This is a genomic window from Streptomyces sp. NPDC047981, assembly GCF_040653315.1.
GTDB lineage: Bacteria > Actinomycetota > Actinomycetes > Streptomycetales > Streptomycetaceae > Streptomyces.
This window is the reverse complement of record NZ_JBEZNQ010000008.1, coordinates 1-115,343: the sequence shown is the minus strand read 5'-3', so window position 1 is coordinate 115,343 and position 115,343 is coordinate 1. Positions and strand designations below refer to the sequence as shown.

The window sequence follows — 115,343 nt, the reverse complement described above, 5'->3', positions numbered from 1 at the left end:
GGAGTTCGGCACCCCGGCCGAGCTCGCCCCCGCCTGCCAGCGGGAACTGACGATCGCCCAGGCCCGTCACACCGCCCGCTCCGTCGTCCTCGCCGCCCCACTGCTGCTCGCCTGCTGGTACGCGCTCCTCGCGACGGGGACCGGCCAGGACGGGCTGCTCGCCGGAACGGCCCGGTCGCTGGCCGCCGTCGCGGGCGTCGCAGCCCTGCTCGCCGCGACCGCCCTGGCCGCCACCGGCCCCCTCGCCCGCCATGTGCCCGTACCGCACCGACTGCCGCTCCTGATCGCCTGGACGGGCACGACCGCCAGCGTGTCGATGGCCGTGGCGGCCCTCTCGCTGGCTGTCGCCGCCTTCACGACCGCCGCCTGGCCCCTGATCGCGACGGCCTGCACCCTCGCGGCCGCCTCGCACGCGCTCACAGCCCCGTCCGCCCGCGCCTGCCGCCGCTGCGCCCGCCTGCCCGCCTGAACGGGACAGATCGGGACCACTCGCGACCGCATCCGGGCAGTCGCGCGCCCTACGGGGTGACGCTCACCCGCACTTCGAGGGGGGCCCGGAACGAGAGCAGGTCCAGGACCGGCGGGAGCGGCGCGCCCGGGGTCAGGTGGAGACCGGGGAGTCGGCGCGCCGCCGCGCGCAGCGCGACGGCGGCCTCCGTACGCGCCAGGGACGCGCCCGGGCAGCGGTGGCGGCCGACCCCGAAGGACAGATGGTGGCGGATGTTCTCGCGGGAGGGGCGCATCCGTTCCGGATCGTCGAAGACCTCCCGGTCGGAACCGCTGCCCATCAGCATGAGCAGCAGTTCGGCCCCCGCGGGCAGCCGGACGCCGCCCAGCTCCACCGGCGCCGCCGTCACCCGGCGCCACGTCGTCACCGGCGGTTCACGGCGCAGCACCTCCTCGACCCATGCCTCGGCCAGGCCGTCCTCGTGCGCCACCCGCTGCCACAGGCCGGGTTCGGCCAGCGCGCCCCGCAGGACGGTGGCGATGAGCTGGCCGGTGGTGGACTGACCGGCGATGAAGACGAAGAAGCACGCCCCGACCGCCGTCGCCACGTCCAACGGCTCGCCGCCCGGCAGCCGGTGGCGCGCCAGCGCCCCGACGAAGCTGTCCGGCGCGGCGGTCCTGTCGGTGACGACCGACGTCAGCCACTGGTGGAACTCGCCCACCAGCGCGGCCAGTTCGACCTGCCGCTCGGGCGTCGGCCGACCGTAGAACAGCTCCAGGGACGCGTCGCTCCACCGCACCAGGGTCGCGGGGGCGAGACCGTCGATCCCCAGCAGCTCCATCATGACCCGGCAGGGCAGCGTGTGCGCGAAGGTGCCGAAGAGGTCGCTGCCGCCCCGCTCGTCGAGCTCCGCCCGTACGGCGTCGAGGAGTTCGTCCGCGACCCGCTCGACGACGGGCACCGCCGCCGCGACCCGCTGCGCGTTGAAGAACCGTGTGACGACGCGGCGCAGCCCCGCGTGGCTCTCGGTCGCGTTGTTGGCCAGGGCGGGCCGCAGCCGGAAGCCCGCGCGGGCGAGCAGCCGGAGCGCGGGAACGCCCAGCGGGGTGATCGCGTGCTGGGCGTTGTCCGGCCGGAACACCTCGGGGTCGAGCAACACCCGGCGGACGTCCTCGTACCGGCTGACCAGCCACAGCCCGGTGGCGGCGTCACGATGGACGGGGGCCCGGTCCCGCAGGACGTCGAGCCACGGGTACGGGTCGCGGACGAAGTCCTCCCCGAACACGTCGAGCCGGTCCAGGAGCGGGAGGGGCGAGCCCTCGGCGCCGGTCGTCCCACCGTACGGACAGGAGCCGGCGGGAGCCGTCGCGGAAGCGGGCCCCGGCCCGCCGGGGGCGGATGTCACGCTCGCGGACGCTAGCACGCGCCCCCGCGCCTACCGGACGGTCTGTGCGCCGGATCACGCCTGGTCGGGCGCGTCGCGAAATCCTGTGGAGGCGCCCCGGGCGGCCGGACAGGATGACGCCATGACCCTTCCCGCTCTCCCCGCAGAAGCCCTGCTGGTCGTGGACGTCCAGACGGCCTTCGTCACCGGCCCCGGCGCCGTCCCGGACGCCCGCCGCCTCCTGGACCGTACGGCCGCCCTGATCGCCCGGGCGCGCGAGAGCGGCGCGCTCGTCGTCCACGTACAGAACGACGGCCCGCCCGATTCGGACTGCGCGCCCCACACCCCCGGCTGGCAGCTCCACCACCCCGTCGAACCCGGCCCCACCGAAGCGGTCGTCCGCAAGGTCCGCGACGACGGCTTCGCCGGCACTTCGCTGAGCGGCCTGCTGACCGGCGCGGGCGTCCGCGCGCTCGCCGTCTGCGGAATGATGTCCGAGATGTGCGTCCAGGCCACCGCGCGCACGGCCCTGGAACTCGGCTACCGCGTCGTCCTCCCGTACGACGCCCACGCCACCCACGACATCCCGGCCGCCCCCGGGATCGCCGACGCGGTCCCCGCCGCCACGGTCTCCCGCGTCGCCGCCTGGGCCCTCAGCCGCGAGGCCGACACCACCACCCCCGCCTCCGCCGTCACCTTCACCGCACCAGGCCGTGGGACGGGTGCCCTACGATGAGCCCGGGAGGTCGACACAGCCGATGGTGACACCACGACGCAGCGGACAGGAGCGGATCCCGCCCCACCCGGACCTCCGCACGATCGGCCTCCAGCAGGTCCTCGAAGCGCTCGTCGACCCGGTGCGCCGACAGATCGTCAGCGTCCTGCACGCAGCCGAGCAGGACCTCAACTGCGGTGCCATCGAGCTGCCCGTCAGCAAGTCCACCGCCACCCACCACTTCCACGTGCTCCGCGAGGCCGGGCTCATCCGGCAGCACTACGTGGGCACCTCCCGGATGAACGGGCTGCGCCGTGAGGAGTTCGACGAGGCCTTCCCCGGCCTCCTCCAGGCCGTGGTGGGCAGGCAGTGAGCACGTCGGCGACCCCGCTCGCCCTGCGCATCGTCGGCACCGAGCTGCCCGGACGCTCCTGCGGCACCTTCACGGACGTCCATGTCGCCGTGCAGCGCGGACGCGAACCCGACGGCGCGGTGCCGGGCGACGCGGCCGAGGCGGTGTGGGAGTTCACCGTCGACACCGTGCTCGCACCGGACGGCACCCGGGACTTCCGCGGACCGTACGTCCACGGCAGGCGCGGCGCGCGGTTCCTCTACCTCACCTGGGGCGAGTGGCCGCCGGGCGGCGCGTTCACCATGTTCCGCCGGGCCAAGCTCTTCCTCGACGACCTTCCCGCGCCCGCCCTCGACCGGGGCGCCGCCGAAGGCCGGCTCGGCCTGACCGACCTCCACGGCCTGCCGCTCTGCGCCGCCGTGCGTCCACCCCGCATCCGGTGGACGGCCGGCTGAGCAGGCTTCCGTCGCGTCGGTGAGCCACCGTCACCCGAGCGGCGCCGCCGGGGACGCGGCGTGGGACGTGCCTGCGTACGATCGCCGTCACGGCAGCGCAGACCTCAGGGAGTGGGTTCATGTCCGGACAGTTCGAGGCGACGACGGACGTCGACCGCCCCATCGACGAGGTCTTCGCGTTCCTCGCCGACGGTCGCAACGACCCGAAGTTCAGCCCGCGCGTGCAGAGGATCGAACGCGTCCCGGACACCCCGACGGCCGTCGGCACCGTCTTCCGCAGCACGGTGAAGGACGCCGGGATGACGACCTCCCGCGAGTTCCGCATCACCGAGTTCGACGCGCCGCACCGGATCCGCTGGGCCGAGATCTCGAAGAACATCGTCACGGCGAGCGAGGGCGGTTACGACCTCGAACCCCTGCCGAGCGGCGGCACGAGGGTCAGGATCCACAACGTCCTGGAGGGCCACGGCATCGGCAAGCTCCTCATCGGCCTCGCCCTCTCCGGCGCCCGCAAGGACGCCGACGCGTTCGGCCGCCGCATCAAGGCGGCGGCCGAAGCGTCGTGACTCCCGCGGCGGGGTCAGGGCGTGACGGGGACGTTCGTCAGGCCGCTGCCCGCGTTCGTGACCGTGTTGGACGCGTACACGACGTTCGGGTTCGCGCCGCACTTCGACGTGGACGTGATCTTGATGGCGTACGCGCCGACCCCGCCCAGATCGGACCTGTTGCCGCGCCACACATTGCCGCAGCCGTTGAGGAACGACGGTGACGTCGACGGGTTGTGGGTCTCGTAGCCGTTCGCGAACGTGCCGGGCGAGGAGAACGTCCCGGTGTTGTTCTCGATGAGATAACCGATGCCCTTGGCGTCGGTCCACGAGTCGGCCGAGTTCTGGCCGCTGATCCCGGTCCCGTCGAAGGTGTTCCCGCGGATCACACCGTTCGAGGTGCCCTCCTTGATGTCGATGTGCTCGGCGGCGACCTTCGGGCCGAAGGTGTTGTCGAGGACCTGGACCCGGTCGGAGCGGTCCACACCGCCCTGGTTGCCGTGACAGGCCCAGTTGGAGCCGGCCGAGCCCAGGTAGACGCCCTCGCCATAGCCGGCCTGGACGAGACCGGTGTGGCTGATCTTCGAGTTCCGGATCACGCCGTCGGCCGAGGAGCGCCGGAAGTGCACCGCCTCCTCGTCCACGTGGTGCACGGACAGGCCGTCGATCGTCACGTGGTGGGAGTCGTCCAGGACGACGCCCTTCTTCGACTCCTTCACCGTGAAGCCGGTGAGCTTCCAGTACGGCGCGCCGTACAGCCACAGGCCGTAGCCGGTGTCGACCCCGGCGGTCGGCACGGGACACGACGGGCCGGTGCCCGAGGGGCCGTCGTTGACGAGCACCGCGTCGGCCGGCCCCGTCAGTGTGATCGGCGCGGACGCCGTCCCGGCCTTCTGGGTCTGGAACGCACCGCGGTACTCACCCGCAGCCAGCCGGATCGTCTGCCCCGGCTGGGCGTTCGCCAGCGCGCTCCGCAGCTGCGCGGCCGTCGACACGTCGACGACCGGACCGCCGCCGCCGGCGGTGGTGGCCGTCGACCGAAGGTTCCTTCCCGCGGTGTCCACGGAGGCGATCTGGAAGATCTGCTGCCGCATGTGCAGGTTCACGTACTTGGACGCGTCGGTGACCGTCTGCTGCTGGTAGAACCTCGCCGTGTTCGCCGCGCCGACCCAGAGATGGGCGCCGACCTTGAAGCGCAACATGTCCGCGTTGGTGGCCAGCTTGATCTGGGTCGCGCCGACCGCCGGGCCCTCGCGCAGGGGGACGCCGCTCGCCCAGTGCTGGTTGACGCTGCCCTCGAAGATGTCCTTCCGGTTCGCGGGAGCCGAGGCGAAGTCCCTCGCGTACCTGGGGGAGACCTCGCGGGTCTGCACCCGCAGCAGGCCGCGTCCGGGCCAGGTCCAGCCGCCCTTCCCGGCGCCGTGGGTCATCCCGTCCTCGTCCCAGTCACTGCCGTCGGCGGTGAGGGTGTCGTAACGGGTGTCGGCGTCCGGGCGGAAGGCGAGCGTGGTCTGCCCCATGCCGGCGCCGCGAAGCACCATGTAGTCGGCGTCCAGGGCGAGTTGACGGGTCACCACGATCCGCCCCGCGGGCAGGGTGATCGAGGACAGCTTGGTGTAGCCGGCCGACGGTGTGCAGTTCGTGCGGATCGCGTCGACGGCCCGCTGGAGACCGGTCGTCGCGTCGCTGCCGTCGGCCCGCACGCCGTACTGCGAGGCGAGTTCGGCCGCCGTGATGTGGCAGGCCGCGTCCGGGTTGGCCTCGGCCGCGCCGGGCAGGGCTGCTCCGCCCCGGTAGCCGGCCTTGCTCCAGTCGGGCAGGCCGGCGATGGGGGCACGACGGTTCGCGCTGGTCAGGTCGGGTATCGCGGCAGCGGCAGGCGGGGCGGACCGGTCGGTGGCCGCGGTCGGGGAGGCGGCGCCGGCCAGGCCGGTGACACCGGTCAGCGCGGTGGCGACGGCGGCGGCGACCGCCAGGGGGCGGCGCCACCGGTGGGGGCGGTCACTGTGTGCGGGGCGTGACTGATGTGCGTATGACATCCGACGTCCTCGGGGTGAGTGCTGCTCGATGGTTAGGAAATGTTCCTAACCATTGCGCGGGAGAGTAGAGAGGGTCGGTGGAGGTGCGCAAGACTCTGAACGTGATCCGTGAATATGACCTTTGTTCAGATACATGTCCGCCGCGGTGATGTGACACGTGATCAGACGCGGACGTGTGCGGCCGGCGTGTCGATGAGGGCCACGGCCGGCGAAGTGCGCCGACCGGACCCGCCCGTTGACACACGGACGGGCCGTGCCCGAAGGCCGTGGAGGGGGCCGTACGGTAGGTCCGCACGCACAGCCCGCGCCCTCCGCCGAGCCGAAAGGCCGTAGCGGACCGGCGCTCGACGACCTGGAGCCCCGTACCGTGGCAGCCCGCCTCCCTCGCCCTCTCCGCGTCGCGCTCCCGACCCTGGCACTGGCCGGTGTCCTCGCCACCGCGGCGGTCGGCTGCGCGTCGCCCGGCGACGGAGGGGACGGCGGCGACTCGGCCCCTTCGTCCCCGCCGCCCTCCTCCGCCCGCACCGTCGCCCCGCCCGAGCCCCACGTCGGCTTCGACTACCAGATCGGCGGTCCCTACCCGCCGCCCCCCGGAGTCGGCGCGGTCTCCCGTGACCGGACGGCCGAGCCGGCCGACGGGCTGTACAACATCTGCTACGTCAACGCCTTCCAGGCCCAGCCCGACGCGACCGACTGGTGGCAGGAGAACCATCCCGACCTGCTCCTGAAGGACGCGGCCGGAGCGCCGGTCATGGACCAGGACTGGGACGAGGCCCTCTTCGACATCTCCACTCCGGACAAGCGCGAGCGACTCGCCGCTGTCGTCGGCGAGTGGATCGAGGGCTGCGCGACCGCCGGATTCCAGGCCGTGGAGGCCGACAACCTCGATTCCCACGAACGCTCCGGAGGCCGTCTCACCGCCGAGCACGACCTGGCCTTCGCCCGCCTGCTCGTCGCCCGGGCGCACGCGGCCGGACTCGCGATCGGGCAGAAGAACGCCGCCGAACTCGCCCAGCGAGGCCGCGCCCTCGGCTTCGACTTCGCGGTCGCCGAGGAGTGCGGCCAGTACGACGAATGCGAGCCGTACGCGACGGCCTTCGACAACCGCGTCCTCGTCATCGAGTACGAACCCGCGGGCCTCCGGCGCGCCTGCGCGCGCTGGGGTGCCACTCTCTCCATCGTCCTGCGCGACACCGATGTGCGCCCGGCCGGAGAGACCGGCTACGTCCGCGCGACCTGCTGACCGCCACCCGGCTGGTCCTGCTCGTCCCGCTCGTCCCGCTCGTACGGGAAGCGTGCCAACGGGGCCTCCCGGGCGAAGAACGTCTTCGCGCGAGTCAGCGCCGAGGCGTCCTCGCGCACCTGCCCCGGCCGCGAAGCGCTCCCGCACAGCAGGCCGCCGAACCGCATCCCCAGGTACGCGGCCGAGTGGTGGAGCGCCGTCTCGAGCCCGCCCGCGACGACGGTGTCGTGATTCGCCATCACGGACACGCCCCACAGCGTCCGGCCCGCCATCCGCTCCTTGAAATCGGAGCCGGGCGCGTTCAGCCAGCCCGACCAGTAGTCGAGGTACCGCTTGGTCTGGGCGGAGAGGGTGTACCAGTACAGCGGCGACGCGAGGACGATGTCCGTCGCCGCGACCGTGGCCCGCCGCAGCACCTCCTCGTTCTCGCCGACCGGCCAGCCCTCGGTCTCGTGCCGGCCGTCCTGGAAGTCGGGCAGCGGCAGTCGGGACAGGTCCACCCAGCGCCGCGCGACACCCTCCGGCAGCTGCTCGGCCGCGGCGCGCGCGAGTATCTCCGTGTTGCCCTCGGCACGGGAACTCCCGAGGACGAAGAGGAACGAGCGCTCGCGGTCCTGATCGACCAGGGGCAGAGAGGTCATGGCGGTCTCCTGTGGTGCGGTGCGGAATGTCCTTCCGGGAAGGGACGTTAAGCCTTCACACCGATGCGAAGGTCAAGCACGACATTGAACGGGCAGGTCACATGCTGATCGGAGAACTGTCGAGGCACACGGGCGTCAGCACACGACTGCTGCGCTACTACGAGGAGCAAGGCCTGCTCGAAGCCGCCCGTGGCCCGAACGGCTACCGCACCTACTCCGACGACGCCGTGACCACCGTCCGGCAGGTCCGCGCCCTGCTGCTCGCGGGCCTGTCGACGGATGTGATCAGGGAGATCCTGCCCTGCGCCCGGGGCGAACTGCCCGAGTTCGACTGGTGCGTCGACGTCCGCGCGATCCTGGACCGCGAACTGGCCGCGGCCGACGTCCGCATCGAGGACCTCCGTCGAGGCCGCGAGGCCCTCGCGGGCTATCTGCCGAGCCCCTGATCCGCCCCACCGGCCGCTTCCCGCTGCCTCCGCCCGTCCCGGTACCGCCCCGGTGTCGTACCGAACTCGCGGCTGAAGGCGTGCGACAGGGCGTACGGCGTCCCGTAGCCGACGCGTCGGGCGATCGTGGCCAGGGAGTCGTCGGTGTCGCGCAGCCGCGCGGCGGCCAGGGTCAGCCGCCACCAGGTGAGGTACGCCATCGGCGGCCGCCCGACCAGGGACGTGAACCGGCGCGCGAGCGTCGGCCGCGAGACGCCGGCCCGTTCCGCCAGCCGGTCGTTGGTCCACGCGGCGGCCGGGTCGGCGTGCAGTGCCCCCAGGGCCGCGGCCGTCACGGGGTCGCCGAGGACGGCCGGCCACGCTCCGCCGCCGTCCTGGGCCACCCAGGCCCTGATCATGTAGACCAGCAGCAGGTCGACGAGGCCGGGGACGGCGATCCCCGCCCCGGGCCGCTGCGCGCTCAGCTCGCCCCCCAACAGGTCGATGGCGGACCGCAGTTCGGCCTGGCCGCCCACCCGGTTCGGCAGATGGACGATGGTCGGCAGCTCGGCGAGCAGCGGGTGGACGCGGCTGTGATCGAGACGGTACTTGCCGCACAACAGCTCCGTGGTGGGCGCCGGCGAACCCGGCGGGCCGCCGGTCCAGGCGTCGAACGGCACCGCCCGCGCGACGGTCTCCGCGTCGGCGGGCGAGTCCGCGATCACATGCCCGGTCCCGTGCGGCAGGAGGACCGCGTCACCGGCTCCCAACGACACGGCCGAGCCGCCGTCCGGCAGCAGCCAGCAACCGCCCTCGAGCACCACGTGAAACCCCGCGCCGTCGTACGGCGCCAGGCGCGCACACCAACGCCCGCCCACCCGCACGCGGTTGGACGAAGCCCGCCCCGTGCGCACGGTCGCGATCGCGTCGCTCACCACATCCATGCCCACAGCGTATCCAGCACCTCGCCGGTGAGACGATCACGTATCCGGTGGAGCAGAGCGGGCATTGAGCAGCTCAACCGCCTCTTCCTAGGCTCTGCGTCATGGACACCGCACAGAACACGCAGCGCATGACGCTGGGAGACGTCGAGGTCATCCGGGTCGTCGAGTGGCAGGGTGGCTTCGCTCCCGCCCGGGGGCTGGTCCCGGACGTCGAGCCCGACCTGTGGCGCGCCCACACGGAACAACTCGCGCCCGACCACTGGGATCCGCACACGGACCACGCCGTGATGGCGCTCCAGACCTGGGTTCTCCGCAGCGCCGGACGGACCGTCCTCGTCGACACCGGCGTGGGAGACGGCCGTGAACGGCCCGGCACACCGTTCCACCACTGGCGCGGAGACTTCCTCGGCGCACTCGCGCGGGCCGGGATCCGCCCCGAGGACGTCGACGTCGTCGTCAACACGCACATCCACGCCGACCACGTCGGCTGGAACACGACCCGGACCGACGGCGAGTGGGTCCCGACCTTCCCGCGCGCCCAGTACCTCGTCCCCGCGGCCGACGACGCCTTCTTCGGCCCCGGAAACACCGAGGGGCGCGGCCGGCAGGCGCACGACCGGCTCGTGTACGAGGACAGCGTCGCGCCCGTCCACCGAGCCGGCCGGTCGCTGCTCTGGGACGGCGCGTACCGCATCGACGAGCACCTCACCCTGGAGTCCGCACCCGGCCACACCCCCGGCTCCGCCGTCCTGCGGCTTGCCTCGGGGGGCGAGCGCGCGGTCTTCGTCGGCGACCTCCTGCACAGCCCGGTGCAGCTTCTGAGGACCTCCTGCAACAGCTGCTTCTGCCTGGACGCGGCGGCGGCCGTCACCAGCCGCCGCCGCGTCCTCGAACGAGCGGCCGACGAACGGGAACTGGTCGTCCCCGCCCACTTCGGCGGCACCGGCATCGCGGAGGTACGCCGCGAGGCCGGCACCCTCACCGTCGGCCGATGGCCCTAGAGGCCCTGGCGGGCCTGACCCGCGCTGTCGGCCGCCGCGTAAGCGGTCCGCAGTTTCGCCACCGCGCCCGTCAGGTCCCCGGTGAGCAGCAGGTGGTCCGCCTCGGCGAACGGCTTCGCCGTCGCCTCCGTGACGTTCCCGCCGATCCTCTGCTGGACGATCACACGGGCCCGCGCCACCAGCTCGCGGCCCTCCGCCGACGTACCGCGCCCGAGCGCCTGCAGGACCTTCGCCGCGACGCCGATGGCCCGCAGCGCGGGGTCCCCGCCGGCCGGGGCCGGGGAGAGCGTGGTCAGCCCCCAGCCGTACGGGAACTGCGGATCGTAGGCGGCGTCCCCGACGTTCACCGGCAACTGCTCCGCCGACTTCGGCCAGGTCACCGGCAGCTGCCCGGTGAACGGACGGGCCCCGTACAGCACGTCGGCGACCCCGTCGCCCTCCGTGCCCGGCAGCCATGACGCGACGAGCGCGTCGATCGCGCCCAGCCGGTCGCCGATGAGCTGCGGGCGCCCGGACACCACCAGGACGGCGCACTTCATCGCGGCGCAGACCTTGTCGACAGCGGCCTTGTCGGCGGCGGCGAGCTCCAGGTCGTGTCCGTTGCCCACGTCGCCGATGCCCTCCGCGTACGGCGTCTCGCCGACGACGACCACACCGACGTCGTACCCGTCCAGGGCGGCCGAGGCATCCTTGGAGTACGTGATGTCCGCGTCCGGCGCCGCCTTCCGCATGCCCTCCAGGATCGTCGTCCCCGTGGTCGTCCGGCCCGACGCGCCCTGCCAGCTGATGGTCCAGCCGCCCGCCTGGTTGCCGAGGTCGTCGGCGTTGGACCCGGCGACGTACACCTTCCGGTCCTTCTTCAGCGGCAGGAGGCCGCCCTCGTTCTTCAGCAGTACCTGCGACTTCGCGACCGCCTCGCGCGCCACCGCGCGGTGCGCGGGCGAGCCGACCTCGGCCAGGTGGGAGGTGTCCGCGTAGGGCCGCTCGAACAGGCCGAGCCGGAACTTCTGCGTCAGGATCCGCGCGACCGCGTCGTCGATCCGCGCCCGGCCGATCCGGCCGGCCGCCACCTCGTCCTGCAAGGTCCGCGTGAAGCCCTGGTAGTTCGTCGGCACCATGATCATGTCCAGCCCGGCGTTGACGGAGGTCCGCACATCGCTCGGGTAGTCGCCGGGGATCTGGTCGATCGCCTGCCAGTCGCTGATCACGAAGCCCTGGAAGCCCATGCGCTCCTTCAGGACACCGTTGATCATCTCCGCGTTGGCGTGCATCTTCACCGGCCCCTGGTCGTCGCCGATGACGTCCAGGGAGGAGTACGACGGCATGACCGTGCCCGCCCCGCGCTTCACCGCCTCGGCGAACGGCGCGAGATGCACCGCCTCCAGCTCCTCCCGGGTGACCTTCGTGACGCCCTGATCGATGGTGTACGAGCCGGTGGTCGACGAGCCGAACTCCGTCCCGCCGTCGCCCACGAAGTGCTTGGCGCTGGTCAGCACCTTGTCGGCCCGGTCCAGGTCACGGCCGTCCGCCGCGCCCTGCATCCCGTTGATCACGGTCTCCATCGCGGTCACCAGGGCCGGGTCCTCGCCGAACGCCTCGTAGGAGCGCCCCCAGCGCTCGTCGCGCGTGACGCAGACGCACGGCGCGAAGTCCCACGGGATGCCCGTCGCCCGCACCTCCTTGGCGGTCACGGCGCCGGTCCGCTCGGCGAGCTTCGGCTCACGCGTCGCGCCGATGCCGATGTTGTGCGGCATGATCGTCGAGCCGACGACGTTGTTGTGGCCGTGCACCGCGTCCACGCCGTAGATCAGCGGGATCTGGAAGCGTGTGGCCTGCGCGCGCAGCTGGTAGCCGTCGATCATCTTCGCCCACGCGGCCGGCGTGTTGGGGGAGGGCACCGACCCGCCGCCGGAGAGCAGCGAACCGAGGTCGTAGCCGGCGATGTCGCCCGGCGACCGCAGCGCGTTGCGCTCGGCCTGCGTCATCTGGCCGGCCTTCTCGGCGAGCGACATCCGCCCGAGCAGGTCCGCCACGCGCTTCTTCACCGGGAGCTTCGCGTTCAGATACGGCAGCCCGTGCGCGTTCACGACGACCACCGGATGCTCCGCCGGGGCCTTGGCGCCCGTGACGCCCAGGGTGAGCGGGATCGTCTCGGCCGATTCGGCGGAGCGGTCCTTCTTCGTCGCCACGGCGATCGACCGGCTCGTGCCCGAGGCCGTGCCGGCCGGGAAGGTCACGGAGCCGCTGACCGGCGCGTAGTCCGTCCCGGACTCGGCGGTGCCGCCCGTGCCGTCGGTCGTGTACGTGACGGTGACGGGCTCGGCGAGCGGGGTCGACCCCGTCGTGGCTACCGACACCTTCACCTCGGCGGTGCCTCCCTCGTCGACCGGGTGCACGGCGGCGTCGGTGACGACCTTGGTGTTCAGGGCCGGCTCGGCCGTCCCGTACAGCTCGACCCCGTCCATGGCGAAGGCGCCCGGTGAGCCGGGCGGCAGCGTGAGCGCGTACCCCCACATCTCGTTCAGGCCGAGCACCTGGTCGATGCCGCCGACCGGCTGGTAGTCGGCGCGGTACTGGAACTCGGAGAACGGGATCTCGACGAGGTGCCAGCCCTCCCAGTCGTCCGTGAACGACGTGGTCCACAGCTCGGACGCCTCGCCGTTCGCCCCGCCGTCCTTGATCTCGAAGTTGACCCGCTTGCCGGAACCGGGCGGCAGGGGAGCGGTGTTCTGCCCGTACCACCAGAAGCGGATGCCCCTGTACGCGGTCCAGTCGTGGGCGGGCCTGTCGAACGCGAAGTCGTGGCTGAACCCGCCCCAGCCGCTGATGTCGTAGTCGCCTTCGAGGACCTTGCCGCCCTCGGGCGCGTCACCCCGCTCGGCGATCCGCAGCTTCGGCGGGTCGTCCGCGTCGCTGCCCCAGGTGAAGATGCCCTCCGCGGGCGGTCCGGCGAAGGGGATCTCCCCTTCGAACCGGTCGACGGCCACCGGAGCGGGCGCGGCCGCGGGCTCGTCGGCTGCGGCGCTCGGCAGGGTCGCTCCGGAGAGAAGGGTGCCGAGCAGAGCGGTGACGGCGATCACCGCCGTTGTTCGTGGCATTGCGGCTCCTTGTACGGGACAGAGGGACGTACGGGTACCGGGTAGGCATCGCGGCAAGGCGGGGCCGGGAGCGGCGGGCTACGGAGTGACGGGGCGTCCGGAGGAGGAGCCCGGTGCGGCGACGGAGCGGTCGGGCCGCGTCATCCGCCTCCGGGCGCGGAGCGCCGCACGACGAGTTCGGTGGGCAGGACCACCGGTTCACGGGGGATCGGCTCGCCGGCGAGCCCGGCCAGGAGCATCCGCGCGGCGGTCTCGCCCATGTGGCGCATGGGCTGGCGGATGGTGGTCAGCGGCGGTTCGGTGTGCCGGGCCATGGGAATGTCGTCGAAGCCGACGACGGCGACGTCGTCGGGGACGCTCCGCCCGGCCTCGCGCAGTGCGCGCAGCACACCCGCCGCGATCAGGTCGTTGTGCGCGAAGACGGCGTCGAAGTCGCGGCCTTCGGCGAGCGCCCGCCGCACGGCCGAGCGACCGGTGTCCTCCGTGAACTCGCCCTCCACGACGAGTTCGGTCGCCAGGACGTCGCGGAAACCGTCGAGCCGTTCCCGTACGCAGCCGAAGTCGCGGCGCCCGGTGACGACCAGCGGCCGGGTACGGCCCGAGGCGAGCAGATGGCGGGCGGCTGCCTCACCACCGGCGCGATTGGTCGTGGCGACCGACGGGAACGCCGGATGCCGGCCGCGGTCGTCGATGAGCACGACGGGCAGGCCGCGCCGGTGCATCGCCGCGATCGTGTCGAGCGTGTTCTCCGGTTCCACGACGAGGAGCCCGTCGAAGGCCCGGGCGGAGACCTGACCGGCGAAGTGCCGGACGGAGTCGGCTCCCCGGTTGCACGTGAAGAGCAGCAGCCCGTAACCGGCCGCCTCGACGGTGTCGACGACACCCTGGAGCACCTCGCCCATCCACGGCCAGGTGAGCGACGGCGTCAGCATGCCGATCGTCCGGCTGGAGCCGCGCGCCAGACCGACAGCCCCCGAGCTGGGGACATAGCCCAGGACGTCGATCACTTCACGAACACGGGCGGCGGTCGCCGAGTCCACCTCCGCCCCCGTGTTCAGGACCCGGGACACCGTCGTCTTGCTGACACCCGCCTGACGTGCGACGTCGGCGATCGTGACACGCATCGGGGCCTCCGCGGCGAAGGGACTGACATCGGTGTCGGTACCGCTTCCGGAACCGGTTCCGACGCGGTGCGGCGAGTCAACCGTCACCCCGCCCCGCCGTCAAGACTTCACGCCGTGAACGCCTCGATCTGCCCACTGACGCTCCCAACTCGGCTCGTGCGTTCAGGACATGAATGCGCGACACCTTGACGACGGACCCGAAGCCCAGTTCACTCTCGACGCGAACCGGCCCACCCGTTCTCGTCCCGTACGGCCTCGTCCCCTACGGCCTCGCCCGTCCCCGCCGCGCCGGACCTGACGCCCGGGCTTCCCCCACACGCCGCCGAGAAGGGCACCCACATGCTCCGTTCGACGCACCGCCGCACCCCGCGAAGGCACCACGACCGTCTGCTGAGAACCCTCCTCGCCGGCGCGCTCGCCGCTTCGGGCCTCACGGGCCTGGCCGGCCTCACCGGTCTCTCCGCCGGCACCGCGCACGCCGCGGGGGAGCAGGTGAACGTCTGGCTGACCACCACCGACGACGCGGGCGGCCGCCACGTCACGCGCGGCCTCCAACAGCAGACCCCGATCGCCTTCCAGAGCGGCAACGGAGGCGCGGGCACCACGCTCACCGTCGACGAGAACACCCGCTACCAGACCTTCACCGGCGGTGGCGCCTCGTTCACCGACACCGCCGCCTGGCTGATGAAGGGCTCCGGTGCCCTGTCCCAGGAGACCCGGGACGCGACGATGCGCAAGCTGTTCTCACCGACCGAGGGCATCGGTCTCTCCTTCGTCCGCAACCCCATGGGCGGCTCGGACCTGGCCCGCTTCGGTTACACCTACAACGACCTGCCGGCCGGTCAGACCGACCCCACCCTCGCGCGCTTCTCCCTCGCCCACGACCTGCAGGACGTCCTGCCGCTCACCAAGCAGGCCAAGCAGCTGAACCCGGCGCTCACCCTCGTCGCCTCGCCCTGGACCGCCCCCGCCTGGATGAAGGACAGCGGGCAGCTGAACGGCGGCTGGCTGAAGGCCGAGAACTACGGCACGTACGCCGACTACTTCGTCAAGTACCTCCAGGGCTGGCGCGACCAGGGGGTCCCGGTCGACTACGTCACCGCCCAGAACGAGCCGACCTGCTGTTCCGGATACCCGTCGATGAGCTGGAACGCCTCCGGGCTCGCCTACTTCACCAAGAGCGAGCTGCTGCCGGGGCTCCAGTCCGCCGGCCTGTCCACCAAGGTCCTCGCCCACGACTGGAACTGGGACACGTACGACGCGTACGGCGCCCAGACGGTGGACGACGCGGCTGTCCGCAGCCACCCGAACTTCGGTGGCGTCGCCTGGCACGGCTACGGCGGCGACATCGCCAAGCAGACCCAGATCCACGACCGCTACCCGCAGCTGGACGCCTTCCAGACCGAGCACTCCGGCGGCACCTGGATCGCCAACCAGCAGCGCGAAGACATGATGAACATCATCGACTACACGAGGAACTGGGCGAAGTCCGTCACCAAATGGTCCCTCGCGGTCGACCAGAACCGGGGCCCGCACAACGGCGGCTGCGGTGTCTGCGACGGCCTGATCACCGTCCACAACGGCGACTCCCGGCACGGCCAGGTCGACTACACGATCGAGTACTACACGATGGGCCACCTCACGAAGTTCGTCCGGCCCGGCGCCCACCGCATCGCCTCGACCGCCGCCTCCGACGTGCCCAACGTCGCCTGGCGCAACCCCGACGGCTCGAAGGCCCTCATCGCCTACAACGACGCGACGAGCGCGCGCCAGCTGACCGTGAACTGGGGCGCGAGCCACTACACGTACACGCTCCCCGGCAAGACCTCCGCCACCTTCACCTGGGCGGGCCCCCAGTCCGCCGGCCAGACCCTCGTCGGCCTCAACGGCGCCTGCCTCGACGTCGCCGGCGGCTCCTCCGCCGACGGCACGCCCGTCCAGCTCCACCAGTGCAACGGCTCGGCCGCCCAGAACTGGACCCTCCACCCCGACGGCACGGTCCGCGCCCTCGGCAAGTGCCTGGACGTGACCGGGGGCTCGACGGCGGACGGGGCCAAGGTCCAGCTCTACACCTGCAACGGCACGGGCGCCCAGCGCTGGCGCCACGAACCGGCAGCCGCCGACCTCGTGAACGTCGCCGCCGACAAGTGCCTGGACGCCACGGACCACTCCTCGGCGAACGGCACCCGCGCCCAGATCTGGTCCTGCACGGGAGCGGCGAACCAGAAGTGGCGCCTGACCGTCCAGTAGGACCCGGGTTCTCACGGGACGGTCCTCCCGGGCCGTCCCGTCGAACGCTTCTCCGGACCTGTCCGCACAGCCCGCCAACCGCCCCCGGGCCCCCGTCACCAGCCCTGCACCTGCGGGACCTAGGGTTCCCACCCATGACCGACCGCGTACTGGAGCTTCTCCGCAGCCGTCCCGAACTCGCCGCGCTGGCCGAGTTCCCCTTCAACTTCGACATCGGGCGGGCCTACCACGTGGAGGAGGTTCACCTGGCGTCCGGCGCATCCTTGGAGGCGATCGCCGGCGACGACACCGGCGGGACGTACTTTCTCTGCGGCGGAACGGCCGTGCTCCACGCCTCCTCCGACGGCTACGCCTCGCTGCTCGCCGACTCCGTGGGCGAAGCGCTCGAGATGCTCGTCCGATTGCCCGCGTGGTGCGAGGACATCACGTACGGCATGGACGAGCAGGCCCTGCTCGCCGCCGTCCGAGAAGGGGACGACGAGGCCCGTGAGCAGTTCGCCCCCGACCTGGACGCCCAGCGGGCGGCCCTGATCCACGGTCTCGGCCTGCCGGACCGGCCGTTGGCCGACCTTCTCGCCCGCTCCGAGTCGGCCACCAGGCGGACCGATCCGAACTACGTCCTGCTCAACTCCGCCGAACTACGCGCGTACCAGCTGGAGGAGAGCTACCGGCCCGACCTGCGCGCCCTCGTCGGCGAACCCGGCCAGGGGGGTGAGGACCCACCGGCCGAGGCCCTCGGCGGGCTGCCGCCGGAGAGCCCGTTCACGTGGATCGAACGCGCCCGCCGACAGGGTCATGTCGAGCACGCCCGGATCGCCCTCATCCGCATGCTCGACGAAGCCGGACCTGCCCGGGAGCCCCTGCGGCGCATCGCAGAGGCACTGGAAGGCGTGGGCGACCACGCCCAGGCCGCGCGGGCCCGGTCCTACCTCGGCTCACCGGGCGGGGCCCGGCCCGCGGAACCGTCCGGGAGCGCCTGACGGGCGCTTCCGGACGGACCTGATCCGCTACGACCCGCGCGCGGACGCCGGTCAGTTGACGAAGACCGGGGCGCCGCCCTGGGTCGAGTCCGACACCGGGGCGTACTTGGCCGTGAAGAAGCCGTTGGCGGGGCAGGTGGCGGGCCCACTGGCCTTCGTGAACTGCTGGTTGGCGAAGGCGAGCGAGTTGTCCGTGTTGGACGGGGTCGCCGTGAGACCGCCTGCCCGGTAGACGCAGGTCGTCAGCCCCAGGATCGTGTTGATCTTCAGGGTGGTCTGGATCGGTCCCGCGCTCCCGGCGGTCACGGTCAGCGAGCCGCCCGAGGTGACGGCCGTCGTGTACGGGAGGTTGTTGACCGTGATGCTCTGCACGCCGGTCGCGCCCGGGATGTTGGTCGTACAGCTGCTCAGGGTGTGCGCGTTGAGCGTCTCGGTCGCGGTGCCCGGCGCCGCCGGGTTGCCGGTGACCGTCGCGTTGAACGCCGAGGAGTTGCAGGTGATGCCGCTGCTGCCACCGGACGTGGTGGCGATCTTCGCCGTACTGCCCGAGGCGAGGGAGGCGACGAGGACGTCGCCGACCGCGACGGCCGGGCCGCTCGGACTGCCGGTCGTCAGGACCTCGCCGACGGCCCCCGTGGCGGTGGCCGGGTGGGTGACCGCCAGGACGGCGGCGACGGCGGCTCCGAAGGAGGCCAAGAAGGCACGCTTGTTCATGGTGGGGGTTCCTTTCGTCCCAGGGTGAGGGTGCTCGAAGCGAGCAGGACGGAGCGAAGGGGGGATCCTGGGTCGGGCCGATCCGGCGCCACGGATCGGCCCAGCGGTGTCGCGGGAGGCGACGAGAGCGTGATACACGATGTGCGGTGCGGTGGTGCCGCGTGTGTGCGGTGCGCGGTGCACGGTGCGCGGGTGCGGAATCCGGGCCCGTCGCCGGCCGCACACACGAGAGGAAAACCCATCAGGGTTGTAAACCTGTCGAGTATGTGACGTCAACAGCCCCGAGGGGATGTGGCCGGTGATGGGCGCTCGTCCGACCGAGGAGTGGCAGGCGCTGCCCGGCGCCCGCACGGGCCGTGACCCGGAGCGTTCCCTGCGCCCGGGCCCCCGTCGGCTGACCCCTGAGCAGGTGGCCTCGCGGCAGCGCGAGCGGCTGCTGGACGGCGTGGCCCGGATGGTCGCGGCACACGGCTACGGCGGTGCCCGGATCAGCGACATCTGCCGGGCCGCCGGAGTGACCCGCCCGGTGTTCTACGCCCTGTTCACCGGCAAGGAGGACGCGGTCCTCGCCGCGTACCGGAGCGGTACGCAGCTGGTCGTACGGGCCATGGAACGTGCCTACGCGGAGGCGGGCGGAGCGGAGTCGTGGTCGGCGGCCGTGCGGGCCGGGCTGCGGACGATGCTGGCCCTGCTCGCGCAGACTCCCGCGTTCGCGCGGATGGTGGTGGAGATCGAGTCGGCGGGCCCTGCGGGTCGCCGCGCCCGCGCCGAACTTCTGGCCAGTTTCCGCCGGTTCTTCGTGCAGGCCCCTCCCGCGCCGCCGGGAGTGGCGCGCGAGGAGCTCGTGGACACCGTCGTCGGCGCCGTCCACGCGGCGGTCCACCGGGCGGTGGACGAGGACCGGACGGACCGCCTCCCTCTCCTGCTCGACACGCTCGTCCATGTCGTGGTGTCCCCGTTCAGGGCGCTGTGAGCAGCCCCTGAACGGGCCGTGAGCATGCCCTGAGCAGTCCCCGACCAGTACCGGAGCAGTACCCGAGCAGTCCCTGGGAAGTCCGTCTGCGGCCACGATCCGATCGATCAACGCCCTTGTTTCGCACGCTAGTTGACTGGGCGGTAACGACGGGTCTACGGTCCAGGCGGTTCCCTGCCACGCGGCCGCCTCCGCACGAGTACGCGAGGAAGACCCGGGCGGGCAGGGGAGACCGGCACACCACCGTCCGCGCCAGGACACCGCCGCCACAGGTCTGTTTCCTCACGACTGTCAGGAGCACCTCATGGCACCGTCCGAAGAGCCCACCCCCACCGCCCCGTTATCCGAGGCGGCCTCACCCGCGACCGAGCAGCCCGGCCGCAGAGGCCGCGTCCGCTTCCGCCGCGCGGGTCTGATGGCCCTCCCCACCTGCGCGATCGCCGGCACCCTCGTCGTGCTGACCGCCCAGGGCGCGCTCGCCGCCCAGTTCGCCATCTCCGGCATGCCGTTCACCGTCAAGGCCGACACCCTCAAGGGCACCGGCTTCGGCCAGTTCGGCGGCATGGACACCATGCCCGAAGGCAGCCCCAACGCCGGGGACACCGGCGGTCAGGTCCTGGTCATCGTCACCGCGATCCGCCAGGCCGAACTCACCAACCTCTGCCAGAGCGTGGAACTCGGCGGCACCCACCTGCGCATCACGGCCGGCAACCGGGGCACCCCGGTCAAGGCCTCCGGCCTGACCACGGACTCCACGGAGATCTCCGGCAAGGTCGCCGCGTTCGACAACATCGAGATCGGCGGCGACGCCAGTACCTTCGACAAGCCCCCGATCAAGGGCCCCCTCGGCTCCTTCGGTCAGCAGGCCGACACGGTCACGATCACCGACGTGTACCAGAAGAACTACGCCACCACGGCGACCCGTTTCACCCTGCCCGACCTGCATATGAGCTTCGCGTCGGAGGGCTGCTGACCATGACACCGCCGGCCACCGGCGGCGGCCGTCGTCCCTGGCGGGCCTTCGCCCGATGGCGTCACCGCCGTCCGTTCGCCCCGGGCCTGCTGCTCCTGCTCGGCGGCGTCGAGATCCTCCTCACCCAACGGGCGAGCGTCACCGTGATCCTCACGGCGGGGGCGGACAGCCTGGCCGGCTATGTGCTCCCGGTCATCATGATCGTCTGCGGAGCGCTGATCGTCCTCAACCCGCGCCAGCGCCTCTTCTACGCGATCGTCGGCGTCCTGGCCTCGCTCGCCACCTGGGTCACCTCGAACCTCGGCGGCTTCTTCATCGGCATGCTCCTCGGCCTCGTCGGCAGCTCGCTCGCCTTCGGCTGGCTGCCGGACCAGCCGCCGCGCCGCAGGCTGCGCGCGCTCCGCCGAGAACGGGCCTGACGCGCCGAGGGCGCTGTCGCCGACACCGATCGGTGCCGGCGACAGCGCCCCGCGACGCTGCCTCGGACGCGCGTCCGCTCAGTCGGTGCCGGACTCCATCGCGGCGCGGTCGAGCAGCTCGTCCTCGGCCGAGACCTCGCCGCGCGAGGCGATCGCCTCGGCGCCGCCGTGCGGCATCGTGCCGATCAGCCCGGTCGCGGCGGCCTGGGCCGCGCCGATCGCCGGGTTGGCGGTGCCGATGAGGCCGAGGTCCGCGTACTGCTCCAGCTTGGCCCGCGAGTCGGCGATGTCGAGGTTGCGCATCGTCAGCTGACCGATCCGGTCGACCGGGCCGAATGCGGAGTCCTCGGTGCGCTCCATCGACAGCTTGTCCGGGTGGTAGCTGAACGCCGGGCCCGTGGTGTCGAGGATCGAGTAGTCCTCGCCGCGCCGCAGCCGCAGGGTCACCTCACCCGTGACGGCCGCGCCGACCCAGCGCTGCAGCGACTCACGGATCATCAGCGCCTGGGGGTCGAGCCAGCGGCCCTCGTACATCAGCCGGCCCAGCCTGCGGCCCTCGCTGTGGTACTGGGCGAGCGTGTCCTCGTTGTGGATGGCGTTGACCAGGCGCTCGTACGCCGCGTGCAGCAGCGCCATGCCCGGGGCCTCGTAGATCCCGCGGCTCTTCGCCTCGATGATCCGGTTCTCGATCTGGTCGGACATGCCCATGCCGTGGCGCCCGCCGATGGCGTTCGCCTCCATCACGAGGGCGACGGGGGAGGGGAACTCCTTGCCGTTGATGGTCACCGGCCGGCCCTGGTCGAACCCGATCGTCACGTCCTCCGTGGCGATCTCGACCGACGGGTCCCAGAACCGCACGCCCATGATCGGCTGCACGGTCTCCACGCCGGTGTCGAGGTGCTCCAGGATCTTCGCCTCGTGGGTGGCGCCCCAGATGTTGGCGTCGGTGGAGTACGCCTTCTCGGTGCTGTCCCGGTAGGGCAGGCCGTGGGCGAGCAGCCACTCGGACATCTCGGTACGGCCGCCGAGCTCGGTCACGAAGTCCGCGTCGAGCCAGGGCTTGTAGATCCGCAGGTGCGGGTTGGCGAGCAGCCCGTAGCGGTAGAACCGCTCGATGTCGTTGCCCTTGAACGTCGATCCGTCGCCCCAGATCTGGACGTCGTCCTCCAGCATCGCCCGCACCAGGAGCGTTCCCGTCACGGCGCGGCCGAGCGGCGTGGTGTTGAAGTACGCGCGACCGCCCGAGCGGATGTGGAACGCCCCGCAGGTGAGCGCGGCCAGGCCCTCCTCGACCAGCGCGGCGCGGCAGTCGACCAGTCGCGCGATCTCGGCGCCGTAGGTCTTGGCGCGACCGGGCACGGAGGCGATGTCGGGCTCGTCGTACTGGCCGATGTCGGCGGTGTAGGTGCACGGGACGGCGCCCTTGTCGCGCATCCACGCGACCGCGACCGAGGTGTCGAGTCCGCCGGAGAAGGCGATTCCGACCCGCTCGCCGGAAGGAAGGGAGGTGAGGACCTTAGACATAGAAAGAGTATGCATCAGAACGCATGACCATGCAAAGCGCTTCCGTCTCGGTCATGAGATCGGCCAGGTGGCCCGCACCCCGGCCAGGGCGAGGACGGCGGTGGCGGAGGTGGCCCCCAGCAGGGCCCCGGCCAGGACGTCGCCCGGATAGTGCACGCCGGTGTGAATACGGGAGTACCCGACGGCGCAGGCCAGCGCGGAGAGCGGCAGGGCGGCCGGGGGAAGGACGGCACCGACGGCCGTGGCGAAGGCGACGGCCGAGGCCGTGTGGCCGGAGGGGAAGGAGGCCGAGGTGGGCATGGGGACGTGGCGGTCCACGATCACCCGCGCCGCCTCCCGGTCCGGCCGGGACCGGCGTACGAGACGCTTGCCGAGGAGGTTCGCGCCGGCCGAGGCCATGGTGATCGCGCCGGCCCCCAGAATGGCGGCCCGTCGGGGCCGGCCGGGGAAGAGGGCCAGCGCGGCGGCGACGCCGAAGGAGATCTTGGAGCGGTCGGCGGCATTGGACAGCCTCCGCAGACCCCGGTCGAGGGTGGGTGTGGGCGTCGCGGCGACGGCGGCGTAGAGGGCGCCGTCGACCGCCCGGAGGTCGCTGAGGACGGCGGCGATCCCGACGGGCCGTTCCTCGTACGTGCTGTTCGTCATCGCCCGCCCCTTTCCCCGAAGGCCAGTGTGAAGATGCGCCGCCAGTCGACGGCGGGTGCGGCGGGCGGCGCTCCGGGCCTGTCGCGCGGTACCCGCACGCGCAGCGCGTGCGGGCGGATGGTGCAGGTCACGGGCGTCGGCAGGGTCAGCGCCTCGCCGTCGACGGCGACCGGCACGGTGTCGCCGCCGCCCCCGGTCACGTCGACCCGGTGCGCGGTCATGACGTGCAGACTGTCCGACCCCGACCCGCGCAGGGCGAGGTCGGCGGCACCGGCCGCACCCTCGACACGGACGCCGATGACACCGAGTTCGCCCCGGTCGAGCCGGAGGCGGCGGCCGGTGAACGGGTCGGGCCGTGTGTAGGGGTTGTTGCTGACGAGCAGCGCCTGCTGGGACGGCAGGAAGGTGCCGTCGACGGTGGCGTCGAGACGCGGCCCGCTCTCGTGGAGGAGGTCGGGCATGGCGTCGAGCGCCGTCTCCGCCTTCGCGTCGCGGTACTCGGGTCTCTGCACCACCTGCGCGTACACCCCGAACGACACGGTGTTGACGAACGCCCGCCCATTGACGTCCCCGAGGTCGACCCGCAGTTCCTCGCCGTCGGTGAGGGCGCTCAGGCTGAGCGAGGGGTCCTCGCGATCGAGTCCCAGGTCCATGGCGAAATGGTTCCGGGTGCCCGCGGGGACGACGAGGAACGGCAGATCGTGCTGGACGGCGACCGCGGCGACCTCCGCCTGCGTACCGTCGCCACCGGCGACACCCAGCAGGTCGGCCCCCTCGGAGACGGCCCGACGGGCCAGTTCGAGGACCTGGTCGCCGCCGGAGGGGTCGAGGACGATCACGCGCGCCCCGAGTTGCTCGGCCCGCTCGACGAGCGCGAACCGGCCGACCTTGCCGCCGCCGGAGTTGGGGTTCATCAGGATCACGGGACGGCGGGGAGCCGGCCGGGACTCGGCCCGCACGACCTGCCCCGCCTGGTGTGAGGGCCGCAGCGCCAGCCGCCCGCAGCCAAGGGCCACCCCCCAGAGCGCGAGGACGACGAGAGCGATCACCCAGAGCCCGCTGTGCACGAAGAACAGGAGCAGGCCGACGGGCGCGCCGACCATGAGGATCGCCCCGAGCCACCGCAGCGGCCCGCGCCGTGCCACCAGCCACCAGACGCCGACGGCGGAGACGACGAGCCCCGCGAACCCGCTGACCAGAACCGCCGCCCCGCCCTCGCCGAACGCCACCAGCACCACGGCGACGGCCGCCAGGACCGCAAGCACGGCCCCCCGCGCCCACAGCCGGGACCCTCTGCCGCTATGCGTACGCCCACCAGTCACGTTGTCCGTCGTCATGCTCCACGTCTAACCGGCCACCGAGGCCTTTATGCGCAGGGTCGTCCCGCCCACCTTTCCCGCAGACGTGCCGCGGCGGCGCCCGGAGGGGCCCGTCCGGGTGAGCGGGACGGCCGCCCGAAAACAGTAGCCATGGCGATAGTAGCCATGTACTGTATTTGTCATGAGCAAGGCTTCACCGGGTCCCACGCCCGGCTTCCTGGTATGGCGGCTCGCCAACAAGTGGCGCGTCGCGGTCGACCGCGCACTGGCTCCGCTGGGCCTCACCCACGCGCAGTACGTGCTCGTCGCCTCGCTGTACGGCATGCAGCGCACCGGCGAACGGCCCAGCCAGCGCCGACTCGCCGACCACACCGGTCTGGAGGCGCTGTACGTGTCGAAGCTGGCGCGCGCCCTGGAGTCGGCCCAGCTGATCGAGCGCGCCCGCGATCCCCGCGACCCGCGCGCCGTCCAGCTCGCCCTCACCGAGGACGGCCGGGCCGTCGCACGGAAGGCCATCGTCCTGGTCCAGGACCTGCTGCAGGACCTCCTCGAACCGCTCGGCGGCCTCGACGCCCAAAGGACCCGGACGTTCACCGCCGAACTCACGGCCCTGCTCGACGCTCCGCTCGCACCACCCGTTCCGAAGGCCCCACTGAACGACGAGAACGACGAGAACACGGAGAGGCACACACCATGACCACCACGGCATCCACCGCCACCACCCCCGCCGCGGGCACCGCCGCCGACTCCCGCGCCCTCGGCCTGGCCCACTACGCCGCTCGCGGCGTCCTGGAGCACGTCCTGGCCCGGCACGGCGTCACGTTCCCGCAGCAGATCGCCCTGCGCGCCGCCGTCACCGCCGACGCGCCGCAGACCTCCGAAGAGCTGGTCGCCCAGGTCGTCGCCTCGGTCAAGTCCACCCCGGACGACACCCGCGCCACCCTCGACGAACTGCTCACCCGAGGCCTGCTCGTCGCCGAGGGTCCGCACCTGCGCCCCACGGACGCAGGCCGCGAACTGCTCGCCACCGTGGGTGCGCAGATCGCCCCGATCTCCGCCCGCGTCTGGGCCGACATCCCCACCGAGGACCTGCTCGCCGCCGGCCGCGTCCTCAGCCAGGTGACCGCGCGGGCGAACGCGGAACTGGCGGCGCTGACGTCGGCGTCGGCGCCTACAGGCCCGAGCCCCGCCCACTGAGCCACCCGGAGAGCTCCCCGGCCCGGTTGGTGATGACCCCGTCCACGCCGTAGCCGTCGTACCGGTCCCACCGCTCGGCCGTGTCCACCGTCCACACCCACACGCCGAGACCGGCGGCGTGCAGTTCGTCCACGACGCCGGGCCGGGCCTCGAGGGCCACGCCACTGGGGTTGTACAGCGACAGTCCCAACTCCCGGCTCACGGCCACCGGGTCGGCGTCCAGCTTGTCGCGCAGCAGACCGAGCGGGACCTCGGGGGCCAGCGCGCGCACCCAGCGCAGGTGCCGTGGGTCGAAGCTCTGGACCATGACCCGACCGGTCATCTGCTCCGCCTTCACGACGTCGATCACCGCGGCGACGTCCTCGAGGCTGTCGGCCTGCTTGATCTCCAGGAGCAGGCTGCCACCGCGGGTCCGCAGATCGGCCAACTGCTCGGCGAGCGTGGGAACGCGTGCTCCGGCGTAGACCGGCGCGCGCCAGGACCCCGCGTCCAGCCCACGAAGCTGCGCGGCGGTCAGCTCCGAGACCCTGCCCACGCCGTCGGTGGTGCGGTCCACCGTCGGGTCGTGCATCAGAAAGGGCACGCGGTCACGACTCAGCCGAACGTCGTTCTCGATGAACACCGCGCCGGAACGCCGCCCCACCTCCTGGGCGACCAGCGTGTTCTCCGGGGCGACCGCGGACGCCCCCCGGTGCGCCACGACCGTCATCGGGGCCGCGGCCGCACGCTGGAACGCGGACGCGCTCACCCGCGTGACCCGCACGTCGTCGAACGACACGGTGCCGCCACCCACCGCCAGTGCCACCCCGGCGCCCGCCTGGGAACGGCCGGTCACCAGGACCTGTCGATCGTCGAGGAACCACACCGCCCGCTGCCCCCGAGCCTCGACCCGTACGTGAACCTCTCCGTCCGCGGCCCGTACGAAGGGAACGGGCGCCGCCGCCCCGCCCTCCTCCCCGAACGAGACACCGTCGGCGCCGGCCCGCACGACCCCGACGGCCCCCCGCTCGCCCCCGGACGCGGGCACGTCGACGCCCAACCCGAACCAGCCCTTCGCGCCGTCCCTCCGCTCGAAACGAGCCCGGGCCTCGAACCGGAAGTCGGCCGAGCCCGCCCCGAAGGTCACCAGCCCCTTCCCCGGCCCGGCATCGCCGACCAGCCGCCCGTCGGCGACCCGCCACTCGCCGCCGACCACCCGCCACGGCCCGGGCACTCCACCGGAGGAGAAGTCCTCCCGCACGACGTCCCCGGTGCTGTTCGACCGAGCGCCGCCGACATGGGCACCGCTCAGACAACTCAGGGCGACACACGAGCCCAGGACAACCACGGAACGAAAGAGGTCACGACGCATGCAGGGAGGTTATCCGGCCCCCACGGGACCACCTTCGTCACCACGCTCGCCCCGGGTCGGCCGGACGGGCGGCCTCCGGGTCCGGCCGCGTCAGGGCAGGGCGAGGACGCAGAACTCGTGACCCTCCGGGTCGGTCAGACACGTCCACGGGACGTCGCCCTGGCCGATGTCGAGATCGGTGGCGCCGAGCGCCCGCAGCCGGTCCACCTCCGCCGCCTCGTCGTCGCCGGGGTACGGCAGCAGGTCGAGGTGGACCCGGTCCGGCACGCGCTTCCCGCCGGGCGTGCGGAGAAACTCGAGGAACGGGCGGCCGGCTCCCTGGGCGGACCGCAGCGTGGCGCCCTCGTCCGTGACCTCACGCACCTCCCAGTCGACCGCCTCACCCCAGAACCGGGCCATGGCCCGCGGATCCGCGCAGTCGACCACCACGGCCGCGATCGGCCCGGTGTCCTCGTAGACCTCCCGAGGCTCCAGCACACAGAACTCGTTGCCCTCGGGGTCGGCGAGCACGGTCCACGGCACCGCTCCCTGGCCGATGTCGACGGGCGTCGCGCCGAGTCCCATGAGCCGCGCGACCAGTTCGGTCCGATGGGCCACGGAGGTGGTGGCGAGATCGAGGTGGACCCGATTCTTCACCGCGGCCTTGGGCTCGGGCACGGGAACGACATCGACACCGACGACGACCGGATCGGGCCAGACGAGACCCCCGGCCGGCCCGACGTACGTGGTCACCCCGGGGCTGTACGCGGCCCACCCCAGCGCCTCCGCCCAGAACCGCCCGACCACCAAGGGGTCACGAGCCTTGATGTTCACCTGCACAGGTCGCAGCGCCATGCCGGCGATCCTATGCGCGCACGAAGGCGACCTCCGCGACCGGACCGGCGCACCGGGGCCGCCGGCCGCGCAATGATGCGGCCATGGAATCCTTCCTCGCCCGGCTGCCGACCGCCTTCTGGACCGTCCCGCACGTCGGTGCGCGCTTCCCCGGATCCGCGGCCGTGACCGACCGGCCCGGCCTCGCGGCAGGCGCCAACTGTCAACTGTTCGCCTACGAGGTCCTGGGCCATTTCGGCCTGTCCGTACCGCCCCTGCGCTCCAGCGACCTGTGGCACGACACCACGGCCACGGTCCATGTCCCGACCCCGCAGCCGCTCGACCTGCTCCTCTTCAACGCGACGGAGGACCCGTACGGCGCCCACGTCGGCATCGCGGCCGGCCCGGACGAGGTCCTCCATCTCAGCGCGGAGGTGGGGCACCCGGTGGTCTGGAACCTGGCCGAATTCGCGACACGGCAGCGCTACCGCGTCCTGATCGGCGCGAAGAGGGTCATCGCTCCGGCCGCGTCCGCGCCGTCTGAGAAAAACCCGAAAAAGGTCGGACGGTGATGTCGAGAACCCGAGTCCCGCTCCGTCCCCGGTGTGAACGCGACCACAATGGGCCGCACGCACACCAAGGAGAACCACCATGGCGAAGTACCTGCTGCTGAAGCACTACCGCGGCGCCCCGGCGGCGGTCAACGACGTGCCGATGGACCAGTGGAGCCCGGCGGAGATCACGGCACACGTGCAGTACATGAACGACTTCGCCGCCCGCCTGGAGAAGACCGGCGAGTACGTCGACGGCCAGGCGCTCGCGCCGGACGGAGCGTGGGTCCGCTACGACGGCGAGGGGCGCCCGCCGGTCACCGACGGACCGTTCGCGGAGACCAAGGACCTCATCGCCGGCTGGATGATCATTGACGTCGACAGCTACGAGCGCGCCGTCGAGCTGGCCGGCGAACTGTCGGCCGCCCCCGGCGCGGGCGGCAAGCCGATCCACGAGTGGCTGGAGGTACGTCCGTTCCTTGCCGCGCCGCCCACCATCACGGAGTGACGTCACCGATGGACGAGCTCCTGCTCAGGAGCCTCACACCGGGCGTGCTCACCGTCCTCGTCCGCCGCGGAGCAGATTTCGCGGCGGCCGAGGACGCTGTTCAGGACGCCCTGGTGGAGGCGCTCCGCGCCTGGCCGGCGGAGCCTCCGCGCGATCCGAAGGGCTGGCTGGTCACCGTGGCCTGGCGCAAGTTCCTCGACGCGACCCGCGCCGACACGGCCCGCCGAAGGCGCGAGGACCGCGTCGAGGAGGAGCCCCGGCCCGGGCCGACGCCCGCGGTGGACGACACCCTCCAGCTCTACTTCCTCTGCGCGCACCCCTCGCTGACCCCGGCCTCGGCGGTCGCCCTCACCCTGCGCGCCGTCGGCGGGCTGACCACCCGCCAGATCGCCGAGGCCTACCTCGTGCCCGAAGCGACCATGGCGCAGCGCATCAGCAGGGCCAAGCGCACCGTCTCCGGTGTGCGCCTCGACCGGCCCGGCGACGTCGCCACGGTGCTGCGCGTCCTCTACCTCGTCTTCAACGAGGGTTACTCCGGGGACGTCGACCTCGCCGCCGAGGCCATCCGTCTCACCCGGCAGCTCGCGGCCCGCATCGACCACCCCGAGGTGGCCGGCCTGCTCGCCCTCATGCTGCTCCACCACGCCCGGCGCAGCGCCAGGACCGCACCCGACGGCAGCCTCGTGCCGCTCGCCGAACAGGACCGCGCCCGGTGGGACACGGCGCTGATCGCCGAGGGCGTCGTGATCCTCCAGGCGGCCCTGGCCCGCGACCGCCTGGGCGAGTTCCAGGCCCAGGCCGCCATCGCGGCCCTGCACGCCGACGCGCCCGCCGCCGAGGAGACCGACTGGGTGCAGATCGTCGAGTGGTACGACGAACTCGCGCTGCTGACCGACAACCCGGTGGTACGGCTCAACCGCGCCGTCGCCGTCGGCGAAGCCGACGGACCGCGTGCCGGGCTGGCGGCGCTCGCCGCACTGGACGACCCCTCACTGCCCCGCCACGCCGCGGTGGCGGCCCACCTCCACGAGTGCGCGGGCGACCTGGAGAGGGCGGCGCACCTCTACGCCGAGGCGGCCCACAAGGCCTTCAACCTCGCCGAGCGCGACCACCTCACACGGCAGGCGGCCAGGCTCAACGCCCGCCGGGACGGACGACGGGAACGCCACTGACCGGAAGAAGCCTCAGGCCACGACGTAGGGGGCCCCGACGATCCAGCCGCCGCGCACCGGCTCCGGCCACTCCTCGTCGGTCAGACGGACCTCGTCGCCCTGGCCGACAGTGCCGGGGGACGCCACCCAGCAGTCCAGCGCGAAGGTGCCGTCGTACAACCGATGGATGTCGCGCAGGACGTCGTGGTCACGTTCGCCCGTGTCGGGGTCGACCGTCGTCATGACGCAGCGGGAGCGCAGCTTCAGCACACCGATGACGGCGTCGCCGACGCGCAGCGTACGGCCGGGCCAGTCGCGTTCGGCGAGGCCGGGTACGCCGCCGATGACCAGGTTGGACCGCAGTCGGCGCGGGTCGTGGCCGAGGGCGTCGGCTGCCCCATCGGTGATGACCGTTAGATTGAGGACGTCGAACCGCTCCCTGCCGGTGTAGTACACCGCCTCCGCGTCGGGGCCGGCCGCGCCGCGGACCAGCGCGCCCGCCTCGGGGCTGTCCCACGGGTGCCCGTCGACGAGCACACCGCCGTCCGCCGCCGTGGTCGCCGACAGGCCGAGCAGCCGGGAGCGCACCCGTGCGGTCAGCAGACCGCGGGAGTCCCGGACATGGATGTGGCGATCGCCTGTCAGACCGTTGTCCGTCAGCTCGACGCTCTTGAGCTGCTCCCCGCGCATGGACTTGACGGGGAACCGCCAGATTTCTCGAAGGTACACGTGAGTCTCTCTCAGGCTCCGGACCGGAGCCGTCAGCCGGAGCGGGGGAGTCTGTGGGGTGTGTGGTGCGATACGCGGTCATTGTCGTCGTGGCCGGGGTGAGGACCCAGTACGTCCCAGGTCATCGATGGACAACTTCTCGCCAAGCCCGGGTGAGGCGGGAGGCGACATCGGCACCCCGATCTCGGGGCGGGACCGGAGGCAAGACATCCCGTACGACGGTATGACAGGCTGACGGTCATGATTGTGAGGGTGAGTGAGGCGCGTGTGCGTCCCGAGCGGTTCGACGCGTTCCGGGACATGATCGTTTCGGCGGTGCGGGAGTTCCCCGACCAGAACCCGGGTCTGGTGGACCATGAGGTGCTGCTCGCACCACCCCACTCGCTTCTGTACGTGAGCCGTTGGCGCGGCGAGGAGGACTTGGTCCGCTACGCCGGCGAGAACTGGCGTGAGCAGCCGGTGGTCCTTCCGGGGGAGGACGAGTACCTGCTCGAACCCCTTCGCGTACGGCACTTCGAGCAGGACTCACTGTCCTGACCCGCCCATCCGCCCGTCCGGCTCGGTCTCTGCATGGACGGGCGGACGGGCGGACCGTGCGCTGCTGTCAGATCATCAGCAGGAGGCGCGTCCGGGCCACGAGCTTCCGGTTGACGCTGGTGCTCTGCACGAAGATGGTGAAGTCGTCGTTGTGGTCCGGCTTGACGCGCACCTCGGTGTCCGGCAGTCCGAGCAGCGCCCGCGCCTGCGGCCCCGTGTAGACCCGGTCCGTCTTCTTCTCCAGCACGGCTATCTGCTTCCCCGCCTGGACCTTCTCCGGCTTGCTCAATTGATAGAACGCACCGCCCGTGCGATAGGTGTGCCCGCATTCGACGACCCACTCACGGATACCCGCGTCCCGTGCCACCGGGATCAGCTGGTACGCCGAAGGCTTCACCGGCGTCAGGCCGGCCGCCTTGATGGTCTCCTTGTTGACGGCGTCCGCGCCCGTGGAGAACACCGCCCGCGAACCCCGGATGCCCTTGGCCCGCCCCACCATGAACTTCTCGGTGGCCTCCCGGATGACCTGCCCGGCCTCCTCGAGACCCTGAGTGCTCGTGGCGTCCCAGATCGCGATGTTCTCCTTGGGGAACCCGCACTGCATGGCCTCGCGCTTGCCCATCTGGTCGGGCACGAGGACGGCCAGCGTCCAGTTGTCCTCCTGCGTCCCGATCATCTCGGACACGGCCCTGACCAGCTCGCGCGGATCCTTGGAGGGAGCGCCCGGGCTGCGGTGGCTCGCGTTCTCCTGGCCGTCGGTCAGGACGAAGGTGAGGAAGCTGTGGTCGCCGTACAGCTGGGCGGTCTGTGCCAGCTCCCGCTGCGACTTCAGAGCCGCCGCCAGCAGAGCTGTCATCCCACCGGCCCGGTACAGCTGCTTCAGGGACGGCATCCGCAGCACGTCCTTGTCGTAGATGACACAGTCGACCGTGTCCGCGAAGACGTAGACCGTGACGCGGGTCTCCTGCTCCAGCTCCCTGGACCGCCGTGCGAGGTAGGCGATCTGCTGGTCGGCGACCTCGACGACCTTACGGCTCAGGTGCGACATGGATGAACTGGCATCCAGCACCAGAGCGACGTGATTGATGTAGTTCTGACTTCCCGACATGGCAGCTCCCCGTGCAGCGGCTTGATGTCCTCACGGTCTCACCCACCACTGACAATCGATCTCGGCTCCGGCACCCGAGCCCCGCCCCTGCGGGCCCACCGAAGCCGCCGCGGCGGGTCGGGAGGCGTCGGGAGGCTGCGCCGTATGGACCATCGGGCGGGCACGTCGCGACGGTCCGTCCGATGCTGGGTCGGACCCCCCGACCGGGTGCATGGCCACCCGGCATCGCCGTGAAGGAGCCCCCGTGCCGGCACACCCTGGAGACCGATCACGCTCGCACGTACGACTGCGCCTGTCGGCGGCGGCCCTCGCCGCGTCCGCGGTCGCCGCCCTGGTCCAGCCCGCACAGGCGCAGGCGACGGGCACGCCGCCGCCCCACCCGGACAGCGCCCTGCAGAAGCAGCTGAACGACCTGGTCCGTACGGCCGGAGGCCCGCCCGGAGTGATCGCCGTGCTGCGCCGGGACGACCGGACGGCGGTCTACCGCGCGGGTGTCGGCGACACCGAGACCGGCCGACCGCCCCGTGCCACCGACCACATGCGGATCGCGAGCGTCGCCAAGGCCTTCAGCGGAGCGGTCGCCCTGCGCCTGGTGGACCGCGGCAAGCTGCGCCTCGACGACACGATCGGCGAACTCCTGCCCTCGCAGCCCACGGCCTGGCACCAGGTGACGCTGCGCCAGCTGCTCAACCACACCAGCGGGCTGCCCGACTTCTCGACGGCCCCTGCGTTCGTCGAGATCTTGCAGGAGGACCCCCGGCACCACTTCGACTCCCGCCGGCTGCTCGACTTCGTCGCGGACCAGGACCTCCACTTCCCGCCGGGATCGCGGTACGAGTACTCGAACTCCGACAACATCGCCGTCGCTCTGATGGCGGAGGCGGTCACGGGCGAGCGCTACGAGCGGCTGCTCGACAAGCTCGTGTACCGGCCCCTCGACCTGCGGCGCACCAGCCTGCCCCAGGGCTTCCGCATGCCCAGGCCGTACCTGCACGGCTACGACGTGACGCCGCCCGACCCGCCGGAGGACATCAGCGAGGTCCTCAGCGCGTCGGGCGTCTGGGCCTCCGGCGGCATCGTCTCGACACCGAGCGACCTCAACACCTTCATCGGCGCCTGGTCCGGCGGACCGGGCTTCCTGTCCAAGAAGACCCGCGGCGAGCAGCGGACCTTCATCACCGGCGCGGCCTCGGAGCCGGCCGGGCCGGGCGTCAACGCGGGCGGACTGGCCATCTTCCGGTACGCGACACGATGCGGCACGGTCTACGGCCACACCGGAAACTTCCCCGGCTACACCCAGTTCGCGGCCGGCACGGCGGACGGCAAGCGGGCTCTCACCTTCTCGATCAACACCCAGACCAGCAAGACCATCAAGCCGGAACTCCTGGCCAAGGTCCGCGCGATCCAGGAGGATTTCGTCTGCGCCCTGCTCCGACGCCGCTGATCGCACGGCTCGCCTTCCCCCTCGTCCTGGCGGGCGAGGGGGAAGACGGCGCTCAGGGGTTCTTCGGAACGTCCTTCACCGAGGTCGGGCCGAGCTGCGTGGCGCCGACGTACTCCGGCATCGTCATCGGCTGGTCGAAGAGGAAGAACGACTGGTTCGTACCGACCGTGAACTCCATGTACACGCCGGTGGTGGCATCGAACCCGTAGTAGGCGTTGCAGGTGGAACCCGTCGAGTACGTACCGTCCATCCCGGGCTGCGGCAGCACCGCCTTGCCCTCGTTGGTGTCCTCGAGCCGCTCGGTCGGCGTGAGCATCTTGCAGCGCGGAACGGGCAGGCCCTTCATGACGAAGTACCCGTACTCGCCCTTGGCGTTCTGGATGTAGACGTACGACAGCTTGCCCCGCTTGCCCCAGGTCTTGACCCACTGGTTGATCGCCTCACGGGTCGGCGAGTACTCCATGTGGCCCGCAGGCTGCTGCGCCACGAGGTGGTTGTAGCCGTCCTGCTTGGCCTTGGTCTCACGGTCCTGACTGGAGTCGGAGCAGGCGGCGAGGCCGAGCCCGAGGGCGAGCGCCGAGAACGCGGCCGCGGCGGCGCGCGCGATCCTGTGCATCGTGGTGGTCTCCTTCCCGTTGCCGGTTTCCCGACGTCAGTGGGTGGCCGTGCAGGTCGTCCGCTCGGCCCCGGCGTCGAGCCGAGGGGGCAGGTTCTTGTCGAGGAACGGCGCGCGATGCTCCTGGGCGGCCTTGGAGTTGTACTCGTTGACCGACTCCAGGCGGGACGCCCGCAGGGCGGTGACCGACTGGTCGATCTGGCTCCTGCGCACGGTCGACGCCGTGCCCCGCTCCTGCTGGAGCACCTGGATCGTTCCCTCGGCGTTCTGCACGGCCTCGCACAGCCCGAAGAACTCCTCGTAGGTGGTCAGACGGAACGCCCCGGACCCGACCGTGTCCTCCCGCTCCTCGAGCTCGCCACGGAACGGCGCGGTGATCCACCCGGCGCCCCCGAACACGAACACACCGACCACATAGACGACCGCCAGCCCGAGGACCCCGCCGACGGCCCACACGCCGAATCGGGCGCCCTCTCGCGCATCTCCCATGACCTTGCCCCTTTTCTCCGGTGACCGCCGGGAACATGGAACTGTCGCTCGGTAACTCGCGTGCTGTAGAGGATTGTTGAACGATCCCCCGAAGTGCGCAACCCTTCGCGCAGGCCCGGATCCGAGCGGACGGCCCGGCGGGGGCCGTTGGGGCAGCGAGACGCCCCGGACGAACAGAAGATGTCCGTCCGGGGCGCCGGGGTGTCAGCTCACTTCGTGGGGCAGGGCTTCCACGCGAGGTGGTAGACGGTGCTGATGTCGCCGTCGGTGGAGTCCATGGTCATGTAGCTGGTGGTGGCCGGGTTCGAGGTGCCGGCGTTCACCCGGATCTCGGTGTTGATGTTGAAGTTCCGCTGGACGCCGCAGGGGGCCCAGACGAGCTGCGCCCAGTCGGTGGTGTCGGTGGCCTGCCAGTTGTCCTCGTAGGGTCCTCGGAAGGTGTGGGTCCGGGAGGCGGTGTTCGGTGATCCCTGGAAGTAGTACGAGGCCTTCTCGGTGCCGCTCGCGCCGGGCCGCAGGGAGGCGTAGCCGCGGTAGTCGGCGCTGGCGATGGCGTAGGTGAAGCCCTGCGGCACGTGGACCAGCAGGTTGAGCTGACAGTTCTGGCGGGCCGCGGTGGGCGAGGAGTTGCCGCCCGCCTGCGCGACGTACTGGCTGTAGGTGACGGTGAAGGCGGTGTTGTCCTCGGAGACGGCGATGGCGGCGGTGCCGAGGGGGCAGCCGGAGCCGTTGACCGTGGCGATGTCGATGACGATCTTGTCAGGGGGCGGGTCGGTGATCGACGCAGGACCTGCCTGCGCGGGCAGGGCCGAGGCGAACAGAGCGGCGACCGCTCCGCTCACGAGCAGGGGGACTCGCATGCTTTCTCCCATCCGGTGCTTCGGGTGCCGGGCGCGGACGGACGCACGGACACGTCCCGCTCGCCCGGTCGGGGGGTGCGGCGCGCCACGGAGTCGGGCGGCCGTCACGGACCTGCTGCGGTGGATCGAGGAGCTGGTGCCGGGAGGCGAGCCGCGCGGCCTCCCGGGGCGCCCCACCGGTGTGGGCGGGGTGGTCGAATGCTAGAAGCCCCGCCACGCGAGGGCAGGACAGCCTCCGGCCAACAACCACCCCTCGAATGCCCCCGTCTTTGGCGCGGAACGGCGGGTGCCGCCTCCTGTATCCCGCACACCACATTGGCCCCACCCGTCGCCGGGTGGCGGAGTGCGCGCGGGCCGACCCGGTGCGGCCCGGTGATCGGCCGTCGAGGCTTCGGGTCCGGCCCGGTGGGCGCGCGGGGTGCTGTTCACCAGAGCGCTCCGTCCCCTTTGTGTGGATATTCTGACTGTTGTGATCGAGTCTGGGCGGGTGCGGCTCCGCCGGCGCTTGGGCCGGGGGTGGTTCGTGCGGCTGTCGCCGGTCTTCCTGACCGTCGTGATCGCCAGCCTCGCGTACGCCACCCCGCCGGAGATGGCCTTCAGCCGCCTCCTGCCGGCGGCACCGGCCCTGGCCGCCTCCATGTGGCCGGTCCTGCCGACCGTCCTGCTCGGCACCGTCTGCCTGCTGCTGATGATCGGTCTCAGCCTCGTCTTCCCCGACCTGGGGACGTGGTGGACCGCGGCGGGGATCATCGCGGTCACGGTCGCCGCCGCGTACGGGAGCCACGTACGGCTCCAGCGCGAGCGGACGCTCTTCCAGGTACGGCTCGTCGCCGACGCGGCGCAGCAGGTGGTGCTGAGCCCCATGCCGCGTCGCTTCGGGAGGGTCGAGATCGAGTCGCTGTACCTCGCCGCGGCCGCGGAGGCCCGCATCGGCGGTGACTTCTACGAGGTGGCCGAGACGCCGTACGGGGTCAGGCTGCTCATCGGTGACGTGCGGGGCAAGGGCCTGCCCGCCGTGGGGGCGGCCGCGGCGATCGTCAACGCCTTCAGGGAGGCGGCCTACGGCGAGGCCGACATGGTCGACGTGGCGCGCAGGATGGACGCCAGCAGCACCCGCTACAACGCCTCCTTCCCCCCTGAGGGACCGATGGAGCGCTTCGCCACCGCCCTCCTGGTCGAGATCCCCCCGGAAGGCGGACGGATCAGCATCCTCAACTGCGGACATCCTCCGCCGCTCCTCCTCAACCGGGGCGGGCTCCGTGCCCTCGAGTCCACCGACCCCTCACCCCTCCTCAGCCTCGCGGGGCTGATCGGCGACCACTACAATGTCGACACCTTCGACGTCGCCCCCGACGACCTGCTGCTCCTCTACACCGACGGGATCGTCGAGACACGGGCCCGCGACGGTGAGTTCTTCCCCCTGACGGCCTGGATGCGTCGTCAGCCCCCGACACCGCCCCGCGCCCTGCTCAGGGCCCTCCACCGCGACCTCCTGCGCCACAGCAAGGGACGCCTCGACGACGACATCGCCGCCCTCGCCGTACGGCTGGGCGGGTCCGGGGACGCGGCGCCCCGCTGAGCGCGTGTCAGCCGGCGTCGGTCGGCGGCAGCTCCTGCTCGGTCCAGATCGTCTTGCCGTGATGGTCGTAGCGACTGCCCCAGCGGGTGGTGAGCTGGGCGACGAGGTAGAGGCCGCGCCCTCCTTCGTCCGTGAGGTGTGCTCGGCGCATCCGTGGGTGAGTGGCGCTGGGGTCGGACACTTCGCAGATCAGCCGGTCGGTGTGGATGAGTCGGATGTGGACGGGTCCGGTGGTGTAGCGGATGGCGTTGGTGACGAGTTCGCTGAGGATGAGTTCGGTGGTGAAGGTGAGTTCTTGGAGTCCCCAGGTGTGGAGGTGTGTCGTCGCGGCCTGTCGGACGGTGGCCACGGCAGCGGGGTCGGCGTCGATGGTGAGGTCGGCCGTGTTGTGGGTCGGTATGGCCCGGGTACGGGCGAGGAGGAGGGTGAGGTCGTCCCCGAGCCCGGGGGCGGGGTGGTCGGTGACGATGTCCCGGCCGATGTCGCGCAGGGGTCGTGTCAGGGTGCCGGGTCGGCGCAGGTGGTCGGCGAGTTCGGCCATGCCGGTGTCGAGGTTGCCGTGGTCGAGTTCGATGAGTCCGTCGGTGTAGAGGGCGATGACGCTGCCAGGGGCCAGTTCGACCTCGGTCGCCTCGAAGGGCAGGCCTCCGATGCCCAGCGGTGGTCCGGGGTCGATCGGCAGGTAGGACACGTTGCCCTCCGGATCAGTCACCGCGGGTGGGGGGTGACCGGCGGACGCCACGACGCAGCGGCGGGTGACGGGGTCGTAGACGGCGTAGGCGCAGGTCGCGCCGGTGGCGGAGGAGATGGGGTGGTCGTGCCACGCCCCGTCGGGGTCGTCGTCGGATGACTGGTCGGCGGCCTGGTCGGTCGTCTGCTCGGGTTCGGCGGAGAGTTGGGCGACGAGGTCGTCCAGGTGGGTGAGGAGTTCGTCGGGTTCGAGGTCGAGGTCGGCGAGGGTGCGCACGGCGGTGCGGAGCCTGCCCATGGTGGCGGCTGCCGCCAGGCCGTGGCCGACGACGTCCCCGACGACGAGCGCGATACGCGCGGAGGAGAGGGGGATGACGTCGAACCAGTCGCCGCCGACGCCGGTGGCGGTGTCGGCGGGGAGGTAGACGCCGGCGGTGGTGGCTGCCGGAGTGTCGGTCTGGGCGGGGGGCAGCATGCTGCGCTGGAGTCCGACGGCGGCCCGGTGTTCGCGGGTGAAGCGGCGGGCGTTGTCCAGGGCGAGAGCGGCGCGGTCGGTGATCTCGCGCAGGAGGTCCTGTTCGGCGGGTTGATAGGGGCCGCGCTCGGCTCGGCGGCCGACGGAGACCCGGCCGAGGATCGTGCCGCGGGCGCGGAGCGGTGCGGTCACGGTGAACGGGTGTCCCCCGGCCTGGGCGTCGGCGCCGCCGCTGTGATCGCCTTCGGTGCCGGTGCCGGTGCCGGTGCCGGTGCTCGTGCCGGTGCCGTCTGCGGCGGGGTCGGTCGTGGGCACGGCGGTGAGGACGGGCGCAGGTGCGGGGAGGGTGTTGCCGGTGGCGGGGTGTCCGGCGACGGCGGTGCGGCGCAGGAGGAGCCGGCCGTCGCGGTCGGGCAGGGGCTCTTCGCCCAGTGATACGGCGTCGGCGATGTCGACGACGGCGATGTCGCCGAGGCCGGGCACGAGCGCGGCGGCGAGTTCTCTGCCGGTGTCGGCGACGGAGAGTGAGCGGCCGACGGAGGCCGTGGCGTGGTGGAGCAGCGCGAGACGTTCGCTGGACCGGCGGAGCTCGGTGACGTCGGTGAACAGCGCGGTGACCCCGAGGACCTGCCCGTCGGGGCTCTGCAGCCGGAAGGCGGAGATGGTGATGATCACTCCCGCCGAGGGGTCCTCGACGGTACGCAGGATCTGTTCCGTGCCGATGAGTGGCCGGCCGGTCCGAAGGACCTGTCGCAGGTTTTCTTCGACGGCTGCCGCGTCCTGAGGCCACAGGAAGTCGGCGAGGCGTCGGCCCCGCAGGTCGGAGGGGACTCCGGTGTACGGCAGGAGGTGGGTGTTGGTGCGCATGAGGCGGAGCTCGGGGTCGAGGACGGCGAAGCCGACCCGGTCCTGGAGGAAGAGCTCCGCGACGAATGCCTGGTCCTGGTGCCAGCGGGTCGCCAGTGAGGCCGGGGCGGCCAGGAGGAGGCACTCGGGTGGGGTGCCGGCCTCGTCGGGGACCTGAGGGGCCTCGGCGCCCTGGTGGCCCTGGGGGCCGTTGTGGAGGCGGAATGCCTGGAGGATGACGGGCAGGTCCTCGCCGCGGCCCGTGCGCAGTACCGCTGCGCCTCGCCGTCGCCCCCGGGCGTAGGCCTGGGCCAGTGCGGTCCAGGACGCCGGGTCGGCCAGCAGGGTGCGTGCCGGGCGGCCGATGACGTCCTGGGCGGACCGGCCGAGCAGCGCGTGGGCTTCGTGGGTCCAGCCGCTGATTCTGCCGTGGGTGTCGAGTACGGCGCCGGCGGTGTCGTGGGTGAAGGGCGGGAGGCTGTCGCCGGCCGGGCGGGTGTCGTTCATGGAGCCGCCTCCGTCCCGCTGTCCCGGGTCGCCGGGTTCGCCGTGTGCGCTGGGGCTGTGCCCGCCGGTCTGTCGCTCCGGGCGCGGGCGATCAAGAGGGCGACGTCGTCGTGGTCGCCGGGGTGCCTCAGCGAGCCGAGAAGCAGGTCGCAGGTCTCCTCCAGCGGGAGGCGGCCGGAAGCGGTGAGGAGGTCGGTCAGGGCGGTCAGGCGGACGTCGATGTCCTGGTCACGGGTCTCGACCAGCCCGTCGGTGTAGAGCAGGAGTTCGTCGCCCGAAGTGAAGGGGATCTCCTGGGTCTCGAAGGGGACACCGCCGACGCCGAGGGGTGCGCCGGTGGGCAGGGCGAGGAGGCGGGGCGGCTGGTCCACGGGTATGTGGACGGGCGGAGGGTGGCCGGCGGCGGCGAGGCGGCAGTGGTGGCGGTGTGGGTCGTACACGGCGTACACACAGGTGGCCATGGCGTCGTCGAGGTCGGTGGCGGTGCGGTCCAGGTGGTGCAGGACGGTGGCGGGCGGGAGCCCGAGGCGGGCGAGCGTGCGGGCAGCGGTGCGCAGTTGCCCCATGGTGGCGGCGGCGTTGATGCCGCTGCCCATGACGTCGCCGACGACGAGAGCGGTGGTGCGGTCGGGCAGGGGGATGGCGTCGAACCAGTCGCCGCCGACTTCGATGGCCGCGGAGGCCGGCTGGTAGCGGTAGGCCACGTCGAGACGGTGGAGGTGAGGCGGGTTGTGGGGGAGCAGGTGGCGCTGGAGGGCGAGGGCGGCCTGGCTCTGGTGGCGGTACCAGCGGGCGTTGTCGATGGCGACGGCCGCACGCGCCGCGAGTTCGCTGGCGAGTTGGACGTCCTCGTCGTCGAAGGGGGCGGGGTTGCGGGCGCGCTTGAGGTCGAGGACGCCGAGGACGGCGCCGCGGGCGCGCAGGGGGACGGCCAGGTAGGAGTGGATGCCGGCGTGGCGCAGGAGGGCTGCGGAGGGGGCGTCGCGGGCGATACGGGGCAGGTCACTGTCGGTGACGTGGGCGACGAGGACCGGGCGGCCCGTCCGTGCGCAGTGGGTGACGAGTCGTTCCGTCTCGTAGCGGGCGGGGGTGCCGACGGGGTCGGCGGCCTCCTGGGCGGGGGTGGCGTAGGCGGCCTTGACGGCGAGGGCGCGGAAGACCGCGGGTCCGGGGGCGGTGGCCCTCGCCCGGGGGCGTGGGCCCGTCAGGATGTCCTCGAGGACGTCGACGGCGGCGATGTCGGCGAGGCCGGGGACGACCAGGTCGGCGAGTTCGCGGGCGGTGACGTCGAGGTCGAGGGTGGTGCCGACCCGTTCGGAGGCGTCGGCGATGACGGTGAGGCGGCCCTTGGCGCGGGCAGCGGCCTGAGCGGCGTGGTGCTGGTCGGTGATGTCGACGATCGAGGCGGCGACACCGATGACGAGCTGGCCGGGGGTCTGCAACCGGTAGAGGGACACCGACCACACCGGTGCTCGCCCGTCGGCACGGGCGGGGCCGCGCAGGGTGTGGGACAGGACGGACCGTCCGGTCGCCAGGACGTCGCGGAGGGCCCGTTCGAGCGTGTCGATGTCGGGTGAGGCCAGGGTCTGGCGCGGGGTGCGGCCCAGGTGGGCGGTGGCTGGCCGGCCGTCGATGTGCTCGAGGGCGGGGTTGACGAGGACGAAGCGGAGGTGGGGGTCGAGGACGGCGAGCCCGATGGGGGAGTGGGTGACCAGGTGTGCGGAGAGGGACAGGTCGCGTTCGACACGCCGGACGGTCTCGCGGTCGGAGGCGAGCATCAGGGCGTAGAGCCGGTTCTGGTCGTCCTGGAGGCGGGTGTTGCGGAACTCGACCAGAAGCGTGTGCCCGTCTCTGTGGCGTACGGGGAAGACCCCTGCCCAGGGTCCGCCGCCGGCCATGACATGTTCGAAGAGGGACTGCACGTGCTGCCGGTGGCGGTCGGCGACCAGGAGGTGGGCGGCCGGGCGGCCCAGCGCGTCGGCGGCGCCGTATCCGAAGACGGTTTCGGCGTGAGGGCTCCACAGGACGATGCGGCCTGTCGCGTCGAGTACGACGGCCGCTACGCCCAGTGTGTCGAGGAGGCCGCCGGCGTCCAGGGCGGTGCCGGGCCCTCGGCCCGTGGGGCCCGGGCCCGTGGGGGCCGGGCCCGAGGAAAACGCCGACGCGCTCATCCGGACCGTGTCCCTCCTCCGCCCCGCGGCCGCCGCCCCGCTCCTCCATCATCCCGCCGTGGCAGCGGCCCGCCAGTCGTCGGCCGACGGGTCCACGTCCTGGGGGTCAGTCGACGGGCCAGGTGTGTGCGGGCGCGTTGAGGTGCATGTAGTCGATGTACTGCCGGGTCATCCGCCGGAGTGCCTCGTGCCGGCCGGCATGGTCGATGTCGTGCAGGTGGTGGAACATCTCGGCCTGCCACACCGCCCCGTTGCGGCCGCTGACACAGCGTTGTTCGATGATTCCGAGGAGTGGCTCGCGCCAGTCCGCGTCGAGACCGAGCCGTTCCAGTCCTCGGTCGGCCAGCGGGAGCAGCCGGCGCAGCACCAGCTCGGTGGCGGGGACTTCGCCCATGCCGGGCCAGTACAGGGGGGCGTCGATGCCGTGCCGCGCCGCGGAGTGGAGGTTGTCCTCGGCGGCGGCGAACGACATGCGGGTCCACACGGGCCGGTCCTCTTCGACGAGGGCGCGGACGAGTCCGTAGTAGAAGGCGCCGTTGGACAGGACGTCGGTGACGGTGGGCCCCGCGGGCAGGACGCGGTTCTCGACGCGCAGGTGGGGGACGCCGTCGACGACGGCGTAGACGGGCCGGTTCCAGCGGTAGACCGTCCCGTTGTGGAGGGTGAGCTCGGCCAGGGTGGGGATGTCGCCGCGGTCGAGGGTGTCCTCGGGGTCTTCGTCGTCGCAGAGCGGGAGCAGGGCGGGGAAGTAGCGGGTGTTCTCTTCGAAGAGGTCGAAGACGGAGGTGATCCACCGTTCGCCGAACCACACCCGGGGCCGTACGCCCTGCACCTTGATCTCGTCCGGGCGGGTGTCGGTGGCCTGTTCGAACAGGGGGATACGGGTCTCGCGCCACAGTTCCTTGGAGAACAGGAAGGGCGAGTTCGCGGCGAGGGCGACCTGTACGCCCGCGATGGCCTGCGCGGCGTTCCAGTGGTCGGCGAACTCGTCGGGGGAGACCTGCAGGTGGAACTGGGTGCTGGTGCAGGCGGCCTCGGGTGCGATGGTGTCGGCGTGGGTGCGCAGATGTTCCACGCCGTCGACGGAGATCAGCAGGTCCTCGCCGCGTGCGGAGAAGATCTGCTCGTTGAGCAGGCGGTAGCGGGGGTCCTCCGACAGAGCGGCGAGCCCGGTGTCCTTGAGTTCCAGGGTCGGCAGGATCCCGATCATGACCAGGTGCGCACCGATCGCCGCCGCTCGGTCCTCGGCGTGGTTGAGGGCGTCGCGGATCTCCTGCTCCCAGGAGTCGGGGCCGCCTTCGGTCAACCGCCTGGGGTCGATGTTGATCTCCAGGTTGAACTGTCCGAGCTCCGTCGACCAGGAGGGATCGGCGATCGCGTCCAGGACGTCGGTGCTGCGCATGGCGGGTTCGGCGGAGTCGTCGACGAGGTTCAGTTCGATCTCTATGCCGACCTGTGGCCGCTCGAAGTCGAACCGCGACTCGCGCAGCATCCGTGCGAACACGTCGAGGCAGGTGTGCATCTTGTTGCGGAACTGACGGCGGTCGTCACGGGTGAACGTCAGCTCCGGGACGTCACGTCCCATAAGGCCCTCCCGAACTCCTCGGTACGACCCCTCACCCCTTCAGCCTCCCACTTCCCCCACGCCCCAACCAGTCGCGGACCGGTGCGCGACTCCGGCGCGTGGCAGGCAGCGGGGTGCTGGGGTGCCGGGGAATCGGCAGTGTTCCGGAACGGTCCTCACGAACCGCGTTCCTTCCTCATTCTTTCCTCACAAGTGGAACGGGCGTGGTGGCGTCCGCATCCTCCAGGTCGCCGGTCCGGCCCGGAGGCGCACGCCCCGGGTCGGGCCGCTGAGTCTGATGTCGATCATTGGCGCGAGATGGGGGAGACCTCGTGGAATTTCGGCTGCTCGGTGGGGTCGGAGTGGCGACCCGCATGGGGGAGATGGCGCTCGGACCCGCCAAGAGGCGCAGTGTGCTGGCCACGCTCCTGCTGCGGTCCAACACGGCTGTGCCCATGGCGCAGTTGATCGACGCGGTCTGGGAGGAGGCGCCCCCGGCCCACGCCCGCACCGTCGTCCAGGGACACGTCTCGCGGCTGCGCGTGCTGTTCGCCGAGGCCTGTGCGGAGGAGTACGACGTACGGCTGGCCACCCGCGGTTCGGCCTACGTGATGGAGATACCGGACGGCCTCCTCGACGTGCACCGCTTCGAGGAGCTGGTCCGGCGCGGACAGCAGGGGGAGCGGCCCGAGGAGACGGCGGCCCTCTTGAGGGACGCCCTCGGTCTGTGGCGCGGGCCCGCCCTGACCGGGACCGTCCCGAGCACGTCGCTGGCCGCCGCCGCCCAGGCCCTCGAGGAGACCCGGCTGTCCACCGTGGAGCAGCTCGCGGAGCTTCACGGCCTGCTCGGCGACCTTCCGCAGGCCGTCGCGCTGCTGAAGGCGGAGGTGGGGGCCTATCCGCTGCGCGAGTCCCTGACGACCGCGTTGATGGTCATGCTGTACCGAGCGGGTCGTCAGTCCGACGCCCTCGACCGGTACCACCGCACCCGGGGGCTGCTCGCCGAGGAACTCGGCGTCAGCCCCGGTCCCGCCATGCGCGCGGCATACGAGGGGATACTCCGGGGGGATCTGCTCGGCGACCGGCCGTCGGCCGCGATGCCACGGGGCCTCGTCGTCGAGTCCTCGCGGGGGGAGACGAGCCGCAGCGGGCCGACGCGCGTGCGGACGAGCGGTCACGACCTCCGGAGCACGGGCGGCAGCGGGGCCGAGCCCCGGGTCCTGCAGGCCGTGCGGACCGCGCAGGCGGTCCCGCCGCAGGGAGCACCCGCCCGCCCGGACGGTCCCGGTCGCCCCCGCGCGGCCGCGCCGCACGACCCGCCGCCCCGGCCGGCGGACGTGCCGACAGGCCTGCCGACCGGAAGGGCGGCCGTGCCGCACGGTGAACGCGCCCCGCGGCCCGAGGCGCCGACGGACGGGCCTACCGGGCGGGCCGCGCCGCCCCGCCCCGCGTACGCGGCCGACCCCGGCGACCGCCCGGTGCCGCGCCTGCTGACCCGTGGCGCGCGGGGCTTCCACGGCCGGGCCGAGGAACTGGCCGGAATCGACGCGGCCACGGGCGAGGGCACCATCGCGCTGGTCACCGGCGCAGCCGGCGTCGGCAAGACCGCACTGGCGCTGCACTGGGCCCATCGGCACCAGCACCGTTTCCCGGGCGGAACGCTCTTCGCCGACCTGCGCGGTTTCGGCGACGATCCCGTCCAACCGGACGAGGTGATACGGGAGTTCCTGATGGCCCTCGGCGTCAAGCCCCGCGCCCTGCCCGAGTCCGCCCCCGGCGCGGCCGCGCTGTACCGGGAACTGACGGCGGAACGGGAGCTGCTGGTCGTCCTCGACAACGTCCGCACCGCCGATCAGGTCCGCCGGCTGCTGCCCTCGGGGCCCCGGTCGGTCGTCCTGGTGACCTCGCGGCTGAGGCTGAGCGGGCTGATCGCCGAGGGCCTCGCCCGACCCGTACCGGTCGACCTCCTCGACCTGGACGACGCCGTCGAACTGCTGGCCTCGGCGGTCGGCAGGGCGCGGGTCGCGGCGGAGCCCGAGGCGGCCGTCAGCCTGGGGAAGCTCTGCGACGGGTTGCCGCTCGCGCTGCGCATCACCGCCGCTCAGCTCGTCACCCGGCCGAACTGGAGGCTCGCCGACCTGGCCGCCGAACTCGCCGACGAGCAGCGAAGGCTGTCGCTGCTCTCCCTCGACGACAGCGGCGACGCGGGCGTGGCGGCGGCACTGGGGCTCACCGTGCAGGGCCTGCCGCCCGAGACGGCACGGCTCTTCGCCCTCCTCGGCAGGCTGCCGGGCACCGACCTGGACCGGTACACGGCGGCCGCGCTGTCCGACTGCGACCCGGTCGCAGCGGGCGAGGCACTCGACCGGCTGGCCGGCGCGCACCTGGTCACCGAGTACGTTCCGGGCCGGTACTCGCTGCACGAGCTGGTCCGCCTCTACGCACGCGGACTGTCCCGCGACCGCCACGCCCTGCTGCGGGTGCTCGACCACCAGATCGCGACGGCGCTCAGGGCCACGGCCGCTTCGGTGCCGGAGGACCAGCCGTGCTGCACGCTGCCCGACGGGGCGTACGTACCGCACTCCGGACGCGAGTTCGCGGACCGCCAGGATTCCCTGCGGTGGTACGCGGCAGAACGGGAGAACCTCGCCGCAGCCGTCACCGCGGCCCGTGCCGCCGGTCACGACGACCGGGCATGGCGCCTGGTCGTTCTGCAGTGGCCCCACATCACCTGGAACGTACGCGACGGCTGGGTGCCCCTGCTCGAACAAGCCCTTGAGTCGGCCGTGTTCCTGGACGACCCGGACGCCGAGACGCGCGTACGGGCCCTCCTCGGCTGGGTTCTTCTGGAGGAGGGACATCTGCCGGAGGCACTCCGCCGGCTGGAGCCGGCTCCCGCACTGGCGGCACGGACCGGAGACCCGTCGAGCGAGGCCACGGCCCTCGTCAACCTGGGCCTCGCGCTGGAACGCGGCGGCGACGTGCGTACGGCACTCGCGCATGCCACGCGCGCCGTCGAACTGACGCGCAAGGCGGACGACCCCCTGACGGAACTGCTCGCACTCGAACTCAAGGCCCGCCTGTACCTGACCAACGGCGACCTGGAGGACGTGCTGGAGTGCACGGCGCGGGCGCTCACGGTGTTGGCCGACCGCCCGGGTCTGCCCGCGATGCGCCACGTGATGATCCGCCTGACCCGAGGCGAGGCGCTGCACGTCCAGGGGGACCGGGACGAGGCCGCGGTCTGCGTCCGGGTGGCCCTGGCGGACGCGGAACGCCTCGGCTACAAGGAGGGCGTCAGGCGCGGGAAGGAGCAACGGGCCCGGTGGGCGGGGCGCGCCGGGGTGTGACCGTCGCCCGGCAACACCCTGACGGGCAGGGCCTTCCCTGCCTGTCGGGGGAGCGCGTCCCGGACCCTACGCGGAACAGCTGATCCTGACCGGGGCCGCCGCGGCGTGCCGGTTGCCGGAGGTCGTGCCCCGGTTGTCGAGGATGACGGACAGACGGCCCTGGTCCACGCGGTAGCTGCCGGCAGCCACCCACTGCCCGAGTCGCGCCGCCTGGTTGATCTCGAAGGTGCCGACCTTCGTGCTCGACTGCGGCTGGAACGAGCGGTACACGGTGTAGTGGGCGGGGCTGCCGCCGACGTAGGCGAGGTCCTTGACATTCGGGATGTAGACCTCGACCGCGCAACTCCCCTTCGTGACCTTGCCGGTGGGGAAGCGCCAATGGGCGTAGGCGCCGGTCGACCTGGACGTGCTGTTGGACAGGGGGATGCTGTAGAAGAGGCCGCTGCAGCCGTAGCCCTTCTGACTGCCCCAACTCCCGAGCCAGCCCTTCGTGCCGTCGGTGTACCGGTCCGAAGTGGCGAAGCCGGGGGTGTCGCAGCCGGGGCCTATGAAGTGCGTGTACGTGACGGGAGCGGGCTGCTGGACCGTGTCCTTCCCCTGCGGTACGGCGCCCCCCGATGTCCCGCCGCCGTCGGTCGGGTTCTGCGTGGGGGCGGTCCCGCCGCCCGTGGGCCGGCCGCCCTTGCCCTGGGCTCCTGTTTCGCCCGGCAGGGGCCGGGTGTTGCCGGAGCCGTCGTGCGGGGCCGTGCCGCCTTCGTGCGACCCGTCGGCCGGACCGCCCTTCGGAGCAGCGCTGCCCCCTGCGGCGCCCTCGTTCGGTGTGCCGGGAGCGGAGCTGCCGACCCGACCGCTGTCGGGTGCGTTCTGCTGCCCGGGCACCACGCCCGGCCCTGAACCGTCCGGCCCGATGAGGCTCCCCGAGGGCCCCTGGCCGGAGGCGGAGGGCGGCGTGCCGTCCGGTCCGGACGGGCCGGAGACCAGGAAGGGGATGCCGACGAGGAGGAGTCCACCGACGACGGCAGCGGCCATCATGGGCTTGGTGGGGCGGCCGAGGGGCCGCGGAGCGGTGTGCCCGGCGCGCTCGGCCGTGCCCGTCGAGGGCTTGCCCGCGGCCTCCGCCTTCGCCCCCGCCTTCGCCTCGGACTCGGACTCGGCCTCGGCCTCGGCCTCCGCTTTCGCCCCCGCCTCGGACTCGGCTTCCGCCTCGGACTCGGTCTCCGTCTCCGCCTGCGCCTTGGACTCCACCTCCGCTTCCGCCTTGGACGCGGCCTCCGCCTCCACCTCCACCTGTGCCTCCGTGCCGAAGGTGACTCCGGCGGCCCCCGGCGCGAAAGCCTCGCCGGTGCTCGTGGCCGGGGACCCGGTGGGCAGGGCCGCACGCCTCGTTCGCGTTCCTTCGGCCTCCTCCGACGCGCCCCGCCGCCCTGTCGCCCGGGCCTCCCCCTCAGCCTGCGGGAGCAGCTCGGACGTGGCTTCCTCGGCGAGGGTCGCGACCGCGACCGTATGCGCGCCCGCGGCCTCCGATGCCGGGCCCGAGGGGGTGCCGGATGCGGTGCCGTTCGCCTTGTTGGTTGCCATGGGTGACCTTCCGGGGGTGATGAGACAGAGGGGGGGTGGAGGAGGGCGCGGGTCTACGCGCCCAGGTCCTTCTTCCAGTTGCTGATGGTCTTGGCGGGCACGTTCAGCCATTCGGCGAGATCCTTGAGCGGCCAGCCCTGAGCGATGGCGAGAAGGAAGACAGCCTTGATGTCCGGGGTCCAGAACCTGTCGCCGGCACTCGCCTTCGGCCCGGGAAGCCGGGCCGTCTGCTCGCCCTCCGTGGCGGGCGCGCCCGTCCTGCGCTTCTTCGGCGCGGGGTGTTCTTCGAGGCTGCGCAGGAACGCGGCTCTCGCTTCGACGAGTACGGTCTTGACATCGCGTTCATCGGTGGCAGGGACCGGGGCAGCGGGCTCCTCGTCGTCGTTGCCGCGCTTCCTGTACTTCCCGACGGCGACCTCGCTGATCACCAGGAAGCGGGCGACCGCTGCTTGGCTGGCTTCGCCGGAGTTGATGAGCCGCAAGGCGTGGTTCACGACGAACTGGCTGTAACCGGCGTTCCCCTCCCTTCTCTCGGCGCGGTCCGCCCTGATTCCCCTGTCCCTCTCGGACATCGCCTCGAGGAAGGCGTGTTGCTGGGCGGCGGTGAGCTCCCGGGGCAGGGCCTCCCTGCCACCACCCCCGGTCTCGTCGGACAGCCCGCCCGCAGGGTCCGCTTCCGGCCGCCTCGGCTCCCTCAGCGTGATCTTCGCCATGGGCGAGGTGAGTTCGTCACCGCTGCCGGCGTCGCTGTCCGACCCGGTCTCCCAGCCGGACATGGTCATCGGGCGTCGGCTCGTGTCGTTCGACGTTTCGCCGGGCGGCAGCGCCGTGAAGGGCGCGGTCGCGTACATCTTGTCCGCGAGTTTGTCCGTGATGCTGTCAAGGAGCACAGGAGTACCTGAGTTGACGGGGTAGATGTCGTGGAAGAGGTGGGGCAGATGCCTGGCGATGGTTTCGGTCGGTTCCTTCCAGAACCGTCCGGGGTGGTCGTTGTACGACAGCGGGACGGCGCGGAAGGTGTGGAGAGCCGTCCAGCAGGAGAAGCAGGGGCGCTTCTTCCCGCGAATGACGACAGGCCCGTCGACGAGGTCGGAGGGACGCAGGTCCGCCCTGTGGAGCAGCTGGAGAATCTTCTGCTCGGCATGGATGGGCCGGTCCAGCGAAGGGTTGTCGCCCTCCGTGTTCTGCAGCAGGATCACCGACCCCCGCCTGTCAGGTGAAGCGAGCAGGGTCTTGAGGTCGTCGGACGACGTGGTTCTCAGATCCACCTTGATGACGGGCGTGTTCCGGCCGAGGTGGTCGGCCAGCGCAAGGAGCGTACGGTTGTCCGGATCCTGTTCGGCAAGCCTGTTCTTCGTCTTGATGCGGGCGTTCTCGTTTCGGTACAGACGTTCCTTGTCGGAACCGAGGCCGTCGGCGAGGTTCTCGTAAGGGATCTTGTCGATCGTCCGCAGGTTCAGTATGTCGTCGAGATTGCGCGACTTTCCTTGTTCGTCGACGCCGTCGATGAACTGCATGAGCAGTTCGACGGACCGGTTGTGGTTCGTGGCGAGGACCAGCCGGTTGTTCAACACGGCCGCCTGCACCTCTTGCTCACGCTTCTGCGACTTCCGCTGCGATGACGAGCCGGCTGCTTCGTCGTCCGCCTCGTTCCCCCTGTCGCTCTCTTCCACCGGGTCGGCCGGGAGCATGGGCGTCTGCTCACTCTGCTCGGCGAGTTGCCCTTGCAGATGCTCGATGCAGTTCATGACGCGGATGGAGAGATGCCGGAGCGACTGCTGCGTACGCTCGTCGGCGTGCGACCGGCTGAAGCTGACGTTCACCTCCTCGGTCACGCGCCCGGACTGTCGCACCTGGGTCGGGACGGTCCTCGCCTCGACGGTCCTCGTGAGGTCGTCCGCCAGCACACCGGCGTCGGAGCCGCCGAGGAGCTGGCGCACGACGTCGTCGGCGACGGAGGACGTGGGCGACGCGCTGCTCGGCCCCGCGAAGGAGCTGCTGCTGGAGAGGTGGCCCTCCTGCGCCCCTCCGGCGACATCGTCCGGTGGGGTCAGGAAATGCGCGACGGGCTGCGCGTACAGATTTCGGGCCCGCATGATCTGTTCGTGCGTGTATCCCTCGGTGGAGTTGAACAGCCTTCGGAATTCGGCTCGTGCTTCGGTGAGGGCCCTGGCGGGTGTCTTGGTGTCCCCCAGGGTGTGCAGGTGCGGAAACGTCTTCGCGTCGAGGCCGGTCATCTTCGCCACCAGCTCCGGGGGAAGAGAGGCCCCCGGGTCGCCGGTGTTCAGGAAATCCGTGATCGAGGCGAGATCCTCCGGCCCGAACCCCTTGTCGCGCGGCGGGCTGTTCTTGACGTCCTTGGCGTCCCTGTGCCAGGCAGCGTGCTTCTGCTCGCCCCTCCTTTCGCCGGCCGGGAGGGACTTCTGATGCTGACCCGACCGGGTGGGCGGGCGACTGGAGATGATCCGTTCGTATCCGGGAGTGAGCCAGCTCTTCGGCCGTGAATCCCGTGTGTACGCGGTGTCGTGCCAGGTCGCCATCCGGTCGGCGGCTCCGCTGTCGGGCTCCTCGAGGTATCTGACGTCGAACCCCATCAGGGCCATCGCTTCCAGATTGCCGCTGCGAAATCCGATGTGGCGGGCGGTGGAAGAGCGGTGCAGGTACTCGAAGAGACGGAACTGCGCGAGGCGCCCGTCGCCCCCGAGCTGTACCACCGTTTCGTCCCGCCAGAACTCGGTGAGATTCAGGACCCGCGCGGAGAATCCATCGGGCCTCCGTTCCATGCCGTAGCGCGAAAGGTCCCCCTCTCCCTTGTCGAAGAACGCGGCGATCGTCTCGAATTTCTCGTTCGGGAGATCCTGCCCCGCTCTGCGGTACCCGGAGTCGCCGACGATCACCACGGCCTTGAAGTCCCCGAGTCTTTCGATGATCTGGGATATGCCGAAGTAGCTGGTGTCGTGTTCGATGTGGACCTCGCCGTTCTTGCCGCTGAAACGCGTCCAGAGAACCGCGACTTTGTCGTCCTCGCGCAGAGTCAGGTCCCGGGAGGCAAGCCAATCCTCGATCTGGCGGAGCCCCCAGCTCGCGGTCTTCGAACGTCCGTCGCTCGCTGACGTCTCCCCGGGTGAAGGGTCTTCGTTCACCCCCCAGTTGTCGCGGATGCTCTCGCGAAGCTTCGGGGAGAAACTCCGGGCCACGAAGAAGGTCGCGTCGTTCAGGCCCAGGAGATGCCTCTTGCCCACCCCCTTCTCCACGCAGAACGCCTCGTGCCGATCCTTGAACTCGGCCGAGGGGACGACCGGCACGCGGTCCTCCGCGATTCCCGCGTCCCTGTAGAACCGCTGGATGTTCCTCGCGTGCGACAAGGTCCTGCCCTCGTCGTCGTGGGTGATGAAGACGGTCAGGTCCGGATCGCCGATCAGGAACGCGGCGACCGAGAACATGTCACCGGAAGCGTGGCTCGGGTGTTTGAGCAGCTTCGGTCCGTCCGGCGGGGGCTTCGCCCACTTGGGCTTGGTCTCACCGGCGGCGCTGGTCCGGACCTGACGCTCCTCACCGTCGCTCGACGGAAGCCCGCCATCCCTGGAAGGAGTCGAAGGAGTCGAAGGAGTGGAGGGAGTCGAAGGAGCGGAAGGACCGCGCGAGCCCGCGTCCGACGCCGCGGGGGACTCCGGAGCCCTGTGCAGGGGAACGACCGCGTTCTCACTCACCCTCTCGATGAGGGACAGGTGGTCCTTCGGCAGGTGTGCCAGGTCGTTCAGCCGCGCGTCCACCATCAGGCCGTCGGTGCGGACCCCGCTCGCGGTGTCGTGGCGGCGGAACAGATGCCGGTCGTCCTCGTTCCTCCTCGCGTCGGAGTACTCGTCCGGAAGCCCCAGATAGTGCAGGACCTCGTGGACCAGAACGCCGTCGTCGTCCTCGGCGCCCCAGTGGTCCTGGTCCGTGCCGTCCGTCGGCGCCGCACGCGTGAGCGTGACCTTCTCGCCGTGGTCGGGGCGCTCCAGGAACTCGACCGTGACGTGCAACTGGTCACCGGAGTCGGGAAGTCGGTAGCCGACGTTGACATGGCTGTCCAGGGCCTTCTGGACCCGCTCCTGGAGCCGGGCGAGGTCGGCTGCCGACAGACCGTCCATCAGCTTGAACGGCAGCGTGACGAAGAACTGGCGCACCGTGCGCCCATCGGCCAGGCGACCTCGGCGCACATGGTGGCGGATCTGCGTCCACGAACCGTTCAGCTTCCCCCCGGTACCCGCAGGCCGCCCACCGCGCCACTCCTGACCCATCTTCGGATCGAAGCGTTCGGTGTTCACCTCGGCCGTGCGCGTGCCGCGGAACGCGCGCAGCTCGTCGGGGCGCACGGGCTTCTGCACCCGCTCGCCCGGGGTACGCGTCGGGGCCACGGCGCTGCCCGGGTTCGGGCCGCCGGGAGCACGGGATCCGGGCCGGGGCGATGCCAGGGACGCGAGGGACTGGGTGACGGGAGCCGTCGCCCCGACGGCCACGCGGCGGGACTGCTCCTCGGCGTCGCGGAGCCGGTCCTGCGCACTCACGTACTCGAAGAGCAACTGGGCGCCGTCGCGTCGCCTTTCGGCCACGGCCAGCTCCAGGGCACGCTCGTCGCGGGCCTCCCGCAGAGTCGTGCGCGTCTCTTCCTCCTTGCCCAACACCTCCTGTTTTTCGGCCAGGAGCCCCTGAGCAGTGGCCAACGTCTTCTCTACCTTGCCCACGTCACGCAGACGGCCTTCATGGTTCCGGGACCTCACCTCGTGCGCGCGGGAAAGCTTGGCCTGATCGTCGAAGAGCGACAGCTCCTCGTTGTACCTCGCGATGTCCCGGGCCGCGCGGGTGCGCTCCTCCTCGGTCTTCGCGTTCGCGTGCCGGACCTCCTCCGCCTCCTTCTCCTGGGTGATCTGCTCGCTCGTCCGCCCCAGCTCCGCCACACGGTCGTTCTGCAGGGCAAGGGCCTCCGCGGCTTCGCGGAGCAGGTTTTCGGACTCGGTTGCGCGTTCCCGCGCCTTCGTCAGGTCACGCTCGGTATCGGCCTTGTACTGGTCGGCTTCCTCGACCCCTCGCTCGGCGGTTTCGACACGGATCCGGGCCGCCTCGACGCCCTCGTCCGCCTCGGCAAGACGCCGCTGCGCCTCGTCGCGGTCGTTCCGCGCCGCGTCGGCCCTGGCCGACGCCTCGGCGACGCCGAGGTCCGGTCCCGTGCCGGCTCTGACGTCCAGGTCGGGGTTGGCCGCCTCGAACGTCGCCAGCTCGTCCGCTGCGCGAGCAGCCCGCGTGCCGGCCTCGTCGCGTGCCGGTCCACGCAGGGAAGGCGGCGTCTCGCCCGGGCCCAGGACGATCAGGCGCACGCCGCGGCCGTCGCTCAGCGCGAGTTCGACCGGGACACCGAGACGGTCGGCCACCTCGGCGACCTTGTCCATCACGTCCTGGTCGGTGACGACCGCGTCGGCGCCGGCCACCCGGGCGTTCACGGTGTCCAGGTCCACCCAGAGCCTCGGTACGACCGTCGCGGGAGTCGTACGGATCGTGTCGGCGACGACCTGGCTGTCGCGCTCGTACAAGCCCCCCGCCGAGAGATCCCACACCCCGCCGCCCCGATCGGGCTCGGTGAACACACCCAGCCCGAGCAGGTCACGTTCCGGCACCCGCATCAGCGCGGTGCCGCCCCGCACGGACACCGGTGCGGAGCCCTCGCGGCTCACCGTGACGACGGTGTCGACCTCGACCTCGTACGTCCGCAGCCCCTCCGGGGCCGTCGGCACGCCGGGCTTGCCGTCCTTGCCCCAGAGCCTGCCCACTTCGGAGATCCCGCCGCCCTGTCCGCCGGGGGTCGCCTGGTGGGCGAACACGGTCGGAGTACCGCCGGTCGTGAACCGCCCGTCCTGGCCGTAGGAGCGCGAGACGCCGAGCGTGGCGGCCGAACTCCGGGACGCCGAGGAGCTGGAGGACGTGCCGGATCCCGTGATCCGGAGCCGGTCGACGGTCACGCCCCTGCTGGCACTGATCAGCCGTGGGTTGAACACCTCGGTGGACACCCGCACCGGAGGCCGGGCCGAAGGAGACCCCACCGTGCCGCCCATCCCGGCGCCCAGACGGGTGGAGTCCAGGACCATCGACCCGCCGAGGAACTGCTCCATGAACCGGACGGACGCCGCGTCGGTGGATCTGCCGGTGACCGGGCCCCGGCCGTTCAGTTCGGGGGCGACCCGGTGGACGGTCTCCAGGATCTCCCGCTGGTTGGAGATCTGGTAGACGACCTCCTGCCCGGTGACGCGGATCCCGCGTCGCCCGGCCGGGCCCTGCGCGGGCGGCGCCTGGGGGGTGTCCCGCAGGTCACCGTCGCCGGCGAAGCGGAGGGTCACCCGCCCGGGCACCGGCTCTTCCAGCCGGTAGGTGCCCCTGCCCTCCACCTCGATCCGCGCATGGAACTCGTACGCGAGCGTGAACTCGTTGCCGCCCTCCGTGCGCTGCCAGGTCCTGTCCTCCGCCGTGCGCGACACGGTGACTGTCTCGGTGCGGGTGGTGGCGCCCGTGGCCGTGGGACCGAGCGTCCACTTGCCCGGCGTCCCGTCGTTCGCCGGGACGCTCACGTTGCCGGGCAGAGTGAGGGCCGACCGCGTCGTGCGGCTCAACGACTCCGAGACGTTGGCGGGAGCGTGCGCGGAGTAGTTCTCCACCCCGCCGCCCGCCGGAGTGGGGCGGCCCTCCACGCGCCGCATCTCCTCGGTGGTCCAGGGGAAGCTGCCGTGCAGGCTCACGGTGACGGTCCTGGTCCGCAGCCCCTCCATGGCGGCGAAGGAGAAGGTCAGGGGGTTGCCGGCCGCCTCGTCGTCCTCCGTGCGCCCGCCGCGCGCAGGGAGCGTGGCGAGCGCGGTGGGGGAGGTGAGGTCGGCGAGGCGCTGGCGCAGCCCCGGCACGTAGGACGCGTGGCCCGGAGTGAGGCTCCCGGGCAGGTGCCGCGTCACCAGCTCGACGAGCCTCTCGTGCAGGACGCGCGAGCCCTGCGCGTCCGGGACCACCTGCTCCTGGATGCCCTCTCCCGCCTGTTGGCCCGTGGGGGCCTCTCCCGGAGGCACGAGGGCCTCGGTGACCGGGGTCGCCTCGAGGACCGCGGCCAGGCCCAGGGCGTGGTGCCGCACGAACCGGTAGGGCAGGACGGGGGCCGGGGTCGAGGACGCCGGAGCGGGGACCGGCGTGAAGGCCTGCGCGTCGGCCAGAGCGGTGAGCGCCCCGCCCGCCCGCCGCAGCTGGTCCTGCGTGGCGAGGAAGACCATGCCGTCAGGGACGGTGAAGGTGGCGGTCCGGGACCCGCCGGGGCGGTTGAGCGCCGCGACACTGCGCAGGCCGTGATGGACCGTCACGTGGTACGTCACGTCCGCCTGGACCCGGAGCTGCTCGCCGCTCTCCGTCGCCACGCGGGTGAGGCTGGTCGTCGAGGTGGTCGCTGTCGTACGGACCTCCCCTCGGCCCCGTGTCCCCTTGATTCCGCCGCCACCCGTGACGGGACCGGCCACCTTCTGCGCGGGGGACGCCTGCTGCCGCGCCTGCGCCGCTTCGGCCTCCGCCCGGCTCTGCCCGTACTTCGCGGCCGGTCCGCCCCCGCCCTCGTAGGCGTGGGAGGCCGCCTGCTGGTAGGAGGCGCTGTCGGCCGAGGCGATGTCCGTCTCGCTGTACTGCGCCGTGGGCGTACCGAGAGCCCGGGGGTTGCCGAGCTCGACCCGCACCTCCACGACGAGATCCGTACCGCCGAACGCGCCCGGCACGAACAGGCCGTCGACCACGTACGTGCCCTTGGACATCTGGTGCGCCCGCGACTGCAGGGCACCCGGCGAGAACTGGGCGTGGATCACCTCGTGCAGCAGCGTTCCCCGGTCGGACTCGTCCTCGAAGCGGGTGGCCCGCTCCACCTTCGACCAGGCTCCCAGAACCGACGACGACCAGGTCCCCAGGGCCGCCGCGGACGACGACCAGGCTCCCTGGACCGACGACGCGAGCCCGCTCAGGCCCGAGCCGCGTGCCGGCGCCACGGGCCCCGCCGTGGCGGGACGGGGGAGGTCCCCCAGGCCGTCGAGGGCGATGTCCTGCGCGTCGTTCGGGAGACCGTGGTCCCGCTCACCGCGACGCGTGCCGTCGTCCCCCAGCTCCTCGGAGATCTCCGACAGGAGGCGGTCGAACGCGTCCATGAGCCGGCCACTGCCCTGCATGACGTCGACCAGCGAGCTGTCCGGGAGGAGGAACGTGCCCGGGCCGTCGTCGTCCCCGGCGGCCGGCGGGACGTACGGCACGTCCGTACGGCTCCGGGGCACCGCGAGTTCCACGTGCACGACCGCGGAATTCTCCGGACGCGCGGGATCCGCGACCCCACGGCCGGGGGCGTCCGGCACCGCGTCCGTCAACAGCTGCGCACGGAGCCGGACGGGGATCTTGTAGACCTCCGTCGGCTGACGCCCGGCGGCGAGCAGCTGACTGTAGGACTGCCCCGCGCCCACCGTCCTGGTCTCGGTCGTCTGCCAGGTTCCCTTGACCTCACCGCCCAGACTCACGTGCGCGTGCCCGAGAACGAGTCCCCCCAGCTCTCCGCCCAGCGCACCGCTGCGCGTGGTCCCTGACGACTGCTGGGTGGTACCGGGAATGTGGAAGCCGCTCAGGTTGGGCATGTGGACGTTGGTCAGCGTCTCCACATGCTCGACGGGCTGGGCGTCCTCCCGGTCGAGGGTGAGACGGAGCTGGACGCGGTCCACTCCGCCCAGCGCGCCCGGCTTGGCGAAGAACAGCCTCAGACCGCCGTCCGCCAGCTCGTCCATGGTGGTGAGCAGTCCGTTGCGCGACCGGTACGTCTCGAACTTGCGCAGGTTCTCGAACTGCATCCGGACCGCGCGCTTGTCGCCGGGCGTCGGATCACCGGGGCCGGTGCTCGGTAGGTACCCCTCGGCGACCAGCTGCTCGCGTGCCCGGGCGAGGACCGCGTCGACGCCCGGGCCCTGGATGCTCAGGGGCGTGGTGGACAGGCCGACGCTCCGGAAGCGCGCGAGCTCCTCCGGGGCGCTCCTCCGGGGCGCGTTCGGCGCGGCGGGCGCGTTCGGGGCCGGAGGTTCCAGCGCCCGGATCCGGATGGGGGAGGGAGGCGTGGACACCGGCGCGGGTCGGGTCGTTCCGTCCGTTCCGACGAACTCCACGTGGTACGTGACCGTGGCGGGGACCAGGACGTGCGCGCCGGCGCGCAGGTTGTGCATGAGGTTGTGTGTCGCCCCGGCACCCAGCGTGCGGTCGGACTGCTTGCCGTAAGCGCCCTTGGGAGTCAGCGAACCGTTGAGGTTGAAGGCACGGAAGGCCTTGTCGACGACCGCCGGCATCCGGTTGAACACCACCGCGCCGGACACGTCGGCGCCGGACGACCGCGAGACCTTCGACGTCGCGTCGACCTTCAGGACCCGGTCCCGGAAGCGCTCGAGGAGGTAGTTCGCGCCGACGCTGGTCTCCTCCGCGGCCGCGTCGCCCGGCCGCGGGGCGACGTCCGCCGTCACCCGGAACATGCCGACGGGGTTCCCGTCGTCGTCGAGGAGCACGGGGGACCAGGTGCCGGCATCGGTGTCCCGGAGGCGGGCGCCGAGCCCGGTGCCCGGGTCCGGCCCCGGAATGCGCTGGAGCGGCAGGGCACCGAGCAGGTACTCACCGCTGAAGAACCGCCGCAAGGACTCCCGTGACTGCGCCGAGAGGGTGGCGAGCGGGCCGGAGAACCGCGGGAGCGCCTCGCGGAGCAGCACACCGGGATCCGCCATCGAATCCATGCCCCAGACACGGGAGCGGTCGAGGTTGTCGTCGAAGGCCGAGGAGAAGGTCGCGGCCCCCTGCTCCCCGGTCGTGGCCGGCGGTCGCCCCAGGTGCTCGGGGAACCACGCGGTGACGGTGCCCAGGGGTTCGTCCGGTCGGGTCCACGCCGGCCTCGCCTCCCCGTCGGTGGCCGCCGCGCGGACGTCACCATGGGCGACGTAGTCGTACGGCGTGGCCGGCTCGGAACTGCGCAGCAGGGTCGTGGAGTTCCCGCCACCGGTCACCGTCGTCGCCAGCGTGCGCTGCTGGCGCGCGCCGGTCACGTTGAGCGAGAAGGACATGTTCGTCAGGTGACCCCGCACGAGGTCGAAGACACCGGAGAAGGGCTGGACGGAGACGGTCCGCACCGTCGACGTGGAGGCCTGGGACGTGTTGTCGAACGCGGCCGTCTGGCGCTGCTCGTTGTTGTGCGGTGCGGCGTGGCCGCCGGTCTCGAACGTGCTGGACGGCATCGGCCGCTCCAGGCGGATCCGGACGTCGAGGGAGTGTGTCTCCTTCCCGTCCCCCACCGTGATGGTGTGGCCGTCGGGGCCGAACAGCATCAGGCGGTTGTCGAACAGGACCTGCGGGTCGAGGAGGGCGGTGAGCTGGTCCCGTACCTCGGGCCGCTGGAATCGGGCGGGCAGTTGTCCGTACGCGTGGTCCTGGAGCCTGGTGGCGACGTCGGGGGCGATGGGTGTCAGGTGGATGCCTCCGAAGCCCTCGTGGGCGTCGGTTCCGAAGCTCTGCACGTGCCGGGAGGCCGCCGGCGCGGGCGCGGAGTGGGAGCCGGAGGGCGCACCGGTCGTCAGGGTGGGGTGGGGCGCCCTGCTGGACGGGCCGGTGGCCGAGCCGCCGTCGTCGCGGGGCAGCCGCGTCTCGGCTCCGTCGTCGGCGGTGTTCTCGACCGCGCTTTCGGCGGTGTCCTCGGGGGTGTTCTCGGCGGTGATCTCGGGCGTGTTCTCGACCGCGCTTTCGGCGGTGTTCCCGGGGGCGGTGGCGGTGGTGACGCCCCAGCGGGCGAAGACGGATTCGAGGTCGTCCCACACGCTGGGCTGCGGTTCCTGGACCGGGCCGTGCTCCTGGGTCGAGCCGAGGGCCCGGTGTTCGGCCGAGAGGAGGGCGACCTGCTCCGGCGTCCGTTCGTGGGCTTCGAGCCCCAGGGCCACCTCGTCCGGGAACCTCCCCTCCGGCATGACCTCCCGCAGCCTGTTCTCGGTGAGCGGCGCGAGCGAGCGGAACCGTCCCCAGTCGTCGGTGTACGACAGGACTTCGGTGTACGGGGTGGCGCCGGCGGGCCTGGGCTGCCGGGCCAGCACGTCCTTCTCGAACGCCTCGGACGCCGTCATGATCTCGTGGAAGGTGTGATGGCCGACCGGGAGCATGTCCGCCATCAGGGCGAGCCGCACGAGCTGGAAGTCGACGGGAACCCTCCACTTCCTGGCCATGGCGTGGACGACCGTCAGGGTGAAGTACGTCGTGTTGGACGTGCCCGCGCTCATCAGGCCGCCGGTCGACTCGGCCGTCAACTGGCTCACGGTCTTCAGGGCGATCTGACGGTGCCGCTCGCCGGGTTCCCAGGTCAGCCGGTCGGCCTCCACCGCGTGGGCCTCCTCTCGGGCGCTGAGAGGCGGCACGGCGTCCAGGGGCCGCAACCGGGTACGCCTGTCGTGCTCCTGGGCGGCCACCAGCGCCTCCAGGTCGGGGTTGTCCGCCTGCTCCGTCCGCAACCGGTCCTGTGCCCGCCTGATGTTCTGGACGACGTCGGCGTCCTGCTGGATCTGCGTCTCCGCCGGCGTGCCCTCCGGGCTCCGCTCGCGCGTGAGGATGATCGGTGTGGGCTTCGCCCCCACCAGCTCCTTCATGAGGGGACCGTGGACCCCGGTGACCAGCAGGTGCATCTGCTCGCGGATGTTCCCTTTCTCGACGACCTCCCGCAGCGTCTCCAGGTCGTTGCCGACGGACCCGCTGCCGGTGTTCTGCGCGGTGCCGAGCTCGACGCGCTTCTCCGGCGGCAGCCTGTCCCAGGCCGCCTTGACCAGCGTCCGCACCTGTTGCTGGACGTCCTCGCGCTGGGTGAGGTACTCACCGAGGGCGCGTTCGGCGTCGCGCGACGCCTCCGCGTACGCCAGACGGACCGCTGCCCGGACGACGGGGTCGTGTGCGGACCGGCCCGGATTCGCGTACAGCGCCTGCCCGACGCGGCTCAGCAGGGTGAGCGGGAGGGGCCGTCGCGGGCTGTCCGGGCCTTGCAGACCCCTCTCGAAACGCTGGAGGGATTCGATCGTGCCGGCCGGGCCGGTGACCGTGACCGTCGCCAGCAGGTCCTTGCCGACCAGCAGGCGGCCGGACTCCGTGTCGACGGCGTGCCCGGCGGGGACCCGTACCTCCAGCCAGTGTTCCGCACCGGGCGGGAGCTGCGTGACGAGGGTGGTGTACGGCTTCCCTTCGGTGCGCAGCAGCCGGTCGGCCCGGCCCACCAGTCCGAGGGGAGCCTCGGGGAGCACCAGATAGGCGGTCGTCTCCTCCTGCGTGCGCGGGCCGAGGGCGTCCAGCTCCTGCCGCCAGTCCTTCGGCTCGGGAGTCTCGTCCCCGTCCCTTCCGTGCGTGGCGCCGTCCTGCGGCGCGGAGGGCGGCGCGGCGACGGGCACGGTGGAGGTCGTCGGGATGCCGGAGGTCGTGGGCGGGCTGTGGCCGGTGTCGGTCGCGCGGTCACCCGACTGTGTGACGGGGGTCGTGCCGGCTCCCACGGAGGCCGGGGCGGGCGGGCCGGACCAGGAGGGATGGGCGTCCATGACGGCATGGGCGACGTAGGTCGCGAAGTTCAGGACGCGCGTGTTCCGCATCGCGGCGATCCTGGGCGCCTGCCAGGAGGCCTTTTCGTGGAGCTTGGGCGGCAGGGGTACCGGAGCGATGCCGAGGTCCAGGAGCATGCGGGGGACCAGGAACCGGGAGTGGAACGTCAGCGTGCTCTCCGGCGACCCGGTGAGGCCGCCGGTCGCGTGGAGCTTCAGGACCGTGTCGGCGACGGCCTTGAGTTGGTCCACCCGGGTGGTGGCCGCCTCCAGGGCTCTCCCGTGCGCCCGGAAGATGTCGTCGAGGTTGCTCCGTACCTCCGGGGTGACCTCGCTGCCCTCACCGACCTGGCTGCCGTCGGCCCGAGCGCGCAGGTCGAGGTACGCCTCGCTGCCCAGGACGTGCCAGGGGCGCTCCGGGCGGTGCGCGCTGTCGAGGAGCTCGCGGAGCAAGGCCTTCTGGTTGTCGTTCGCGTCCGGGAGGAGTTCCGACACGGTCGCGTCGGACGGCGTCGCCGCCGGTGCGACCGTGAGCCTGCCCGTGAGGTGGGCGTTGTCCGCGTCCGTGAGGTCGGCCATGCCGAGGGCCAGTTCGGCCGCCAGGGGGACCGGATTGTTCCCCTTCCAGAACGACGTCGTGCGGGCCGCGTCGAGTAGCCGGGCCGGGGGGAAGCCCTGGTCCAGGAGCAGACGTTGCAGCAGGACCTGGATGTCGGACGTCAACGGCCCCTCCTGCGCCTCGGCGTGCAGGTCCTGAATGAGGGTCACGACGGATTCCAGGCGGCTGCGGGAGTCGTCGGCGGACCGGGACGTGTACTCCGAGAAGGCGTCCTCGACGGTTTCGTCCGGTACGCCGTTCCGCTCCTGCTCGGGCAACCGGTTCCGTAGTTCTCCGTAGGCCCTGGCGTCCATGGTGTGCCAGGTGTCACCTGGGGAATGCCGGAGGTCGGTCACTTCCGCGAGCAGGTCGGCCGCCACGTCGGGCTCGGACAGCAGGGCCGTCCACCGGTCCCGAGGCAGGTGCCGGGACAGAGGACCGGCCGCTGAGGACGTGTCGGACGACCCGGACGTGACGGGAGGCGCCTTGCTCGACGGGCCGACGAGGGGTGCGTCCGCCGCCAGCCGCGTCTCGGCCCCCGGTTCGTCGCGCGGGGCCGTGTCCTGTCCCAGGGGCGATGCCGTCGGCTCATCGGGGGTCCACGGCTCCAGGTACTGAAGCTCGCCGTCCTCGTCGTCGTCGACGCGCTCCTCGACGACGACGTCCTGCCCGACCGTGGCGAGGGCCTCCCGGTCCGGCGTCGGGGAGGTGAGCCCGTCCCTCTCTGGGCCCGCGGGGGCCTCCGACACGGTGCTCTCCGACGTCTGGACCGGCGTGGAGGAGCCGGAGGAAGGAGAAGGCGCGCCCTCCTCGCCGCTGGTGGTGGGGATGCTCTGGGCGGGCGGGCCGGCCGGGGCCGGGGCTTCGGAAGCGGTGGGTTCCTCACGTGAGCCGGACGGCTGGTCGGCGTTCGCCTGGCCCGAGTTCGCCGAGTTCGCGGAGTTCGTAGAGCTCGGGGCGTTCGCCTGGTTCTGCGGGGACGAATGCGCCGACGAGGAGGTCGAGGCCGAGGAGGAGGCACCCGACGGGGCGGTCGTTCCGGCGGGTTGAGGGGTGGGCGCCACCTGCGGCGGCCCGACGGTGACCGGGGTCTCCGTACGGCTGTCGGACGAGGGGTCGTCCGACTCCGTCCGTGGACGCGTGACGGTCGGTGCGTCCTCCGAGTCGCTGCCGGCCGGTTCGTCGCGCTCGGCGACGTCCCCGACATCCCCGACGTCCCCGACATTCCCGACGTCCCCGACGTCCGACCCGTCCTCGGAAGGGGAAACCGTCTCCGGTCCCTGCGTACCACCGGACTCGCCGGACGGTGCCGACCCGCCGGACCCGCCGGTCGCGGTGGACCCCGAGGGCGCGTCCGCGCCACCGGACACCAGTCCGCCCGACGTGTCCATGCCGCCGTTCAGGAGCTGTTGGCGCATGTTGTTGCCCAGGCGCTCGCCCGCCAGCTCCATGCCGTTGCTGACGCGGCCCTCGACCATGCCGGAGGCGAAGGTGAGACCGGAGGTCTTGAAGGTGTGCTCGTCGGAGAAGATCAGGTTGTACATGCCCTCGGACACGGCCGCGTGCGCACCTTCGAACAGGCCCTTGCCCAGCTGGTTGGCGCCGAACTGCGACATGTGGCGCAGCAGGCTCTGGCCCATGGCGTCGGCGGTGCCACGGGTGAGCACCTTGGTGACCTCGGGACTCAGTTCCTTGCCCAGCGGCTTGAGGCTGTTCTCCAGGTTGAGCGGCAGGTCCTTCTTGCCGGTGTCCCTGAGCAGGGTCCGCGCCCAGTTCTCGCCCGCCTCCCGTGCGCCGTCCCGCTTGAGGTGCTTGTCGAACGTGTCACCGACGGACTTGACGAAGTCCTTGGCCGCCTTGTCCGAGACCACCTTCGGTCCCGCGGTCTTCGGGATGTGGTCGCCGAAGTTCTTCGCGAGGTCGCCGCCGAAGGACCTGGGTGCGTCGGGACCGGGTACGTCCGGCTTCTTCGGACCGGGAAGATCCGGCTTCTTGGGTCCGAAGGCCTTGTCGAGCTTGTTGCCGATGTCCTTGCCGCTGTTCTTGCCGAACAGGTTGGCGAGCCCCCGGCCGAACTTGTTGCCGAGGAACTGGAACGGGCCGGCGAGCAGGCCCTGGATCATGCCGGAGAGCGCCGCCTGCTTGGTGAGTTCGGTGTCGAACTCGTCACGGGTGCCCTGGTTGAGCTGGGCCCATTGGACGAGGACGTCCATGGCGACGCCCATCCCGACGTTGATGATCTGATGGGAGATCAGCATCAGCACGAGCCGGCCGAGCCGGAACTTGATGAGCCACCGGACGAAGGCCACCCTGGCGAAGTACGCCTGGAGCGAGGCCCCGAAGAAGAAGAACGTGGCGGCCGCGATGATCGCCTCGACCAGCAGCTCCACCAGCTGGGCGATGATCATGTACTTGGTGTACTGGAGCTGCGTCCCGCCCTTGCGGCTGAACTCGGCGAGGAGCTTGGCCTGGTCGGCCACCGCGTCGAAGTAGTTCAGCCCCTCTTCGCCGATGAAGCTCTTCATCGCCGCCTGGTACATCTCGGCGGCGTTGCCCTTGAAGGCTTCATGGGTGTAGCCCAGCGCCTCCGAGATCTGCTGCTTCAGGTCGTTCGTCAGCTTGCCGTAGAGGTCCTTGTGCACCTCGGCCAGCGCGAACAACTTGTCCTCGTCGCCGTTCGGGGGCACTTCTCCGGTGAGGGCCGCGAACAGCCAGGCGCACTCGGGCGGGAACTCCAGGGACACCGTGCGGTTCTACCTTCCGTGCCGAAGATGGGTGTCGATGTCGTCCGACAGCCCACGGAACTTCTTGCCGGCGTCCTGCTGGCTCCGGCCGCTCCCCGACAGGCCGTCGGCCAGTCCGGTCACGCCCGTCTTGAGGTCCTTCTCGGCGGGCACGTACTTCTTCGCGAACGCCTCCCCGAACTCCCCGTCGCCCCAGCACCCGTGGTACGACGTGAGCTTGTCCAGGTACTCGTCACGGATCAGTTTGATCTTGTCGGCCACGTCACCCATGTTCTGGCCGCTCTTGTCCAGGCTGTCCGGGTCGACGTCGAGGCTGTCGTCACTCACCGTCGATCGTCCGCCTGTCGCACGGCGGCGGCCGCCGCGTCCTCGTCCTCCAGGAGTTCGTCGAGGAGCGCTCCCGACGAGCCCCGGGGCGGTGCCTTGGCCGGTGGCGTGGGGATGCCTTCCTCACGGGCCGAGGCGAACATCGCCTCCCAGTCCATCTCCGTGACGCCGTCCGGAGCGTCCGGCGACAGGACCGGTATCGGGCCGAACGGCCGGTAGATCTCGGCGAGTTGCTCCGCGGCCTGCTTGCGGGCCAGGCCGATCGTGGCCATCAGGGCGGCGGCGAGCTGGGCCGGCGGCATGCTGCGGTAGGCGTTCGTGGGGAACCGGATCTGCGTCAGCTCGCCCTGCGGGCCCATGGTCACCGCCACCGAGCGGTCCTTCGCCGTCACCGTCGCGGAGACGCGCGAGGCCGCCGCCGCCGCGTCGGCCAGCTTGGCGCGTGTCTCCTCGAACTCGGCCAGCGCCTCGGCGAGTCGCTCTTCCATGCCCATGCCCATGCCCATGCCCTGTGTCCTGCCGTCCTCGTACGTGATCGTGTGTGGCCGAAAGTGGTGGTCGTGATCGTGGTGGTCGTGCGTGGTGCCGGGGAGACGACTCAGCGGCCGATGGCGCCGGACACGCCCGCACCGTCCGTGCCCCAGGTCTCCTCGTCCTCGCTCACCCAGGTCGAACGTTCGCGCTCGTCGCTCTGGGTGCTGCCGCCTGCGCCGCCGCCCGCGCCGCCCATGCCGCCCCCCATGAACGGCATCATCGGCATTCCGCTCGACATGGTGTTGGGCTGCCGCGTCGTCACCGAGGCCTCGACGGGTGTGAGGGCCCTCGTGCGAGCCGCCGACACCTCGGTCATGGCGAGGGAACGACGCTCGTTGCCCGGGGCGACGCCGGGGTTCCCCGTGGCGCCGGCGCCGAAGCCGGGCCCGCCCACCTGGTTCAGCGGAAGGGGCGGCATCCGGCCACCGGCACCCGCACCGCCCGCGCCCGCGTTGTTGCCGGTGAGGAACGAGTCGCCGCCCCGCTTGCGGTCCGGGAAGTCGTAGTAGCTGTGGTCGGGGGTGAGGGAGCCCGACTTGTTGGGCGGCAGCGCGCCGCTGCCGCCGGTGGTACGCCCGTACGCGTCGGTGGTCACCGTGCGCCCGTCCGGGTACGTGATCTGGTGGCCGCCGTCCTTGAGCCGCTTGTCGACCGTGCCGTCCGGATACTTCGTCGTCGTCGACCCGTCGGCGTGGTGCGTGGTCTGCGGTCCGCCCCCGCCGCCCGTCACGTTCAGGTGCTCGGTCGTCCTGTGCCCGCTCGCGTCCACCTTGGTGTAGGTGCCGTCCGGGCCCAGCTTGGTGGTGCTGCCGTCCTTGTACGTGGTCGAAACGGTGCCGTCGCGCTCCACCTGGGCCACGGATCCGTCCGCGTACTGGATCGTGGACGTGCCCTTGCCGAGGTGCGAGACGGTCTTGGTGCCGTCCGGGTCGAGGGTGGTCACGGTGCCGTTGGCGGTGACGGTGGTCTTCGTACCGTTGGGGTACGTCGTCGTGCTGGCGCCGTCCGCGCCGTAGACCGTGCTGGAGCCGTCGGGGTTGCGGACGGTCTGGCCGGGCTGCGGGTGACTGGTGGTGCTGCGGCCCTCGGCGTCGGTGGTGGTGAGCTTGCCGTCGGGCGCGTGCACGGTGACGGTGCCGTCGGTGTAGCGGCTGGTGGTCGTGCCGTCGGGCTTGACCGTGGTCTTCGTGCCGTCCTGGTAGGTGGTCGTCTGGCTGCCGTCCTTGTTGAGGACGGTCCTGGAACCGTCGGGGTTGCTCGTCTCCGTGGTCCCGTCGGGACGGACCGTGGTGGTGGTCCCGTCCTTGTGGGTGGTCGTGCGGGACCCGTCGCTGTTGTACGAGGTGGTGGACCCGTCGGGTCCCTTCGTGGTCTTGACGACGGTGGGGGTGCCACCGGGGGTGAGGCCGCCGCCGATGCCGTTCGGCGGGAGCGGCGGGGGGATCACGCCGGGCGGGTACGTGGTCTGTCGGCCGTCGGGGCTCGTGACGGTGGTCGAGCCGTCGGGGTTGCGGACGACGCTGCCCGGGCCCGAGCCGGTGAGCCCGCCGGAGCCGTTGCCGCCGGTGGGGTTGGGGCCGAGCGGCGGGATCGTGACGGGAGGAGGTCCTCCCTTCCCGTCGCCGAGGCCGGGACCGCCCTTGCCGTCTCCGAGGCCCGGTCCGCCCTTGCCGTCGCCGATGCCGCCCCCGGTGGGGTTCGGGCCCAGCGGGGGAACGTCGCCTCCGCCTCCGCCGCCGCCCTGCTTGTACTTCTCCAACTCCTTCTCGGCGTCCGCCTTCTCCTTCTCCGCGTCGGCCTTCGCCTTGTCGGCGTCCGCCTTCGCCTCGTCGGCGGCGTTGGCTTCCTTGAGGCTCGTGATGCCCGCCTTGAAAGCGAACGGGGTGCGTCGCTCGAAGCCGCGCATCTTGCTGTTGAAGTCGATGACCACGACTCTGGCGGGTTCGTCGAGATGGGTCCTGATCGTGGCGATCCACTCGGCGCAGGCCTGCCTGGACACGCCCTTCCAGCCGGCTTCCTGGGCGAGGTCTCCGTACAGCGGATGCTTGGTACTGAAGCCCTCCCCGACCTGGGACACCTCATACTTCGACTGCCGCATCTTCGCGATGTTGTTCTCGTTCAGCCAGGTCGCCGCGGCGTCGATGTGCTTGTCCAGGAGCGCTGTCCCCAGCCACAGATTGGTGGCGATCCACCCCTCGTGGATCTCCTTCAACCGCTTCGCGGTGGACAGGAAGGTCTCCTCGGCCTCCATGACGCGGTCCGCGACCACGGAGTCGGCGCGAAAGCCCGGGTCGATCTGCGAAGACCTTCCCGACCGGGGTGCGGGAAGCGCGAAAAGGCTCAGGAAGTCCTTGTAACCGGTGCTCGTCCCGCCGATGAGGTCGCGGAAGACGTCCGCCCCCGACCCGCGGTAGGCGGCGTCCTCCCCACCGAGGTCCTTCACCCACCGCTCCAGCTTGGGGCTGTGGTCCCGGAAGAACTGGCTGACGCGGTCGAAGGCCATGGCTATGGGCGGGAGCGTGCGGAGATCGGGCGCGTCCGCGAACGCCACCACCCTCGGAGGGTCGTATCCTCCGCCGAATCCGTCGGTCGTGTACTTCGTGAGCAGATGGTCCAGGGCCTCCCGGTATCCCCAGTCGAAGGCGCCCGCGACTCCGTGGTTGTGCCAGTGCGAACCGTCCGGCCCGGACCAGGGCACGGTCAGCGTCACCGTGTACACGGCGACGCTCGCGCCGATCTTCTCTCCACCCGCGTAGAGCTTGATCACCCGCCCGTCGACGTCACCGTCCTCGATCGTCGGTGTGGTGGCCCGGTAGTTCTGCCCGTCCTCGATCTTGATGCGCATCCACTCGCTGCCGTCCCCCTGCTTGGTGTCGGCCCCTCCGATGGCAGCCACCTGGGCCCGGGTTCCTCCGTCGAAGCCCGTGAACTGCTTGATGATGGCTTCCCAGTCCGGCTGGGTGGAGACGTTTCCGTTCTTGGGGGCTTCGGCCATGGAGCGAGCGACTCCTTCGTCGGTGGGGTGGGGCCGGGCGGGTGCGCGCCCCGGAGGCGGGCGTCAGGTCTTGCGGGACTGGGTGAGATCCGCTTCCACGTCCCGGAAGAGATCGAGGAACTTCTGACTGTCGATCTCGTCCAGGTTCTTGTGCTGGGCGCCGGTCATGGTGGTGAGCACGCTCTCGAGGTTCCTCTTCACGTCCTCGAAGAAGTCCTTCTGGTCGTCCACGACGACGGCGAGTTCGGACGCCGCGCCCTTCACGAAGGCGAGGAAGTCGTGGGCCGACATCGGACCGTCGTCCTTGCCCGGAGCGGTGAGCTTCCCGAGGAGCAGCGTCACCTTGCTGTTGTACAGCGTGGGACTCTCGAGCTGGGCGGACAGACCGCTCATGGAAGGCACACCCGAGAAGTCCAGGTCGTAGCCCTCCCCGTTCTTGACGTACCGCCCGCCCGCCTCCTGCAGAGCCCCCAACCACAGGAGGAAGGAGGCGACGTCGTGGTCGATGAAACGGCGCAGCGTCTGCACGTCGAGGCGCGTGAGCTTGGTGTCACCAGTGGGGGGCTTCGATCCGGGGTCGTCGGCCACGGTCTCTCGCAATCATCCGGAAGCGGTCGGGCGGGGGAGTGCTGGCACCGCTCACCGGCCGATCCGCACGCCCTCCCAGTTGTCCTTCGTCTGCGCCTCGTGCCGGCGGTACTGGTCCGTGATGTCGTTCAGGGTCGCGCTGTGGCTCTGCAGGATCGTGCCCAACGCATTCGCCGCGCCGTTCCACTGGGTCTGGATCGACGTGTACGCCGCCGCGTCCGCGCCCTGCCAGGCGCCGAACAGGCCCATCAGCTCCTCGTTGAGCGCGGTCACCAACTTCTTGATGCGCTCCGTCTGCAGGCGCATGTCGTCGGCGGCCTGGTCGACGGACTTGTACTCGACGTAGATCTGGCCGTCGGTCTTGTTGCTGTGGTCGTAGCCGGGGGGAGTGGACATCGGTCCTCCTTCGGTGGAGTGGGCGAGGAAACGGGGACGGCGAGGGCGCCGATCAGCCCATCAGCTGGTTGAACGCGTTGTTGTTGAGCCCCGCGTTCCTGATCTGGTCGCCGGTGTTCGTCTGCACGGTGGTCTGGTGCGCGCTCGTCTCCTGGAGCTTCTGGATCATCTGGTCGATGTTGCGGACGATGACGTCCACCTGGCCGCTCCAGTCGGAGAGCAACTGCCGGTAGGCCTGGCCGTCCGCACCGCCGTAGGTCCGTGTCAGCGAACCCATCGTGGTCTTCACGTGGTCCTGCGACTGCAGGATCTGCGACCTGGCCTGGGTGAGGGCGGTGTTGCCCTTCTGGTTCTCGGACTGGGACGAACTCTGGACGTTCCCGGGCGGGGTGGCCATGACCGAGGTCCTTCCTGCGGAGACGAAAGGGAGAGGGGACGCGCGCGGCGCTCACCGGCGCGCGCCCTCGACGTGAGGTCATCGAGTCTCGACGGTCGGCCTAACGCCCGGCTAACGAAGTGCTGTCGGCCCCGCCGGGTACCACCCCCGCGCGACGGTGCCGTGACGAAGGCCACACCTCGCGCGGTGGTCCCGGGGGCGAGCCCTCAGCGACACGTCGACGGGTCGGGCCGCGCCGCCACCTCACCCCCCGCCACCCGCGCGTCCAGCGGCGGACCCGTCGGCAGCATGTCGAGCAGCCGCGACGGCACGGCCTGGGCGCGACCGCCCTTCAGCCCCAGGCGCTGCATCGAAGTGGCGTCCGGCAGGCGGTACTTCACACCCACGTCCGTCACCAGATACGTGGTGGTGCCGATCGACGACCCGCCGGCCCCGAGCACCTGGACGAGCGCGCCGCCACCCGGCCGCACCGACAGCCCGTCCACCGCCAGGCACGCCGGTGCGAAGTCCGGGCCCTCCGGCGGCGCCGGCAGGGCCGGTCCGGTCGGCACGAGGGCGATACCCACCCTGGGCTGCGTGCCCTCGGGCTGGATCCGCGCGCACACCGACGTGCCCGGTCCCGGAGCGCGTACGGTCGGCACGCGGGGCGGCCAGTTCGCCGGATCCCTGTCGGCCCGGGCCGACTGGTGGCGCGTCAACTCCGAAGCCGCCAAGGGAAGTACGGTCGGCGTGGCGCCGGGGTAGGCCAGCTTCGCCGTACGGTCGTCCCCCAGGACCAGAGCCGCGGCGAGTTCGCTCAGCGGGCGCAGACCCGCGCTTTCGAGCACGTAGTGCTGGGTTGCCGCACCCGGCGACGCCAGGGCGTAGACCTGACCGGTACGGCTCGGGCCGGGGCCGATCGCGGGGCCGGGGGCGCCGCGCCCGGACACCTCGGGGGGCGTCAGATCGGGACCCGCAGGGACGCTGTCCAGGAACGCGGCGGACACGGGCAGCGGCGTCGCGTCCGCGTACCCGAGCGACTGCGCCGCGCCGTGCTCACCCAGACGCAGCCGGCGGTCGCCCCACAACAGGTACCGCCGTCCGTCCGGCGCCTGGACCAGCACGCCCCGGTCGACCGCGGGCGCCCGGCCCTGCGACTCCAGACCCAGGCGCAGGGACGTCACAGGGCGACGCCCGGAGCCGTCGGCACCGGTGCGCACCGGCTCGCTCGCGCACACCTGCCAGGCACCCTGCTCCAGGCCGGAGGCGGACGGCAGAGCGTCGGGCGCGCCGGGAATGCCGACCGGGGGGCCGTGGCGTTCGCCCGCGAGCGAGGCGGCGGACACCTGGACCGGCTTGAGCCGGTCGGCGGCGATCAGCCTCGCCGAGGCGTAGTTCCGGATGGGGCGCAGGGTCCCGTCCAGGTACAGATAGCGGGTTCCGGTGTCCTTCTGGACGATCAGAGCCGACTCCTGGCGCCAAGTCTTCGTACCGGACGGGGAGATCATCCCGAACAGCAGGAACCCGACGACCAGCACGACACCCAGGGCGATCCCCCACACAAGACCGCGGTTCGTGCGCCCCACGGGCGACTCGGGCGCGTCCGGATCGCCACGCAGCATGCCACTGGTCAACCGCCCCATCAGGAACATGTGGGCCTGGACCTGGTCTCGCTTCGACTGCATGCCCCGCCCCTATCCGCCGACGCCGCGAAGCGTCGCGTACAGGCCGAGCACCCACAGGGACAGCGGGATCAGCGCGACGGCGCACAGCGTGTGCAGGATGTCGGCCGCCCGGCCCCAGTGCGGCAGCACCCGCCGGCCCGGCACCGTCCACGAGGCGATCGCCGCCGACGCGCCGAGCGCGAGCAGCACGGCGACGAGCCCAGGACGCTGCTCCACGGAGAGCCCGATACCCAGCCGCACGGACAGCAGCACCAGCCCGAAGAGGCCCGGCAGGAGCAGCGCAGGGCGCTGCCACGCGTGGCCGACGCCCCGTGCGTGCAGCAGCAACAGGACGCTGAGCACGGCCGCGGTGATCAGCGAGGCCGTCGTCGGACGGTCGACGACCAGCCCGGTCACGACGGCCGCGCACACCAGGCCGGTCGCCGCGTACAGGGCCGTCATCCACTCCTCGGCGAGCGCCGTGCGGTCCACGACCTGCTGGTTCGGGTGGGGCTCGATGCCCTCCTGCAACTGCTCGGCGTTGGTCGGCAGGGCAGGGAGCTTGAGGCCGGACAGCCGGAACGCCATGCCGGGGACAAGACCGCCGAACGCCACCGCCACCACCGCGACGATGCTCGCCGCGTGCGCGGCCGGCACGTCCAGGAGCAGCATCAGACAGCCCCAGACCACGCCCATGAGCGCGACGACGGCGCAGCCGACCAGCAGCGGTACGAAGGCGGCGACCGCGACCACCGCGAGGACCGCGCCCCCGGCGGCGGCCGCCGAACCGGCGAGCAGGCGCGCCCCGATCACCTGCGGGCTCGCCTCTCCCACCGGCAGCAGAGCACCCGCCAGGGCCAGATAGGGCGGTGCGAGGGCGCCGAGCGCCGCACCGGCGGCGGCGTCGCCGACAGCACGGCTGGCCGAGGCGGCCGCGAACAGCACGAGCAGCGCGGTGGCCGCGGCCACCGCCGCCCGGAGCGGCGCCGCGCCACCGGGCAGGGCCAGCACCACCAGACCGGCGGCCAGCAGGACGACGGCGACGGTGCGCAGCGACCGGCGGCTCGTGCGCTCGGCCCAGCCGTGCGGGCGTTCGCGCATCGTGGAGGCGACCGCGTCGACCAGGTCGTCGAAGTGCAGCGGCGGCAGCGTCTGCGAGCGGGGCCGCAGATGCAGCGTCTCGCCGTCCCGCAGCGCGAGCGCCTCCAGCGTGGACTCGTCGTCCAGCGGATGGCCGCCCAGTCGTTGCAGGACCCAGCCGTCGTGCTCGATGCCCTCCTCCGCGAGGCCTTCGCCGGCGTGGTCGAGGAGGATGGGGAGCAGGTCGGCGACCGGTACGTCCGCGGGCACGGCGAGCTCGACGAGCCGTCGGGGGGTGTGGACCGTGAGCCGGCACAGGCCGGAGGTCGATGTGTCAGTCATGGCAGGGGCCAGCACCTCTTTGCCGGGGTCGGGAGGCCGAAGTAGAGCAGGCGTGGCTAACGTCGGACTGCCGTCGGCGCTTTAGCGGGCTCTGGTACGTATGACCTGTGCGCCCTCCGGCGCAGCGGTCACCCCTGCGTCCTCCGGCGCAGCGGCCAACCCGCCCCCTGTTTCCCGCGCGCGCCGTTCCGCGCGCGCCCCGCGCGCGGATCTCACGCGCGAGCGACCGAGGAGATTCCGGTTGAGCACTGTCCTGTTCCGCCGCCCCGCCCGCCGGCGCGGCCCCGACATGCCGGACGGCGAGCTGAGTCTCCAGGAGCCGCCCACCCTGCCCGAGGCCGAACCGAACTCCTCGGCCGTGTGGATGTACCTGCCGATGGGCCTCACCTCCCTCGCGATGCTGATGATGTTCATCAGACCCGGACAGGTCACCGCCTTCAGCTACTTCGCCATCGGCATGATGCTGCTGTCGTCCGTGGTGATGATCGTCGGACAGTTCATGCGCAGCGCGGGGGAGCGCAAACGCAAGCTCAAGGGAGAGCGCCGCGACTACCTGCGCTACCTGGCGCAGACCCGGCGCAGGATCCGGCGCACCGTGGCCGAGCAGCAGAAGGCGCTCGCCTGGCGCCACCCCGGACCCTCCGCCCTGTGGGCGCTGGTGGGCACCAGCCGGCAGTGGGAACGCCGATGCTCCGACGAGGACTTCGCGGAGGTGCGCGTCGCGGTGGGCGACCAGAAGCTCGGCACCCGCCTCGCCCCGCTGTCCACCAAGCCCGTCGAGGACCTCGAACCGCTGTCCGCGCACGCTCTGCGCAGCTTCATCCGGGCGTACGGCACGCTGCCCGAGCAGCCGATCGCGCTGTACCTGCGCGCCTGGTCGAAGGTGCTCGTCCAGGGTGATGAGGAGCGCGGCCGCGCGATGGTGCGCGCGCTCGTGGCGCAGCTCGCCACGTTCCACGCCCCCGAGGAGCTGACCGTGGCGCTCTGCCTGTCCGACGAGCGGCGCGCCGACTGGGAGTGGGCCAAGTGGCTGCCGCACGCCCAGCACAGCTACCAGCGTGACGGCGCGGGAGCGGCCCGCACCGTCGCGGCCGGCCTCGCCGAGCTGGAGGAGCTGCTCGGCGCCGACTTCACCGAACGGCCGCCGTTCGACCCGGACACCGCACCGAGCCGTGACGAGCCGTTCACGGTGATCGTGGTGGACGGCGGCGCCGTCCCCGGCGGACACCGGCTCTCCGGGCCCGGCTACCGCAACACCGTCGTGCTCGACCTCTCCGGGAACTTCGCCTGGAAGCCCGCGCGCGGCACGCTGCGCCTGCGGCTCGGCGAAGAAGGACTCCACCTGGTACGCACCGACCGCGACCGTCAGGAGCAGTCCCAACTCCTCGGTCGCCCGGACGCGCTGGGCCCGCTCGCCGCACGCGCGCTGGCGACACGCCTCTCCCCGTACCGTCTGGGCGGCGGCGCGGTCGCCGCGGAGCCCTTCGCCGCCGACACCGAACTGACGTCTCTGCTGGGCATATCCGACCTGCGCCGGCACGTCCCGGCCAAGCTCTTCGGCCGTCCGCTGGAGAGCCGGGAGCGACTTCGGGTGCCCATCGCCGTCGGCGAGGACGGTCTGCCCGTCGAACTGGACATCAAGGAGTCCGCGCAGGGCGGCATGGGCCCGCACGGCATGCTCATCGGAGCCACCGGCTCGGGCAAGTCCGAACTCCTGCGCACCCTCGTCCTCGGTCTCGCCCTCACCCACTCCTCCGAGACCCTCAACTTCGTCCTCGTCGACTTCAAGGGCGGCGCCACCTTCCTCGGCATGGACGGGCTGCCGCACACCTCCGCCGTCATCACCAACCTCGCCGACGAGATCCCGCTCGTCGCGCGCATGCAGGACGCCCTGCACGGCGAGCTGATCAGACGTCAGGAGCTGCTGCGCCGCGCCGGAAACTACTCCTCGGTCCTCGAGTACGAGAAGGCCCGCGCGGCCGGGACCCCGCTGGACCCGCTGCCGTCGCTGTTCGTCGTCGTCGACGAGTTCTCCGAACTCCTGGCCGCGCACCGGGACTTCATGGACCTGTTCGTGATGATCGGCCGCCTCGGCCGCTCCCTCGGCGTCCATCTGCTGCTCGCCTCCCAGCGGCTGGAGGAGGGCCGCATGCACCAGCTGGAGTCCCACCTGTCGTACCGCATCGGGCTGCGCACCTTCTCCGCTATGGAGTCACGCGGCGTCCTCGGCGTGCCCGACGCCTACCACCTGCCTCCCACGCCCGGCAGCGGCTACCTCAAGAGCGGGGTCGAGGCGCTGACCCGGTTCCGTGCCGCGTACGTGTCCGGCACCTACAAGGTCAAGCGCCGAAGCGCCCAGCAGGCCCGGATCGCCCGCCAGGTGGTGCCCTGGGCCACCACCTGGGTCGTTCCCCGCACCCTGCCCGCCGCGCCCGACCCGGTCGCGCCCGAGCCCGACGGCGACGAGACCCTCCTCGCCCTCGCCCTCGACAGCCTCCAGGACAGCGGACCGCCGGCGCACCAGGTGTGGCTGCCGCCGCTGGAGTCGGCACCCACGCTGGACGCCCTCCTGCCACCGCTGGAGGCCGACCCCCGCCTCGGTCTGACCACGGCCGGCTCGCCCGACCGGGGCCGCCTGCGGGTGCCGGTGGGTATCGTCGACAAACCCTTCGAGCAGGTACGCGAGCTGCTCACGGTCGACTTCTCCGGCGCGGGCGGGCACTTCGCCGTCGCCGGCGGCCCGCAGAGCGGCAAGTCGACCGTACTGCGCACCCTCATCACCGCGCTCGCCCTCACCCACACTCCGCGCGAGGTCCAGTTCTACTGTCTGGACTTCGGCGGCGGCGCCCTCCTCGGCCTGGCCGGCCTGCCGCACGTCGGCGGAGTCGCCGGCCGCCTGGACGCCGAGAAGATCTCCCGCACCCTGGCCGAGGTCACCACTCTGCTCGACCGTCGCGAGGTCTTCTTCCAGGAGGAGGGCATCGACTCCATGGCCACGTACCGCAAGCGGCGCGCGGCCGGACAGTACCCCGACGAGCCCTTCGGGGACGTGTTCCTGGTCGTGGACGGCTGGTCGACGGTCCGCAGCGACATGTTCGACGACATCGCCGTCTTCAACGGCCTGGCCACCCGTGGCCTCAACTACGGCGTCCACCTGATGGTCAGCACCGCCCGCTGGCTGGAGCTGTCCAACGCCCTGCGCGACCAGGTCGGCAACCGTCTCGAACTGCGCATGGGCGACCCCATGGACTCGGCGGTCGACACCCGGAAGGCCGCCACCGTGCCCGTGCGGCCCGGGCGCGGCCTGAGCCCCGACAAGCTGCACTTCCTCACGGCCCTGCCGCGGATCGACGGGTGCGAGGACGTCGAGGACCTCAGCGAAGCGCTGACCGCGCTCGTCGAACGGATCGCCGAGCACTGGGACGCGCCGGCCGCGCCTCCGGTCCGCATGCTGCCCACCCGCTTCGGCGTCCGGGAACTCAGCCCCGCCGAGACTCCGTTGCGCCTGCCCGTCGGCGTCGACGAAGCGTCGCTCGCGCCCGTCGTCCACGACTTCACGCAGAGCCCGCACCTGCTGATCGTCGGCGACACCGAGAGCGGCAAGACCAGCGCCCTGCGCCTGCTCGCCGAGCAGATCGTCGCGCACCACACCCCTGCAGAGGCGCGCATCCTGGTCGTCGACTACCGGCGCGAGCTGGTGGAGGCCGTGCCCGCGGAGTACCGCCTCGGACACGCCGTCGCCGTCAACCCCCTGCGCGAGCTCGTCGAAGGCGTCACCCGCGCCATGGTCGCCCGCACACCGTCCGAGGAGATCTCGCCGGCCCGGATGCGCCGCGCGGACTGGTGGACGGGACCGCGGCTGTTCGTCCTGGTCGACGACTACGAGATGGTCGGCTCGCCGTTCGACGGGCCCTTCGACCCGCTGATCCCGCACCTGCCGCTCGGCTACGAGATCGGCCTCCACCTGGTACTGGCCCGGGCGGCGACCGGCGCATCCCGTCAGGACCCGCTCACCCGGAAGCTCCAGGAGGTCAACGCGGCCGGTCTGCTCATGTCCTGCCCGACCTCCGAAGGCTTCGTCTTCGACGGCGTCCGCCCGCGCATCCTGCCGCCCGGCCGTGCCCTGCGGATCGCCCGGCGCAAGGCCGCGCTGGTGCAACTCGCCCTGCCCACGCAGACGGAGACGGAGGAGCCGGACTAGGCACTGTCCGGCGGATCACGTGACTAGGAACCGGAAGGCCATCCTGACTGGCACCGGTTGGCACGACAGCCCTTGTCAGTTCTTACGGATGCGGTGTGCCTCGGCAACGAGTCTCCGAGGCAGCTTCGGACCTGCACATGCGTAGTCGATCAGCAGATTCCGATAGGTGGTGTTCGCGATCTCTGGCGCCAGGGCGATCAGGGCACTCAGGTCGTCGGACGAGCCGGAAAGGCGCGCGCGGTAGGCGGCGCTCGCCGCGCGCAGGGTGACTTCGTGAGGTTCGTATTTCAGGCCCTGTTCAACGAGGCTCGCGGCTGCGGCGAAGTCACCCTGCTCGGCACGCACGTCCGCTAGGTCCAGGTAGAGGGACCAGTTGGCGGAGTCTAGGAGCAGGGCGGATTCGAAGGCTGCAGCAGCGTGATCCAGGTTGCCCATCACACGCCAGGTGGCCGCTCGTGCGACTGCCGTCCAAATGACCCGATCGACGGCATCGGCGCGGTCGCACAGTGCAAAGGACAGTTCGTACCGGCCGCAGGCCCGGGGCAGCCTGGCCATCGCGGCCAGCGACTCCGGCACGGGATCCCGTTCGGACACCACGTCGAGGGCGTGGAACCAGGGCGCGAACCGCTCCCGCATCTCGTCGGTGTCCAGGTCGTGGCCGTAGTCCAACGTCCGCAGACACGCCTCTGCCAGCGCCGCAGCACTCACCGCGCCGAGAAAGCGGGCATCGCCGAACCAGGGTGCAGTACCCCATGCCGCGTTGGGCCGCACACCCGTGACCGAACCAAGGGCCATCACCGCGTTGTTCATGTCCCCTTCAAGGAACAAGAAGTACGCCTGCGCCAGCACAGCACTCAAGGAGCCGTCCCCTTCGAGACTCTCCTTCAGTTCCGAGCGTCGGTCCTGCCACAACTCGGCGAGGGCCGCATAGGGCTCCGGAGCCGCCGGTTCCGAGGCTATTGCCCCCACCAAAAGCTGCACGGCCCCCACCGGGCTTCCGCCGCAGTGCGCCATCACACCAGCGAGACTGACTCCCGCCGCCACTGACTGATTGGACATCGCCAGAGAATACCCGTGGGCAAAGGTTAGGTGAGCACTTCCGCATGGACGGCGGTAACGCTGTCGGCGATCTGTCAGTCACGGCAACCCGGCCAGCAACGACGGCACACAAAGTCGACGATCACCCCAGTCGGCGAAACGAGCCGGAGGGGGAGCCCCTCTCAACGCGCCGCCCGATCCTGCCGCGTTGCTGGCTCGTTAGTCCAGCATGGGGCGGGGTGATCTGACGAATGCCGAGTGGGCCCGGCTGGAGACGCACCTGCCGGCGTCGGGGCGGCGTGGCGGGCGGTGGAACGACCACCGCCAGGTGATCAACGGGATCTTGTTCCGGGTCCGGACGGGCATACCGTGGCGGGATTTGCCTGAGCGTTTCGGCAGCTGGAAGACCGTTTATGAACGGCACCGGCGCTGGTCGGCGGACGGCACGTGGGACCGGATCCTGCGTGCCGTTCAGGCGGAGGCCGATCTCGCAGGCCGGATTGACTGGAGCATGGTCAGCGTCGACTCGACGTCATGCCGGGCCCATCAGCACGCGGCCGGAGCCCGAAAGAAGAAGCCGCGCGTCCCGAAAAAAGGACAACGCCCCGGCACCACCGCACTGACGAGGGACTCGGACGGTCCCGGGGCGGCCTGACCTGCAAAATCCACCTCGCCGGTGAGGGTGGATGCCGATTAGGGTGGATGCCGACCGATGGCCTTCCTTGTCACGCCCGGACAGTGGGGCGACGCACCGCAGATGATCGAGGTCCTCGAACGCATCCGCGTTCCCCGTCCGCAGGGCGGGCGGCCGCGCACCCGGCCAGACCAGGTTGGCGGCGACAAGGCATACAGCTCGCGCCGCAACCGCCGTTACCTGCGAAGACGCCAGATCAAGCACACCATCCCAGAGCCGAAGGACCAGCGAGCCAACCGCAAACGGCGTGGCAGCAAGGGCGGCAGGCCCGCCGGTTTCGACGGTGAGATCTACAAACGCCGGAACGAGGTTGAGCGGACGATCAACCGGCTCAAGAACTCCCGAGCCGTCGCCACCCGCTACGACAAGAGGGCCTAAGCCTTCCATGGCACCGTAACGGTCGCGGCGGTCCTCTTATGGCTCCGCCCGTGATCCGCCGGACAGTGTCTAGACCCGGACGGGGAGACCGAGTCCGGCCGGCCCGAAGGCGGGCGTCGGCCGGGCCCGCCGGTGCCGCTTCGGCCGAGGGCCGGGACGGTACCGCCTCGGCGCCGAGCGGCCTGGCCGAGCCCACGCCGAGTCGGCCCGGGCCGAAGCGGTGCTCGTCCTGTGCCGGGCCGGCGGGGTTCAGGTCCGCTCGTCCTCTGCTGGGCCGGTGGGGTTCATGTCTGCTCGTCCTGTGCCGGGCCGGCGGGTTTTAGGCCCGCCTGTTCTGCGCCGGGCCGGCGGGTCTTAGGCCCGCCTGTCCTGCTCCGGGCAGGGGGGCAGGTCCGCCCGTCCTGCTCAGGGTCGGCGGGGGTGGGACTCGCACCCCGCCTTCCTCACTCCGCGCCGACGGGCTCAAGCCCCGCCCGGTCCGTGGTCCCCGATCCGCCCGGCGCGCCAGCCCCGCCGCCGGCCGCGCGGCACGACCGCCGCCAGGAACGCCACCACGACCACCGTCCCCAGCGATCCGCCCGTGACGAGCAGCGCCATGGTCCGGGCGGAGCCGGTGTCGTCGGCCTCCCGCAGGCGTATCGCGCCGGCCCCCGTCGCCTGCGCCTTCGGCGCCTGCGAGGGCTCCGGAGCGGTGCCCGCGACCGCCCCGTACGGGTCCAGGGCGGGCAGGTCACCGGGGTACGTCGTCCGCAGCAACCGCTCCCGTACCTGCTGCGCGTCGAGTTGGGGGTGGTACGCACGCACCAGCGCCGCCGTTCCCGCCGTGACCGCCGCCGCCAGCGAGGCACCCGAGCCGGTCCACTTGCCGTCGCCGTGCGGCCCCGGGCCGACCAGCGCGGTGCCGGGGGCGGTCAGGTCGGCCCGGGTGAACCGGGGCGCACGGTCGGCGAGGCCGCCGTCGGGACCGCTGGCCACGACAGCCAGGGCCTGCTGCGGCGGTGCGGGAGCGGGCGGAGCCGCCCCGCCGTCGGCCGTGGGCGTGCTGTCGGCAGCCGCCGGCACGACGACGAGCGCGTCCGCCCGTGTGGCGGCGGCCATCGCCGACCGCACCCGCGGATCGGCACCGTCGAGGGGCGCGCCGACGGCGATGACGTCCGCGCCGCCCTGCGCCGCTTCCCGGATCCCGTCGGCCATGCGGACGGGATCCGCCTCACCCCGGGTGCCCGTGCCCCGCACGGCCAGGATCTCCGTGCGGGGCGCGACGCCCGAGAAGCCCTGCCCCGGCGCGGTGGCCCCGGCGGCGATGCCCGCGAGGAAGGACCCTCGGCCCACGCAGTCGCCGTGGGCGTCTCCCAGCGCCCGTACCCGCCCCTTGAGCACGGACGTCACCCCGCTGACTCCGGTCGAGACCACGGCGACCGTCACGCCCTGCCCTTGCGACAGCTGCCACACCTGGTCGAGCCCCAGCGCGCGCCGTGTCCACGGCGCGTCCGCGAGCGGACGGCCGGCGAACGACGTGCACTTCTGGTCGGGAGCCAGCCGCTCGGGCATGCCCGGCAGCGCCACCGGCGGGTCCGCGGCCCCGGCGGCGTGTGCGGGCAGGACGGTGGCCGCGGCCAGTGCCAGCGTGCAGAGGATGAGGGGTGTACGGCGGCGCATGGACGGCGTACCTCGTTCCATGAGAGGGGAGGGGACACCGGCCGCAACCGGCCGGTCGCAGAGGACGGACCACGATCCAGGACCCGCGGATCCAGGACCCGCGGATCCAGGACCCGCGGATCCAGGACCCCGGATACAGGACCCCGGATACAGGACCCGCAGATCGCGGGCCGCGATCCAGGACCCGGAACCGGCGCGCGCCGATCCGGGGCCTCGGATCAGACGGACAGGTCCTGCGGCAGCAGCCGCCGCAGGTCGTCGAGGCCCGGCGCGGCCATCGTGCTCAGCCGGCCGGCCTGCCGGGTCATCATCCGCTCCAGGGTCTGGCGGGCCAGGCGGGCGTTGCCGAACGCGCGGCCGCGCGGCAGCGAGTCGAAGTACGCCGCGAGCGCCTCCTCGGTGCCTGCGGCACAGTCGTAACCGTTGTCGGCGGCATGCCGACGGACGATGGTGACCAGCTCGCCGGAGGAGTAGTCGGGGAACTCGACGTGCCGGGTGAAGCGGGACTCCAGGCCTGGGTTGGACCCGAGGAACCGGGCCATCTCGTCGGTGTAGCCGGCGGCGATCACCACCACCTCGTCGCGGTGGTCCTCCATCAGCTTCAGCAGCGTGTCCACCGCCTCCTGCCCGAAGTCGGACGACGCACCGCCACCCGGAGGCGTGAGGGTGTAGGCCTCGTCGATGAACAGCACCCCACCCAGAGCACGCTCGAAGACCTCCTTCGTCAGCCGCGCCGTGTGACCGATGTAGCGGCCCACCAGATCGGCGCGTGAGACCTCCACCAGCTGACCGCGCGGCAGCACTCCGAGCGAGACCAGCAGCTCCCCGTACAGACGGGCCACGGTCGTCTTCCCCGTGCCGGGCGGGCCGGCGAAGACGAGGTGGTTGCTCAGCCGCGGGGCGGGCAGGCCCGCCGCGGCCCTGCGGCGGGCGGCCGCGAGCAGGTTGACGAGATCGCCCACCTCGCGTTTGACGTTCGCCAGGCCCACCAGCGACTCCAGGCGCTGGAGCGGGTCTCCGGCCGGGTCCTCACCGGAGGCCGCGGCCGGGGCGCCGACATCCTCGGGGACGAAGAGGGACAGGTCCTGCTCGCTCACGTCCGCGAGCGTGGACAGACGGGAGGCCTGCCGGTCGACCATCTCCTCGAAGACCTTGCGTGCGGTACGGCCGTTGCCGAACACCGCGTCGCGGGGAATGGCCTCGAAGCGTGCGCGCAGCGCGGTGCGGGCGGCCGGGTCCAGCTCGTAGTGGTGACCGGCGCACATCCGCTCGACGATGGTGACCAGTTCCTCGGACGTGTAGTCGGTGAACTCGACGGTCCGGGTGAACCGGGAGGCGAGTCCCGGGTTGGAGGCGAGGAAGCCGTCCATCTCGGCGGGATAGCCGGCCGCGATGACCACGACGTCCTCGCGGTGATCCTCCATCAGCTTCACCAGGGTGTCGATGGCCTCACGGCCGAAGTCGGCGCCCGAACCGCCACCGTCCGAAAGGAGCGTGTACGCCTCGTCGACGAACAGCACGCCGCCGAGCGCCTTGGTGAACGTCTCCGTGGTCTTGATGGCAGTTCCGCCGACGATCTGAGCCACCAGATCGGCACGCGAGACCTCCACCAGATGGCCCGAACGCAGCACCCCGAGCTGGGCCAGGATCGAGCCGTACAGGCGGGCCACGGTCGTCTTGCCGGTGCCCGGAGGGCCCGCGAAGACCAGATGGCGGCTGGTGGGCGGGGCGGGCATGCCGAGTCTGGCGCGCCGCTGGGCGAGCCGGTTGAGGTTGATCAGGGTCAGCACCTGCTGCTTCACGTCTTCGAGGCCGATCAAGGACCGCAGTTCGTCGACCGGGCCGCTGTTCTCGGCGGGCTGCGGCACCGCGCCCGCCGGCAGTCGTCCGCCGCCCGCGTCCTCGGCGGCCGCGGCGCTTCCCCACGCGTCCGCGGCACCGTTGCCCGTACTCGTCAGAGCGTCGACGGCCAGCCGCTCACCGGGCACCGTCTGGCGCAGCCCACTGCCCTGGTTGTTCTGGAGGACACAGCCGGCCAGCGAGACGGGGTCGGTGCCCTCGACGCGGACACCGTCACCACCCGAGCCGGTGACCTCGCAGGCGCTCAGCGCGGCCTTGGCCCCCGGCGCGAGGAGTACGCCGTGCTCGGCGGCACCGGTGACCCTGGCACGAGTGGCGGACAGCTCACCGTCCGCCTCGACGTGGATGCCCGCCCCGCCCGACCCCTCCACCACGGTGTCCCGCAGCGTGAGCGTGCCCAGGGACCCGACCCGGGCGGCCGCGCCACCGGTGGAACGCAGCCGCCCACCGCCCACGTACAGAGTGCCGTGGCCGGACACGTGCACCGCGGACCCGCCGGTCTCCTCGACGACACAGTCCTCCAGACGCCCCCGCGCGTCCTTGGCGACCTCGACCCCGTGCCCACCGGTACGGGTCACGGTCGCGCGCCGCAGCAGCGGATTGGCTCCCGCGCGCACCACGATGCCGGTGCCCGTGGTGTCGAGGACCCGCAGCCGGTCGAACTCCGCGGTGGAATCCTCCTCCACGAGCACGCCGACGCTCTGCGCGTCCCGGACCAGGCTCCCGGCGAGGGAAGGCGACGCGTAACCGGTGACGCGGATCGCGGCGTCCTTCGCCCCGGTGAACTCACAGTCGCTGAACGTACCCCGGCCCCGATCCGTCACCAACAGCCCGTGCCCGGCGGTCCGTTCGGTGCGGCACCGGGTCAGCGTGGGCGCGCTGCCCGCGCCCACGACGAATCCGTGACCGCTGGTCTCCACCACGGTCACCTCCTCCAGAACGGCGGCCCTGGTGCTGTGCACGAGCACGCCGACCACCGCTTCGCGCACGGTGCCACGCGTGAAGGTGACCGCACTGTCCTCCTCGACGGCCACACCCGGTTTGTCGGTCCCGGTGATGTCGCAGTCCTCCAGACGCACGGAGGCCTGTCCGTTCGTCAGCACGCCGTTGCCGCGCGCGTCACGCAACCGGCAGCCGCGCAGCGTGACGCGGCCCTGCTCACCGGCCACCACCGCGGAGGTGCCCACGTGCTCGACCGTGCAGTCCTCCAGGAAGCTCTCCGCAGCGGAGGTGGACACCACACCTGCCCCCGCCGGATTGCCGACGTGGCACTGGCGCAGTGCCAGCGAACCACTGCCACGCGCGAACAGGGCCGTCCAGGCCGAGCCGCGCACGTCGCACCGGTCCATGGCGACCTGCCCGCGCGGAGCGTCCACCACGGGCAGGTCGTCGTCGTGGCCGCGGAGCACGAGATCGCTCACCATCAGCGCGTCCCCGGTGAAGGTCAGCGCCACGCCGCGGCGCGGAGCGACCTCGACCGTCCCGCGCCCCTCCGCGGCGACGAGCGTGATGGCGGCCGACACGACCAGGGCTTCCTCGTACCGACCGGGCTGGATGCTGACGACGGCTCCGGTACGGGCGCGGGCGACGGCCTCCGCGATGGTGCGGCAGTCGCCTGCGCCGTCGGCGCGGACGGTGAGCATCTGACGTGACACGCGGCTGACCTCCCGGCCCCGCCCGTGGAAGCGGGACCGGGCACGTGACAAGTGGGTTGCTGGTTGAGGCCAGCGACCGTAGCAATCCCCGCTAAGGGCAACGGCGTTAGCGAAACGTGAGCGACACGTAAGCGCCGCCCGCCCCGGCCGCCGCACCGGTGGGCCCTTTCGCGCCGCGAGCGTCAGGCCCGGCCCGATCTTCGGCGGCACACGCCGTGTCCATAGGCGCGCGCTCGAAGCACGGCGGGGAGCGGGCGGATAATGGGCTCCCCTCGAACGACCGGAGACGAAGGATCCATGACGCTCACAGAAGGCCGGCGGGTCACGCTGGCGGAGGACCTGCGACTGACCGGCCACGTCACCCGGGCCGACGGAGCCCGGCAGGACACGGACTCGGACTCGGACTCGGAGGCAGGGTTCCTCGCCCTGGGCGCGGGACTCGGGGGCATCGTCGAGCGGGTGACCGAGCACGGGCGCGTCAAGAGCCACGAGGTCCGCGAGTACGAACGGCTCACGTCGCTCTTCGACGACTTCGGCCACCAGATGCCCCCGGTCAGCAGGCAACAGCTGCAGGAGCAGATCGCCTCGCTGGTCCCCGCGTGGAACGCCTACCGGGACCAGGTGCAGCGGGTGACGGTCCGGGTCCGTCTCGACAACGGCTTCGTCCTGGACGAGGCACCCGTGGATGCCTTCACCCTCCTCCGCTCACCCTGACACCCTCCATCGGGTGGTGCCCTGGCCACCGGGCCGTCGGGACCAGTACGTCGAGCGCGCGCAGGGCCTGTTGGCCGAGTCGGGGCGGTCCGCCACTGATCAACTCCCGGTACGCGGTGAGTACGCGTACTCAGGTGCCCTCGGCAGGTCTTCCTCGATGCTGATGCGCGAACACCGGACCGCCTCAAGGGGACATGCATGGACCACGCCCACGCCCTTCAGCTGCGCACCGCCACGACTGGCGATCGCGACTGGATCCACGAGCTGCGCCATCGTGTGTACGCGGAGGAGCTGGGACAGCATCCGGTGGATCCGACCGGACGGCTGAGCGACGGACTCGACGGCGACAACGTGTACCTCGTGGCCGCGCGCGGTGAGACCCGGATCGGCTTCGTCAGCCTCACCCCACCGTGGGTCGGGCGCTACTCCCTCGACAAGTACCTGACGCGTGAAGAGCTCCCCGTCCTGGCCGAGGAAGCGCCGTTCGAGATCAGGGTCCTGACCGTCGAGGAGCGCTGGCGGGCCACGACCGCGGCCCCGCTCCTCATGTACGCAGCGCTGCGCTGGGTCGCGGCGCGCGGCGGACGCCAGGTCGTGGCGATGGGGCGCACGGACCTGCTCGCCATGTACCTCGCCGCAGGGCTGCGGCCGACGGGACACACGGTCCGCGCGGGTGCGGTCTCCTTCGAGGTGCTGAGCGGCTCCGTGGCCGAGCTGACGAAGACGGTGGGGGAGCGCCACGGCCGGACCCTGGAGCGTCTGCGGGCGGGGCTCGACTGGCAGTTGGACGTGCCGTTCGCGCCGCGCGCGGACGGCTGCGAGCACGGCGGAGCCTTCTTCTCGGCGATCGGTACGGACTTCCGTACGCTGACCCGCCGTCACGAGGTCGTCCCCGCCGATGTGCTGGACGCCTGGTTCCCGCCGTCCCCGGAGGTCCGCGCGGTCATGGCGGAGGATCCGGCGTGGGCGGCGCGTACCTCGCCGCCCACGGGCGCGGAGGGACTGCTCGCGGAGATCGCCAGGGCCCGCGGGCTGCCGGTGCGGTCACTTGTGGTCGAGGCGGGCTCGTCCGACCTGATCTTCCGTGCCTTCGGCCGGTGGCTCACCCCGGAAAGCCGAGTCCTCCTGCTGGACCCGGGCTACGGCGAGTACGCCCACGTCACCGAGCGCGTGATCGGCTGCCACGTCGACCGGCTCCCCCTGCGCCGTGAGGACGGCTGGCTGCTCGACCCGGCCCGGCTCGCCGCCGCGACCCGCAGTGGACGGTACGACCTCGTCGTGGTGGTCAACCCGAACAACCCGACCGGCCGCCACGCTCCCGCCGACGCGCTGCGCGCGGTCATCGAGGCCTCGCCCGCACGGACCCGGTGGTGGATCGACGAGGCGTACCTGGGCTATGTCGACCCGGCGGACTCGCTGGTCGGACTCGCCACGGCCGACCCGAGGGTCGTGGTCTGCACCTCGCTGTCCAAGATGTACGCGCTGTCGGGAATGCGCGCCGCGTACCTGGTGGCCGACGAGGCCACAGCCGCGGAGCTGCGCCGCTGGACTCCGCCGTGGCCCGTGAGCCTCCCTGCCCAGCTGGCCGCCGTGACGGCTCTGCGCAGCCCCGCGCACTACGCGGAACAGTGGTCGCGCACGCACCTCCTGCGCCGAGAACTGGCCCACGCCCTCAGCGAGTTGGACGGGTTCTCCGAGGTCGACGAGGGAGTGGCGAACTTCCTCACGGTGACCCTGCCGGCGGACGGACCGAGCGCGGCTCAGCTGGTGCGCGAGTGCCGGCGGCACGACGTGTACCTGCGGGACCTGTCGCCGATGTCCCCGGCGTACGAGGGGCGGACCGTCCGGATCGCCGTCCGCGACACGGCGGAGAACGCGCGGATCGTGGCGGCGTGCCGGAGTTCCCTGCACGCGCTGACCACGCGGGTACGGGTCTCCCGGTGATCACGGTCGCGGGTCTCGTGCCCTACCTCGGCGGAGCGCTGGCCGCCGGAGGGGTCGCGGTGGCGGCGACGCGGCAGCGTGAGCTGATGCTCCGGTGGTGCGTGTGGGCGATCGGAGTACCTCTGCTCACCGCGGCGTTCTGGCTCGGGCCACCCGGGATCGCGGTCCTCGCGTCCGTGGTCGGGGCGGTCGCGGTGGCGGAGTACGGCGGGCTGCTGAAACTGGGGCCGGTGGACCGCGTCGTGCTCGGTGCGGCGGTCCTCGGGCTCGTCCTGACCGCCTGGCTCGCCCCCGGGGAGGTGCTCCGCGTAGCGGCGGTCGGGGCGCTCGCGATCGCCGGCGTGCCCCTGCTATCGGGCGACGCGGAGCACGGACTCCGGCGCCTGGGGACGGGCCTGCTGGGGCTCGTATGGCTGGGCGTTCTGGCCGGTCTCGTACCCCTGGGCACCCTCGGCCTCGTCCTGTTCGTGGCCGTGTCGATCGCGGACATCGTCGCGTACGCCGCGGGCCGCCGCCTCGGCGGCCCCCATCTGTCCCCTCTGTCACCGGCCAAGCGCTGGAGCGGCACGCTGGCGGGCGCGGCTGCCGGCCTCGGCGTGCTGGCCGTGCTGTCCTGCCTGACGTGGCAGACGGCCGTGGCCGTGGCCGTCGGCGGTCCCCTGGGGGACCTCCTGGAGTCGATGATCAAGCGCGGCGCCCACGCGAAGGACTCCGGCGGCTGGCTCGCCGGCTCGGGCGGCCTGCTGGACAGGATCGACTCCCTCCTGGTCGCCCTGGCGGTGCTGTGGGTACTGACGTGAACGAACACCGCCGTCGACTCTCGTCCGCGCCGTCATCGGAGGTGTGAGGGCTTGCGTGCCTCGATCAGGAAGCGCGTCGTGTGGGCGACGAACGGACCCTCCTCCGTGATGAGCCCATGCAGCTCGCGCAAGCGGTCGCGGTAGGCGTCGACGGTGAAGCCGGGAACCATCCAGATCACCTTGCGCAGGAAGTAGACCACCGCGCCGACGTCGTAGAACTCGGTGCGCAACCGCTCGAAGCGCAGGTCCACGACCTCCAGCCCCGCCGCCTCGGCGCTGCGCCGCGCGTCGTCGGGGTGCCGGTCGCGGCGTGTCCCCTCGGGCTGCGGGCCGAGGAAGAACTCGACGACTTCGAAGACGCTCGCGTGGCCCACCTGTTGGGACAGGTACGTTCCGCCCGGCTCGAGAACGCGAGCGATCTCGTCCCACCACACGGTCACCGGGTGGCGGCTCGTCACCAGGTCGAAGGCGGCGTCGGAGAACGGCAGCGGCGGTTCGTCCGAGTCGGCGACCACCACCGCACCCCGCGGGTGCAAGAGACGAGTCGCCTTGTCGACGTTCGGTGGCCACGACTCCGTGGCCACCATCGTCGGCGGCAGCTTCGCCGCGCCGGCCAGGACTTCGCCGCCGCCCGTCTGGACGTCGAGCGCGGCCCTGGCACGGCCGAGGCGCTCACTCATCAACCGCTGGTATCCCCACGAGGGGCGCTGCTCGGTGGCCCGGCCGTCCAGCCACGAGAAGTCCCAGCCCTCCACAGGGGCCTCGTCGGCTTCCGTGACGAGCTCGTCGAAGGAGCGGGAAGAACGGGGTGCTGAGTCATGCATGGAGCAACCCTCGCATCCGACCACGCTCGCGGCACAACAGGTTGTGGGTCAGGACAGGAGCAGCGTGTTGAGCCCCGCGTAGTCGAAGCCGCCCTCCAAGGTACTTGTCGTCCCTTCCTCCAGCAGTTCGCGAGCGGCTCGCTCCGCCAGCCCGTATGCCGCCTCGGCGATCGACGATCCCGCGCTGACGCGCGCGGCTCCCGCGGCGGCGAGCTCGGGCACGGGGAGCGAACCGGGCCCGGCGAGGACGTTGACAGGCAGCGGCTGAGAGCCGACGAGCGTGCTGACCGTCCGAGCGTCCGGTGTGCCGAGAACGAAGATGCCGTCCGCGCCGGCCGCCCCGTAGGCGCGTGCGCGGGCGAGCGTCTCGTCCAGCCAGGCCGAGCGGTCACCGGGCGGCAGGCGATGCGTGTCGATGCGGGCGTTGATGAACAACGGAACGCCGGCATCGTCCGCGGCCTCGCGAGCCGCTGCGATCCGGTGCGCCTGTTCGGCGACCGGACGCAGGGTGTCCTCCAGGTTGATCCCCACGGCGCCCGCCGCGAGGACGCCGCGCACGGTCTCGGCGACGCCGGCCGGGTCGGTGGCGTAGCCGCGTTCGATGTCGGCGGTGACAGGCAGGTCGACAACGGCCGTGATCCGGGAGATCGCGCCGAGCGCCTGGTCGCGGGTGAGGCGGTCGCCGTCGCCGTGGCCGAGTGACCAGGCGACCCCGGCACTGGTGGTCGCGATCGCCCGGGCTCCGGCGTTCGCGACCACGCGTGCGGAAGTCCCGTCCCACGCATTGGGCAGGACCAGGGGAGAGCCCGGAACGTGCAGGGAACGGAACAGCTGTGCCATGTCGAGAAGTGTCGCCATGCGGCACATTGCACCACGAGAGGTCCTGCCCGAGGCGATGAGGCGATGACGACGGCTTCCCTTGTCGGACCGGTCAGCCGATGCGGGTGAGCCGGGTGCCGATGGACGGTTCGGCGAGGTCACGGCCGACCACGACCGGCACGCTCCTGGTACCCGAACCTTCGCCCACGCTCAGCACGCCCACCTCGGTACCCGCCGCGGCCGTGCGCGGAACCGCGGCCTTCGTGCCCTTCTCGCTGCTCGGACCCAGTGTCAGGCGCAGTGTCTGCTCAGGGGCGGCGACGATCGTCAGGTCCGCTGCCGCCACGAGCGTCGTGTGGCCGCCGAGCCCGTCGTCGACGTACCCGACCGTCTCGCCCTTCCGGACCACCTGGGCCGAAGTCAGGGAGCCGCGGACCGACTCGACGACCTTCTTGCTGTTGGCCAGCACCAGGGCCAGGCTCCTGGTCGCGTTGGGATCCGGGCCGTCCGCGCGCTGGTCCATCAGAGCGCCCAGGATCAGGGGGGTCTCCTCGCCGACGGACTTGTAGCCCGCCCAGACCAGCGCGCCACCGGCCGGGGTGCTCGATCCGGTCTTGATGCCGCGGATGCTCAACTCGGGGGCGTTGAGGAGGGCGTTGTTGTTGATCAGCCGCTGGGAAAGGTTCTTGATCTCGGCGTCGGGCAGGGCGACCACGGAGCGGAACACGTCGTCCTTCATCACCGCCTCGGCGAGCTTGAGCTGGTCGACCGCCGTGCTGACGGTGCCGGCGTCCAGACCGCTCGGGTCGGTGTAGGTGGTGTCGTTCATGCCGAGTTCGCGGGCGGCGGCGTTCATCCTGTCCACGAAGGCGGCCTCGGAATCGGTGCCGGTGGACCAGCGCGCCAGCAGTCGGGCCGCGTTGTTGCCCGAGGGGATCATCAGCATCTTGAGCATGTCGAGCTGGCTGAAGGTACTGCCCTCGGTGAGCCCCGTGATGCGGGACTCGTTCTCGGACCTGCCTTCCGCGACCGTCTTGGCATCGACGGTGATGGTGGGACCGGCCTCGCCCTTGCGCAGGGGATGGTCCTTGAGCACGACGTACGCGGTCATGATCTTGGCGACGCTCGCCGTCGGCACGGGCTTCTGCGCGCCGAACGTGGCGATCGTCCCGGTGCCGGGGAGGCGTACGGCCCCCTGGCCTTCCCCGGGCCAGGGGATGGAGAGCCGGCCTTCCACGGTGTGGCTCTGCTCGGTCGCGACGAGCTGCGGAGCGGGCAGGGGACGCAGCAGCTGGGCACCGGCCACGGCACCGGCGAGGAGCAGCAGGAGAGGGACCCAGACCTTGGCTCGCCGTGCCGCGCCGCGGCGCGGAGCCTGAGCCGGGGGAGGGGTGTCGGCCGAGTGAGCGAGCAGGTCGAGCGGGGCCCCGGCGGAACGCTCGGCCCCCTGGACGTCGACGGCCGCGTGCCCGAAGGGGCGCGGGGCGGGGGTGGGGGCCGCCGGTATCGGGGCGTCCGGGCCCGCCGGTACGGGGAGGGCGTCGGTGCGCTGGTCGCCCTCCTCGGACCGCGCCCACGAGGGCACGGGCCGACCGGGCGCGTCCGTGGCTCGCTCACCGATCGGCGCGGCACTCCGCCCGGATGCAGGGGTGACGGTGCGCAGGACGGCAGTGGCCTGGTCCACGGCAGGTCGAGGGCCAGTTGCAGAGGGGGCGGCGGAAGCGGGCTCGCCGTCTCCCCGGGCCGGAAGCGGCCGTGCGGGTGCGGGGCCGGACGTTCCGGTCTCGGTCTCGGGCTCGGTCGCTGTCGGGCCGACGGCGTCGGATCCTTCCTCGGAACCGGCTCGGTCCTCCTCCCGGGGCGGCTCTTCGACACCGGGCATGCCCAGGACGTGGGCCTCATCGGCGGTCACGGAGCCACCCTCAGCGCATGAGCCAGCGGGTCTCACGTCCGCACCATCGGCCTCAGGCGCACTCGCATCCCTACGAGGGGGTACGTCGTCCTCGTCGGTGGAGCCGGCCGCGAGGGAAGCGTCGCTGCGAGAGGCCGGAGCGTCCTCGGACTCCGACGACTCCTGGGTGGGCCGCTCCTTTCCCGTGACGCTTTCCTGCGAGTGAGCCCGACGGTCGTCAGCCGCAGCGGCTCTCTCCGCATCGTTCCCGTGCTCCGGAGACCCCGCGCCTCCACCCGAAACTGCTTCCGTCGTCATCTTGGTCAGCCTTGCCTGCTCGCATACGTTCATCGGGGCCGGTGGCCCCGCCGCCTCCCGAGACGATTGCCGAGACGGTGACGTTCCACAGCGCAGATCTTGTGACAGTCCGGTCATACAGCGGGGTGGCGACCGACTGGTCCGATCACCCGGCCGACGCCGCGCGGATCCTCGGTTCCCTCCACGTACAGGAAACGAAGGTCTCGACGATCGAGGCCGAGGTCGTCGGAACCCCAGCGCGATTGCCGAGCCCCTGCACGAGTGTGATCTGCGCGGGGAAGGATCATGGGGGCATGAGATCCGAGGTACGTACGTTCGTGGCCGATGGCCCCCTCCCCGACTGGGACGCGAGCGAGGAGGAGATCGACCGACGCGCGCGCCAGCTGACGGCGATCTCCCGCCCTGTAACTCCCGAGGAGGCCGCTGCCCTGGCCACCTGCTTCGGTCCGGACGACTGCTACGGCGTCGCCTGGACGCTCGTGCACGTGATCGAGACGGCTCCCGGACCGGTCCCGCAGGTGGACCCTCCGGGGCCGGGAGCCGGCGACTGGGCCGAGGTGCTGCGGGGTCGCTGGGGCGGCTAGGGAATCCATCCCTTGACTGCTGATCAGATCGTCGCCCTCGTCTCCCTCGTCTCCAGAAGTGCCGACGCCGACGCCCAGGCAGTCGTCTCTGCCGAGGGCTAGGAGGGGGCACGCACCAAGAATGCCGTCAGCGCCGGTAGGCGGCTTCCGCGATGGCCATGAAGGATCGGATGAGCGGGTTGGTGTCGCCTTGGTTGCACACCGCGACCACACGGCTGGGCGGCATGTCGATCAGTGGCACGATGGCCAGTTCCGCAGGCAGGTCGTGTCCGAGGGGGGCCAGGCCGACCGTACCGTTCCAGAGGACGGCATGGAGGCATTCGGGGACGGCGCGAACCACCGGACCTTCGCGCACGGTGCCCCCGTTCCAGTACGCCTGCCAGGTCGGGTCGGTGCCTTGTGGGAACTGGAACCAGCGGCGGTCGCTCAGTTCGGCCAGCCGCAGCCGGTCGCGGCGGGCGAGGGGATCGTCGGCGCGCAGGACCACGCCGACCGGATCGGTGCGCAACGTACGGACCGTCAGGGCGGCCTCGTCGAACGGCGCCCGGGTCAGGGCGACGTCGACCAGTCGTGCGCGCAACCCGCACGTCGGGTCGGTGAGGTCGGTGTCGCGAATGCGGACGTCGATGCCGGGGTGGGCGCGTCGGTAGGCGGCGGCGAGCCTGGAGACCCCCGGGTCGGCGCCGTCGCCCAGGATGCCGACGGTGAGGGTCGCGGTGCCGGCTGCCGCGCTCACGCGTGCACGGACGCGGTCGGCATGGTCGAGCAGGGCCCGCGCCTCGTCGAGCAGAACAGTGCCTGCCGGGGTGAGCGTGACGCCCGTCGGTGAGCGGGTGAACAGCAGGGTCCCGACCTCGCCCTCCAGCCGCTTGATCGCCCGGCTCAGCGGCGGCTGGCTCATGTGCAGGCGGGTGGCTGCCCGGCCGAAGTGGAGTTCCTCGGCGACGGCCACGAAATAGCGCAAGGTCCCTAGCTCCACGCTGCAACGATACCCAGTGGGTATCGGCGCCGCGGGACGGGTCTTGGACTCGTACCGGCCCCCGAAGGTGCACTGGTGAGCATGACCGAATCAGCGGGCGCCGACGCGCCGCAGGCAAGCACGGTCGTCCCGGTGGTAGGCCCCGGTGACGGCGAAACGATCATTCTGGGCACCACGCGGATGCGCGTCCTGGAGGACGGCAGCCACACCGGGCACCGCCTCGCGATCACCGAGTCCGTCCTCGCTCCGCACACCCCAGGACCGCCGCAGCATCGCCACGCCAGGCACGACGAGGGCTTCTACATCCTCTCCGGGACCGTGCGGTTCACCGTCGGGAACGAGTACCACGACGCCACCACAGGCACGCTCGTGATGGTGCCGCCCGGGACCCCGCACACCTTCGCCAACCTGACCGACCATCCGGCCGTCATGCTCAGCACCTTCACCCCCGATGGCTATGTGCAGTACTTCCGGGACCTCCAGGAGACGCGAGCCGCCGGCCGGCCTCAGTCCCCCAGGCGAACGTCGAGGCGATGAGCCGTTACGCGACCGAGCCCGCCACCGACCCCCGCTGAAACACGACCTAGGATCCACGACACTCACCTCGAACGGGGCAACGATGAACATCGTCTACTGGCTCGTCGCGGGCCTGCTCGCGCTCTTCTACGTCTACGCGGGCACGTTGAAACTTGCCCGCAGCCGCGATCAACTCCGTCCGATGATGGCCTGGGTCGACCGCACACCCTTGCCCGCCCTCCGGGCACTGGGAACGGTCGAGATACTCGGCGCGGCCGGCCTGATCCTGCCCCCGATGACAGGCGTCGCGCCGCCGCTGGCGATGGCCGCGGCCGGCGGCTTCGTACTCCTGCAGGCAGGTGCGATCGCCGTCCACCTGACCGGCGGAGACCGCCGGATCGCACTCAACATCGCGCTCACCGCCACCGCGGCCGCGGCCGCCTGGCTGGCCTCTGGTCTGTGACGGAGCACCGCCCTCGATCGGACACTGTCCCGGGCGCCACTCGCGCCCCGCGTTGGCGGTACGCGAGCGGTACGCCGCTGGGGCCTCAGTGTGCTTCGGCGTGCAGCTCCTCGATCAGCTGGGCGCATGCCTGCGGTTCCCGCAGCATCGGGTAGTGGTCGGAGGCGGTGAGGCGGGCCAGGCGGCAGTGGGGGATCCGCTCGGCCATCTCTTCGTTGCAGCGGACCACTTCGGGCCGGTCGAGTTCGCCGAGCGCGAGCACGGTGGGCGTCGTGATCTCGCCGAGGCGGTCGAAGGCCGGGGGGTCCGTCTTCTGGTGGTTGATGTTCGCGAACCAGGCAGGCAGTACGGCCCTGAGGTGGGCGGCCGCCACAGGGTCGGTTTCGGGGTTGCCGCCGCCGGCCCGGCCCCACCGGCTGAGGCCGAACCGGACGATGCCTTCGGTGTCTCCGGCGGTCGCGAGCTTCCCGATCTCCTGGTAGAGCTCCGCGTCGGCCGGGCTGTCGTAGCCGGTGACGCTCGGGACGAGGAGTGCGAGGCCCGCGACCCGCTCGGTCTCGTTGAGGGTGAATGTGATGGAGGCGGCTCCGCCCATGCTGGAGGCCACGAGGACCGCCCGCGCGAGCCCGAAGTGATCGAGCACCGCGCCGAGGTCGGCTGCCGGCGAGTACGCCACGGCCGGGGCGGGTGAACGCCCGTAGCCGCGGGCGTCATAGCGGATGACCCGTCGCCGCGCGTCGAGCCCGGGCAGGACCGGGTCCCAGATCGTCGAGTCGCCGACGCCGGGGTGGACCAGGACCACTGGTAGCCCTTCCCCTCCGGTGTCTTCCGCCCAGACTTCGCCACCGTCCACTCGCACCATGGTCTCCATGGGGTCAGTCTGGGCAGGCGGCCGGCGCCGTGCCAGCAGGAGCCCGGCCATGTCGGCGACGCGCCAAGCACCAAGGAGCGCGCCCAGGCTGCTGGATGACTGATCAAGGGGACTGGCATCGCCCGCGATGGGAGGGGCCGTCGTTGTCGAGGGCATGCTGCGCACTACCTGCCTGAAGGGCGGACACCGGCACGCCGGAACAGTCACCAGTCCGGGGTGATGGTGACGCTGGTGGTGCCGTGAGAGCGCTCCGGGCAACTGTGTAGTCGGTGACCGCTAGGTGCGGCTGTGATGGTGGGCAGCGAAGAATCCCGGCTGGTGGTGCTGCGTGGTAACAGCGCGTCGGGGAAGTCGTCGGTCGCGGCCGGTCTCCGGGAGAGATTCGGCCGCGGTCTGGCGCTGGTCGGGCAGGACAATCTGCGCCGCGTCGTGCTCCGCGAGCGGGACCGGCCAGGCGCGGCGAACATCGGCCTGATCGATCTGACGGCTCGATACGCCTCAACGCGTGGCGGAGCGCGCCACCCTGCGGCTCTGCAGGGGACGCCATGACCGGATCAACCGCGGGGAACCCGCCAAGCTGGGAGAGCCCGTCCCGTTGGCCTCGCGCTCGACGGTGGGGTCCTGACCGTGGAAACGGGAGGGGACGCGGCGCGTGCGCTGCTGCCCTGTTCCTTGTGGCTGGCGTGGTCCGGTGCCGTCCAGCGTGAAGTAGCGCAGGGCCGTGTACTGGGCCTCGATGCGGTTCAGCCAGGAGCTGTTGGTCGGGGTATGGGCGAGATCCACATGAGCGCCGACAACGCTCGAGGTGGCAGGCGCGGTGGCACGTGTATCGCAACGACGTTGGGGCCCTTGAATTTATCCCCGCATGGAGTGAGGTCAGGGCCGGGTGGTGTCGTCCGGACCGGCGGCGCCGTCGACGGTGGCGTCGGCATGGGTGGCGATCCAGCGGGTGAGTGGCAGCAGGTGCTCCACGAGGTCGCCGTTCACGCACGTCGCTCCGTGGCGCCGAGAGCGCGGAAGACCGTGGTGCGAAGGGCGGTCCTTGCCTGGGCGTTCGTCATACGGCCGGAGTTCACCTCTTCACCGACGGCGTGGCCGAGAGCGACGATCACGGACACCAGCCAGTGCGGAGGCAGGCCGGGGGCGAACTCGCCAGTTTGCTGGCCCCGTTCGATGAGACGACCCAGGCGGCTGGTGACAGGTTCGTGGCGCGCCTGGTCGTTTTCTTCCGCCGTGCCGGTCGGCACGGCCTGGAGCAGCGGTGCGTTGTCCTCGAAGGAGTGCCAGGAGACGTCAAGAAACCTTGTCAGTGCGGCTGCGGCCGGCCCTTCGTCGAGGCAAGCGGCGTCCATGGCTGCGACGGCGCCCTCGGTGATCCGGTCGACGGTGGCCGCGAGGAGCGACTCGCGCGACGAGAAGTGGGCGTAGACCGTCTGCCTCGTGACCCCCGCCTCGGTTGCGATCGCCTCCATGCCGGCGTCCGGGCGCTGCCGCAGCAGGCGGACCGCCGCGTCGAGGATGGCAGCCCTGCTGCGCTCGGCGTCGGCGCGCCGTCGACGGCGGGGTTCCCCAGAACCAGTCATCTCTTACAGCCTTGTCTAGGCTAACGGGCCTCTATATCTTACAAGGACGTAAGAGATCGTAGTCGGGAGGTGCTCGCCGCGCCATGCCCGTCATCCGGCCCCCGCCATCCGCATCCGCCGATCGGAGCGTCATGAAGGTACTCGCCGACACCACCCCCGAGCAGTTCATCGAGGACTTCTTCGACTCCCTCACCGCGCACACCGTCCGGGGAGACACCCCGGAGTCGGTGATGGGCCGTCACTACACAGCGGACATCGTCCAGATCAGCGACGGAGTCCGGCTCGACCACGACCGACTCCTCGCGCACCTCCGCCCCGTGCACCGAAACGTGACCGGCTGGCGGTTCGACGTACACGACGCCGTCGTAAACGGCGGACGGATCGCTGCCCGCCTCACGATTCACGCCAGGACGCGCAAAGGCGGCGAGACTGCCACCGAGGTCCACCTCTTCGCGGAGTTCACCGACGACGGGCGCATGAGCCGATCACACCAGCTCACCCGAGTACTGCCGCCGCCACCCGCCGACGTGACCGAGCCGGCCTGACGCTCACCCATCCCGTCTGGCTCCGCTTCACGCGGCGCCCCCACGACAGAGGTACCGACATGCGCGTGCGCATCGCCCATGGACTCGCCCTGGTGTCCACCGGTCTGCTCGCCGGCGCCTTCAGCTATGGCGCCGCCAATCTCGTCCCGACCTTCAACGCCGTGCCGATCGACATGAGGCTCGACTTCCACAGCGAGCTGATGAAGGTCAACGGGATCACCGTGCAGGGAGCCATGCTGATCTCCGCCCTCGGCTCCCTCACCCTCGCCGCCCTGACGCGCGGCCGGGTCCGTGCCCTCGCAGCCGCGGCGGGACTTCTGACCATCGCCTCCTTCCTGATCACCCGGCTCGGGAACGTCCCGATCAACGGCCGCATCAAACAGTGGGCCGCCACCACACCGCCGGCCGACCACGCCGAGATCCTGAACCGCTGGGAACTGTTCAACAACGCACGGACCCTCACGGCTGTCGTCGCCTTCGCCCTCCTGATCCTCCTCGCCCTCTCCGGCGGGCCGTTCAACGGGACGCAGGCCCGGACGCGAGCGTCCAATGCCGGACCAGAAGTGCGTCGCCCCGTTGTGATGTGACGCGCCGTTCGAATGCCGGCCCGGACGGTGCGATGTCGCAAGGCTGTCCGGGTGGCTGAACGAGTACGCGTCCGCGAGACCGGTGACGACGAGGGGAAGCACCCTTTGCGGATCATCCGCAGATAACTCGCCAAGTCCAAGCCGGCCGAGCACGGCCTGCCGTTTTCGACCTGGAGCCTGGCCAAGCTGCCGAAGTCATCTTCTGCCTGGACGAGTTCGGCCCGCTCAACCTCCAGCCCCACCCTGGGTGGCAGTGGGCCGAGCGCGGCGGACGGCACAAGGATCCCGATCGGGAACCGAGGCCCGTGCGGGCCTGCGACCTACACCCGCCCGCACGGGGTCAGGCACATGTTGCCAGGTAGTTCAACAGGGCGAACGTAGCCTGACGCGGCACTAGGTCGTCGCGCGGGGTTCTCGGACGACGCGGTGGGGTGGCCCATCGCCCTCGGAGGGACATGGCTGTGTGTCAGTTGTGTCGGTGCCGTCCACCACGCGCCACACCCTACAGACCCCCGGTCTCTTGTTAACGGACCGGGGGTCTGCTATCTTGAATGCAAGAGACCAGCAGTCTCTTAAATGTGATCGAGGAGTCCCATGGGCGACCGCGGCTACGAACGCGACGTTCCCGACCAGGCCGGCAAGCACGTCGTCACCGGCGCCAACAGTGGCAAGGATGCGACGCGCCACCTGACCGGCGCCGGCGCCGGCTCCCGCGCCGTGATGACCATCCGTACCCCTGCAAAGGGCGAGGTGGCGCGCGCCGACATTCTGGCCAGTACCCCCGCCGCGATCGCCGCCGAGCAAAGCTGGGACCTGCTCAGCACCACCGCGCACCCCGGGTTCACCCGCACCAACCTCCAGAGTTCCGGTCCGAACAGCCTGGGCCGCGACAAGCCGCGCCGCTCAGCGTTCGAGGCCGTCTGCCTCCTGCCCTCCCAGGGCGTGGAACACAGCGAGCCGAGCCACCGCTCCACGCCGCGACCAGCCATCACGCCGAAGCCGTCGGCGACGACGACCCCAGCAAGTGCCTCGGTCTCGCCGGGCCGACCGCCGCGGACAGGACCCCTGAACGGACCCGCGACGCCGCGACCACATCACGGCTCTGCTCCCGCGCCGAACACCTCACTGGCGTAAGCCTCCCCGTCCAAGCCGCGTAACGCCCCCGATCCCCCGATCCACCTCCCCTCCGCCCCACCTTGGAGAGACCCCTGATGAACGTGCTTCTCTTCGGCGCGACCGGCATGGTCGGCCAGGGAGTCCTGCGCGCGTGCCTGCTCGACGACCGGGTCACCAGCGTGACCGCCGTGGTCCGGGGACCGCTCGCGACCGAACACCCCAAGCTGCGCACGCTGATCCGTGAGGACTTCACCGATTTCACCGACGTGGCCGACGAGTTCGCCGACATCGACGCGTGCTTCTTCTGCCTGGGCGTCACCTCGGCGGGCAAAGGCGAGGACGAGTACCGCAGGATCACCCACGACTACACCCTCGCCGCCGCCCGGGCGCTACCCGCCGATCCGCGACTGACCTTCGTCTACGTCTCCGGTGAGGGAACCGACAGCACCGAGCACGGCCGCCGGATGTGGGCCCGCGTCAAGGGCCGTACCGAGAACGAACTCCTGGCGATGCCGTTCGACGCCTACATGTTCCGGCCCGGCTTCATCCTCGCCTCCCACGGCGAACAGTCCAGGACCCCCGCCTACCGCCGCCTCTACCCGCTGCTGTCCCACCTCTACCCGCTCCTGCGCCGCGTCGCCCCGCGATACATCACGACCACCGAGAACATCGGCCTCGCCATGCTCACCGTCACCACCCGAGCCGGAGCAGGCCCCCGCATCCTGCACAGCCCCGACATCAACGAAACGGCGCGGCAGGGACCTCATGGCGCACCGCGCTGACCCCGGGCGGGTGTTCTCGCTCGGGCAGCTGGCCCACCCCCGCCGTGAGCCACGCGCGGACCCAGGGCCCCCGCCGGATATCGCCCAGGCCTAGGCTGGCCTGACCGCCCGGGCGGAGACGCCGGAGACACGGACTGAACTGCCGGCGGAGATGCCCGGCACCAACGCTCTGCCGCAGCCGCAGCCGCAGCCGCAGCCGCAGCCGCAGTCGCAACCGCCGCATACCGGATCGCCGAAGCCCCGGCGCGCTTCTGCGCTGCGACATCGACACCGTCTCCCGGCTTGGCGCCGCCGCAGCAAGCGAACTGCCACGCCTGGACCACGAGGTCACCACCCAACTCGCCGCCTGCAATGCCGAGCAGGCGCACCTCGTCGTGCCGGCCGCGTCCGTCCTGGTCGGTCGCTCAGCACGCTCCCTGGTCACCAGGTGACCTGAAGGACCCCATCCACCGGATATTTCACTCGCGACGCGAGGTCTTGGCCTCCTACAGTGAAGGTCGCCGGGTGGAGCAGGTCGGTAGCTCGCTGGGCTCATAACCCAGAGGTCGCGGGTTCGAATCCCGCCTCGGCCACGAAGTGTTGGGACCGTCGCACAAGGTGCGGCGGTCCCAACTGTCTGATGAAGTCGGGAGCAGAGGCCGCTGTTCACGTGGCGCGACGTGCCCGGACGGTTCAGTTCCCGTTTCCGAGGGCCGCCTTCACGAATGCTGCGCACGCTGCGGTGGTGTGCAGCCGCGATGTTCAGTCCCTCCGGCACGGCACGGGGAGCGCTCCTCGGCGATGGTTCGACACTGCCTCCTCAAACCCCCGGGGCAGGCGGATGTGCACCGTACGTGCGGACCTGGACAGTAACGTGCTGGGCGGATACCCAGATCCTCTCAACTCGACTGCGCAAAGGCCTTCTTCATACCGAGGACGGGCAGCGGGTTGTTTCCGCTACGGAGCGCTCAGCCCTGTCGCCGCTTCTTGAGCACCCGGTCGTCCTGGGTCTGCTGCCACAGCTCGTACGTTCGCAGGTACGACGTTTCGGGCTCGGGGATGGGGTCTTCGCGCTGCCAGGCGCCAAGCCATTCCAAGGCGTGGTTGATCATCTCGCGCATCGAGCGCTTGGTCATGGCGCCGGGGTTGACGGTGTTGAGGGCCCACCAGTTGTCGAGCATGGTGAGCACGTGGAGGAGCCGTTCGCGCAGTACCGGGTTCCGAAGGGTGCGAGCGGCTGCTTCTGCCGGTGCGAAGATCTCCTCGAAGCCCCGGTGCCACTCGCTTTCCCTTGCGCTCGTCATGAGTCCCACCCATGCGATCCGGTCTCTGGCCTGTCCGCGGTCGTACTCAGCGGGCATCGCGGCCAGGTGCTGCCGCATCCGAATGAGCTCACCGACCAGCGCCGCGGCCGCCGTGCCCTCCGCGGCCTGTCGCCGCTCGCCGACGAGCTTCTTCTGTTGGTAGACGGTGCCCTGGAAGGACAGGGCCGCACCGACAAGGGCTCCACCGAGTCCCACGACAGCTGTGATCCACTCACACTTTCTCAGCCTCTCCGAGACACCCCGCGACGGGTACCGCCGAACGAGTGCGCGATCGTGCTCGGTGGCAGACGCCGCCGAGCACTTGGTCAGCGCGATGTGGCCCACGACAGTGACCCACTGACCTGACCACCTCGGGCCAGTGGTCCGGCGCCGCGCGAAAGGCCGAGCGAGGCGAGGAGCTCGCGGCCGGTGCCGGCGAGCGCGGGGGTGTGGGTCGTGGTTTCGGCCAGGGTGCGGGTGCGGCTGGTTGTGGTGCGGTCGGTGTAGGTGACGTTGAGTGAGCTCGGCCGCGATGCTCTGTTCGTGTCGGAGTTGGGCGCCGAGCTGTTCGACGCAGCCGAACACGGGCCTGATGGTGTTGCTCGGGATCGAGTTCGTCGAACCGGTGCATGCGGGAGTGGCACTTCGGGACGGAGCATCAGAGGCCGTGGCGCCGACGGCGCAGGAGGACGAGGTTCTCGGCGGCCTCGCGATCGCCTGCTGCGGCGGCCCGGCCGTACCAGTGTGCTGCGCCGTCGAAGTCTCCGCGCTCGCGCAGAAGGTTGGCGAGGTTGAACGTGGCGTTGGCGTGGTGTGCTTCTGCTGCCTTCCGGTACCAGGTCTCTGCCTCCTCCAGATCGCCGCTCTCATAGGCGAGGAGGCCCAGAGAGAACGCCCCGTGAGGGTGTCCGGCCTCGGCGCTGGCCCGGGCCCATCGTTCCTTCTCGGCCAGGTCACCGCGTTCAGCCGCCATGGAGGCGAGGTTGTACATGGCCAACGCATCACCTTCCGCGGCGGCACGCAGCAGCAATCCATGACCGGCGTCGTCGCCTTGATGGATCAGGAACAGTGCGTAGTCGTTGGCGGCTCCAGGCACTCCGGCCTCGATGGCGTGGCGGAAATGGAGCGACGCCGCCTCTGAGTCACCGAGTGTCTGGAGGAGATCGGCCAGTCGGTAGGCAGCCAGATCGTCACCTGCCTCCAGGGCCTTCGTCCACCATGCCAGCGCCTCGGGCGCGTTGCGCTTGAGGGCGCTCACGTCGCCGAGTTCGAGCATGGCCCGTGCCTCCCCCTGCGCCGCTGCTGCGCGCAGTAAGGGCTCGGGGCGGTCAGGCGCGGGAAACGGCGGATCAGCGGTCACCTCTCCCGTGAGTTTGCGTACCTGTCGCCGTATCAACCACTGCCGGCCTGTCCACAGGGCGACCACCAGCAGCAGACCCAGGTACACCGGCCATCCCTGCATGTCACGGCCTTCCTCTCATCAGTGGCTTCCCTGAAGCCACTCATCGCCTGCCCTCATGCTTCCCTCGGCCTACGGACGACACGACATGTAGTAGCGCCATGTTTCGCACCGGATCGCCCGGTCTCCGTTCGCGGTCGTCAGCGGGAGGGAAGTACCGAGTCGGTGGCGGACCAGGTCGGTGAAGGCTCGGGTGAGGTCACAGGCCCGGGTGATGTCCGCGCAGGTGAGTCGGACTGGCCATCAGACGTCGGGTGATGTCGTGGCCCTGAGGTCGCAACGCGGTTCTGACGGTTGGATCTTCAGCGCGTACAACCTCCGATGCGATGAAGGGTCTGATCATGCGCAGTCCCGGGTGTACCAGGGCTCCTTGAAGGGAACCCACGTTGAACGATGCTCGCCCGGCCCGTCGGCGGCTCGCCATCGCCGTCACATCCGTCCTTGCCGTCACCGCTGGTGCAGGCGCGCTGACAGGCGCTGCAACCGCAGCCCCAGCTCTGGGGCACCCGCTACGCAGCGGCCCGGCGCCGAGTGGGACTACCGCGCATCGGAAGTCCCAAGAGCCCGTCCCCGCCCCGTCACCTGGCGCCTTCCGCCGCGTCGGGTGCGTCCTGCTTGCTTTGCGGGTTCACCCCGACCTGATATCGTCATCATGACGATAATCGTTCCGTGGTCCCCGCCCCCCCGCGCGAACTGCCTCCAGCGGTCTCGAGTCTCTCCATGGGTTCAACGTGCACAAGTACGCGGCCGGCAGTCCCGCCAGTCAAGTCAATGCGCTGCCCGCGGCTGTTCCGGGCGGTTGGGGCCACGGCCACGATGGCATCGGCGATGACCTCGAGACGGAGAAGTGAGCATGTTCGTAAAGCCGGTAAATCCCTTCGAGCTCCCCGAAGCGCTGAACCGAATATCTGCCGATGACTCATGGACTCCGGTCGAGTCGGAGATCCCACACGTCGATGCCAGGGTGATTCGCCATTTTCTCACTCCGGCCGAAGTAGAGGTATTCGCGGCCGAACTGGCTGCCCAGCACTTTGTGCCGGTGGGCCGAGACGGCATCGCCGAAAACTACGCAGAGGGAGAACCAGTCGGCCATCTCCGTGCCACGGCCGAGTCCAAAGCCTTGGCGGCAGAGTTCTACCGCAGACTGCGAACATTCCTGTCGATCGAAGTGGGATCGGACGCTCCGACGGATTCAGACGGAAGACCCTGGAAGCCGTCGGCCGTCAATCCGCGCATGCGCTTCATCACGTACGAACACGGCGGACTTCTTGTCCCGCACTACGATTCACCCTACTTCGCCCCCGACGGAAGGCGAACTCTCCTGACGGTCGTCGTCTACCTGTCGTACGAGGCAGTGGGCGGAGAAACACGGTTCATCGCCGACAAGCAGAACGATTTGCCCTTTGCGCAACGCGACTTCTCGGACTGGCCCCGGCTCGCGAAGCCTGAGGAAATATTGAGCACCCATCGCCCCGAACCGGGCGATGCGCTGCTCTTCTGGCATCGGACGCTTCACGACTCGGCCCCGATTGTCGAGGGCACGAAGACAATTCTCAGAACCGATGTCCTCTACGAGCCCATGGATGTGCCGTGAGCAACAGCAAGCCAACCCGCGCACAGAAGGGCCCCCGCGGTACTCGCATCATCCATGGCCGTGTCGGCGGCGAGGGTAGCGGCGGGGGCGTTCCTCGGCCGCGGCACGCCGGACCGCCGTCATCCAGTCGGCCAGGCCTCTGCCCGGTGCCGGTTCGCGCCCGCGTCACGGCGGTGGGGTCGACATGACACGGACGTCCCGCTGCGCCTGGGCGGGACGATCACCACTGTCGAAGAGATCCGGTACGACATCATCGCCGGCCACGACTACGCGGCCCTTCACCTACGCCTGCTCCACCAGCATCGGAGCCCGTGACCCCACTCTGCGGCACGCACCTGCCCGTTGCGGGACGCGATGGCAGGCCTGGGCGAGCGGTTCGCCCCACCGGGCATCGACGGGCTGTCAGTGTCTCCTTCTACGGTGTGCTCCATGAGCATGATGGGACAGTACCTCCGCCTCACCCCGGCCGAATTCGAGCGCGCGTTGCACGACCCCGACTGGGCGGCCCGGTACGCGCACGAGCCCCACGACCGCCAGGATGCGACCGCCGACACGCGCGTGCATGAGACCGACAAGGCGTGGCACGCCCTCGATTTCCTGCTGAAGCGGCGCGGCTTTCCGGTGGACGTGGTCTTCGGAGAGGCGGACATGCCCTGGCCGGAAGGCGAGGACTGGGGTTACGGCCCGCCCCGGCTGCTCACCGCAGACCGGGTACGCGCCGCTGCGGATGCCCTTGACGCCCACACTCCCGACACCCTGACCGACGGCGTCACCCCGGCCGACCTGGCCGCCGCGAACATCTACCCACAGATCATCTGGGAGCGCGGCGAGGAACCGGACTGGGTCGCCGCCCACTGGTCCGACCTCGCGAAGTACCTGCGCGAAGCGTCCCGGCAGGGCGACGCGATCCTCCTCTGGATCTCGTGAACCGGGCCGGCCGCCCCCTTCCCACGAGGGCGATTTCGAGCACCCAGCCGCTTCGTCCGTCACCCGAGCCCGGGACATCCGTGTCAGTGCCGGCGGATCCTGAGGACGATGCCGATCGCGGTGACGAGCGCGGCGCCGACCCCGTCGACGGCCGCGATCGGGGCGGTCAGCGCGGTACTCCTGGGGCGGCACCTTGAGGAAAGGGCCGACACCACGGGCGACAGCCGCAGCGCCGCGCCGACAACGGCCGGCGCTGCGAAGTCGGCAAGTGGCGCCTCAGCCCCACAGGCACGGAGCATCCGTAGACCTGATCGAAGTCTGCCGCGGCACTGGGAACGCCGCGCCCTGCATGTGGCGGTCGCCGGGCCGGCGCGCCGCGCCGGGTTCGATCCACGGACACCAAGCACTGATACGCAGCCAATTCTCAGAAACGGCTCCGCTGTTCGGGCGTGGCGATCACGGTTGCGTCGGCGTGTCTGCGGTGGGCGGTCTGTGCTGCGAGGTGTGTCCTGCAGGTTGTGCCGATCTCGGGTGACATCCGAACAGATCTGTTGGCGGGGTGTTGTTCGCGGTGGCGTGCAGGGCGCTTGCCGCAGGCGGGCGGAGGTGCTGTCTGTCCGGCGGTGGCCAGGCGGTCGTCATGCTGCTGCCCGGCCGAGGTGGATGTGGGCGCCTCGTTGCGGCGCACGGTGCGGTTCGTTCCCCGCGCCGACCCACGAAACCGCTCCGACGACTACCCCGGATCAGCTCCTGTCTCGACGGTCGCTGGTCTGCCATCTCGCCCCCCGGCCGCCGGTATGGCAAGGACGACCCCTGCCTGGCTCTGAGCGCGCTCTTCTCCCTATGCCGAGCGGGCCCCGCCCTCCAGACAGCCCTTGTGCCCACCGACTCGCACGAGACAGACCAGTTGATCCTCCGACGCCAGGACCACCGGCAGGGCCTGTGCCACCTCCCGGCGCCTACGTACCCGCTGGAGACAAGAGGGACGTGCCGCCCGGCACCTACCGGCCATCGGTGCCGCCTCCTCGACCGCAACACCACCGGCCTGACACACATCCACCGGTTCCGGACCCCGCATCTCCGCAGCGCACCAACCCGCTAGAGCAGTTCCTCGGCCAGCAGGTCCATGAGCAGTCCGTCGTGCCAGCTGCCGTCGGCGCCGCGCTCGTACTGCCGCATCACGCCTACCGGCCGGAAGCCGGCCTTCGTGTAGCAGCGGATCGCGGGGGCGTTGTCGGCGGCCGGGTCGATCACCAGGCGGTGGAAGCCAAGGTCGTGGACGAGGTGACGGGCGAGGGTGCGTACGGCGTCGGTGCCCAGCCCGCGCCCGTGCACGGACGGGTCGAGGAACAGGTCGATGCCCGCGTGCCGGTAGTCGGGGTCCTTCTCCTCGTACCACTGGATCATGCCGACGATCCGGCCCGCGGTGCGGACGGTCAGGCAGTGGGTGTCCGGGTCGGTGAGGTCTTGTGCGATCTCGGATGCCAGGTCGGGCCCGCCGCGCCAGCGTTCGAGCACTTCCGGCGTGGCCCGGACGGCGGTCAGTGCGGGTACGTCCTCGGACACAGCCGGGGTCAGTGTCAGGGCCTCGCCCCGCAGTACGACGGTCATGACCCGGAAGCGTAGGCCACGCCGCCGGCCGCTGGCCGCCCATGTCCTGGGTGGGCCCGGCAACAGCACTCGCCGGGCTCGCCGGCCCTCACGATCTCCTGCGGACGCAGCCGCGGCACTGGAAACGGGCCATCTTCACTTCCTTTTTGCAGCCCGTGTCGCACCACTTCGACGGCAGGATCCTGATCATCGCGACGTGGCTGTACAAGATCAGATCACCCCTGGCCCTGCTCGTGATCGTGCCCGGAAGCCGTCTGAGAGCGTCAGTGCAGCGTCGCGAACGAGCCAGCCCAGGCCTCTCCTGCGGATGAGCTGTCACCCGTGCGAACCTGTCCCACCCCGCCTCTGCCCTGTTCCTCATGGGATTCCGCTGGACCGTGACGATGGCACCTGTTCCTCCGCGTGAGTCGGAGGAAGAGGCATGGTTTCTCGGGGCCGGGGGAGTGGCTCTGTTCGCGAGAACCGGTAGCACCTGTACACGGGTTCGGGAGGCATCGGCAGTGCGTCGTGTTCGATGTTCACCGCAAAACCCGTTGGCGGACCAGGGCGACCGCTGTTAGCTTGCCGGAGGCCGTGCGACAGATTGAGGAGGTGGTACCCGTGAACGTTTCGACGTGGGTGCTCTCCTTCGGGGTCATGGTCGGGCGATAGGTCGTCGCCCGGGAGCGCCGTTCTGTGCACTCCCGAAAGGCACGACCATGCACTTCGCTTCTGAACAGCGGCTCGACGGCGGTGTCCTCGAGCGCGAATTCACCCTCGGTGAGATCCCCGGCATTCTGTGGACGCCTGATTCCGCGTCCGGGTCCGCACCGGTCCCGCTGATCCTGCTGGGCCATCCCCCGCTGGGACTGCGCAAGTTGTACCCCCGACTGGTGGCCCGGGCGCGGCACGCCGCGGCGGACGGCTTCGCCACGGCCACCATCGAGCTTCCCGGGAGCGGCGACCGGCCGCGTTGGCCCGCCGCCGAGGAGGCCCGCGCCGACCTGCGCCGGGCCTTGCGGTCCGGCGAGCCTGTCAGCGACGAGATCATCGACGCCCTCATCCTCCCGCTCGTCGAGAAGGCGGTCCCGGAATGGCAGACCGCCCTGGACGCACTCCTTTCGCTGCCCGAGATCCGCGGGCCGGTCGGGTACTCGGGGGGAGTGATCTCCATCGGCGTCCGGCTCGCGGTGGTCGAGCCGCGCATCGTGGCCGCCGGTCTCTTTGCGGGGAGTTTCGTGCCTCGCGCCATGTTCCAGGAGGCTCGGCAGGTCACCATCCCGCTGCATGTCCTGCTGCAGTGGGACGACGAAGGGAACGACCGGCAGGCGGCCCTGGACCTGTTCGACGCCTTCGGCTCCAAGGAGAAGTCCCTGCACGCCAACATGGGCGGGCACACCGGCGTCCCGCAGTTCGCGGGGGATGCCGCGGCTCAGTTCTTCACCCGGCATCTGAGGTGAGCGGGCCGTCAGACCGGCGGTAGACGGTAGGTGATGTCGGCCGCCAAGCCGCTCGTCGAGGACAGGTCCCGGCCTTCCGCAGCTCTCTGCACCGTGGGCCCCTGCTGAACTCTCGGCAGGGGCCCGTGCTGTCTGAAGTCATGAACTGTTCGATTTCTGCAGAGGTTCGAGTGCTGCCCAAACCCGTGTACAGGTGCTGTCGGTTCTCGTGAACAAAGCCCGGTGGCTCTGTTCGCGAGGACTGGCAGTGGATGTTTGCTGCTTTGGGGGGCTTCTGGTGGTTCCTGGGATGGGGCTGTGTGGGTTTCGTTGTCGTTGTTGTGGCGTTTTCGCGGCGGGTGTCACGAGGCGCTGGGTGTGTTTTTCTGGGCTGGTTCTTTGGGTGTGGGGTGATTTGGATGGTCGGGTGGGGCGGTGGCGTGGAGCGCGGCTTCGATTCGGTGGTTGGTGGTCATGGTTGCTGTGATGGCGGTCATGGTGAGGAGGAGGCCGGCGGCGGCGTAGAGGGGGGTGCGTATGTCGTAGGTGGTGGCCAGCCAGCCGCCGAGGAAGGCGCCGAGTGGGGCGGCGCACATGGAGAGCATGCGGGAGGTGGAGGCGACCCGGCCTATGAGGTGGGCGGGGACGATCGCTTGCCGGAGGGAGGGCGCGAGGACCATTGTGGCTCCCATGCCTGCCCCGCAGACGGCGAGCGCGAGGCCTGCCGCGTAGGGGTTCGGGGTGGCGGCGAGCCCCAGGATGGCAAGCCCTTCGACTGCGGCGGTGCAGGTCAGCGCGGTGCCGGTGCCGAGGCGTCGGCCGAGGAAGGAGGCGATGCCCGCGCCGAGCAGGCCGCCGGTGGCCTCCGCCGTGAGGAGCAGGCCGAAGCCGAAGGTGCCGATGCCGAGACGGCCGTGCGCGTAGAGGGCGAGTACGGTCTCCACGGCGAGGAAGGCGATGTTCCCGACCGCCGGACGCAGCGCGAGCCCGAGCAGCAGCCGGTCCCGGAAGACGTACGAGGCCCCGGCCCGCGCTTGCCGCAGCAGCGACTCGCGGGCCTGCGGCACCGGCCGGGGCGCGGCGGGGAGCGACCGTACGAGCAGTGCGGAGAGCGCGAACGACACGGCGTCGGCGAGCAGCGGAACCGCCCGCCCGAGGGCGAGCAGGGCACTGCCCGCTGGCGGCCCCGCGAAGCCGGACATGGCGGTCTGGGCTCCGCGCAGGCGGGAGTTGGCTCGCTCCAGGAGCGCGGGGTCACGGTCGAGCAGATCCGGCAGATAGGCCGTGGCGGCCGTGTCGAAGAAGAGTCCGCCGAGGCCGAGCAGGAAGGCGACGGCCGCGAGCAGGGGAATGCTCAGCACGTCGAGTGCGGCCGCCGCCGCCGGTACTGCGAGCAGCACCGCACGCGCCGCGTCCGTCACCCACATCGTGCGCCGCCGGTCCCAGCGGTCCACCAGCGCACCGCCGAGCACGCCGAACAGCAGCCATGGCAGCGTTCCGGCGGCAGTGACGACGGCGAGCGCCATCGGATCCCGCGTCAGCGTCAGCGCGAGCAGAGGCAGCGCGGCATGCATCACCCCGTCACCGAGCGAGGACACCGTCTGTGCAGTCCACAGGCGCCCGAACCCGGCTGGCAGCCTCTTTATGTCTGCAGTCACTTGGCGCCCCCTTCGGCCTGCTCGCCCTGTGCCGGGTGGAACAGTGCGAAGACGAGTGACGCGTCCGGCAGCGAGGGATCGGACAGCTCCCGGTACTCGTCCGCCAGTGCCTGCAGCCGCGCCCCCAGTTCCGCGAACTGCTCTCCAGTGAGCCGCAGATGCGCCATCCGCACGTGCCGTTCGCCATCCACCGGCGACGCCTCCAGATCCGCCACCGCATGCCGCATCAGCACATCCGGCCCTCCCTCGCCGGGATCCGGCAGCACGATCGACCGCGCGGCCATCGCGTAATACCGCTCGGTGACCCCCCGCACCTTCCGTGTGCGGACCACCCTCACCAGGCCCGCCCGCTCCAGCAGCCGCACGTGATAGCTGGAACTCCCCTTCGCAAGGCCCACCCGCTGGGCGATCTGCGTAATCGTCGCCGGCTCGAAGCGGAGCACGGCCATGATCCTGTGACGGGTGAGGTTGGAGACGGCGCGCAGCTGCTCGTCGGTGGTGACGTGGAACGTCTCGGGAAGATCATCTGTGGGCATGCCCCCAATGGTCAACGACTCTTGACCATTGGGCAAGGGGATTTGGCGCACACATCCAGAATCTGCTGTCCGGCGCGCGAGATCTTCGAACAAAGCCCCCAATCCCCAGTCGATCCGGGGCAATTGTGGCCAATCAGGCCAACGTCAGTCTCACCGGCCGTACCTCAACACCCCTGGGCAGAAATCGAACGGCCGTTGACCCTCGTGCCTCCCAAACCCGTGAACGTCTGTTGTCGGTTCTCGTGAACAAGGCCACAGGGGTAGAGCGCTCCGACGACGAGGCCGATAGCGACGAGGCTGGCGGCGGCGATCTTGATGACGCGGCCACGGCCACAGCAGGTCCTGGACGATCTCGCAGACGCCGCTGTGTTCATCAGCCGGGAGGCCTTGGGTCCGTACCCCGTCAAGGGGGTCAGTCCGGCTCGGGCTCGACCGCCTGGAGGCTCGACTGGCCAGCTTCTGGCGGGGCTTCGGTGCCTCAAGTTCGAACGGGGGCGCGACCGGTGCCGGCCCGAGGGCCGCGCCGGCCCCGCCCTCGAACCCGAGGCGTCGAGCAGCGTGCCGGCAGTACGGTTCCAGTGGGGCGCCGCGCTGGGCGTCGTCACCTACCTGAGTGGGAGACGTCCGCTTCGTGACGGTCACGACCGTCCGTCCGCGAGTACCGGTGCTCGATCTCGATGCCGTGGTCCATCGACGTGGCGCCCTGCCCAGCGTTCCGCTGCGCTACAGGAGTTCGGCGGAAAGCGCGGCAGAGTCCACGAGGGACCAACGTGTGGTCACGTTTCTACACGAACCCGATGGCGGCGGCGATGGCCCGGCCGCCGTAGTCGTGGTCGGTCAGCAGGGGAAGCGCGTAGCCCGTGAGCAGGATGAGGAGCCATCCGAGGAGCACGAGGCCGGGGACCCAGGGGTCATGCAGCCGGTGGAGAACAGTTCGCGCCCCGACAGCGACAGTGGCGCTGAAGAGGATGACGGTCAAAGGCTTCCACAGGGGCTGGACGGGGTCGGCCGCGTAGGTGGCGCTCAGCACGAGCCCGGCGGCCGCGGCGGAGGCGTGGACGACCAGGCAGGTGAGCGCGGTCATCCAGAGGCGTTCACTTCGCCTGCGGCGGCGGCTGGTTATCTGCGCCGGGTCGGCCATGACAGTGGCCGTGGGGGAGACCCGCTTGAGTGCTTCCTCGAACGCGGCCAGTTCGCCGGCGCTGGCGCCCATGGCGGACAGAAGAGGACCCAGGCGTGACCACGAGGGCACGACTCTCCCTGTGATCCACTTCCGTACGGCTCTGCGGGCCTTACCGGTGGCGAAGCCCTGGCTCGCTTCGGAGGCAAGCCGGGCATGCGACCAGTCCGCCCATCCCGCGTCGGCGCGCCTTCTCAGCGCTTCGATCTGCTCGCCGAGCTGCCTGGCGTCCGAAACGCTGGACAACGCGAACGTGAGCGGGGTCGCCGGCTCGAGAACGGCGTCCTGGCCGCTCAGGGCGTGGTCCGCGGTGTCCACCGGCCAGCCGGGGCCGGCGGAGATCCCTGGAGAGGCCTTCTCATCGTCTGGAGGGAACACGGCGCCGGGCAACGGAACAGGGCCAGGGCTTTCGGGCGGCTCCGGGTCGGACGTGTCAGGTCGCTCGCCGTTCGTGGACCGCGCGGGCGGCTCGGTCTCGACCCGGATCACCGTCCGCCCGGGGGCGGAACGCTCGAGCTGCGCAGTTTCCCGCCGGGCGCGTTCTTCCGCCTGGGCCACTCTGAGGGACGCGCTCTCGAAGGACTCGTCGCCCTGCCGGGCGATCCTCGGGTACGCCTCCTTGAACGCCTCGGCCTCCCGCTGGGAAATCGTCCAGTACGCGTTGAGGAAGGACGCCCTCTCGTCGTACGTGGCTCCCATCGCCTTGACCAGAGCCTCCAGTGCGAAGTAGAGCCTGGGGAACTGGCTGCCGTCGAGCCACCCGTCGACCGAGTTGTCCGTGGTGCGGGCCTCATTGCTGAGGCGGGCGCTGTTGGCCTGCGCGTTCATCCGCTCCACAGGCCATTTCTCGACGCCGGCACGGACTCGCAGCATCCTGACCGCCCGCCCCAGGTCGGCTGGAGACAAGGCCGTGGACAAGGCCGTGACAATCGCGTTCGGCCATGCGGGCGGTGTGAAATCCGTGCTGGTCACAGCGTTGTCCGCGTTGTCTTCAGGGCCCTGGTGGACAAGTCCGCTGTCGGTGGGGACGTCGTCGTGTCTCGCGACGACCTCGCCTGTGATCACCTGTGGGGCAGCGACGTCTTCGACGACGTGGTCTCCGACGCCGAGGTGCGAGCGCAGTTCGTCGAGTCCCTCGTCCTGCTCGGCGAGCTGGTCCTGCACCGCCTGGAGCACCTCGCCGATGCGCTCGAGAGGAGGCAGGTCCAGCCCGACACCCGCGGGCTGTGGCAGCAGACTCCCCGCGACCGCGTCGGTGGTCCGGCGTGCGTCGGCCTGCACCCGTGCGACGTTCGCCTCGGCGGCCAGGCGCAGCTCGAAGGCCCGCTCGGTGGCCTTGCGCGCGTGCCGCAGCTGGCCTTCCGCCTGCTCCCGGTACCTCTCTGACTGCTCCAGAGCGGCCTGGAGTTCGTGAGCTCCGCGGGCCTCGAGGCGGGCGTGGTCGCGTTCCTCGGTCAGCTGGGCGCACTGGGTCTGCAGGACGGAGACCATCTCCTGCAGCTGGGAGCAGCGCTTCTCGGAGTCGGCGAGCTTGCGCATGGCCTCGATCTGCTGCAGCCGGGCGTCGTCGAGGCGTAAGAGGACATCGGTGACGCCGGCCGGCATCGACGGCCTGTCCGGGAGGCCCTGCGGGGACGCCGGCGCCGGTCGCGGGGCTGGCCGCCGGACCGCCTTCTGGGCGGCCTCCAGGAGGCGGCGCCCTTCGGCACGCTGACGCTCGCGCATCTCGGTGTCGGCCACGAGTTTGTCGACGACGTCGTGCAGCAGCTGTTCGGGGATGAGCTTGGCGCCGTTGCGGTACTCGCTCCACACCGACTTCGAGTAGGGGAACGTCTCCGCCAGCACCCGCACCTGGACGCCTGCCGTGATCTTGCGGAGCCAGCTCGCGAGCGCGTTCGCCTCCTCGGTACGGCCCCGGAGCTCGCTCATGGGCCGCCCTGCCTGCGCCATTCCGCCCCCCTGCAACGCGTCCGCCCGATGGACAACGTCCCCGTTGTCCGCGATCAACCGCCAGCCGCCTGGGCCTTCATTGATCGCCCCAGGCGGACATTCTCACGGCTCGTCAGCTTGGTCTCCAGCTGGTTCACCGAATTCAGGAGGCACTCATGCCCAGCCCGAACCATCCCCGCCCGTCCCGCCGGACCTGGGCCGCCGCCTTCACCACCGTCCTCGTCCTCGCCCTGAACCAAGGCTGGCCCGCGGCAGACGTCATCAAGCTGGCCACCGGCGTCCTGGTCCTCATCGCCCTGGTTGTCGGCGTCGGCTCCAACAGCGAGTAGCCCGCTGGCAGACACTCTGCCGGTGCGGCCCCCGCCCGAGGAAGCGGAGGGGCGGAGGACGGCGTACACCCCTCTGCGGTCACATCAGACTTGCGGGGGCCCTATGTCCTTGGTCAAGGTGGTCGGGTGGCAGCGTGGCTGTCATGGGTGACGACATGCTTGTTCGAGAGTCAGGGCGCGAGAGCATGCGGCCGTGCGACTTCCGCGGTCATCCGGTCGCGATGGACTCAGTCGACGAGCAGGACTGCCTCGTGTGCGGCGAGGCTGCTGTGGATCAGCTGGCTGAGGCTGGCCGGGGTCGTAGAAGGTCCGCAAGGACGCGCTGTACAGCGGAAGAGGCCGCCGTCTCGTGGGAGACGGCGGCCTCTGGGGCCCCCACGCGCCCACATGGGTGGGGCGACGGCGAGGCGTCCGCCGACCCGGCCACGGGCACGCACGGTGTTCTGGTCGTGATCGTCATGGGTTTGGGCGGGTACCGAGATCGGCCCCGAGGGGGCGTAGTCGACCGCTCAAGCCCCCTGGTGCAGCGGATTTGGGGGCAGCCAGGTCGAGGGCAGGTTGACTCCCGCCGGAACAGGAGTGCCGATGGCAACGAGAAGTCCATCGGGAGCTGGACCCCGTACCTCGAGGAAGGACACCTCGCCGCGGGAGAACGTCGCTCCGGTGAAGTCCACCTCGCCACTGGAGAAGGTCGCCCGTTCGAAGTGCACCTCGCCGTCGGAGAACGTCGCACCGCTGAGGCGCACCCGGCCGCCGGAGAACGCCGCACCGATGAAGGTCACGCCGCCGCCGGAGAACGCCGCTCCGTCGAAGGTCACGCTGCTGCCGGAGAACGCCGCATCGGTGAAGGTCACGCTGCTGCCGGAGAACGCCGCGACGTGGAAGGACACCTCGCCGTCGGAGAACGCCGCGCCGTCGAAGGTCACGCTGCCGCCGGAGAACGCCGCGCCGCTGAAGGACACCCTGCAGCCGGAGAACACCGCCTTGCTGAGGTCCATGTAGCCGTCGATGGTGACGCCGGTGAGGTCGAGGTCGCAGCCCTGCCAGGAGCGGTGGGTTCCCCGGGGGCGTCTGTAGTGGTCACCGATGAGGCGCAGGATGGTGTGCCTGACCTTGCGGAAGGCGAGGTAGCGGTGTCGTTCGTCCTGGTCGGCGGGGTCGGTGCCGGGGTCGGGGGTGAAGGGGAGCTGGAGGTAGGCGCACAGGACGTCGATGCACGTCTGGCGCAGGCCGTCGTCGGGAGCGTCGTCGGCGAGGCCTGCCAGGGCGTGGACGCCACCGAGCCGGACGGCCGGGGAGTCCGAGCCGAGTTTGTCGACGGCCTGGGAGAACCGTTCGGTGTGCAGCCGGGTGGCGTCGCGATGGGCGCCGGCCTCGTCCACGCGCTGGCGGCGGTAGGCGACGACCAGGGCGACGAGCGCGCCAGCCCCGGCGACCACGCCGAAGGAGAGCTTCACCAGGTCGAAGAGCGTCTTCGCGTCGAGCTTCGCGGTGCTGTCGATCTCCTGGATGTCGAGCAGGACGACCAGACTGTAGAAGGCACTGCCTGCTGCCAGGACTGCTGCAGCAAAGGTGACCGTCAGGGCCCGGCCGACCTTCCACAGTCGTAACTCCCGGTCGTCCGGGGCTGATCGCGGTCGTCGGATGGCTCTCATGAGGATGAAGACCGGGCTCCATGGCCAATGGTTGCGGTGCTCTTCGGTAGCCCGAAGGGCGCGAGCGGCCGTCTCTTCCACCTCTGGCCCTGGGGATCATGCGTCTCGTCCGCGCCCTCGGAGGACAGCGGCGCGGCTCAGCTCGCTGTCGTGTAGGTCCCTGCGGGGCCGGCTGCCCGGTGCCCGTACTGCTGGTTGAGGCGGCCGGTCACGGGTTGCAGGCGCAGCCGCTTCTCGCGCGGGTGGCCGCCCGAGAGTTGCGTTCCGGGTCTCTGTTCGGCCGGGGTGTGGTCGTCGGCGGTGAGGGTGAGGTGCCGGATCCGTGCGCGGTGGAGCGCG

At 71.3% G+C, this 115,343-nt stretch carries 83 protein-coding genes, 1 tRNA gene and 4 pseudogenes (1 of these 88 running past the window's edge); 41 read left to right on the top strand and 47 right to left on the bottom strand.

The window, feature by feature from the left end; genetic code table 11:
• Positions 1-469: the 3' portion of a permease prefix domain 1-containing protein gene (locus tag AB0E14_RS07465; RefSeq protein ID WP_362413462.1), read on the top strand. The gene continues 260 nt to the left of window position 1, outside the view; 469 of the gene's 729 nt are visible here — the last part of the coding sequence; its start codon lies beyond the left edge, outside the window; the stop codon is at positions 467-469.
• 49 nt (positions 470-518) lie between these two features.
• On the opposite strand, the gene AB0E14_RS07460 is transcribed toward AB0E14_RS07465, so the two are convergent.
• On the bottom strand, positions 519-1,853 hold the full coding sequence (locus AB0E14_RS07460) for a cytochrome P450 (RefSeq protein WP_362413460.1): 1,335 nt from the start codon (positions 1,851-1,853) through the stop codon (positions 519-521).
• Positions 1,854-1,974: 121 nt separating this feature from the next.
• On the opposite strand from AB0E14_RS07460, the gene AB0E14_RS07455 reads away from it, so the two are divergent.
• The 4 genes from AB0E14_RS07455 to AB0E14_RS07440 all read left to right on the top strand — a co-directional run bounded on the left by AB0E14_RS07455 (position 1,975) and on the right by AB0E14_RS07440 (position 3,920).
• A complete protein-coding gene (locus AB0E14_RS07455) occupies positions 1,975-2,568 on the top strand; it encodes a cysteine hydrolase family protein (RefSeq protein WP_362413457.1) in 594 nt (197 codons plus the stop codon).
• A gap of 22 nt (positions 2,569-2,590) precedes the next feature.
• The gene (locus AB0E14_RS07450; protein WP_362413455.1) at positions 2,591-2,920 is read left to right on the top strand and encodes a helix-turn-helix transcriptional regulator; all 330 of its coding nucleotides are present in this window, start codon (positions 2,591-2,593) and stop codon (positions 2,918-2,920) included.
• Positions 2,917-3,354, top strand: a complete 438-nt coding sequence (locus AB0E14_RS07445) for a DUF5990 family protein (RefSeq protein WP_362413453.1) — start codon at positions 2,917-2,919, stop codon at positions 3,352-3,354. Before AB0E14_RS07450 ends, AB0E14_RS07445 begins: the two co-directional genes overlap by 4 nt.
• A gap of 119 nt (positions 3,355-3,473) precedes the next feature.
• Positions 3,474-3,920 (top strand): SRPBCC family protein, encoded by a 447-nt coding sequence (locus AB0E14_RS07440; RefSeq protein ID WP_362413451.1) that lies wholly within the window; start codon positions 3,474-3,476, stop codon positions 3,918-3,920.
• Positions 3,921-3,934: 14 nt separating this feature from the next.
• On the opposite strand, the gene AB0E14_RS07435 is transcribed toward AB0E14_RS07440, so the two are convergent.
• Positions 3,935-5,938 carry a right-handed parallel beta-helix repeat-containing protein gene (locus AB0E14_RS07435; RefSeq protein ID WP_362413450.1) on the bottom strand — a complete coding sequence of 668 codons (2,004 nt, stop codon included), beginning with the start codon at positions 5,936-5,938 and terminating at the stop codon, positions 3,935-3,937.
• Positions 5,939-6,305: 367 nt separating this feature from the next.
• Here AB0E14_RS07435 and AB0E14_RS07430 point away from each other — a divergent pair, with 367 nt between their 5' ends.
• Positions 6,306-7,181, top strand: a complete 876-nt coding sequence (locus tag AB0E14_RS07430) for an endo alpha-1,4 polygalactosaminidase (protein ID WP_362413449.1) — start codon at positions 6,306-6,308, stop codon at positions 7,179-7,181.
• Here the strand turns inward: AB0E14_RS07430 and AB0E14_RS07425 are convergent.
• On the bottom strand, positions 7,160-7,822 hold the full coding sequence (locus AB0E14_RS07425) for an NAD(P)H-dependent oxidoreductase (protein WP_362413448.1): 663 nt from the start codon (positions 7,820-7,822) through the stop codon (positions 7,160-7,162). The two genes, AB0E14_RS07430 and AB0E14_RS07425, sit on opposite strands and share 22 nt — an antisense overlap.
• Before the next feature lie 101 nt (positions 7,823-7,923).
• Between AB0E14_RS07425 and AB0E14_RS07420 the strand changes: the two genes are divergently transcribed.
• Complete coding sequence (locus tag AB0E14_RS07420; protein ID WP_362413446.1) at positions 7,924-8,268, top strand: MerR family transcriptional regulator; 345 nt, start codon at positions 7,924-7,926, stop codon at positions 8,266-8,268.
• On the opposite strand, the gene AB0E14_RS07415 is transcribed toward AB0E14_RS07420, so the two are convergent.
• On the bottom strand, positions 8,250-9,191 hold the full coding sequence (locus AB0E14_RS07415; protein WP_362413444.1) for an AraC family transcriptional regulator: 942 nt from the start codon (positions 9,189-9,191) through the stop codon (positions 8,250-8,252). The two genes, AB0E14_RS07420 and AB0E14_RS07415, sit on opposite strands and share 19 nt — an antisense overlap.
• Positions 9,192-9,292: 101 nt before the next feature.
• Here AB0E14_RS07415 and AB0E14_RS07410 point away from each other — a divergent pair, with 101 nt between their 5' ends.
• A complete protein-coding gene (locus AB0E14_RS07410; RefSeq protein WP_362413442.1) occupies positions 9,293-10,192 on the top strand; it encodes an MBL fold metallo-hydrolase in 900 nt (299 codons plus the stop codon).
• On the opposite strand, the gene AB0E14_RS07405 is transcribed toward AB0E14_RS07410, so the two are convergent.
• Together AB0E14_RS07405 and AB0E14_RS07400 are read right to left on the bottom strand one after the other, a co-directional pair.
• Positions 10,189-13,290: a glycoside hydrolase family 3 N-terminal domain-containing protein gene (locus AB0E14_RS07405; protein WP_362413440.1), complete on the bottom strand. Its 3,102-nt coding sequence runs from the start codon at positions 13,288-13,290 to the stop codon at positions 10,189-10,191. The genes AB0E14_RS07410 and AB0E14_RS07405 overlap by 4 nt on opposite strands.
• Positions 13,291-13,430: 140 nt before the next feature.
• On the bottom strand, positions 13,431-14,414 hold the full coding sequence (locus AB0E14_RS07400) for a LacI family DNA-binding transcriptional regulator (RefSeq protein ID WP_362413438.1): 984 nt from the start codon (positions 14,412-14,414) through the stop codon (positions 13,431-13,433).
• 339 nt (positions 14,415-14,753) lie between these two features.
• Here AB0E14_RS07400 and AB0E14_RS07395 point away from each other — a divergent pair, with 339 nt between their 5' ends.
• Complete coding sequence (locus AB0E14_RS07395; protein WP_362413436.1) at positions 14,754-16,664, top strand: ricin-type beta-trefoil lectin domain protein; 1,911 nt, start codon at positions 14,754-14,756, stop codon at positions 16,662-16,664.
• A 134-nt stretch (positions 16,665-16,798) separates the two neighbouring features.
• Entirely contained in the window at positions 16,799-17,644 is an 846-nt protein-coding gene (locus AB0E14_RS07390; protein ID WP_362413434.1) for a hypothetical protein, read from the top strand.
• A gap of 51 nt (positions 17,645-17,695) precedes the next feature.
• Here AB0E14_RS07390 and AB0E14_RS07385 read toward each other — a convergent pair whose 3' ends face one another.
• Entirely contained in the window at positions 17,696-18,358 is a 663-nt protein-coding gene (locus AB0E14_RS07385) for a Tat pathway signal sequence domain protein (RefSeq protein ID WP_362413432.1), read from the bottom strand.
• A 301-nt stretch (positions 18,359-18,659) separates the two neighbouring features.
• Between AB0E14_RS07385 and AB0E14_RS07380 the strand changes: the two genes are divergently transcribed.
• From AB0E14_RS07380 to AB0E14_RS07370, 3 genes are all read left to right on the top strand, one after another.
• Entirely contained in the window at positions 18,660-19,331 is a 672-nt protein-coding gene (locus tag AB0E14_RS07380) for a TetR/AcrR family transcriptional regulator (protein ID WP_362413430.1), read from the top strand.
• 304 nt (positions 19,332-19,635) lie between these two features.
• Positions 19,636-20,304 (top strand): DUF6230 family protein, encoded by a 669-nt coding sequence (locus AB0E14_RS07375; RefSeq protein WP_362413428.1) that lies wholly within the window; start codon positions 19,636-19,638, stop codon positions 20,302-20,304.
• Positions 20,305-20,306: 2 nt separating this feature from the next.
• Entirely contained in the window at positions 20,307-20,723 is a 417-nt protein-coding gene (locus AB0E14_RS07370; RefSeq protein ID WP_362413426.1) for a DUF6114 domain-containing protein, read from the top strand.
• Positions 20,724-20,801: 78 nt separating this feature from the next.
• Here AB0E14_RS07370 and argG read toward each other — a convergent pair whose 3' ends face one another.
• Genes argG through AB0E14_RS07355 form a run of 3 tightly spaced genes read right to left on the bottom strand, consistent with a single transcriptional unit; the run spans position 20,802 to position 24,229 of the window.
• Positions 20,802-22,247, bottom strand: a complete 1,446-nt coding sequence (argG, locus tag AB0E14_RS07365; protein ID WP_362413424.1) for an argininosuccinate synthase — start codon at positions 22,245-22,247, stop codon at positions 20,802-20,804.
• 51 nt (positions 22,248-22,298) lie between these two features.
• Positions 22,299-22,892, bottom strand: a complete 594-nt coding sequence (locus AB0E14_RS07360) for a phosphatase PAP2 family protein (protein ID WP_362413422.1) — start codon at positions 22,890-22,892, stop codon at positions 22,299-22,301.
• Positions 22,889-24,229 (bottom strand): diacylglycerol kinase family protein, encoded by a 1,341-nt coding sequence (locus AB0E14_RS07355; protein ID WP_362413420.1) that lies wholly within the window; start codon positions 24,227-24,229, stop codon positions 22,889-22,891. The genes AB0E14_RS07360 and AB0E14_RS07355 overlap by 4 nt, the downstream gene beginning before the upstream one ends.
• Before the next feature lie 163 nt (positions 24,230-24,392).
• Here AB0E14_RS07355 and AB0E14_RS07350 point away from each other — a divergent pair, with 163 nt between their 5' ends.
• Positions 24,393-24,908 carry a MarR family transcriptional regulator gene (locus AB0E14_RS07350; RefSeq protein WP_362413418.1) on the top strand — a complete coding sequence of 172 codons (516 nt, stop codon included), beginning with the start codon at positions 24,393-24,395 and terminating at the stop codon, positions 24,906-24,908.
• Positions 24,905-25,408 (top strand): MarR family transcriptional regulator, encoded by a 504-nt coding sequence (locus AB0E14_RS07345; RefSeq protein WP_362413416.1) that lies wholly within the window; start codon positions 24,905-24,907, stop codon positions 25,406-25,408. The genes AB0E14_RS07350 and AB0E14_RS07345 overlap by 4 nt, the downstream gene beginning before the upstream one ends.
• On the opposite strand, the gene AB0E14_RS07340 is transcribed toward AB0E14_RS07345, so the two are convergent.
• Both AB0E14_RS07340 and AB0E14_RS07335 read right to left on the bottom strand, forming a co-directional pair.
• Positions 25,383-26,759, bottom strand: coding sequence for a glycerophosphodiester phosphodiesterase family protein (locus AB0E14_RS07340; protein ID WP_362413414.1), 1,377 nt, complete (start codon positions 26,757-26,759; stop codon positions 25,383-25,385). The two genes, AB0E14_RS07345 and AB0E14_RS07340, sit on opposite strands and share 26 nt — an antisense overlap.
• A 90-nt stretch (positions 26,760-26,849) precedes the next feature.
• Positions 26,850-27,593 carry a VOC family protein gene (locus tag AB0E14_RS07335; RefSeq protein ID WP_362413412.1) on the bottom strand — a complete coding sequence of 248 codons (744 nt, stop codon included), beginning with the start codon at positions 27,591-27,593 and terminating at the stop codon, positions 26,850-26,852.
• Positions 27,594-27,676: 83 nt separating this feature from the next.
• Between AB0E14_RS07335 and AB0E14_RS07330 the strand changes: the two genes are divergently transcribed.
• From AB0E14_RS07330 to AB0E14_RS07320, 3 genes are all read left to right on the top strand, one after another.
• Positions 27,677-28,144, top strand: a complete 468-nt coding sequence (locus tag AB0E14_RS07330; protein WP_362413410.1) for a hydrolase — start codon at positions 27,677-27,679, stop codon at positions 28,142-28,144.
• 79 nt (positions 28,145-28,223) lie between these two features.
• Positions 28,224-28,631 (top strand): YciI family protein, encoded by a 408-nt coding sequence (locus AB0E14_RS07325; RefSeq protein WP_362413408.1) that lies wholly within the window; start codon positions 28,224-28,226, stop codon positions 28,629-28,631.
• An 8-nt stretch (positions 28,632-28,639) separates the two neighbouring features.
• Complete coding sequence (locus AB0E14_RS07320; RefSeq protein ID WP_362413581.1) at positions 28,640-29,803, top strand: DUF6596 domain-containing protein; 1,164 nt, start codon at positions 28,640-28,642, stop codon at positions 29,801-29,803.
• Positions 29,804-29,815: 12 nt separating this feature from the next.
• Here AB0E14_RS07320 and AB0E14_RS07315 read toward each other — a convergent pair whose 3' ends face one another.
• Positions 29,816-30,511, bottom strand: a complete 696-nt coding sequence (locus AB0E14_RS07315) for an MOSC N-terminal beta barrel domain-containing protein (protein WP_362413406.1) — start codon at positions 30,509-30,511, stop codon at positions 29,816-29,818.
• Positions 30,512-30,763: 252 nt separating this feature from the next.
• Here AB0E14_RS07315 and AB0E14_RS07310 point away from each other — a divergent pair, with 252 nt between their 5' ends.
• Complete coding sequence (locus tag AB0E14_RS07310) at positions 30,764-31,048, top strand: antibiotic biosynthesis monooxygenase (protein ID WP_362413404.1); 285 nt, start codon at positions 30,764-30,766, stop codon at positions 31,046-31,048.
• Between the two features lie 67 nt (positions 31,049-31,115).
• On the opposite strand, the gene AB0E14_RS07305 is transcribed toward AB0E14_RS07310, so the two are convergent.
• Positions 31,116-32,156, bottom strand: coding sequence for a vWA domain-containing protein (locus AB0E14_RS07305; protein WP_362413402.1), 1,041 nt, complete (start codon positions 32,154-32,156; stop codon positions 31,116-31,118).
• Positions 32,157-32,400: 244 nt separating this feature from the next.
• On the opposite strand from AB0E14_RS07305, the gene AB0E14_RS07300 reads away from it, so the two are divergent.
• Positions 32,401-33,600 (top strand): serine hydrolase domain-containing protein, encoded by a 1,200-nt coding sequence (locus AB0E14_RS07300; protein WP_362413400.1) that lies wholly within the window; start codon positions 32,401-32,403, stop codon positions 33,598-33,600.
• A 52-nt stretch (positions 33,601-33,652) separates the two neighbouring features.
• On the opposite strand, the gene AB0E14_RS07295 is transcribed toward AB0E14_RS07300, so the two are convergent.
• The 3 genes from AB0E14_RS07295 to AB0E14_RS07285 form a co-directional block, all read right to left on the bottom strand.
• The gene (locus AB0E14_RS07295) at positions 33,653-34,216 is read right to left on the bottom strand and encodes a hypothetical protein (RefSeq protein WP_362413398.1); all 564 of its coding nucleotides are present in this window, start codon (positions 34,214-34,216) and stop codon (positions 33,653-33,655) included.
• 36 nt (positions 34,217-34,252) lie between these two features.
• On the bottom strand, positions 34,253-34,705 hold the full coding sequence (locus AB0E14_RS07290) for a hypothetical protein (RefSeq protein WP_362413396.1): 453 nt from the start codon (positions 34,703-34,705) through the stop codon (positions 34,253-34,255).
• 209 nt (positions 34,706-34,914) lie between these two features.
• Complete coding sequence (locus AB0E14_RS07285; protein WP_362413393.1) at positions 34,915-35,565, bottom strand: DUF4360 domain-containing protein; 651 nt, start codon at positions 35,563-35,565, stop codon at positions 34,915-34,917.
• Positions 35,566-36,034: 469 nt separating this feature from the next.
• Here AB0E14_RS07285 and AB0E14_RS07280 point away from each other — a divergent pair, with 469 nt between their 5' ends.
• Positions 36,035-37,144 carry a PP2C family protein-serine/threonine phosphatase gene (locus AB0E14_RS07280; RefSeq protein WP_362413391.1) on the top strand — a complete coding sequence of 370 codons (1,110 nt, stop codon included), beginning with the start codon at positions 36,035-36,037 and terminating at the stop codon, positions 37,142-37,144.
• A gap of 7 nt (positions 37,145-37,151) precedes the next feature.
• Here AB0E14_RS07280 and AB0E14_RS07275 read toward each other — a convergent pair whose 3' ends face one another.
• From AB0E14_RS07275 to AB0E14_RS07265, 3 genes are all read right to left on the bottom strand, one after another.
• The gene (locus tag AB0E14_RS07275; RefSeq protein WP_362413389.1) at positions 37,152-39,662 is read right to left on the bottom strand and encodes a SpoIIE family protein phosphatase; all 2,511 of its coding nucleotides are present in this window, start codon (positions 39,660-39,662) and stop codon (positions 37,152-37,154) included.
• Positions 39,659-41,833 carry a SpoIIE family protein phosphatase gene (locus tag AB0E14_RS07270; protein WP_362413387.1) on the bottom strand — a complete coding sequence of 725 codons (2,175 nt, stop codon included), beginning with the start codon at positions 41,831-41,833 and terminating at the stop codon, positions 39,659-39,661. The genes AB0E14_RS07275 and AB0E14_RS07270 overlap by 4 nt, the downstream gene beginning before the upstream one ends.
• A 106-nt stretch (positions 41,834-41,939) precedes the next feature.
• On the bottom strand, positions 41,940-43,418 hold the full coding sequence (locus AB0E14_RS07265; RefSeq protein ID WP_362413385.1) for a glutamate--cysteine ligase: 1,479 nt from the start codon (positions 43,416-43,418) through the stop codon (positions 41,940-41,942).
• A gap of 311 nt (positions 43,419-43,729) precedes the next feature.
• Here AB0E14_RS07265 and AB0E14_RS07260 point away from each other — a divergent pair, with 311 nt between their 5' ends.
• Positions 43,730-46,747 (top strand): BTAD domain-containing putative transcriptional regulator, encoded by a 3,018-nt coding sequence (locus AB0E14_RS07260; protein WP_362413383.1) that lies wholly within the window; start codon positions 43,730-43,732, stop codon positions 46,745-46,747.
• Between the two features lie 66 nt (positions 46,748-46,813).
• Here AB0E14_RS07260 and AB0E14_RS07255 read toward each other — a convergent pair whose 3' ends face one another.
• The 10 genes from AB0E14_RS07255 to eccD all read right to left on the bottom strand — a co-directional run bounded on the left by AB0E14_RS07255 (position 46,814) and on the right by eccD (position 72,583).
• Positions 46,814-48,325: a hypothetical protein gene (locus tag AB0E14_RS07255; protein WP_362413381.1), complete on the bottom strand. Its 1,512-nt coding sequence runs from the start codon at positions 48,323-48,325 to the stop codon at positions 46,814-46,816.
• 53 nt (positions 48,326-48,378) lie between these two features.
• Entirely contained in the window at positions 48,379-64,281 is a 15,903-nt protein-coding gene (locus AB0E14_RS07250; RefSeq protein ID WP_362413379.1) for a hypothetical protein, read from the bottom strand.
• A 9-nt stretch (positions 64,282-64,290) separates the two neighbouring features.
• On the bottom strand, positions 64,291-64,608 hold the full coding sequence (locus AB0E14_RS07245; protein WP_362413377.1) for a hypothetical protein: 318 nt from the start codon (positions 64,606-64,608) through the stop codon (positions 64,291-64,293).
• Entirely contained in the window at positions 64,605-65,114 is a 510-nt protein-coding gene (locus AB0E14_RS07240) for a YbaB/EbfC family nucleoid-associated protein (protein ID WP_362413375.1), read from the bottom strand. Before AB0E14_RS07240 ends, AB0E14_RS07245 begins: the two co-directional genes overlap by 4 nt.
• 92 nt (positions 65,115-65,206) lie before the next feature.
• Complete coding sequence (locus AB0E14_RS07235) at positions 65,207-68,137, bottom strand: AAWKG family protein (RefSeq protein WP_362413373.1); 2,931 nt, start codon at positions 68,135-68,137, stop codon at positions 65,207-65,209.
• 63 nt (positions 68,138-68,200) lie between these two features.
• Positions 68,201-68,725 carry a type VII secretion system-associated protein gene (locus AB0E14_RS07230; RefSeq protein WP_362413371.1) on the bottom strand — a complete coding sequence of 175 codons (525 nt, stop codon included), beginning with the start codon at positions 68,723-68,725 and terminating at the stop codon, positions 68,201-68,203.
• Between the two features lie 51 nt (positions 68,726-68,776).
• Complete coding sequence (locus tag AB0E14_RS07225; protein WP_362413369.1) at positions 68,777-69,121, bottom strand: WXG100 family type VII secretion target; 345 nt, start codon at positions 69,119-69,121, stop codon at positions 68,777-68,779.
• A gap of 52 nt (positions 69,122-69,173) precedes the next feature.
• On the bottom strand, positions 69,174-69,518 hold the full coding sequence (locus tag AB0E14_RS07220; RefSeq protein ID WP_362413367.1) for a hypothetical protein: 345 nt from the start codon (positions 69,516-69,518) through the stop codon (positions 69,174-69,176).
• A 206-nt stretch (positions 69,519-69,724) separates the two neighbouring features.
• On the bottom strand, positions 69,725-71,182 hold the full coding sequence (eccB, locus tag AB0E14_RS07215; protein ID WP_362413365.1) for a type VII secretion protein EccB: 1,458 nt from the start codon (positions 71,180-71,182) through the stop codon (positions 69,725-69,727).
• A 9-nt stretch (positions 71,183-71,191) separates the two neighbouring features.
• Positions 71,192-72,583: a type VII secretion integral membrane protein EccD gene (gene eccD, locus AB0E14_RS07210; protein WP_362413363.1), complete on the bottom strand. Its 1,392-nt coding sequence runs from the start codon at positions 72,581-72,583 to the stop codon at positions 71,192-71,194.
• 241 nt (positions 72,584-72,824) lie between these two features.
• On the opposite strand from eccD, the gene eccCa reads away from it, so the two are divergent.
• A complete protein-coding gene (gene eccCa / locus AB0E14_RS07205) occupies positions 72,825-76,784 on the top strand; it encodes a type VII secretion protein EccCa (protein ID WP_362413361.1) in 3,960 nt (1,319 codons plus the stop codon).
• Between the two features lie 75 nt (positions 76,785-76,859).
• On the opposite strand, the gene AB0E14_RS07200 is transcribed toward eccCa, so the two are convergent.
• Positions 76,860-77,843, bottom strand: a complete 984-nt coding sequence (locus AB0E14_RS07200) for a hypothetical protein (protein ID WP_362413359.1) — start codon at positions 77,841-77,843, stop codon at positions 76,860-76,862.
• Positions 77,844-78,051: 208 nt separating this feature from the next.
• Between AB0E14_RS07200 and AB0E14_RS07195 the strand changes: the two are divergent.
• A pseudogene (locus AB0E14_RS07195) lies at positions 78,052-78,894 on the top strand (IS5 family transposase).
• 462 nt (positions 78,895-79,356) lie between these two features.
• On the opposite strand, the gene AB0E14_RS07190 reads toward AB0E14_RS07195, so the two are convergent.
• Positions 79,357-80,574: a S8 family serine peptidase gene (locus AB0E14_RS07190; protein WP_362413357.1), complete on the bottom strand. Its 1,218-nt coding sequence runs from the start codon at positions 80,572-80,574 to the stop codon at positions 79,357-79,359.
• Positions 80,575-80,771: 197 nt separating this feature from the next.
• The gene (locus AB0E14_RS07185; protein ID WP_362413579.1) at positions 80,772-84,056 is read right to left on the bottom strand and encodes a right-handed parallel beta-helix repeat-containing protein; all 3,285 of its coding nucleotides are present in this window, start codon (positions 84,054-84,056) and stop codon (positions 80,772-80,774) included.
• A 309-nt stretch (positions 84,057-84,365) separates the two neighbouring features.
• Here AB0E14_RS07185 and AB0E14_RS07180 point away from each other — a divergent pair, with 309 nt between their 5' ends.
• From AB0E14_RS07180 to AB0E14_RS07170, 3 genes are all read left to right on the top strand, one after another.
• Entirely contained in the window at positions 84,366-84,782 is a 417-nt protein-coding gene (locus AB0E14_RS07180; protein ID WP_362413355.1) for a hypothetical protein, read from the top strand.
• Between the two features lie 198 nt (positions 84,783-84,980).
• Positions 84,981-86,726, top strand: a complete 1,746-nt coding sequence (locus AB0E14_RS07175) for a histidinol-phosphate transaminase (protein WP_362413353.1) — start codon at positions 84,981-84,983, stop codon at positions 86,724-86,726.
• Positions 86,723-87,526: a phosphatidate cytidylyltransferase gene (locus AB0E14_RS07170; protein ID WP_362413351.1), complete on the top strand. Its 804-nt coding sequence runs from the start codon at positions 86,723-86,725 to the stop codon at positions 87,524-87,526. The genes AB0E14_RS07175 and AB0E14_RS07170 overlap by 4 nt, the downstream gene beginning before the upstream one ends.
• Positions 87,527-87,558: 32 nt before the next feature.
• Here the strand turns inward: AB0E14_RS07170 and AB0E14_RS07165 are convergent, their stop codons facing one another.
• From AB0E14_RS07165 to AB0E14_RS07155, 3 genes are all read right to left on the bottom strand, one after another.
• Positions 87,559-88,350, bottom strand: a complete 792-nt coding sequence (locus tag AB0E14_RS07165; protein WP_362413349.1) for a class I SAM-dependent methyltransferase — start codon at positions 88,348-88,350, stop codon at positions 87,559-87,561.
• Between the two features lie 48 nt (positions 88,351-88,398).
• Positions 88,399-89,190: an isocitrate lyase/phosphoenolpyruvate mutase family protein gene (locus tag AB0E14_RS07160; RefSeq protein WP_362413347.1), complete on the bottom strand. Its 792-nt coding sequence runs from the start codon at positions 89,188-89,190 to the stop codon at positions 88,399-88,401.
• A 91-nt stretch (positions 89,191-89,281) separates the two neighbouring features.
• Positions 89,282-91,081, bottom strand: a complete 1,800-nt coding sequence (locus tag AB0E14_RS07155; RefSeq protein ID WP_362413345.1) for a serine hydrolase — start codon at positions 91,079-91,081, stop codon at positions 89,282-89,284.
• Positions 91,082-91,671: 590 nt separating this feature from the next.
• On the opposite strand from AB0E14_RS07155, the gene AB0E14_RS07150 reads away from it, so the two are divergent.
• Positions 91,672-91,962, top strand: a complete 291-nt coding sequence (locus AB0E14_RS07150) for a hypothetical protein (RefSeq protein WP_362413343.1) — start codon at positions 91,672-91,674, stop codon at positions 91,960-91,962.
• Between the two features lie 127 nt (positions 91,963-92,089).
• On the opposite strand, the gene AB0E14_RS07145 is transcribed toward AB0E14_RS07150, so the two are convergent.
• Positions 92,090-92,941 (bottom strand): LysR substrate-binding domain-containing protein, encoded by an 852-nt coding sequence (locus tag AB0E14_RS07145; protein ID WP_362413341.1) that lies wholly within the window; start codon positions 92,939-92,941, stop codon positions 92,090-92,092.
• 81 nt (positions 92,942-93,022) lie between these two features.
• Here AB0E14_RS07145 and AB0E14_RS07140 point away from each other — a divergent pair.
• Together AB0E14_RS07140 and AB0E14_RS07135 are read left to right on the top strand one after the other, a co-directional pair.
• Positions 93,023-93,516 (top strand): annotated as a pseudogene (locus AB0E14_RS07140) (cupin domain-containing protein).
• Between the two features lie 44 nt (positions 93,517-93,560).
• Positions 93,561-93,920 (top strand): DoxX family protein, encoded by a 360-nt coding sequence (locus AB0E14_RS07135; protein ID WP_362413339.1) that lies wholly within the window; start codon positions 93,561-93,563, stop codon positions 93,918-93,920.
• Between the two features lie 85 nt (positions 93,921-94,005).
• Here AB0E14_RS07135 and AB0E14_RS07130 read toward each other — a convergent pair whose 3' ends face one another.
• The gene (locus AB0E14_RS07130) at positions 94,006-94,791 is read right to left on the bottom strand and encodes an alpha/beta hydrolase (protein WP_362413336.1); all 786 of its coding nucleotides are present in this window, start codon (positions 94,789-94,791) and stop codon (positions 94,006-94,008) included.
• 291 nt (positions 94,792-95,082) lie between these two features.
• Here AB0E14_RS07130 and AB0E14_RS07125 point away from each other — a divergent pair.
• Positions 95,083-95,289, top strand: a pseudogene (locus tag AB0E14_RS07125) (kinase); the annotation flags it as partial.
• 485 nt (positions 95,290-95,774) lie between these two features.
• Here AB0E14_RS07125 and AB0E14_RS07120 read toward each other — a convergent pair.
• Positions 95,775-96,374, bottom strand: coding sequence for a TetR/AcrR family transcriptional regulator (locus AB0E14_RS07120; RefSeq protein WP_362413334.1), 600 nt, complete (start codon positions 96,372-96,374; stop codon positions 95,775-95,777).
• A 131-nt stretch (positions 96,375-96,505) separates the two neighbouring features.
• Between AB0E14_RS07120 and AB0E14_RS07115 the strand changes: the two genes are divergently transcribed.
• The 6 genes and pseudogenes from AB0E14_RS07115 (at position 96,506) to AB0E14_RS07090 (ending at position 99,976) form a co-directional block, all read left to right on the top strand.
• On the top strand, positions 96,506-96,919 hold the full coding sequence (locus AB0E14_RS07115; protein WP_362413332.1) for a nuclear transport factor 2 family protein: 414 nt from the start codon (positions 96,506-96,508) through the stop codon (positions 96,917-96,919).
• Between the two features lie 59 nt (positions 96,920-96,978).
• Positions 96,979-97,506 carry a DUF1772 domain-containing protein gene (locus AB0E14_RS07110; RefSeq protein WP_362413330.1) on the top strand — a complete coding sequence of 176 codons (528 nt, stop codon included), beginning with the start codon at positions 96,979-96,981 and terminating at the stop codon, positions 97,504-97,506.
• 51 nt (positions 97,507-97,557) lie between these two features.
• Positions 97,558-97,857, top strand: a pseudogene (locus tag AB0E14_RS07105) (hypothetical protein); the annotation flags it as partial.
• A gap of 243 nt (positions 97,858-98,100) precedes the next feature.
• On the top strand, positions 98,101-98,640 hold the full coding sequence (locus AB0E14_RS07100; protein ID WP_362413328.1) for a hypothetical protein: 540 nt from the start codon (positions 98,101-98,103) through the stop codon (positions 98,638-98,640).
• A gap of 77 nt (positions 98,641-98,717) precedes the next feature.
• The gene (locus AB0E14_RS07095; protein ID WP_362413326.1) at positions 98,718-99,404 is read left to right on the top strand and encodes an NAD(P)H-binding protein; all 687 of its coding nucleotides are present in this window, start codon (positions 98,718-98,720) and stop codon (positions 99,402-99,404) included.
• A gap of 498 nt (positions 99,405-99,902) precedes the next feature.
• Positions 99,903-99,976 (top strand) — tRNA-Met (locus tag AB0E14_RS07090).
• 375 nt (positions 99,977-100,351) lie between these two features.
• Here AB0E14_RS07090 and AB0E14_RS07085 read toward each other — a convergent pair.
• Positions 100,352-100,903 carry a hypothetical protein gene (locus AB0E14_RS07085; RefSeq protein WP_362413325.1) on the bottom strand — a complete coding sequence of 184 codons (552 nt, stop codon included), beginning with the start codon at positions 100,901-100,903 and terminating at the stop codon, positions 100,352-100,354.
• Positions 100,904-101,345: 442 nt separating this feature from the next.
• Positions 101,346-102,149 (bottom strand): tetratricopeptide repeat protein, encoded by an 804-nt coding sequence (locus AB0E14_RS07080; RefSeq protein ID WP_362413323.1) that lies wholly within the window; start codon positions 102,147-102,149, stop codon positions 101,346-101,348.
• 850 nt (positions 102,150-102,999) lie between these two features.
• Here AB0E14_RS07080 and AB0E14_RS07075 point away from each other — a divergent pair.
• Both AB0E14_RS07075 and AB0E14_RS07070 read left to right on the top strand, forming a co-directional pair.
• Positions 103,000-103,740, top strand: a complete 741-nt coding sequence (locus AB0E14_RS07075; protein WP_362413321.1) for a 2OG-Fe(II) oxygenase — start codon at positions 103,000-103,002, stop codon at positions 103,738-103,740.
• Between the two features lie 429 nt (positions 103,741-104,169).
• The gene (locus AB0E14_RS07070) at positions 104,170-104,667 is read left to right on the top strand and encodes a YfbM family protein (protein WP_362413319.1); all 498 of its coding nucleotides are present in this window, start codon (positions 104,170-104,172) and stop codon (positions 104,665-104,667) included.
• 1,098 nt (positions 104,668-105,765) lie between these two features.
• Here AB0E14_RS07070 and AB0E14_RS07065 read toward each other — a convergent pair.
• On the bottom strand, positions 105,766-106,278 hold the full coding sequence (locus tag AB0E14_RS07065; RefSeq protein ID WP_362413317.1) for a GNAT family protein: 513 nt from the start codon (positions 106,276-106,278) through the stop codon (positions 105,766-105,768).
• A 698-nt stretch (positions 106,279-106,976) separates the two neighbouring features.
• Between AB0E14_RS07065 and AB0E14_RS07060 the strand changes: the two genes are divergently transcribed.
• Positions 106,977-107,717 carry an alpha/beta hydrolase gene (locus tag AB0E14_RS07060; protein WP_362413315.1) on the top strand — a complete coding sequence of 247 codons (741 nt, stop codon included), beginning with the start codon at positions 106,977-106,979 and terminating at the stop codon, positions 107,715-107,717.
• 341 nt (positions 107,718-108,058) lie between these two features.
• Here AB0E14_RS07060 and AB0E14_RS07055 read toward each other — a convergent pair whose 3' ends face one another.
• From AB0E14_RS07055 to AB0E14_RS07045, 3 genes are all read right to left on the bottom strand, one after another.
• Positions 108,059-109,354 (bottom strand): MFS transporter, encoded by a 1,296-nt coding sequence (locus AB0E14_RS07055; protein ID WP_362413313.1) that lies wholly within the window; start codon positions 109,352-109,354, stop codon positions 108,059-108,061.
• The gene (locus AB0E14_RS07050; protein WP_362413311.1) at positions 109,351-109,890 is read right to left on the bottom strand and encodes a helix-turn-helix domain-containing protein; all 540 of its coding nucleotides are present in this window, start codon (positions 109,888-109,890) and stop codon (positions 109,351-109,353) included. The genes AB0E14_RS07055 and AB0E14_RS07050 overlap by 4 nt, the downstream gene beginning before the upstream one ends.
• A 784-nt stretch (positions 109,891-110,674) precedes the next feature.
• Positions 110,675-112,999 carry a hypothetical protein gene (locus AB0E14_RS07045; RefSeq protein WP_362413309.1) on the bottom strand — a complete coding sequence of 775 codons (2,325 nt, stop codon included), beginning with the start codon at positions 112,997-112,999 and terminating at the stop codon, positions 110,675-110,677.
• Positions 113,000-113,175: 176 nt separating this feature from the next.
• Between AB0E14_RS07045 and AB0E14_RS07040 the strand changes: the two genes are divergently transcribed.
• Positions 113,176-113,349, top strand: a complete 174-nt coding sequence (locus AB0E14_RS07040) for a hypothetical protein (RefSeq protein WP_362413307.1) — start codon at positions 113,176-113,178, stop codon at positions 113,347-113,349.
• Between the two features lie 509 nt (positions 113,350-113,858).
• On the opposite strand, the gene AB0E14_RS07035 is transcribed toward AB0E14_RS07040, so the two are convergent.
• Positions 113,859-115,004 carry a pentapeptide repeat-containing protein gene (locus tag AB0E14_RS07035; protein ID WP_362413305.1) on the bottom strand — a complete coding sequence of 382 codons (1,146 nt, stop codon included), beginning with the start codon at positions 115,002-115,004 and terminating at the stop codon, positions 113,859-113,861.
• 137 nt (positions 115,005-115,141) lie between these two features.
• Positions 115,142-115,343, bottom strand: a 202-nt coding sequence (locus tag AB0E14_RS07030; RefSeq protein ID WP_362413303.1) for a hypothetical protein, incomplete at its 5' end; no start/stop codon positions are given.

Coding starts and splice junctions, on each gene's coding strand:
- AB0E14_RS07180 (WP_362413355.1), top strand. CDS start 84,366: ATGACGCTCACAGAAGGCCGGCGGGTCACGCTGGCGGAGGACCTGCGA.
- AB0E14_RS07115 (WP_362413332.1), top strand. CDS start 96,506: ATGAAGGTACTCGCCGACACCACCCCCGAGCAGTTCATCGAGGACTTC.
- AB0E14_RS07405 (WP_362413440.1), bottom strand. CDS start 13,290: ATGCCACGAACAACGGCGGTGATCGCCGTCACCGCTCTGCTCGGCACC.
- AB0E14_RS07305 (WP_362413402.1), bottom strand. CDS start 32,156: ATGTCGGGAAGTCAGAACTACATCAATCACGTCGCTCTGGTGCTGGAT.
- AB0E14_RS07450 (WP_362413455.1), top strand. CDS start 2,591: ATGGTGACACCACGACGCAGCGGACAGGAGCGGATCCCGCCCCACCCG.
- AB0E14_RS07320 (WP_362413581.1), top strand. CDS start 28,640: ATGGACGAGCTCCTGCTCAGGAGCCTCACACCGGGCGTGCTCACCGTC.
- AB0E14_RS07080 (WP_362413323.1), bottom strand. CDS start 102,149: ATGCAGGGATGGCCGGTGTACCTGGGTCTGCTGCTGGTGGTCGCCCTG.
- AB0E14_RS07220 (WP_362413367.1), bottom strand. CDS start 69,518: ATGGCCACCCCGCCCGGGAACGTCCAGAGTTCGTCCCAGTCCGAGAAC.
- AB0E14_RS07285 (WP_362413393.1), bottom strand. CDS start 35,565: ATGCGAGTCCCCCTGCTCGTGAGCGGAGCGGTCGCCGCTCTGTTCGCC.
- AB0E14_RS07035 (WP_362413305.1), bottom strand. CDS start 115,004: ATGAGAGCCATCCGACGACCGCGATCAGCCCCGGACGACCGGGAGTTA.
- AB0E14_RS07410 (WP_362413442.1), top strand. CDS start 9,293: ATGGACACCGCACAGAACACGCAGCGCATGACGCTGGGAGACGTCGAG.
- AB0E14_RS07350 (WP_362413418.1), top strand. CDS start 24,393: ATGAGCAAGGCTTCACCGGGTCCCACGCCCGGCTTCCTGGTATGGCGG.
- AB0E14_RS07225 (WP_362413369.1), bottom strand. CDS start 69,121: ATGTCCACTCCCCCCGGCTACGACCACAGCAACAAGACCGACGGCCAG.
- AB0E14_RS07135 (WP_362413339.1), top strand. CDS start 93,561: ATGAACATCGTCTACTGGCTCGTCGCGGGCCTGCTCGCGCTCTTCTAC.
- AB0E14_RS07045 (WP_362413309.1), bottom strand. CDS start 112,999: ATGAGCGAGCTCCGGGGCCGTACCGAGGAGGCGAACGCGCTCGCGAGC.
- AB0E14_RS07270 (WP_362413387.1), bottom strand. CDS start 41,833: ATGAGCGCGTCGGCGTTTTCCTCGGGCCCGGCCCCCACGGGCCCGGGC.
- AB0E14_RS07060 (WP_362413315.1), top strand. CDS start 106,977: ATGCACTTCGCTTCTGAACAGCGGCTCGACGGCGGTGTCCTCGAGCGC.
- AB0E14_RS07370 (WP_362413426.1), top strand. CDS start 20,307: ATGACACCGCCGGCCACCGGCGGCGGCCGTCGTCCCTGGCGGGCCTTC.
- AB0E14_RS07240 (WP_362413375.1), bottom strand. CDS start 65,114: ATGGGCATGGGCATGGGCATGGAAGAGCGACTCGCCGAGGCGCTGGCC.
- AB0E14_RS07190 (WP_362413357.1), bottom strand. CDS start 80,574: ATGGAACGAGGTACGCCGTCCATGCGCCGCCGTACACCCCTCATCCTC.
- AB0E14_RS07415 (WP_362413444.1), bottom strand. CDS start 9,191: ATGGATGTGGTGAGCGACGCGATCGCGACCGTGCGCACGGGGCGGGCT.
- AB0E14_RS07425 (WP_362413448.1), bottom strand. CDS start 7,822: ATGACCTCTCTGCCCCTGGTCGATCAGGACCGCGAGCGCTCGTTCCTC.
- AB0E14_RS07255 (WP_362413381.1), bottom strand. CDS start 48,325: ATGGCAACCAACAAGGCGAACGGCACCGCATCCGGCACCCCCTCGGGC.
- AB0E14_RS07275 (WP_362413389.1), bottom strand. CDS start 39,662: ATGAACGACACCCGCCCGGCCGGCGACAGCCTCCCGCCCTTCACCCAC.
- AB0E14_RS07185 (WP_362413579.1), bottom strand. CDS start 84,056: ATGCTCACCGTCCGCGCCGACGGCGCAGGCGACTGCCGCACCATCGCG.
- AB0E14_RS07455 (WP_362413457.1), top strand. CDS start 1,975: ATGACCCTTCCCGCTCTCCCCGCAGAAGCCCTGCTGGTCGTGGACGTC.
- AB0E14_RS07355 (WP_362413420.1), bottom strand. CDS start 24,229: ATGACGACGGACAACGTGACTGGTGGGCGTACGCATAGCGGCAGAGGG.
- AB0E14_RS07400 (WP_362413438.1), bottom strand. CDS start 14,414: ATGCGTGTCACGATCGCCGACGTCGCACGTCAGGCGGGTGTCAGCAAG.
- AB0E14_RS07100 (WP_362413328.1), top strand. CDS start 98,101: ATGGGCGACCGCGGCTACGAACGCGACGTTCCCGACCAGGCCGGCAAG.
- AB0E14_RS07385 (WP_362413432.1), bottom strand. CDS start 18,358: ATGAACAAGCGTGCCTTCTTGGCCTCCTTCGGAGCCGCCGTCGCCGCC.
- AB0E14_RS07380 (WP_362413430.1), top strand. CDS start 18,660: ATGGGCGCTCGTCCGACCGAGGAGTGGCAGGCGCTGCCCGGCGCCCGC.
- AB0E14_RS07165 (WP_362413349.1), bottom strand. CDS start 88,350: ATGCATGACTCAGCACCCCGTTCTTCCCGCTCCTTCGACGAGCTCGTC.
- AB0E14_RS07200 (WP_362413359.1), bottom strand. CDS start 77,843: ATGTCCAATCAGTCAGTGGCGGCGGGAGTCAGTCTCGCTGGTGTGATG.
- AB0E14_RS07395 (WP_362413436.1), top strand. CDS start 14,754: ATGCTCCGTTCGACGCACCGCCGCACCCCGCGAAGGCACCACGACCGT.
- AB0E14_RS07070 (WP_362413319.1), top strand. CDS start 104,170: ATGAGCATGATGGGACAGTACCTCCGCCTCACCCCGGCCGAATTCGAG.
- AB0E14_RS07360 (WP_362413422.1), bottom strand. CDS start 22,892: ATGACGAACAGCACGTACGAGGAACGGCCCGTCGGGATCGCCGCCGTC.
- AB0E14_RS07335 (WP_362413412.1), bottom strand. CDS start 27,593: ATGGCGCTGCGACCTGTGCAGGTGAACATCAAGGCTCGTGACCCCTTG.
- AB0E14_RS07290 (WP_362413396.1), bottom strand. CDS start 34,705: ATGGGAGATGCGCGAGAGGGCGCCCGATTCGGCGTGTGGGCCGTCGGC.
- AB0E14_RS07075 (WP_362413321.1), top strand. CDS start 103,000: ATGTTCGTAAAGCCGGTAAATCCCTTCGAGCTCCCCGAAGCGCTGAAC.
- AB0E14_RS07160 (WP_362413347.1), bottom strand. CDS start 89,190: ATGGCACAGCTGTTCCGTTCCCTGCACGTTCCGGGCTCTCCCCTGGTC.
- eccD (WP_362413363.1), bottom strand. CDS start 72,583: ATGACTGACACATCGACCTCCGGCCTGTGCCGGCTCACGGTCCACACC.
- AB0E14_RS07375 (WP_362413428.1), top strand. CDS start 19,636: ATGGCACCGTCCGAAGAGCCCACCCCCACCGCCCCGTTATCCGAGGCG.
- AB0E14_RS07050 (WP_362413311.1), bottom strand. CDS start 109,890: ATGCCCACAGATGATCTTCCCGAGACGTTCCACGTCACCACCGACGAG.
- AB0E14_RS07420 (WP_362413446.1), top strand. CDS start 7,924: ATGCTGATCGGAGAACTGTCGAGGCACACGGGCGTCAGCACACGACTG.
- AB0E14_RS07040 (WP_362413307.1), top strand. CDS start 113,176: ATGCCCAGCCCGAACCATCCCCGCCCGTCCCGCCGGACCTGGGCCGCC.
- AB0E14_RS07390 (WP_362413434.1), top strand. CDS start 16,799: ATGACCGACCGCGTACTGGAGCTTCTCCGCAGCCGTCCCGAACTCGCC.
- AB0E14_RS07265 (WP_362413385.1), bottom strand. CDS start 43,418: ATGGGACGTGACGTCCCGGAGCTGACGTTCACCCGTGACGACCGCCGT.
- AB0E14_RS07150 (WP_362413343.1), top strand. CDS start 91,672: ATGAGATCCGAGGTACGTACGTTCGTGGCCGATGGCCCCCTCCCCGAC.
- AB0E14_RS07295 (WP_362413398.1), bottom strand. CDS start 34,216: ATGCACAGGATCGCGCGCGCCGCCGCGGCCGCGTTCTCGGCGCTCGCC.
- AB0E14_RS07065 (WP_362413317.1), bottom strand. CDS start 106,278: ATGACCGTCGTACTGCGGGGCGAGGCCCTGACACTGACCCCGGCTGTG.
- AB0E14_RS07330 (WP_362413410.1), top strand. CDS start 27,677: ATGGAATCCTTCCTCGCCCGGCTGCCGACCGCCTTCTGGACCGTCCCG.
- AB0E14_RS07440 (WP_362413451.1), top strand. CDS start 3,474: ATGTCCGGACAGTTCGAGGCGACGACGGACGTCGACCGCCCCATCGAC.
- eccB (WP_362413365.1), bottom strand. CDS start 71,182: ATGCAGTCGAAGCGAGACCAGGTCCAGGCCCACATGTTCCTGATGGGG.
- AB0E14_RS07175 (WP_362413353.1), top strand. CDS start 84,981: ATGGACCACGCCCACGCCCTTCAGCTGCGCACCGCCACGACTGGCGAT.
- AB0E14_RS07435 (WP_362413450.1), bottom strand. CDS start 5,938: ATGTCATACGCACATCAGTCACGCCCCGCACACAGTGACCGCCCCCAC.
- argG (WP_362413424.1), bottom strand. CDS start 22,247: ATGTCTAAGGTCCTCACCTCCCTTCCTTCCGGCGAGCGGGTCGGAATC.
- AB0E14_RS07340 (WP_362413414.1), bottom strand. CDS start 26,759: ATGCGTCGTGACCTCTTTCGTTCCGTGGTTGTCCTGGGCTCGTGTGTC.
- AB0E14_RS07235 (WP_362413373.1), bottom strand. CDS start 68,137: ATGGCCGAAGCCCCCAAGAACGGAAACGTCTCCACCCAGCCGGACTGG.
- AB0E14_RS07120 (WP_362413334.1), bottom strand. CDS start 96,374: ATGACTGGTTCTGGGGAACCCCGCCGTCGACGGCGCGCCGACGCCGAG.
- AB0E14_RS07130 (WP_362413336.1), bottom strand. CDS start 94,791: ATGGAGACCATGGTGCGAGTGGACGGTGGCGAAGTCTGGGCGGAAGAC.
- AB0E14_RS07110 (WP_362413330.1), top strand. CDS start 96,979: ATGCGCGTGCGCATCGCCCATGGACTCGCCCTGGTGTCCACCGGTCTG.
- AB0E14_RS07325 (WP_362413408.1), top strand. CDS start 28,224: ATGGCGAAGTACCTGCTGCTGAAGCACTACCGCGGCGCCCCGGCGGCG.
- AB0E14_RS07095 (WP_362413326.1), top strand. CDS start 98,718: ATGAACGTGCTTCTCTTCGGCGCGACCGGCATGGTCGGCCAGGGAGTC.
- AB0E14_RS07345 (WP_362413416.1), top strand. CDS start 24,905: ATGACCACCACGGCATCCACCGCCACCACCCCCGCCGCGGGCACCGCC.